Below are 113,018 nucleotides of genomic sequence, written 5' to 3'. Positions count from 1 at the left end.
CCAGGACGGGAAGCAGGCCGTCGCGGATGATGGTTTCGGTGGCGCGGAGCGCCTCCGGCCACATCGCGATCGCCTCGCCCCAGCCGGAAATGCCCTCGGCCGTGTCGACCCGGACCAGCAGCGTCATCCGCTCGTGGTTGAAATCATTCGGCTCCGGCCAACGCAGCACAAAGCACTCAGCTCCGCCGAGACGCATGCAGTTTCCTCCCCAAACCTGCGCTTGCCGCGCGGTCGTTTGCAGCAAGGCTAGATTCAAAACCCGGAGGTCGTCAATCGAATTGGTCAGGCCAATTATTGCAACGTGACCCTTGCGTCATCCGAAATGTCGTGCCAGTTTTGCCGCCAAGAAATTGGCCTTACCAATTCAAAATGCTCTTTGAGGGAGGAGACTTTTCCATGCACGCTCGGATTCCGTTCCACGCCATGCGCCGCGTCGCCAGCGCCGCGGTCCTATCGCTTCTGCTCGGCAGCGCCGCCTATGCCGAGGATTTCCACGGCTTCGACCCGGCCAAGTTCGACGGCGCCATGCTTAGCGCCGACCAGCTCAAGGCGATGGTCGCCGACGCCACCGCCGCCCATAAGCCCAACAACGGCAAGAACCTCGTTCTCGGCTTCGCCAACCTGCAGCGCGACGTGTCGTTCTGTCTGAAGGTCGAGAACGGCATGGTCGAAAACGCCAAGGCGGCCGGCGTCGACCTGCAGATCACCGACAACCGCCTGGACGGCGCAACTGCGCTCGCCAATGCGCAGAGCTTCCTGCAGCGCCAGGTCGATCACGTCACCGAATTCCAGACCGACGCCAATTTCGGCGCCACCATTATGCAGCAGATGAACGACGCCAACACCAAGGTGGTGGCAATCGACATCCCCATGCCGGGCGCGACCTTCTTCGGCGCCAACAACCCCCGCTCCGGCTTCATGGGCGGCGCCTATCTCGGCCAGGCGGCGATCGCCAAGTTCGGCGCCGACAAGGTCAAGGAAGGCTTCTTCGTCGTCGGCGAACTGCCGCAGTCGGGCGCGATCCCGGCCATGCGCACCGGCGGCCAGGTCGCCGGCTTCAAGGCCGCCGTCGAGGGCTTCTCGGACGATCACATCATCAAGATCGACACCAAGAACACGCTCGAAGAGAGCTTCACCCAGATGAACAACGTCATCGGGCGCATCCCCGAAGGCGCGCCGATCATGGTGACGGCGATCAACGACCAGGCGGCGACCGGCATGCTCCGCGCCGTCAAGCAGGCCGGCCGCGAGGCGGACCTGATCGTCGTCGGCATGGGCGCCGACGAGATCCAGACCATGATCGACGAGCCCGCCTTCGTGTCGTCGGTCGGCTACTTCCCCGAGCGCTACGGCAACTATCTGATCCCGCTGGCGCTCATGCAGTTGGCTGGCAAGGACGTGCCGGATACGGTCCTGGTCAACCATGTCATGGTCACCAAGGACAATGTCTGCACCTATTACGACAAGTTCGCCTGCGCCAAGGGCAAGGACCCGATCCAGTTCACCTTCCCGCAGGCCGCTTTCGAGAAGCACCTGGCCGAGATCCGCACGCTGCCGGACCTCGCCGACTACCAGAACCTGATCCCGACCAACTGATCGGATCCTTCGGCGGACGCTCCGGCGTCCGCCGATGTCTCAACATTCCAGGAAGGGCCGCATGGCGTCCACCGTTCCCCGCCTCGGCATGCATGGCATCGGCAAGTCCTTCGGACGCGTGCCCGTGCTTTCGGATGTCGACCTGACCGTCGACCCCGGTGAAGTCGTCGCCCTGCTCGGCTCCAATGGCGCCGGCAAGTCGACGCTCATGAAGATCCTGACCGGCCTCTACAATCGCGACGGCGGCACGATCCAGGTCGATGGCGAAACCGTCGATTTCAAGGATCCGGCCGCGGCCGTCGCCTCCGGCGTCAAGCTGCTGCCGCAGGAAATCTCGGTCATGCCGGACATGACGGTGGCGGAGAACATCTTCCTCGGGGATATGCCGCTGAAGCGCAGATTCGGCGTGATGCAGGTCGACAAGGACGCGATGCGCATCCGCTCGCGCGACCTGCTCGACCAGTTGGGCTTCGCCAACATCCTGCCCGACATGCTGGTGAAGCGACTCTCCGTCGCCGAGCAGCGCATCGTCGAGATCGCCCGGGCCCTGGCTGGCAAGGCGCGCATCCTCGTCATGGACGAGCCGACGGCCGCGCTGACTGAGCAGGAAGCGAAGATGATCTTCAGGATCATCCGCCGCCTGAAGGAGAACAAGGTCTCCGTCATCTATATCTCGCACTACCTCTCCGAGGTGTTCGAGATTTCCGACCGCATCGTCGTGCTGCGCGACGGTCGCAATGCCGGCACCTTCATCACCGCCGAGACCAAGCGCGCCGAAGTTCTGGCGGCCATGCTCGGCAATACGGTCGATGATCTCTACGACGTCGGCGCGCCAGGCATTGCCGGCGCCGAGATCCTGAACGTCGAGAAGCTGACCATCCCGCGCAAGCTCGAAGACGTCGCCTTCAGCCTGCACCAGAACGAGATCCTCGGCATCTTTGGCCTGGTCGGTTCCGGCGTCGAGGTGCTCGGCCGCGCGCTCTATGGCGCGCTGGGCCCGCTGAAGACCGCCGACGTTCGCCTGGGCGGCCAGAGCTACCGGCCGATGAGCGCCCGCGACGGCAAGCTCGCCGGCATCGGCTTCGTCGCCGCCGAGCGCAAGAAGGAAGGCATCATCGCCGACCTGACCGTGCGCGAGAACATCGCCCTCCCCTTCGAGGAACGCTTCGAGCGCGGCCTGTTCATGTCGCAGGCGGAGGAATCCCAGCACGCCATCCGCTGGATCGGCGAACTCGGCATCCGCACGCGAGGTCCCGAACAGAAGATCCGCACCCTTTCCGGCGGCAACCAGCAGAAGGTCTGCATCGCCCGCTGGCTGGTCGAGGGCGTCAAGCTGCTGATCCTCGAGGAGCCGACGCGCGGCGTCGATGTCGGCGCCAGGCGGGAGATCTACGGCAAGCTGCGCGAGCTCGCGAACCGCGGCTATGCCGTGCTGATCCTCTCTTCCGATGTCGAGGAAGTCGCCGGCATCAGCGACCGCTCGCTGGTGCTCGATCGCGGCCGCATCGTCGGACACTTCGAACGCGGCGCCAAGCCCGCCGAACTCATGGCCGCCACCGGCAACGATCCAGCCTTCCAGGCCCCGTAAGGACCCATCCCATGGCCCAATCCATCGAAACCCACTCCACCGGCGGCGCCAGGGAACAGATGCTACAGCTGTTCGGCAAGCCCTGGTCGGGCGTCGCCATGCTCGGGATCTTCTACCTGATCCTGATCGCGGTCTTCTCCGTCCTGTCGCCCTATTTCCTGACGCTCCGCAACATGCTGCAGATCGGCGGCAACGTCGCCTATATCGGGCTGATGGCCGCCGCCGGTACGCCGCTGATCATTGCCGGCGGACTCGATCTCTCGGTCGCCGCAATCGCCGGCCTGACCGGCGTCGTCATCTCGATGCTGCACGGCATGGGCTTCCCGATCTGGATCGGCGTGCTGCTGGCCATCGTGGTCGCCGCCGCCATCGGCGTGGTTAACGGATTGTTTACAACGCGCTTACGGCTGAACCCGCTGATCGTGACCCTCGGCATGATGAGCATCATCTCCGGCATCGCTTTGGTGCTGACCGGCGGCCTCACCCGGCCGCTGATGGTTCCGGGCTTCAACTGGGTCGGCTCGGGCCGTGTCATCGGCATCCCGATCCCGTTCATCATCATGATGGTGACCTTCGTCGGGCTCTGGATCGTCATGACGAAGATGCGCTTCGGCCGCTACATCTACGCCGCCGGCGGCAATGCCGAGGCCTCGCGCCTGATCGGCATCCCGCTCGAGAGGACCGTCATCACCCTCTATGTGATCTCGGCCATTTCCGGCGCCGTCGCCGGCACCATCCTCGGCGCCATGCTGGGCGCGGCAGGTCCGACCGCCGCCGGTTCGCAGCTCCTCACCGTCATCGCCGCGATCATCCTGGGCGGCACCAGCCTGAACGGCGGGCGCGGCAGCGTATGGGGCACCTTGCTTGCCGTACTGATCCTCGGCACGCTCAATAACGGCCTGACTTTGCTCAATGTTTCCAGCTTCTGGCAGGACGTGACGCGCGGCGTCGTGTTGATGCTCGCCGTCAGCCTCGACCAGATCCGAACCCGCGCACTGGGCGAATAAGATGGCGGAGATGGGCGCAGGCGACTTCGAACCGATCGAGCGCAGCTCGGTGGCCGAGCAGGTCGCCAAGAAGCTGCTCGACCTGGTGCGGACGAAAAACCTCCGGCCGGGCGACCAGCTTCCGCCCGAACGCGAACTGGCGGCCGCCATGCAGGTGAGCCGGCCCAGCGTCCGCGAGGCGCTGCGCGGGCTGCAGATCCTCGGCGTGCTCAAGGTCCGGCAGGGCGGCGGCATCTATGTGTCATCGCTCGAAGCCTCCGACCTGCTCGGGCCGCTGCAGCTGCTGATCACGCTGAACGAGCACAACGTCAACGCGCTCTACGAGTCGCGAAAGCTGATCGACGGCGGCATCGGGCGGATGGCGGCCGAGCGGATCACGCCGGAAGATTTGACGCGAATGAAGAACATGCTTCTCGTCCAGCGCGGATTGATCAACGATCCCATAGGCTTCCGTGTCTCCGACGTCGAGTTCCACCGCGTGCTGTCCGACGCGACGGGCAACCCGTTCCTCGTGCGCGTCTCGACCTCGCTCTACATCCTCGGCATGGAATATCGCCGCATTGCCGCCGAGAATCCCGGCGTGCTCGGCCAGTCCTTTCGGGATCACGAACTGATCGTCGCCGCCCTCGAAGCGCGCGACCCGGACGCCGCCGAAGCCGCGATGGTGCAGCACATGACCAACGTGCACCTCTCGACGGTCAACGCCATGGATATCACTCCCTAATGGAACGAAGCTCATGAAGCGCGCCAGGATAGGCATCATCGGGGCTGGCTGGTGGGCGGTCGAGAACCACATCCCGATCCTGAAGGCGAACCCGGATTGCGAATTGGTCGCGGTCAACCGGCTCGGCCAGGCCGAACTGGAGCAGATCCAGGCGAACTTCGATATTCCGCACGGGTTCGAGGACTATCGCGACATGCTGCGCGAGGTCGAACTCGACGGCGTCATCATCGCTTCGCCCCATGTGCTGCACCATGAGCATGCGATCGCCGCGATCCGCGCCGGCTGCCATGTGCTGGTCGAGAAGCCGCTGGCTACCAACGCCGCCGACGCGCGCGACATCGTAACGGAGGCCGCAGCCTTCGGCCGTGAAGTCGTCGTGCCCTATGGCTGGAACTTCAAGCCGTTCAGCGAGCGCGCCGCCGAACTGGTCGCCTCGGGTGCGATCGGCAAGGTCGAGCATGTCGTTCTGCAGATGGCCTCGGCGCTTGGCGACCTGATGGCCGGACAGCCTATGAAGGAAACCGAAGGCGCGATGTTCCGCCCGCCGGCCTCGACCTGGGCCGATCCGCAGCGCGCCGGCGGTTACGGCTGGGGCCAACTGGTCCATGCGCTGGGCCTGCTGTTCAAGATCGCCGACATCGCGCCGGAAGAAGTCTTTGCCATGGTCGGCCGCTCGCCGGCCGGGGTCGATTATTACGACGCCGCCGTCGTCCGCTTCGCCAATGGCGCGACCGCCTCGCTTTCCGGCGCCTCGACGGTTCCCAAACATCGCGGCTTCCAGATCGACCTGCGCATCTTCGGCTCGGAAGGCATGCTGCTGCTCGATATCGAGCGCGAACGGCTGGAAGTGAGTCGCCGCGACGGCACCGACGAATTCGTTGAGATCGAGCCGGGCGCCGGCGCCTATAGCTGCGTCGAGCCGGTCAATTTGCTGGTCGATATCTGCCGCGGTCTCAATCCGCCCAATGCCTCGCCCGGCACGGTCGGCATGCGCGCCGTGGAAGTGCTCGATGCGCTCTACCGCTCGGCCGAAAGCGGCCGGATGGAAAAGGTCTGAGCACCATGAAGCTGTCGCTCACCACCTGGTCCCTGCGCAGCCTGACGCTGCAGGAGGCGGCCGGGCTCTCCAATCTGCTCGGGATCGGCGCGCTCGACCTCGGCTATTTCTACCGGCCCGGCCTCGACCGCGAGGCGCTGATCGCCGACCCGGACGGCACCGCCGACCGCGTCCTCCAGCTTGGCGTCGCCCTACCCAATCTCTACCACCTGTTCGGCAGTTCACTCTCCGACCGGAACCTTGCCGATCCGGTCAATCGCGAGCGCAACGAGGCGGATTTCCGGGCGGTGGTGCGCTTCGCAAAGCGGGGCGGCCTCGAAACCGTCTTCGTGCTGCCGGGCGTCGTCAATCCCGGCCAGGACCGCGCTTCGGCGCTGGCGGAATCGGCGGAGAGCCTGCGCCGGCTGGTGGCGATCGCGGCCCCGGCAGGCATCCAGCTCACCGTCGAGCCGCACGTCCATTCCTATCTCGAAAGCCCGACCCTGGTGCTGGACCTGCTCGATCGCGTGCCGGGGCTTAAGCTGACGCTCGACTACGCGCATTTCGCCTGCCTCGGCTATCGGCAGGAAGAGATCGATGGGCTCGCGCCGCATGCAGCCCACGTGCATCTGCGCCAGGCGCGCGCCGGCGTGCTGCAATGCAAGCTCTCGCTCGGCACGCTCAATTTCGGCGCCATGCTCGGGACGCTGAAGGGGGCCGGCTATAACGGCTATCTCTCCATCGAATATGTGCATCAGGACTACATGGACGGCCAGCATGACGACGTGCTGACCGAAACCGTCGACATGCGGGATTGCGTAAGGGAGTGGCTGGCGTGACGGCAAAAGGCATTGCGCTCGTGACCGGCGGCGCCGGCGGTATTGGCGCGGAGATCGTGCGACGGCTGGCGAGCGACGGCTATCACGTGGTCGCCGCCGACCACAACGAGGCGCTCGCAGCCGAGGTCGCCAACAGCGTCGGTGGCGGCGCGGTCGGCATCGACATCACGGACGCGAATTCCGTCGACCAGGCCTTCGAGACGGTTCTGGAACAGCATGGCCGCCTCGATGTGCTGGTCAACGCCGCCGGCATTCATCTGCAGAAGCTGGTGGTCGATACGACGCCGGAGGAATGGGACCGTATCCAGTCCGTCAATACGCGCGGGCCGTTCCTGACCTGCCGCGCGGCGGCGCGGGCCATGATGCGCGCCGAGAGCGGCCGGATCATCAACATCATCACCCGGCTCAATTTCGGCAACCCCTACTCCAGCGCCTATGTCGCGTCGAAGAATGCGCTCTGGGGCCTGACCCAGTGCCTCGCCGTCGAGCTGGCCTCCTACGGCATCACGGTGAACGGCGTCGCGCCGGGCCATGTCGGTCCCGGCACCGGCATGGAAAAGCAGTTTCGCGAAAAGGCGGAAAAGCTTGGCCTCTCCTGGGAAGCATTCGAGGCGCAGGTGCTGAAAACGATCCCCGTCGGCCGATGGTGCCGCCCGGTCGACGTCGCCGCCGCCGTCTCCTATGTCGCCTCGCCGGAAGCCTCCTTCGTCACCGGCGAACTGATCAACGTGACGGGCGGCTTCGTCGGCTATGGCATCGCGCCGCCGAAGGAAGCACGCTTCGCGAGGGATGCCGACTGATGAGCAAGGATCTGCGCAATGGCGGGCTCGACCGACTGACGGTCGAGGACATCCTGAAACCCGGCTTCTCGACGCCCTGGGACGCGCCGATGGTGCCGCCCTACCCGTTCGCCTTCCGCAATGTCGACGTGCTGACGCTGGTCTGGCGCACCACGGAAGCGGCCGTCGCCCGGCTGCTGCCGCCACCGTTGGAACCGACCAGCGACATCGTCATGGCGCATGTATACCGCATGAACGATACGGAATGGCTTGGACCCTATGGCGAGAGCAATGTTTCGCTCGGCTGCCGGCTGCCCGGCGTCGCGGAAGGGTCCTATTCGCCCTACCTGTTCCTGTCCTCGGATGCCGGCGTGGCGCACGGCCGCGAACTGCACGGCCAGCCGAAGAAGCTGGGGGAGCCGAAGCTGGAACTGCGCGGCGATCTCGTGGTCGGCACGGTGGCGCGCAACGGCATTGACGTGCTGACGGGCACGCTGCCCTACAAGCAGCGCACCGACACGCTCGCGAGCCTCAACCGGCATTTCGACTTCGCCGAAAACATCAATTTGAAGGTCATCGACCACATCGACCACCGCCCGGCGATCCGCCAGTTGACCGCTCGGCGGCTCGCCAATGTTGTCGTGCAAGAATGCTGGGGCGGGCCCTGCACGGTCGAGCTTCGACCGAATGCGCAGGCGCCTATTCACCGTCTGCCCGTCGTCGACATGCTGGACGGCCTGCACTGGAAGGCGGATTTCACGCTCGTGCCGGGCCGCATCGTTCACGATTATCTCGCCTGAGGGGGAAATCATGGGTCACTACGCCTGGGTTCTGGAAGTCCGTCCGGGATGTGAAGAGGAATACAAGAAGGCGCATGACGAGATCTGGCCGGAAATGCTGGATACGCTCAAGGCGGCCGGCATCCGCAACTATTCGATCTTCCGGCTCGGCCTGAAGCTGATCGGCTATTTCGAGACCGACGATCTTCAGAAGACCATCGCCTATCTGAAGGACGATCCCGTCAACAAGCGTTGGGGCGAGGCGATGGCCCCGATCATGAAGCTCGAAGGCGATCCGCGCACCGGCTTTGCCTATATGCTTCCCCTGCAATGGCACATGGATTGATGAGCATGCTCGACGGAGAAATCGCCCTTGTCACGGGCGCCAAGGGCGGCATTGGCGCGGCGACTGCCAAGGCGCTTGCCGAGGCCGGCGCTCGGGTCATCGTGACGGCCCGTCGTATCGATGACGCAGAGGCGATCGCGCGCCAATGCGCCGAAGGTCGCGCCATCGGGCTTGCCTGCGACGTGGCGGATCCGGATACCGTCCGTGCGGCGGTGCGCGAGGCGACCGCGATGGTCGGCGCGCCGACGATTCTCGTCAACAATGCCGGCACGGTGCAGCCGATCGGGCTTCTGCACGAGACGGACGCCGACGCCTGGGCCGCCAACATCAACGCGACGCTGATCGGCGCGGCGGCGATGGCGCGGGCCGTGCTGCCGGCCATGCTCGACCAGCGACGCGGCACCATCGTCAACCTGTCGTCCGGCGCGGCGCATCACGCCATGGAAGGCTGGAGCGCCTATTGCGCCGCCAAGGCGGGGCTCGCCATGGTGACGAAATCGCTGGCGCTCGAATATGGCGCGCGCGGCATCCGCGCATTCGGCTTTGCGCCTGGAATCGTCGATACCGACATGCAGGTCGAAATCCGCGCCTCGGGCGTCAACCCGGTCAGCCAGTTGCCGCGCGAGAAACTCGCGGGTGTCGGCGAACCGGCGCGGGCGATCGTCTATCTCTGCACGACCGCCGCCGACGATCTCGCCGGCCGTGAGCTCGACATCCGCAATGCGGAATTCCGGGAGCGGGCCGGCCTGCCGGCATTGCCCTCGGCCTGATCCCGGCACGAGCCCATCCCATTCAACATCTTGCTATCGACGCACGGAAGTCTGGAACAGTTTCGGTTTTCGTGCGTTTCTTTTCAAGGCGGCAGGGGTGTGCCGCTATTTGGGAGGGAAAGATGGAGCTTCGTCATTTCCGCCAGCAGCCCAATATGGGACCGCGCGACACCGCGGGGCTGCCGGACCATGTTCTGGAAAAAATCGCTGCCGGCGAACAGCCGCTGAAAGCCATTCGTGAGTGGCGCTGCATCAGCCAGACCGACCTCGCGGATCGCACCGGCGTCGCCGTAACGCAAATCATGCGCTGCGAGACGGGTTGGCTGATTTCCAAGGAAGCCTTGCGGCTTCTTGCGCGCGGCCTGCGGGTGCGCGACGACCTGCTGACCGACTAGCAGAGCTCTTTAGCCGATAGATCTGTGGCAGCGACGGTTCCCGGCGCTGAACTGTTGATGCTGTCCGAAAATCCAGTCCTCGATCAAGGAGACCGATATGGATCCGAAGAAGCCTTTCCCCGATCCGCTGACGCCCGGCCGCGGCGAGCATGCTGTCCCTGAGATCGATGATCGGGCCAACCAGGCCTTTCTCGATGCGCTAATCGACACTGACGGTCGGCCTATGCGCGATGCCGTCGACATGCCTGAGGAGGAAATCGACGAGGACGCTCTCGAAGACGAGGACGAGATCGAGCCCTGAAATAGGCCAGCTGGCGTTGGCAAGACCACGCCAATCCTTTCCCGGCGAAATTCCAAAGACGTGGTTCGGCATTCCGGACCGCGTCTTTATTTTTTGATATACTCGACTTCATCCGCAATCTGCGGACTTAAGATGAGCGGCTGAATGCAGCGGCTGCATGGCCAGCCGAAATTGCTCCCGAGAAGCCGGAGCGGCCCGACAGAACCCGACTGCGCAGCGGTGCGATTCACCAGTCTCCGCGAGCATTCGAGCACCGAAACAGCCGCAGGCTGCGACAAATGTTGCCGGCTACATTTCGTCGCCTCGTTCGCCGCAAGAAAAGCGGCTAGATTTTGCGCACTGAGATCGAAAGACAGGCATTGCGAGCGGGCATTCTGGTTCCGCTTGTGCCGGTAAGGTCTTTCCGCAGGCAAGACCTTGCCCTCTTTCGGGCAAGGCGGCCGAATACGCACCGAAGGATCGCCCCATGAGCGAAACCGAGTCTCCCTATCGCCTGGCCTTCAAGCTCGGCGTTTCCGGCCGCTGCCCGCGATGCCAGTCGGGCCACATCTTCAGCGGCTGGCTGAAGATGGCGCCGAAATGCGAGGTCTGCGGTCTCGACTTCTCCTTCGCCGATCCGGCCGACGGTCCCGCCTTCTTCGCGCAGCTGATCGGTGCGATTCCGGCCGTGATCTTCGCGCTGTGGCTGCAGGTCAAGTTCGCGGCCCCGCTCTGGGTGCACGTATTCACAACGTTGCCGCTGCTGTTGCTGCCGACCTTGCTGCTGCTCAGGCCGATCAAGGGGTGGCTGGTCTGCTCGCAATATCTGCATCGGGCCGAAGAGGGCAAGCTGCACAAGGCCGACGAGTAACCGCGGCTTTCAGCGATATGAAGAAAGGCCCGGCCATCGCGGATGGCCGGGCCTTTTTTCTTTTGCCGTTCGGCGGCGCGGCGCCTTAGAGCGTGGCGGCGACTTCGTCGATGGCCTTGACCGTCGCGGCGACGACCACGTCCGCCTCCTCGCGCGTCAGGCAGAGCGGCGGCGCGAAGCCGAGGATATCGCCCTGCGGCATGGCACGGCCGATCACGCCCTGACCCAGCAGCGCGGCCGAGATGCGCGGGCCGACTTTCTCGGAAGCGTCGAAGAACACGCGGTCGTCGCGATCCCGAACGAACTCGACCGAGGCAAGCAGCCCCTCGCCGCGAACATCGCCGACGTTTCTGTGGCCACCGACGGCATCGGCCAGCGACTGGCGGAAATAGGCGCCGACCTCGCGGGCATTGTTGACGAGGTCGAGTTCATCGACCACCTCGAGATTGGCGACGCCCGCCGCCGTGCAGAGCGGATGCGACGAGTAGGTCCAGCCATGGCCGATCGGACCGAACGTGTCGGAGCCCTGCTCGAGGATGCGCCAGAGCTTCTCCGAGACGATGACGCCGGAAAGCGGCGCATAGGCCGAGGTCAGGCCCTTGGCGATGGTGATCAGGTCCGGCTTCATACCATAGTGATCGGAGCCGAACATCGAGCCAAGTCGGCCGAATGCCGTGACCACTTCATCGGCAATCAGGATGATGTCGTACTTGTCGAGAATGGCCTGGATCCTGGGCCAGTAGCCGGCCGGCGGCGGCACGATGCCGCCCGTGCCCAGCACCGGTTCGCCGATGAAGGCAGCGATCGTCTCCGGGCCTTCGGCCAGGATCATCTCTTCAAGCTTGTCGGCGCAGAATTGCGAGAACTGCTCCTCGGTCAGGCTGCGATCCTGGCGGCGGTAGAAATACGGCGCCTCGGTATGCAGCACCGGCGCGCGCGGCAGGTCGAACAGATTGTGGAAGGCGGCGAGGCCCGTCAGGCTGCCGGTCATGACGCCGGAGCCGTGATAGCCACGCCAGCGCGAGATGATCTTCTTCTTTTCCGGCCGGCCGAGCACGTTGTTGATGTACCAGACCAGCTTGATGTTGGTCTCGTTGGCGTCGGAGCCGGATAGGCCGAAGAAGACCCGGCTCATGTGATCGGGCGCCCGGTCGATCACCATCTTGGCGAGCCGGATCGACGGCTCCGAGGCGTGGCCGACATAGGCGTGATAATAGGGAAGCTGCGACGCCTGATGGGCGATCGCGTCGCTGATCTTGGTGCGGCCATAGCCGACATTCACGCAATAGAGGCCGGCAAAGGCATCCAGGCTGCGTTTGCCGTCAATATCGGTGATGTAGACGCCCTCGCCGCCGGCGATGATGCGGTTCGGCGTGTCGCCACGCGCATGCTGCGCCATGTGGGTCGAGGGATGGAAGAAATGATCCCGGTCCCAGGCGTGGAGTTCATTGTGCGAGAGCGTCGGCTGTTCTGACATATCGGTCCTTCGAAGCCTGGCCGGATGCCCCGGCGGCCATCCGGTGAAGCCAATGTTTGTGCGAGACGAGTGTAATAGGGATTACGGTTCTGGGAAGGTACTGCCAGAATGTTATCGAATAATTCCATCGCGGAGAGGGGGAGTGACATGAACGACGAGGCGGAGCCGACCGACGGGCCATCCCAGCGCACGAGCAAGCCGACCCTCGCCGATCGCGTCACCGCCAGCATGGCCTCGTTGAGCGAGGCGGAAAGGCGGGCGGCGCGGGCGCTTCTGGCCCGCTATCCCACGACGGGCATGGAAACTGTCGCACTCTTCGCCGAGCGCGCCAAGGTCAGCGCGCCGACGATCCTGCGTTTTGTCGCCAAGCTGGGATTTGCAGGCTATGCCGACTTCCGCCGCGCGCTGCGCGAGGAGATGGAGGCCCAGGCCGAATACCCGCTCACGCGGCCGCATGCCGACGGCACGTCGACGGCCTTCTCTGCTTTCACCCGCAGCCTCGTCACCACGGTGGAGAACTCGCTCGCCATGGTGAGCCAGGCCGACATGGAGAAATTGACCGACCTCCTGATCGACGAAAGGCGGGAGATCTTCCTGCTGGGCGGCGATTTCACCGATCCGGCCGCCCGGCACCTCGAATTCCACCTGCGCAAGATGCGCAGCCGCGTGCGGCTGTTCTCACAGTCGCTTCCCCGCCGCGCCGACGAACTGGCCGATATCCGCAAGCGCGACGTCGTGATCCTGTTCGACATCCGCCGCTATCAGCTCGACACCATCCGCACCGCCGAGATCGCCAAGGAACGCGGCGCCGTCGTAGCGCTGTTCACCGATCGCTGGATGTCCGACGTCGCCCAGGTCGCCGACATCGTCATCCGCGCCCAGGTGGACCTGCCCTCGCCCTGGGACAGCCTGATCGGCCTGATCGCCCTCGTCGAAACGCTGGCACTCTCGATCGACGCCCGACAGTGGCCGATCGGACGCTCCCGGTTCGAGGCGATCGAGCAGGTGCGGAGCAAGCTCATTCCCTGATCGCAGCCGTGCGAAAAATTACAGCTTCACTGCCTATTTGCGCGTCTTGTAAAATTTTCGTCACGCATGCTAGCGTCAGGGGCTGCCGAGAGAGACGCGGTCCACAACGCGCCACGGCAGCCTGCGATTGAGGGATTTCCGGGGGAAGAATGGCGATCGAGCGTGAAACGATCGTCACAGTCTGCTGCAGCGACATCGCTGGGCAGGTTCGTGGCAAGGGCTTTCCGGCCCGCGAACTTGAGAATCGGCGCCGGTTTGGCGTGGGTTGGACGCCAACCAACATCATGATCAACTGCTTCGGACGCATTCCGGCGACGCCTTTCGGCGCCCAGGGCGACCTGATGCTGGTGCCGAGCCCCGAGGGCGACATCACGCTCGACTATGGCGACGGCACGCCGGTCGAGCGCATCGTACTGGGCGACATTCTCACCCTGTCCGGTGAACGCTGGGATGGCTGCCTGCGCGGCTTCCTGAAGAACGCGCTCGACCAGCTGGAGGCCGAGACCGGCCTGCGCGTTCTCGCCAGCTTCGAACACGAATTCTGGCTCGACGGCGGCGAAGAGCGGCCGGGCGATGCCTATGCTGCCAGCACGCTGCGCGGCCTCGAGCCGTTCATCGGCGATTATGTCGGTGCGCTGCGCGCCAACGGGCTGCAGCCCGATACCTTCCTGCCGGAATATGGCCCGAAGCAATACGAGATCACGGTCGATCCGGCGCTGGCGCTGACAGCCGCCGACGAGGCGGTCAAGCTGCGCGAAATCGGCCGCTCGGTCGCGAAGAAGCATGGCTATCACCTCTCCTTCTCGCCGGTCGTCACGCGCGGCATCGTCGGCAATGGCGTGCATATCCATTTCAGCCTGGTCGATCGCGACGGCAACCCGGTCGCCTATGACGCGGAAGCCCCCGGCAAGCTGAGCGCCATCGGCGCCTCGTTCTGCGCCGGCATCCTGAAGCATGGCCGAGCGATCTGCGCCATCGCCGCGCCGAGTGTCGTCTCCTATGAACGGCTGAAGCCCCATTCCTGGGCCGCCTATTACCTCAACCTCGCCGACCGCGACCGAGAGGCGTTGCTGCGCATCTGCCCCTATCCCGAGGTCGATGGCGTCAACGTCGCCAAGCGCTACAACATCGAGTTCCGCGGCGCCGACGCCACGGCCAGCCCGTATCTGCAACTCGCCATGCTGGTGCATGCCGGCCTTGCCGGCATCCGCGAGAAGCTTCCGGCGCCCTATCTTTCCAGCGGCGACCCCGGCACGCTTTCGCAGGCCGAGCGCGATGAGCGCGGCATTGGCGATCTGCCGCGCACCCTGCCGGAAGCGCTCGACGCGCTGGAGCAGGACAGTGTCGCCATGGGCTGGCTCGGGCCGGTGCTTTCCAAGGCCTATCTGATGCACAAGCGCGGAGAGATCGCGATGGCCGAAGGCATCGAGATCGACGAGCTCTGCCGCATCTATGCGCGGGCCTATTGAGATGAGCGAAGCCTTGCAAACCCCGCGCACGCTGCTTGGCCCGGAGGATCCCGAACCGGTCGGCCTCATCGACCGGGGCGATGCCTCGCCCTTCGTGCTGATCTGCGACCACGCCGGCAATGCCGTGCCCAAGACCCTGCGCGGGCTGGGGCTGCCGCAGGCCGAACTCGACCGGCATATCGGCATCGATATCGGCATTCTCGGCGTGTCCGAGCGTCTCGCCGAACAGCTTGGCGCCTCGCTGGTCTTCCAGCGCTATTCGCGCCTGGTCGTCGAATGCAACCGCCGCGTCACGTCGCCGGACAGCATCGCGCTGGTCTCGGATGGCACGATCGTGCCGGCCAATGCCGATCTCTCGCCGGACCAGCGCGCACAACGGCTCGACGAAATCGCCGCACCCTATCACCGCCAGATCGTGGCGATCCTGGACCGCCGGGCCGCCGCCGGCCTGCCGACCATCCTCGTCTCGATGCATTCATTCACGCCGTCGCTTCGGGCGAGACCGTTCCAGCGGCCCTGGCAGATCGGCCTTTGCTACGGCAATGACAAGCGCTTCACCATTTCGGTGCTGGAGGCGCTCGGCCAGGAAGCCGGCCTCGTCATCGGCAGCAATGAGCCCTACTCGGTCGATCTGGTAAAGGACTATTCGATCCCCGTTCACGGTGAGGAGCGGGGTCTTCCCTATGTCGAGTTCGAGATCCGCCAGGATCTGATCGGCGAGACCGCAGGACAGGAAGAATGGGCCGCGCGCCTTGGCCGCGTGCTTCCCGTTGCACACCGCGATTTCACGGTGTCCGCAGCATGACACGTCCGCCGCCCCTCGCCCGACTGTCGCCTGTCGAGGCGAACCGGACGGCGATCCTCTTAATCGATACCCAGGACGGCATCTTCCATCCCGGGGCCGAAGCCGCCCGCCCCTATTTTTTCCAGAGCGCCCGCGACACCGCCGTGCCCAACATGGCGCGCCTTCTCGCAGCCGGCCGCGCGGCGGGGGCCGAGATCGTCTTCACCGTGATCGAGAGCCTGACGCGCGACGGCCGCGACCGCAGCCTCGACTACAAGCAGACCAACTTCCATTTCGCGCCGGGATCGCCGGAGACCCGCGTCATCGACGCGCTGAAGCCGTGCGACGACGAAATCATCCTGCCGAAGACGTCCTCGAGCCTCTTCAACTCGACGATCTTCGAATATCTGATGCGCAATATCGGCATCGACACCGTCATCGTCACAGGCTTTCTGACTGACCAATGCGTCGACCACACGGTTCGCGACGGCGCCGACCGGGGATTCCGCATGATCTGCCCAGTCGATGCCTGCACCACAGACAGCCGCGAACGGCATGACGGGGCGCTCGCCGCCTTCAAGGGCTATTGCCGGCTGGCCGATACGGCAACACTGATTGGGGAACTGAACGCCAAGACCTGAAAGACGGATTTGATCGGAATTTGAATGAATCGGATCGCGATCACTTGACAGGACGACGGACGGAACATTGAATGCCAAATAGACGCAAGTCTTTGTTCCGCAACAATAAACATAGACCGGAATTTATCTGGCATCGGGAAGACGCTGCGGAAATATTTGACGCTTTTCTGCAAGCATCGTGAACTGCGCTGATATCTCTTGAGGGGTCGAGTTTGGCATTGCGTGACGGCAAATCGGATGAGCAGATCCTGCTCAGGACTACGGGGCTGACCAAGGCCTTTCGGGGTCTCGTCGCCTTGCGCGACCAGACCATCACGCTCCGAGCCCGCGAGATCGTCGGGGTCATCGGCCCCAATGGTTCGGGCAAGAGCACCTTTTTCAACCTGATCACTGGCTTTTCGCAGCCGAACTCCGGACAGATCGAGTTCAAGGGCCGCTCGATCGTCGGCATGCGCACCTCGCGCATCGTGGCGCTCGGCATAGCCCGCACCTTCCAGGGTTCGCGCCTGTTCGGCACACTGACGGTGCGCGAAAACGTGCTGGCCGCCGCGCAGTTGCGCCAGCCGGTGGGGCCGATCGCCTCGATCGTGCGCGGACCGCTATATCAGCGCCGCGTCGCTGCCGCCGAGGCGGTGGCGACCGAACTGCTCGACCTGATGGGGCTGTCGGACCAAGCCAACCGTCTCGCCGCCGACCTGCCCTATGGCGACCAGCGCCGGCTCGAGATCGCCCGAGCGCTGGCAACGAAGCCGGAACTGCTGCTGCTCGACGAGCCGGCCGCCGGCCTGGACTCCAACGAAACCAAGGTGCTTGCCGGGCTGATCCGTACGATCCGCGACCGCTACGGCGTCGCCGTCGTCGTGGTCGAGCACGACATGGATCTGATCATGGGGCTCTGCGAACGCATCCAGGTGCTCGCCACCGGCGAGGTCATCTGCGTCGGTACGCCGGAAGAAGTCCGCAACCATCCTCGCGTGCGGGAGGCGTATCTTGGCCACAGCTGATCCGCTACTGCGCGTCGATAATCTCGAAGTGAATTTCGGCGCCGTCCGCGCGCTGAAGGGCGTTTCGCTCGACGTCTATGAGGGCGAGGTGATCGCGCTGGTCGGAGCCAATGGCGCCGGCAAGAGCACGACATTGCGCAGCATCTCCGGCCTCGCGCGGGCGAAATCCGGCACGGTTACCTTTGCCGGCACGGTGATCAACAAGCGCAGCGCACCGCAGATCGTCCGCCTCGGCATCGCCCACAGCCCCGAGGGCCGGCGCCTGTTCGGCGGCCTGTCGGTCGCGGAAAACCTGCGGCTCGGCGCCTGCACGCGCTCCGATCCCGAAGGGGTCGCCCGGGACACGGAAAAGATGTTCGTGCTGTTCCCGATCCTGCGCGAGCGCTGGCGCCAGCTCGCCGGAACGCTTTCGGGCGGCGAGCAACAGCAATTGGCGCTCGCCCGCGCCCTGATGGCGGCGCCGCGGCTGCTGCTTCTCGACGAGCCGTCGCTGGGCGTCGCGCCGCTGCTGGTGCGCCACATCTTCGACGCGCTGGCAGAACTGAAGCGGCAGGGCATGACCATGCTGCTGGTCGAACAGAACATCGCGCTGGCGCTCGAACTCGCCGACCGCGCCTATGTCTTGCGCACCGGCAAGGTCGCGCTGTCTGGCATCGCCTCCGAACTGCGGGTCGATGACCGCGTGGCTCAGGCCTATCTGGGGGCGGCGGAATCAGCCAGCTTGAATACATCCTCCAGCAGGTGATCAACGCCGTCAGCCTGGGCAGCCTCTATGCCCTCGTGGCGGTCGGCCTCTCCATCGTGTTTGGCGTGCTCAAGCTGACCAACTTCGCCCATGGCGACGTCATGATGGTCGGCGCGTTCACAACGGTTCTGCTGATCGGCCTCGGCATGCCCTTCGTGCCGGCTATGATCTGCGGCATCGCCGCCTCCGCCATCGCCGGCTTCCTGATCGAGCGCATCGCCTATCGGCCGATCCGCAACGCGCCGGACGTAACGCGATTGCTGACCAGCCTCGCGGTCACCTACATCCTGGAAAACCTCGGCATCCTGCTGTTCACCTCGTCGCCGCGCAATTTCCCGCTGCCCGACATCCTGAACAGCTCATGGCAGCTTTCCGGCGGTGCGATCACCTTCACCAACATCAACGTTCTGACGGTGCTGCTCACCTTCGTCTCGCTGATCGGGCTCGGCTGGTTCATCACCAAGACCACGATCGGCCTCGGCATGCGGGCGGCAGCCGAGGACATGCAGGCGGCCCAGTTGGTCGGCCTCAACGTCAACAAGGTGATCGTCGTCGCCTTCATCGTCGCCTCGGCCTATGCGGGCCTTGCCGGCGTGCTCTGGGCGGCCCAGGCGGGCGTCGTCCAGCCGCAGATGGGCTTCACGCCGCTGCTCAAGGCCTTCGTCGCGGCCATCATCGGCGGCTTCGGCTCGATCTCGGGCGCACTGCTCGGCGGCTACATGCTGGGGGCGTTGGAGATCTTCATCATCGCGTTCCTGCCCGATACCGTCGTCCCCTATCGCGACGCCATCGTCTTTGCGCTCCTGATCGCCTTCTTGCTGTTCCGGCCGGGCGGTCTTCTGCAGCCGAACCGGGAGATCAAGCTGTGAAGGCCGATCCACGTATTCCAATCGCCGTGGGTGCGGCGCTCCTCCTCGCCGCCGGAGTCGCCTTCGGTGCCCCGCATATGGTCGGCGACTACTTCGTCCGCATCCTGCTGCTGATCGCGCTCAACAGCATCCTGGTGCTGTCGCTGTCGCTATCGAACGGCTTCACCGGCGTCTTCTCGCTCGGCCATGTCGGCTTCATCGGGGCCGGCGCCTATGCCGCCGGCATCCTGTCGCTGACGGTCCAGCAGAAGAAGGCGCTGCTGCCGCACCTGCCCGACCTGCTGAACTGGTTCAGCCTGCCCTTCCTGCCGGCGACCTTGGTGGCGGGTTTGTTCGCGGCCCTTCTGGCCGTCATTGTCGGCTATCCGCTGATGCGGCTGTCGGGCTATTTCGTCTCGGTCGCGACGATGGGTTTCCTCATCATCGTCAACGTCGTCCTGATCAACGCCTCCGACTTCACCCGCGGCGCGCGCACCTTCACTGGCGTGCCGCTGGCAACCTCGCTGCCCTGGGTGCTGGGCTGGCTGGCGGTGACCCTGCTGGTGCTGGCGCGGCTGGTCTATTCGCCCTTCGGGCGACGGATGAAAGCAGTGCGCGACGATACGATCGCGGCGAGCGCCGTCGGCATCAGCGTGCTGCGCGCCCGTCTGGTCGCCTTCGTCATCGGCGCCTTCTTCGCCGGGGTCGGCGGCTCGCTCTACGCCCACTATCTCGGCTCGTTCTCGCCCAACACCTTCTATTTCGCGATGACGATGAACCTCATCGCCATGCTGGTTCTCGGCGGCATGGGCTCGCTTTCCGGCGCGATCATCGGCGTGATCTGCGTGTCGATCCTTTCGGAACTCCTTCGCTCGGTCGAACGCGGCTTCACGATCGGCGACATCACCGTGCCTGCTCTGTTCGGAGCCAGCCAGATCGTGCTCGGCTTCCTGTTCATCCTGATCATGATCTTCCGGCCGAAGGGGATCATGGGAGACCGCGAGCTGACGTTCGGTCTCTCCGGAAGATCGGCGAACCAAAATCATAAAGAGGGAAAAGACAGATGATGAAGCTCTCACGACGGGCGGCCATCGGCCTCGGGCTTGGCGCCGCCTTTGCCTTCTCCACCGCTGGAGCCTACGCGGCCGATCCGATCAAGATCGGCTTCCCGGCCAATGTGACCGGCATCCAGGCCTCGCTCGACGGCCCGATGCTGAACGGCGCGAAGCTGGCCGTGGCCGAGATCAACGCCGCCGGCGGCGTGCTGGGCAGCCCGCTCGAACTGGTCACCTATGACTCCAAGAGCGACGCGACCGTCATCTCGACCGTCGCCTCGCAGCTGATTGACAGCGACAAGGTCGTCGGCATCATCGGCTTCGCCGATTCCGACAGCGTGCTGTCGATCGGACCGCAGGTCGACAAGGCCAAGATCCCGTTCATCACCCCGGGCGCCACCTCGCCCAAGCTGCCGGCACAGCTCGGCGACCAGGTCTTCCTCGCCGCCTTCGGCGACAACGTCCAGGCGGCCGTCGGCGCCGAATTCGCGCTCAACAAGCTGGGCGCCAAGACCGGCTACCTGCTGACCGACATCGGCTCCGAATACACCACTTTGCTGGCCGACTACTTCGTCGCGGCCTATGAGCATGGCGGCGGCAAGCTGCTCGGCAAGGACACCTACAAGATCGGCGACAAGAACTTCACCGCCCAGATCGCCAAGATCAAGGCGCTGCCGGAGCAGCCCGCCTTCATTTATGCCTCGTCCAATGCCGAGGAAATCGGCCTGATCCTGAAGCAGCTGCGCCAGGCAGGCATCAACCTGCCGGTCGTCGGTGGCGACGGCTACGACACGCCGCTGCTGATCGAAGTGGGCGGCGCGGCCGCCAACGACGCGTACTTCACCACCCATGCCTTCATGGGCGAAGGCGCGAGCCCGGTGGTCGCGGCCTTCAACGAGGCCTACCAGAAGGCAACCGGCCACGCTCCGGAGAACTCCTTCGCAGCGCTCGGCTATGACGCCACCAAGCTGATGGCCGATGCCATCAAGCGCGCCGGTTCGCCCGAGCCTGCCAAGATCCGCGACGCCATCGCCGCGACCCAGGGCCTTGCCGGCGTCACCGGCACGATCAGCTACCGCCCCGGCGTCGCTGTTCCGGACAAGTCCGTCTCGGTCATCGGCGTCAAGGACGGCAAGCTGACGCTCGCCAGCGAAGCCGCTCCGACCTTCGTTCCGGAGCCGTAGGGACCATGACCGGCAGCAGCCTCTGGGATCTCCATCGCACCGGCCTTGCCGGTGCGACCTTCACGGACCTCACCCACGCCTTCCATCCGGGCCAGCCGCATTTCGCGTCTTTCCCGGATGAAGAGCGGGAACTCCTGTTCGATTTTGCCAAGGGCCATGGATTTCAGGTCCATCGCTACAGCATTCCCGGGCAGTGGGGACTCATGTCGATCCGCCGGTCCACTTCATCGAAGGTGGCCGGACGCTCGACCAGATCCCGGTCTCGGAGATGCTGCTGCCGCTCGTCATTCTCGACATCAGCGAACGCGTGGCGGCGGATGCCGACGCCACGCCGACCCTCGACGACGTCGCCCGATGGGAGGTCCGCAACGGCCGCATCCCGGAGAAGTGCTTCGTCGCGCTTCGCACCGACTGGTACAAGCGCTGGCCGGATACCGACCGGTTCTACAATCGCTCGGCCGATGGCGTCGCGCACACGCCCGGCTGGAGCCGCGAGGTGCTGGAGCATCTCTTCACCGAACGCGGCATCACGGCCGTCGGCCACGAACAGATCGATACCGATCCCGGCCTCGCCACCTCGGCCGGAAGCTATGCGCTCGAGCATTATGTCCTGTCGCTCGACCGCTGGCAGATCGAGCTGATGAACAATCTCGACAAGGTGCCCGAAACGGGTGCGCTGATCATGGCAAGCTGGCCCAAGGCCAAGGGCGGATCGGGCTTTCCAGCGCGGGTCGTCGCCATACATCGCTGAAACCAAACAAGAACAAGAGGGAGGGAGCGGCCATGGCTGGTTCGCGCCTGGATATCGACGCCATTCGCCAGGAATTCCCAGCGATCGCCACTCGCGGCGACGCGACTCCCGTCTTCTTCGACAATCCGGCCGGCACCCAGGTGCCGCGCCGCGTCATCGACCGGATGATGCAGGCGCTGGTCGAGGACAACGCCAATCTCGGCGGCTATTTCGACACCTCGCAGCGCGCCATCGCCCAGGCGCAGGAAGCCCACAAGGCGATGGGCGACCTGTTCAACGCGAATGACTGGCACGAGGTGATCTTCGGCCAGAACATGACCACCCTCACCTTCTCCATGTCGCGCGCCATCGGGCGCACGCTGAAGGAGGGCGACGAGATCCTGCTGACCCGCATGGATCACGACGCCAATGTCGCGCCGTGGCTCATGCTGGCAGAGGACAAGGGCCTCGTCGTGCGCTGGATCGACTTCGATCCAGAGACCTTCGAGTTCGACCTGACGCAACTCGACAGCGTCATCACCGACAAGCTCAAGGTCGCGGCGATCGGCTATGCTTCGAACGTCACCGGCACCATCCACGACGTGAAGGCCATCACCAAAGCGGCAAAAGCGGCCGGCGCGCTCGTCTATGTCGACGCCGTGCAGTTCGCGCCGCATGGCATCATCGACGTGCAGGATATCGGCTGCGATTTCCTCGTTTGCTCAGCCTACAAATTCTACGGACCGCATCATGGCGTGCTCTGGGGCCGTCGCGACGTTCTCGACCGGCTCGAGGCCTACAAGGTGCGCGCCTCGTCGACGATCCCGCCCGGAAAATTCGAAACCGGCACGACCAACCGCGAGTCGCTCGCCGGCGTGCTGGGCGCAATCGAACACTTCGAATGGCTCGGCACCACGTTTGGTGACGCCCCCGAAGGCGGGTCCCGGCGCGAGCGCTTCGTTGCCGGCATGCACGCTGTCGATATCCATGAGCGCATCCTGACGGCGCGGCTGATCGACGGGCTGCAATCCTTTCCGAAGCTCAGGATTCAGGGGCTGACCGAAAAGCAGGCGTTGGCGCGCCGCGTGCCGACCGTCTCCTTCACCTATGAAGGCACCGATCCGGCCGATATCTGCAAGGCGATGGCGAAGAAGAACATCTCGCTCTGGCACGGCCACAACTACGGCATAGAGCCTACCACCCGGCTGGGCCTGATGGACAAGGGCGGCGTCGTCCGCGTCGGTCTGGCGCAATACAACACGGCCGCCGAGGTCGACCGCTTCATCCAGAACTTTGGCGAGTGGACGACGGCGGGGTGATTTCCAGCCCCATCGCTCGGCCTGCACCTCTCCTCCAGGAGACCTTGGCGTAACATCGAAAGGCCTCCTGCTGCACGCCATGTCCAACATCCTGAGGAGGCTTTCGGAGAAAGCTGTCTCGAAGGACACGGGCTAGGAACAGGATTCCTTTAGGTTGGCACGACCGCTCTGCGTCCTTCGAGACGGCCCTTCGGGCCTCCTCAGGATATTGGGGCAGAGTTCTGCAAAGGCCTCCATAGGAGAGCTGAAGGAAATGACGTCCAGCCAGCGCCGTGCCACCCTCACAGCTCGATCAGCCCCGCGCGGCTGCCCAGCACGCGCTTGGCGTGTTCGGCGACATGAACGTGGTGGGTGAAGACGATCACCTGTGTCACGGCACCCAGCTCCGCCAGGAGCTCGAAACCGGCTGCCGTTCGCGCTTCGTCGAAGGTGGTGAACAGGTCGTCGGCGATGAAGGGGAGCGGCGTGGCGCGACGCGCATGCTCCTCGATCGCCGCGATCCGCAGCACCAGGAAGAGCTGGTCGCGCGTCCCTTCGGAAAGCGCGTCGGGGGCAAGAAGTGCGCCCTCGCGCAAGGCGGCCAGCCGGGGCGGATCCTGATCATAATCGATGCCGATGCCGCTCCACTGGCCCCCCGTCAGCATGGTGAAGGCCCGCGAGGCGCGCTCGACGATCGGGTTCTGATGCTCGGCCCGATAGCGCTCGATGGCCGCCTGGAGCAGCCGGGCTGCCACATGGTCGCGACTGAAGCGCTCCACCGCCTCAGCGATCTCGGCCACTGCGTCCTGTTCGTCCTGCGCCGCCGCCGCCGCGCCGTCGCGGCGATCCAACGCCGCCAGGGCCGACCTCGCCTGCGTATCCGCCTCGATTGCGGCATCGCGGGCGGCGCGTGCCTCGGAATGCGCCGCCTCGATTTCGGCCGCCGCCAGCGCCAGGGTCTCGTCGTCGCGCCCCTCGATCGCACACCGGACTTCGTCCTCGCTGCGCGATCCCCGCAGCCCATCGAGCCGCTCCCGCGCCTCGGCCAGCTTGCCGTCGCAAATCGAAGCCTGATCCAGCCGATCTAGCAGCGCCGGCAAGGCCTCCGCGCTGGGGCAGTTGGCGACCGCCAGCAATTCCTCCAGCGCCGTCTCCGCCTGAAGCAGCGCTTCGTCGGCAGCGAGCCGCGCCGCCCGCCGGGTCGCCAGCGCCTCCCCGGCAGTGTCTGCCTTGGAGCGGCCTTGCCGTGCCTGATCCAGCCGCGCGCGCAGCCGGCGCGCCGCGGCGAAGGCGTCCCCATCCGACACGCTGTCGCCGGCTCCCGCCAGGAGCTCGCCGACGTAACCGACGAAAACCGCCTCGTCGCGCTCGATGGCAGCAATGCGCGTTTCCAGCGAGCGAAGCGCCGTGAATTGGGGTAGTGCCTCGCGCCAGAGGTCGATCGCAGCCCGTGCCTCTCCGGCAAGGGCGCCGGGACGAACGGCGAGGCGCGGGAAGATTTCCTTCGCCTCCGCCGCCTGCGCCTCGGTCTCAAGCATCACGTCGCGTTGGCGGGAGGCCAGATCGGCCGCGGCCTGCTCCAACTGGCGCAGATCACGTTCATGATCCCGCGCCTCCAGGAAACGCGCCTCGGTCGCGGCGATCGCCTCGCGCAGATCGGCCATGCGAAGCGGCGCGTCGCCAAGCGGCGGCAGGCCGAGCTCTTGGCGAAGCCGATCCGTCTCGGCCCGTTCGATATTCACCGTCTCGCGTTGCGCGGCGGCCTGCGCCTCGTCCTGCCGGAGAAGATCGCGCGCCTGGCGCGCCAGTTCCGCGTCGCGCAAAAAGGCGGTGGACCGCTCATCGGCCGCAAGCGACAGCCCCGAGGCTGCCCACAGCGCTCCCCAATCGGCGGCCAACGCGTCCTGACGCGCACGCGCCTCGGCGACGCGCCTCCCGGCCATGTCGATCCGAACGCCGAGTTCGGCAATGTCGCGCTCGGCCTGCGCCAGCGCCGCCAGCCTCTGCGTCTCGACCTGTCGCTCATCGGCCAGCCGATCGGCGTCGATCAGCGTGCGGTCGATGCACTGGACCAGCGCTCCGTCGCCTTCCTCCCGCCCGCGCTCGCCGAGAGCCAGCGGGCGGAGCGATGTCCAGGCCGCGTCCCGCTCGGCGCGGGCGGCGGCGATCACGTCCTCGGTGGGGGCCGGACGGCCGGAACGCAGCGCGGCCAGCCGCGCCTCGGCCTGCGCGCGCTGTTCCTCGAAGCCGGACAATGCCTCGCGCTGGCGATCGAGCGCGTCGGATGCGAGCTTCTGTTCCCGGAGCGCGGCCTCGACAGCCGCCAGCGCTGGCAGAGGCAGAGCGGCCAGGGCGGTGGCATCCGCCAGACCATGGCCGAGCCGGGCAACCCGCTCCGCCAGTTGCGCGCGCTGCGCCACCAGCCGGTGATCGAGCGTGCGCCATGCGCGTTCGCGTTCCTCGGCGCCATCCAGCCGCGCCAGCCGTCGCTGCAGCGGCACCGGGTCCGCCACATGGCCGAGCGCGGCCCGGGCCGCTTCGATAGCACGCCGGTCGGCGACGATCCGGGCGCTGTCCCTCGACACAGTCTCCTCGCGAATGGCGGCGGCGCGCATCTTTTCGACCAGCGCCTCGGCACGCGCCAGCAAAGGCAGGTCCGGCAACCGGTCGCGCAGAACCTCGATATCGGCCAAGCCAAGCGCCAGCGCGATCCGGTGCAGCGCCGCCTGCGCCTCGCCGGCCTCGGCGCGTCGCTTGGGCAAGCTCTGCAATTCCTTCTCGACCGCGGCGCGCTCCTCGTCGCAGCTTTCGATCGTCGCCGCGAAGGCCAGGATGGCGTCATCGACGGCAATGGCATCAAGGGCGGCCTTGGCGGCGGCCTCTTCCCTCGCCGCAAGGGCTGCCGCCTCACGCGCCTTGTCGAGCGCCGCCAGCAAACCGCGCGCCCTTGGCACGAAGCCCGCGAAAACCACCGGCAAGTCGCCCAGCTCGGCGCGGGAGCGGGTCTGCGCGTCAAGGATGCGCAGTTCCTTGGCGCCATGCACCAGCGCCCGAGCCCGCGCCAACGCCATATCGGCCGCGCGTTCGGCCGTCTCGGCTAGCTTGCGCGCCTCTGCCGTGCGCTCGGCCTCTTTGCGCAACTTCGTGACCTCGTCGACCCGGAGCTCCAGCTCGCGGATCGCCTTTTGCGCCTGGGCGCGCTTGTCGACGGCAACATGGAAGCTGTGGCTGGAAGTCTTGCGCGCCGGATTGAAGATCTTTGCCGCGCTTTCCTGGAAGCGGTCCCGCAGAGCCGCAACCTGGCCCAGGCCTGGCGCGGCAGCCATCAACGTCTCGGCGAGGTCGCCCCCGCCAGCCAGAAGCTTCTCGCCGCCCTCGCGCAGGCGGCGTTGATTGAGCCCGAAAATGTCGAGGAAGGCCTGCCGGTCATGCGCGCCCAGAAACGGGGCCAGCACATCGTCGGCCAGCGGCGTCTCGCTGGCGGGATCGACCAAGGTGGCGTTCTGGCGCTTCAAACGGGCGAAGGAAAGCGAGCGGCCATCCGGCGCCTGGACGGTGGCGGCAAGCCGCATCGTCTTGTAATCATGCAGGAAATTATAGCGTGACCGCGTCTCGATGCCGTAGAGCGCATCGGCGACGGCAGCGAGCGCCGTCGTCTTGCCGGCCTCGTTGGCGCCGACAATGACCGTGACCCGCGCTTCGGGATCGAACTCCAGCGTCCGGCCGGTGAAGCGGCCATAGCGTTCCAGTCCGAGGGAACGAAGCTTCATCGCGTGCCCTCCCCCTCGCTGCCGACATGGCCCAGGCCCGCGAGGATCGCCTCGGTCGCGGTGCCGATCACCGCATCCGCCAGCGCCTCGGGATCGGTGCCTTCCGTGTCGATCAGCGCCAGCGCATCGCCCGGCGTGCGGGCGCGGAGGTCGCCCAGGGTCTTGGCCATCTCGGCGCGAAAGGCCGGATCGGCTGCGATATCGGCGAGGATCGCATCGAAGCCGAGCAGCGTCGAAAGCCGCGCGCTGCCGGACCGGGACGTCGTCTTGTCGCGGACCTTCTCGATCAGGACATCGGACCCCGCCTCCCAGGCAAGCGCCTGCATCTCCTCGCGCACCTGTTCCGCCTGCACGGAGAGATAGTCGTGCAGCGCGGTTTCGCCGGAAAGCGTAAGCCGCAGCGCCAGCGGCCGTCCCTCCGCGCCGTCGCGCGCAAGGGCGATGACGCGCCGCGCCTCCGCCAGCAGGGCCGCGGGTTCGCTCATCCCCGAGGCATCGATCTCGATCGCCTCGAACCGCGCCGCATCGAGCGTCAGCGCCTCCAGGCTTTCGATCCGGCCATCGGTGACGGTGACCAGCGTCGCGCCCTTCGGGCCCGTCTCGCGCGCATGCCGCCCTTGCAAATTTCCGGGAAAGACGATGGTCGGATCTTCCGAGACGACCTCGCGGCTGTGGATGTGGCCAAGCGCCCAATAATCATAGCCGGCGACGCGCAGATCCTCGACCGAGCACGGCGCATAGACATCATGCCCGTCGCGGCCGGTCAGCGAGGTGTGCAGCACGCCGATGTTGAAATAGCCGGACCGGGCGGTGGGATAGCTGAGCGCGACATTCTCCGGCACATGGCGATTGGCAAAGCCGCGCCCATGCAAGGCGACGCGCAGATCCTCGATCGTCTCGGTCTCCACCGTGCGGACGGAGAAGCTGTAGACATTGGGCGGCAGCGTCAGGCTGCGGCTGATGACGGAATCGGCGTCGTGATTGCCCCGGATCAGGAAGACGCGAATATTCTCGCGATGCAGCCTACCCATCTCGCGGACGAAGAACTGGCCGGTGGCGTAATCCTTCCAGTCGCCGTCATAGACATCGCCGGCGATGACCACGAACCGCACCTTCGCGTCGATCGCCGCCTGGACCAGGTTCTCCAGCGCCTTGCGCGAGGCTTCGAGAAAAGCGCCCGCCAGTTCGCCCCGACGGGCAAGGCCACGCAGCGGGCTGTCGAGATGGATATCGGCGGCGTGAATGAAACGAAACGACATGGGTCCCCGTGGCCTTTTCCGCCATCCGGTCAGGGCGGCGGATCGTCATTCGGCCGTTCAGGCCGTGTGCGGGCATCGGCGCGACTCAGTCGCTGCCGGCTGCCCAGAATTCCAGCATATGACCTGAACCCCGCCCTGTCGCCTTTGCGCCCAGCGGGAGAAAGGCTCCAAAAAGCCGTGCGCTGTCGTACGACGGCCGCGCCGCCACCATGCTGGGCGCGTCCATTCTCTGCTACCGTTCCGGCCCGATCCCGGCCGCGAGTTCATCGATGGCATCCGTTCCCCGCATTCTTTCCGTCGGCGCGCTGACGCAGGACACCATCTATCGGCTGGACGAACTGCCGCGCGGGCCGGGCAAGTTCATCCCGATCGAGGCCGTGCAGAATGCCGCCGGCATGGCGTCCAGCGCTGCCACCGCCGCGAAACGCCAGGGTGCCGACGTCGCGCTCTGGGCCAGCGTGGGCGACGACTCGCTCGGCCAGGAACTGATCGCCGAACTCTCGGCCGAGGGCATCGATTGCTCCGGCATCCGGCGGGTCGCCGGTGCGCGCTCGGCCATTGCCACCATCCTCGTCGACGCGCGCGGCGAACGCATGATCGTGCCGTTCTACGATCCTCGCGCCACCACCGCACCGGCTGCCCTGCCTTTCGATATCAGCCAATTCGACGCCGTGCTCGCGGACGTTCGTTGGCCGGCGGCTGCTGCGATGGCGCTGCAGGCAGCCAAGGCGGCGGGCGTTCCGGCCATTCTCGACGCCGATGTGGCGGCCCGCTCGGTGATCGAGGGACTGCTTCCCTTTGCCAGCCACATCGTCGCCTCGGAGCCGGCCGCCGGGATCCTCTGCGGCGACGAGATTTCAGCGCCGGAGGCCGTGCAGGCCCTGCACACCCGCACGGGCGTCTTCGTCGCCGTGACGGCGGGTGGCGACGGCACGTTCTGGCTCGACCTGGAGAGCGGTCGCGTCCGCCATACCCCCGCGCCAAAGATCACCCCCGTCGACACGCTGGCCGCCGGCGATGTCTTCCATGGCAGCTTTGCCGTCGGCCTCGCCGAAGGCTGGGACATGGAGCGCATCATCCGCTTCGCCAGCGCCGCGGCTGCCCTGAAATGCCTGAAGTTCGGCGGCCGTCTCGGCGCGCCCAATCGGGCCGAAACCCTCGCCATGCTGGAAGGACAGTTAGCCGGATGACACCCGACCTTCTCGAACCCCGGCTGCGCCAAGCGGCGATCCTGCCGATCGTGCAGCCGCGCTCCGTCGACTTCGTGCTGTCGCTGGTGGCGGAGCTCGCCGCGGGGGGCGCGGAGGCGATCGAGATCGTGATGCGCAGCGAGGCGGCCCTGCCGTCGATCGAAGCCTGCCGCCGCGCGTTCCCGGACCTGCTGATCGGCGCCGGCACGATCCTGACCCATGAGCACTATGACGCCGCCGTCGCGGCGGGCGCCCAGTTCGGCATCAGCCCCGGCTTCCTGCCTTCTGTCTGCGCCCATGCGAAGAAAGGTCCGATCACGCTGGTGCCCGGCGTGCAGACCGCAAGCGAGGTGATGGCAGCGCAGGCGGCCGGCTTCGATCTGCTGAAATTCTACCCGTCCGAGCCGGCCGGCGGCACGGTGGTGCTCGCCGATTTCGCCAATATCTTCACCACCGCCACCTTCATGCCGAGCGGCAAGATCCAGCTCTCTCACCTGGCGGGCTACGGCAAGCTTCGCAACATCACCTCGGTCGGGGGCTCGTGGATGTATGCCGAAGGTGCGAGCGAGAGCGTCCGGGACCGGATGGCCGCCTCGCTGACCGCCATCCGCGCCGCCCGGGGCTGATCCGTCCTGTCTTGAAACGAGAGCCTCGCGCGCTCTTTAGCAACAGGGAGCCGGATTGTTTCTGGCTGAACCCTCGCGCCGCTCTCGATCGGGATGGATCATGAAAACCTACAAGGTCGGCTATTTCATCGGCAGCCTCGCCAAGGGCTCGATCAACCGCAAGCTCTCGACCGCGCTGATCAAGTTGTCGCCGCCGAACCTCCAGTTCAGCGAGATTCCGTTCAAGGACCTGCCGCTCTACAGCTACGACTATGACGCGGACTATCCGCCGGTCGCCAAGGCGTTCAAGGCAGCGATCGCTGAGGCCGACGCCCTGCTGTTCGTCACGCCGGAATATAATCGCTCGATCCCCGGCGGGCTGAAGAACGCCATCGACTGGGCGAGCCGGCCCTATGGCACCAACTCCTTCGCCCGCAAGCCATCCGCCGTGATCGGCACGTCGCCCGGCGCGATCGGCACCGCCGTCGCCCAGCAGAGCCTGCGCAGCGTGCTTTCCTTCTGCAATGCGCCGCAGATGAACGCCCCGGAGGCCTATATCCAGTTCAAGCCGGGGCTGATCGACGATCAGGGCGAGGTCTCGGACCCATCGACCGAAACGTTCCTCCGCGACTACATGGAAGCCTTCCACATCTTCATCGCCCGCGTCACCTCGGTACTGCCGCGCGACGCCTGACCCGTCTATCCGAGGCGGACGAGTTCCCGCGGCAGGTGGTTCAGGACTTCGATGCCGGTATCGGTGACGACCAGGCTGTCTTCGATCGTCAGCGCGCCGATGCCCTTGCCGTAGAACGGCGTCTCAAAAGCGAGCGCCATGCCGGGCTCGAGGATGACGTCGCTGTCGGCCGCGAAGAAGGGCCATTCTTCCGAGCCGACGCTGGCGCCGATCGAATGACCATAGTGACCACGCCGGTAGCCTGGATAGCCGGCCGCCCGCATGGCGCCGACCGTCACCTCGAACACCTCCCGCATGGCGACGCCCGGACGGATCGCGGCTAGTCCGGTCTCGAAGGCACCTTCCAGCGCGGCATGAACGTCCCGCGCGATCCGGTCCGGCTCGCCGAAGACGTAGCTGCGCGCTGTATCGGAATTGTAGCCTTCGACGATACAGCCGACATCGGCCTTGAGGATCGCGCCGCGAACGACCGAGCCGCCGCCGCTCCAGGGATCGGATCCGACCGACATATAGTCCCACATGCCGGTCAGCCCCGTCTCGCCGCGCGCCGAAGCGGCGGCCAGGACGCCATTGCGCCAGAGACGCGTCATGTCTTTCGGCGTCTGGCCGGGCTCGATGCCTGTAGTCAGCGCATGGAAGCCCGCATCGGCGAGCGAGCAGGCGCGGCGGATGCAGTCGATCTCGCGGGCCGACTTGATCGCGCGAAGCCGGCGCACGACCTCGGAAGCATCGACCCATTCGATATCGGGCAGAACCCGCTGCAGCGTGGCAAAATCGGCGGCCGGCATGAACTCGAGATCAATGCCGATCCGCGATCGGGCCAAGCCGCGCTCGCGCAGCAGATCCCCCAGCACCGCGAACGCCCCGGCGGCGGAGAAGGTCGTCGGCCGGGGCGGAAAGACGTCCTGGCCGCCATTGTCGCGATGATAGGCTTCGGTGACGCGCGTCGCCGTATCCGCCGGGGCATCCGGGCCAAGACCCTCTATGTCGACGAGGTCGATCCACAGCGGATGGGTGCGGATGTCGATCTCCGGCGCGCGGGGCGCCAGCGCGTCGGCATTGAGATCGCCGACAACCGCGCCAAGCCGGGCGCCTGCATCCGCCGGCACCAGCGCCGTGGCGCCGCCCGCCCGTCGCCACATCACCGGCACCCCGGCGGGCAAGCCGGTCGCATAGGTGAAGCTTTCCGGCTGGGTCAGCACCAGCGCGTCCAGCCCGCGTTCCTGCAACAGGCGCTGGGCGCGCAAGCGATCCAGATCGGACATGTCTCTATCTTTCCTTCAACCAGCCGAGATGGCGGCCGCCGCCTTCGGTCCCGGCGACTCTGACAAGCCGCGAGGCCGAACTTGCGTCGCGGGAGGGTCGATCACAAGGCCTTGGCGGCTTTACCCTGCCGGATCCGATTGACGGCGGCGATACGCGCCACTATTCCATATATATGTAATAGATCGCATGCAGAGAGAATGGTCGCCACCATGAAGTCCGTGCAACGCCCCCTCGCCGAACCGAAAGCGGACGACGCCAAGGCGCCGCGCCATTCGCGCGTCAGCGGCATGGACCGCGCTCTGCAGATCCTCGATCACCTCTACCAGACCGGCGAGCCGGCCGGCAGTTATGCGATCGCCAAGGCGGTCGGGGCGCCGCTCTCGACCATTTATGTCATTATTGATGAACTGGTGGAGCGGGATCTGCTGTCCCGCCGGGGCGACGGCCTCGTGTGGCTCGGGCCCCGCCTCTACCATTATGGCCTGGTATATGCCCGGTCGCTGGATTTCCTCGGCGAGGCCAGCCACGTCATGCATGAGCTCGGCCGGCAGATTGGCGAGACCGTGCAGATCTGCGGCCGCGACGGCGACCACATGGTGGTGCTCGCCATGGCGGATGGCCCGGGCCATTTTCGCGTCATGTCGGAAGTCGGCACCCGCGTGCCGCTGAACTGGACCGCGTCGGGACGGCTGCTGATCGGCCATCTGCCGGATGCCGAGCGGGTCGCCATTTTCAGCCGCAGTGCCAAGGCGTCGCCGACCGAAAAGGCGAAGACCGACGCCGCAGCCCTCTCCGAACTCGCGGGCGAAGCGTTTGAAAAGAGGCTGTCGATCCAGATCAGCGAGACCGATTTCCTCGTCTCCTGCGTCGCTTCGCCGATCTGCGACGAGTCAGGCGCCTGTGTCGCGACGATTTCCATCGTGCTGCCGGAGCACAAGGTGGTGGCCAATCCCGAGCTTTACGGCAAGGCGGTCCGCGACGCCTCGGAATCGATCGAGCGCAAGCTAGGCTGGCGCGAACGCTAGGCTCCGACGACCGGCCTAGTCCTCGACGGCGACGACCGCCTCTATTTCGACGGTGATCTGGTTCGGCAGCGAGCCCATGCCGACGGCCGAGCGAGCATGGCGGCCCTTAGTTTCACCGAACACGTCTAGAAACAGGTCCGAGCAACCGTTGATCACCTGCGGATGCTGGGTGAAATGCGGCACCGCATTGACCATGCCGAGCAGCTTGACGACACGCCGGACCTTGTCCAGCGAACCCAGCGCTTCCTGCATCACGGCCAGCAGGTTGAGCCCGGTAATTCGGGCATGCGCATAGGCTTGCTCGACCGTCACATCGTCGCCGACGCGGCCGTGATGCTCGAAACCGTCGCCCTGCATCGGCCCCTGCCCAGACAGGAACAGCAGGTTCCCCTCGCGGACATGGGTGACGAAATTCGCGACCGGCGGCGGCACGGGCGGCAATTCGATGCCGAGCGCGCGCAGGCGATCATAGGGCGAGCCGCCCTCGGCTGCGGGGGCGGCAGTCAGATTGTGGCGCATTCGATGACCCGTTTTCCGCCCCGCGCATCGGAGCCCTGCTTGTCGAGATGGCTTCGGGATCGACGCATATCGCGATCCGCGCTGCTTAATTCCATAATTGTGTAATTGCGCTCATTAGAGCGGAACGTTAGCATCCTCTCCGACGAGGTCAAGCCCGGCGAGCCAGTACTGCGGACGCCGACGGGATGGGGAAGTTACCATGCAGGATCGAATGGCTCAGCGCGGACGGCTGGCCGGCAAGACCGCCATCGTGACGGGCGCCGCCGGCGGTATCGGCCGCGCCACGGTGGAGGCCTTCCTCCGCGAGGGCGCCCAAGTCGTGGCGATGGACCTCGCCGCGCCGCTGGCCCGCATAGCGTTCGAAGGCGACGGCGTGATCCGGATCGCCTGCGATCTGGCGGACCGCGCCGCGATCCAGGCCGCGACCGACGAGGCGGTGTCGAAGCTCGGCGGCCTCGATATCCTCGTCGCCTCGGGAGCGTTGAAGGGCGGCACCGGCAATTTCATCGATCTCACCGACGCGGACTGGGATCGCTATGTCGACGTCAACCTGACCGGCACCTTCCTCGCCTGTCGCGCGGCGGCGCGCGCCATGGTCGCGGGCGGCAAGGGCGGGCGGATCATCACCATAGGCTCCGTCAATTCCTTCCTGTCGGAGCCGGAGGCGGCGGCTTATGTCGCGGCCAAGGGTGGCGTTGCCATGCTGACCCGCGCCATGGCGGTGGACCTCGCCAAATATGGCATCCTTGCCAACATGATCGCGCCGGGACCCGTCGACGTGACCGGCAACAATACCGGTTACAGCGAACCGAAACTGGCCGGCGAAGTACGCGACGAGGTGGCGCTCGGCCGCCCTGGCTTGCCGCAGGAAGTCGCCACCGCCGCCGTCTTCCTGGCCGAGGCCGGATCGAGCTTCATCACCGGCTCGACGATCACCATCGATGGCGGCATGTCGGCGATGATCTTCGGCGGCATGCGGGAAAGCTGACCGGGCCACAGCGTATCTCGACAGGCGGGGCATCAGATGATGGAGGGCGGGATTTGCATACGGTTCACACATTGAAGCGCGAGGTCGGCGTGGCGGCGCGCATCCTTCAGCGTGAAGCCGTGGTGCCCCGGCAGCAAGGTGTCGAACTCGATCGCCGCCAGCTTGCGGACCGTCTCGCAGATCGCGCCGACATCGCAGTCCGCAATGTCCTGAATGGCAACCTTGCCGCCGTGAAACAGGGCATCGCCCGCCACCAGCATTTTTCGCCGAGGGGTCGTGAGGAGATAGCTCACATGGTCATGGCTGTGGCCGGGCGTCAGGATCATTTGGACGGCGACGTCGCCGAAGCGCCGCACCTCATCCGGCTCCCAGACGCTGTCGACCGGGCAGGCGTGATAGACATAGTCGGGCGGATAGACGCCGCCGCGTTTCGCCTTGCCAAGGCTGATGCCCTCCTCGTCGCCCTGGGAGACAATCGCCGCCGTCGCCGCGCCGGCATGAACGGTAAGTCCGAGCCGCTCGCGCAGCGCCGCGGCGCCGCCGGAGTGATCGGCATGGCCATGCGTCAGCAGCAGATGACGGATGGTCGACGGGTCGATACCGTCTTCGTCCAGCACGTCGAACACGCTTTGCGGATCGCGTCCTGCCCCGGCGTCGAACATCAGCCAGCCGCCATCGGCCGCGACGAGAAACACGTTGCAGTCAAAGGCATCGGTCAGGTCGAACCCGCCGCCACCGCTCATAACCAGATGAAGACCCTCTTCGATACGCACGTCTGTCTCGACTCCTGCTCGGGTTTGAGGATGCGGCGGCCGAGGCCGTCGCGGGCTGAAGAATGCAACGAAAGCTTGGCAAATCCAGCGGAACGGGCGCCTGCCCTGCCGCTGGAAAATCGTGAATCACGAAGGATCTAGAGAATGCATACGGGCGCCTTTTCCGACATATCCTGGGACCAGGACGGCAAGCAGGTCGGCTTCTTCAGCTTCCCCTATTCGATCGACCGCTCGCCCTATTACCAGATCAAGATGCCGGTCTGCCGGATCAGGAACGGCGAGGGACCGAGCCTGGTGCTGATGGCAGGCAATCATGGCGACGAGTATGAGGGCGAACTGACGCTGCTGAAGGCGATCCGCCTGATCGAGGCGTCCGACATCAAAGGCTCGCTCACCATCCTCACATCCGCCAACACGCCGGCGGTGATGGCGGCCAAGCGCTGTTCGCCCTTCGATGGCGGCAACATGAACCGCGCCTTCCCCGGCAATCCGTTCGGCGGCCCGACCCAGCGCATGGCGCATTTCATCGAGCACGAGATCTTCCCGCGGCACGAGGTGGTGCTGGACCTCCACTCCGGCGGCACCAGCATGGACCACCTGATCTGCAGCCTGATCGAGCGGCTTGGCGACGGCGAGCGCTACCAGCGCGGCCTGGAACTGATGCGCTCGATGCGCCTGCCCTATGGCATGATCGCCGACAACGGCCCGGACTCGCCGACCTCGATGGCGGCGGCCTTGCGTGCCGGCTGCATCGCGCTGTCGGGTGAATTCGGCGGAGGCGCCACGGCGACCAAGACCAGCATGGCCGTCACTCAACGCGCCGTCGACAATCTGTTGCAGGCCGTCGGACTGACCAGCCGGCCGATCCTCTATCTGGAGGCGGACCGTGGCCCCGAGACCGTCCTTCTGTCCACCGGCGGCCAGTCGCTGTTCGTCTATGCCGAGCGCGAAGGCTGGTTCGAGCCGGCGGTCGATATCGGCGACACGGTGGCCGCCGGCGACATTTGCGGCTGGCTGCATGATCTGGAGCGGCCGCTGGAAGAGCCGCTGGTGCTGCGCTTCCAAGAAGGCGGCATCGTGCTGACCCGCCGCCTGCACACGCACAGCCAGTCGGGCGACTGCCTGATGAACCTCGCCCGGTTCGAGTAAGGCGGGGCGCCGGAGGACGGCCGGCGCCGGGCCGGCCGTCGGGACGTAAAACCTCATCGCGGAGATTCCTGCGGTGACCGGTCGATCAAACGGGCCTTGACCCGGGAGGCCACAATGCTAGGCTTCTGTTGTAATGAATTCAATTCTATAAATATGGAATAAATCGAATCCGCACCGGGCCGATGGCCCTGCCCGCAGACCGGCTCGCAGAAGCTCGGCAATCGGGAAATGGGTCGGCACGGACAGCGAAGTCCAGAGAACAGCAACGGGGAACGACATGTTGAAATCCAGATTCCTGACCGCCGGCGCCGCTATCCTGGCGACCGCACTCTCCGCCTCGACGGCGCTCGCCGACATCACCATCCTGGCCTGGCCGGGCGAGCCGGCCGAGTCCGCCTTCCGCAAGGTGCTCGACCTCTACAACTCGACTGAAGGCGCCAAGAACAATTCGAAGGCCTCGGTGATCTATTTCAGCCAGCAGGGCTTCAAGGAGAAGATGCTGGCCGACGTCGCGGCGGGCTCGAAGGAATTCGACGTCATGCTGACGGCGACCTATGACGTCGGCCTCTATGCGCCGTTCATGACGCCGATCGACGATCTAGTCACCGACGACGTCTACAAGGTCGTCTCGAAGAACTCGATCGAGACGCAGAAATATAAAGGCAAGACCTACGGCATCCCGACCGACCTCAGCCTGCACTTCCTCTATTACCGCAAGGACCTGATCGACCAGCTCAATACCGATCCGGCCTGGAAGGCTAAATACGAGGAGATCTCGGAAAAGATCCTCGGCAAGAAGCTGTCGCCGAAGCCGGCCGACCAGTGGGATTGGGACGATTTCATCGCCTCCGCCCTGTTCTTCACCAAGTCGATCAATCCCGACAGCCCGGTCCGCTACGGCACGGTGCTGCAGATGAAGAACCTGCTCTACAACATCATGCTGTGGCAGGGCACGGTCGCCAGCAATGGCGGCAACTGGCGCGACAAGGACGGCAACATCACCGTCGACTCGCCCGCCTTCAAGCGCGGCCTCGAGATCTACAAGATCATCACCGACAACGAAGCGACGCCCGGCGACAGCTCGACCTATGAATATGGCGAGGCCAACAGCGTGTTCGGCGCCGGCCAGGTCGCCTTCATGCTGCAGTGGAACGCGGCCGTTCCGGAGTTCAACGACGCCACCAAATATCCGACGGTTGCCGGCAAGCTCGGCCTCAGCCATGAACCCGCTGGCTCGGAAGGTCCGAAGACCCACTTCCACAGCCTCGGCCTCGGCATCAACAAGAATACCGCGAAGCTGGACGAAGCGAAGGCGTTCCTTTCTTGGCTCGCCACCTCCGAGCCGATGAAGCTCTACGCCAAGGAAGGCGGTTCGCCGCCGCTCGCCGAGGGCCTGATGGCGGAGATCGCCGGCGACCGGCCGGAAATGCTGCTGATGGGCGAGCACGCCGCCAAATACGGCTTCGTCATGGACGGCGCCACCAGCGCAAAGGCGATGGGCATCTACACCAACATGGCCGAGAACTTCACCGGTTACTGGACCGGCGAGATCGAGCAGGACGAAGCGATCGCCAATGTCGTCGCCGACATGAAGAAGGCCTTCGCCCAGTAATTTCCGTCCGGTGACCTCAGGCTGTCGCGGGAAACCCTCGCGACAGCCTCCGCGCCCAGGAGCCCGAATGTCCTACGCAAGCTTCGAGAGCAAGGAGCAGGCCTCGGCCCGCGCCCTTCTCGTGCCCCTCTGCCTGTTCATGGGCGCGCTGCTCGGCTTTCCGACGCTGATCAACCTCTGGTATTCGTTCAGCGACGTCTCGTTCCAGAACATGATCGGCAGTTTCGTCGGCATCGATAACTACGTTGCCGCCGTGACCAATCCGAAGATGTGGCAGGCGCTGCGCTTCTCGCTGCAATTCGCCGTCATCTGCACCACGCTCGAGGTCGGCGCGGCCCTGATCCTCGTCTTCATCCTGCATCCGCTCCTGGTCAAGCGGCCGTGGATGACGGCGATCCTGATGCTGCCGATGATGGTGTCGCCGGCGCTGATGGGCGTGATGTACCGGCTGATCCTCAATGAATTCACCGGCGCCGTTCCGGTCTATCTCGAGATGATGGGCTATGCCGTCAACTTCCTCGGGCGCGGCAACATCTACAAGACCGTGGTCGCCATCGAGGTGCTGCAGTGGACGCCCTTCGCGTTCCTGATCCTGCTGACGGCGCGCCAGACCGTCTCCTACGAACTTGAGGAAGCCGCCGCCGTCGATGGCGCGACGGGCTTCCGCTCGACCTTTCACATCCTGCTGCCGATGATGAAGCCGGCGCTGGTGATCGTGATCTTCGTCCGCTTCATCGACAGCTTCCGCGTGTTCGACCACATCTATGTGCTCACCGGCGGCGGCCCGGGCAACCTGACCACGTCGATCAGCATCTACATCTACAAGCTGTTCTTCGTGCAGAACACGCTGGGCGAGGCCGTTGCCGTCTCGATCCTGCTGCTCTTGATGTCGCTCACCCTGATCGTGGTGGCGATGCGTCTTGTGGTCCGGAGGAGCTGACATGATCGTCTCGCGTCACAGCCGGTTCGACAGCGTCGCGCATTTCCTGCGCTGGGTGGTGTTCGTCGCCGTCGCGCTTCTGGTCAATTTCCCGATCCTGTCGACGGTGCTGACCTCGTTCAAGACCAATGCCGACATCAACGCCTACCCGCCGAAATGGATCTTCTCGCCGACGCTGGAGCATTATCGCGCGGTGCTCGCCTCGCCGAACGTGAACTATTCGCACTACATCATGAACAGCATCGTCATCGCGACGCTGGGCACGATCTTCGCCATCGTTCTGACCCTGCCGGCCGCCTACGCCATGGTGCGGCAGGGCGTAGGCCGGACTTGGCTGCTGCCCATCATCACCAACCTGCGCGCGCTGCCGCTGATCATCTTCGCGATCCCGTTCTACTTCATGTACAAGCAGGTCGGCCTGCTCGACACACGCATTGGCCTCGCCCTGATCAGCTGCATCATCAACATCCCGATCGCCTTGGTGATGTTCGTCGGCTTCGTGCAGGACGTGCCGCGCGAACTGGACGACGCCGCCAAGATTGACGGTGCATCGATGTGGAAGACGCTCTGGCATGTTGTGCTGCCGTTGAGCCGGCCGGTGATGCTCGCCGTCTTCCTGCTATCCTTCATCTACAGCTGGAACGAGTTCCTGTTCGGCCTGATCCTGACCACCAAGAATGCGGTCCCGGTAACGGTCGGCGCCACCTTCTTCGTCACCTCGCGCGGCATCGAATGGGGCCCGACGGCAGCGGCCATGACGATCGGCATCCTGCCGCCACTGATCCTCGGCCTGTTCGCCTATCCCTATATCGGCAAGTCGATGCTTGCCGGCGCGGTCAAGGGCTAGCCCTCCGCCCCGCCTTTTCTGGAAAACGGGTATCATGCAACCGACAGCCTATACCGACGCCGCCGCCCGCATCCGCGATCATGTCCGCCACACCCCGCTGGTGCCGGCCGCGCCCTCGCCCCGCAAAGGCGACCTGGCCGAGCTCTGGTTCAAGCCGGAATGCCTGCAGGTCTCGGGCTCGTTCAAGGCGCGCGGGGCGTTCAACTCGGTGCTGTCGCTGCCGGAAGAAGTGCGCAGCCGAGGCGTGGTCACCGCCTCGGGCGGCAATTTCGGCGCGGCGATCGCCTATGCCGGGCAACAGTTGGGCGTGCCCGCCAATGTCTGCGTCATGACTACCTCGACGGAGCTGGCGCGCCAGCGCATCGCCTCCTATGGCGCGGAGCTGCACGTAGTCGGCGCGTTCTGGGACCTTTCCTGGGAGGCCGGCCGCAAGCTGGCCGAGGAACGCGGCGGCGCCCTTCTCCACCCGTTCGCCGATGAGGCGACGATCGCCGGCCAGGGCACCATCGGCCTGGAGATCCTCGAGGACATGCCGGATGTCGACACGGTGGTGATCTCGATCGGCGGCGGCGGGCTGATCGCCGGCATCGCCGAGGCGATCAAGCAGCGCAAGCCCGGCGTGCACATCGTCGGCGTCGAGGCGGCCGGCTGCCCGACGCTCTTCGAGTCCCGCCAAGCCGGAAAACCGGTGATGCTCGAAAACGTCGTCACCAACGTGCCGATCCTGGCGGCCCGCGCTACCGCGCCGATCAATTTCGAGATCATCGAACGCTGCGTCGATGAACTCGTTCTGGTGCCGGAAGACGAGCCGGTCGCGGCGGCGGAATGGATGTGGAAGAACACCGGGCTCGCCGTGGAGCTTGGCGCAGCGACGGCAGCCGCCGCGGTTCTCAACGGCCACATCAAGCTCGCCGCCGGCGAAAAGACGGTTGTCGTCCTCTGCGGCAGCGGCAATGACGGCCTCGGCATCAAGGCCTAGATGAGGCGCGGGAGGCGGCGACCGAAGGGCGCCACCTCCCCGTTCGTTGGTCAGACTGCGTCGACGGTAGAGCTCGGGACCTTGACGCCGAGCTTGGCGGCAAAGCCTTCCAGCGCGGCCCAGGTGACGTTGTCGACCGGAATGCCGTCCACGGCGCGCTTCTTGGCTTCGACCTTTTCGATATCGCCCGGCGCATGAACCGTCTGGCCCGGCTTGCCCGGCTGGGCGCGCAGATCCTCGACGAAGGAGGAGATGCGGGCGTCGAACATCGACAGCGTCTGGAACATCGCCGGCGACAGCAAGATGAAGAAATGGCCGATCTGGATGGGCTTGGAGAAGTCCGGGCCGTTGAACGACGCCATCGTCTTGCCATGCCCCATGCCGGTGAAGGCCGAGCAGAGAATGTCGATCATCGCGGCGAGACCAGAGCCCTTATAGCCGAAGCCGGCGCCGCCGACCGGGGCGACCCAGACGGCCGCATTGGGGTCGGTGGTGAAATGGCCCTGATCGTCGACCGCGACTTCCTCGGGAAGCGGCGTGCCGGTGGCGCGGCGCAGGCCGACCCGGTTGAACGGGATGGAACTGGTCGCCATGTCCAGCAGCAGCGGGTCCTCACGCTCGACCGGAACGGCGAAGGAGAGCGGGTTGGTGCCGAAGAAGGCAGCGGCGCCGCCATGCGGGACGACCATGGCATCGGCATGGGTCATGCCGATCGCGACATAGCCCTTGGTCGCGGCATAGCGCGTGTAGCAACCGGTGGCGCCGTGATGGGTCGAGCGGCCGACGGTCGCGACCGCGACGCCGGTCTTGTCGGCAAGCTTCGCGGCCTCGTCGATGGCGCGGTAGCTGGCGAAATGGCCGAAGCCGTCATCGGCATCGATATGAACGGCGGAAGCCGCCTTTTCGGTAACGATCAGCGTCGGCGTCTTGTTGATCCGGCCGCCCGTGACGCCCTGCATGTAGAAAGGGATCAGGCGAACGCCGTGCGTGTCGAACGCGCGGGACGAGGCGTCGACCAGGGCGCGCGCACAGGCTTCCGCGCTCTCCGCGCTGACGCCGGCTGCCTTGAACAGGTCGGCGACGAACGGTTCGACGTCACGGGCCGCGGCACGAACGCCGGCGATCTTTTCCAAGGCCATGTCTATTCCTCAAGCAAGCGTTGAACCGGAAGCCGTCGGTCCGACTTCCTGGTTCGCCAATTCAACAAAAGCGAAGGGGTGCGAGGGTGCTCATCGCGAGCCAACGCAGCCGCGAACCCTCGTCTAAGGCGAAACCGCTCCGCATTCAAATGATGAATGAGGTGAAACACCTCAGAGCGCTTCGGAACCGCACGAAGGCGCTAATTTTCGGGGGCCGTGCGATTTCCGGCACACGCGACAGCCCAAAACGACCATGCCGGCCTCTGCGCGTGGCAGGGCCGGCATGGGAAGATGCGGCCGGGATACCCGGCCGGAAACGTCGCCTAGCGTAGGCGCGCGACGACGTCCATGAAGCGCTTGACGCGGTCGGCGTCGACCGCGTTCCAGGTGTAGCCATCGACCTTGAAATGGGTGCCGATGACGACGCCGCTAGCGTGGTTCAGGATGTCGGTGACGTTGTCGATGTTGACGCCGGTATTGGCGAAGACCGGAACGCTGGTGACGGTCTCGCAAACCTTGCGCAGGTTCGAGGCATCGGCCGGCTCGCCGGTGATCGGACCCGAGACGAGGATAGCGTCCGCGAGCGACGAGAAGACGGCGCTCTTGGCGCGCAGCTCGATCGGGCGCTGGTCGAGCGAATGGGCGAATTCGGCGTTGATGTTGAAGAGCAGCTTCATGTCGTCGCGGCCGAGATTGTGGCGCAGGCGCGATGCCTCGGCGCAATTCGGCTCCCAGATGCCCATGTCGGAAGCGAACACGCCGGTGAAGATCTCGCGCACGAAAGAGGCGCCGGTGACGGCGCCGATCGATACCGAGGCGATCGGATCCCACAGATAGTTGACGCCGAACGGAACCTTGAGCTCGGGCTTGATCGCCTGGACGATGGCCGACATGGCGGCGATGCCCGACGGCGCGCCCTTGAACACGTAGGGGCGATCGTTCTCATTGCCGAACATGATGGCATCGACGCCGCCGGCCTGCAGCTTCTCGACATCGGCGAGCGCGTCGTCGATCAGCTTGTTGAGGCCGCCCTTGGCGTCATAGAGCGGCGAACCCGGCAGGGCGCCGATATGCGACATCGAGATGACGACCTTCTTCTTGTCGCCGAAAAAGTCAAAAACCATAGTCCGCTCCATTGCGAGAGAAACTGGGAAGGGTTGGAAACTCAGGGGGCGACGTGCACGTCGACCTTGGCGGCTTTGAGCGCTGCCGCGATCTCGGGCGGCGGCGGCGCGTCGGTGATGAGCACGTCGATCTCGGTCAAGGGCGCGACATGCACCAGCGACATGCGCTGGAACTTGGACGAGTCGCACAATGCAACCTTCAGGCCGGAACGGTTGAGATAGACCTGTTTCAGATCGACATCCTCGAAGGAGTAGTCGAACAGCCCGCTTTCCGTGAGACCGGAAAGGCCGATGAAGCAGATGTCGAACCAGAGCTTCTCGAACTGCGCCACGGCCTCGGCGCCACCGACGGAGAGCTCGTCGCGACGCACCCGGCCGCCGGCGAGATAAACCTCAGCCTGGCTGGAGCCGAGCAAGGCGGCGACGCGCACGCTGTTGGTGAAAACCTTGGCATGCGCCCGCTCGCGCAGGTGGTTGGCGATCAGATAGGTCGTGGTGCCGACATCGAGGGCGATGGTGCGATGGGCCATCGACAGACCCGCCGCGGCGACGGCGATGCGTTCCTTGGCCTCGTTCTGGCGCCGGAGACGGGCGTCGAAGCTCGGCTCCTCGCTGTCCATCGATACCGTGGTGGTGCCGACTGCGCTCACAGCGCCGCCATGGGTGCGGATCAGCCGGCCGGCGCGTTCGAGCTCAACCAGATCGCGCCGCACCGTCATGTCGGAAACCTGGAGCTGCGCGGCGATCTCGGCGACCAGCACGGCGCCCGTCGCCCGCAGCGCGTCCAGAATGGCCGCATGCCGCATTTCCGGCAGGATGCGACCGCGGGCGGCGGCGTTCGGATCGGGCTTCGGTGCGTCAACCGGGGTTTCGGACAATCAACTTTCCTGCTGCGTGCGAGATCGCTCGAGTCTGGCTCCTTGCATAGCAGGAAAATAAACAAATTCAAACACGATGAACGACATTCTGTGCGAATATGTTGAATTCCTTAGCCGAGTGAAATTGCACAGGATTCAACGCAATTTCTCGACTGCCATTTCACTTAGTTTTTTCAAACAGTTAGATTTACGCTAGGGGTTTCCGCCTGGTCTCTCGCGCAAAAATTAAACACGATCGACCAAAAAAGATCCTTGAGGCGTTTGAATTTGTGCGCATACAATCGCGCCGCTTACGCTGGAAGATGTCGGCCTCGTGCCGGCAAATTGCGGAGGGCGGAACGGGAGCCGCAAGGCTCTCACCCTACGAGGGACGATAATGGCATCCATCGAGCTCGATCGAGTATCCAAGATCTACGCCAACGGCGCCTATGGTGTGCGCGACGTCGATCTGAAGATCGAGGACGGCGAATTCGTGATTTTCCTGGGCCCCTCCGGCTGCGGAAAATCCACCACGCTCCGCATGATCGCAGGCCTCGAAAGCATGTCGGCGGGCGATCTCCGGATCGGCGGCCGCAGCGTCAACAACGTCGCCCCGCGCGACCGCAATGTCGCCGTGGTGTTCCAGAGCTACGCGCTCTATCCGCACATGTCGGTCTGGCACAACATGGCCTTCGGCCTGAAGATGCGCGGCGTCGCCCTCTCCGAGATCGACGCCAAGGTTGCCAAGGCTGCCGATCTTCTCGGCCTCAACCATCTTCTGCAGCGCAAGCCCGGCGCGCTTTCCGGCGGCCAGCGCCAGCGCGTGGCGCTCGGCCGCGCCATCGTGCGCGAACCGGAAGCCTTCCTGCTCGACGAACCGCTTTCCAACCTCGATGCACAGCTTCGCGCCGAGATGCGACTTGAACTGGTCAAGCTGCATCGCCGACTTGGCCGCACCATCGTGCATGTGACGCATGATCAGGTCGAAGCGATGACCATGGGCGACCGTATCTGCATCATGCGCGAAGGGCGGATGATCCAGACCGGCCGGCCGCTCGACGTCTACGCCAATCCCGCCGACACCTTCGTAGCGCGCTTCCTGGCGACGCCGCCGATGAATCTGATCCCCGCGCAGCTCGAGCATGAGGGCGAGAAGCTGGTGGTGCGGATCGATTCCGAGACCAGCGTCACCGTCCCCGACAAGCACTATCTGCCCTATGTCCAGAAGGCAGGCGGGCCAATCACCGCCGGCATCCGCGCCGAGGATATCTACGAGACCCAGGACCGGCCCGATTGGCAGCGCATTCGCGTCAAGGTCGTCGCGGTGGAAGCGCTGGGCGCGGAAAACATCCTGATCGGCCAACTCGGTCGCGACAAGCCGATTGAAATCCAGGCGCGGCTCGGCCGGCATGTCTTCGCGCCGGTGGACTCGATGATCGACCTCTATGTCGATGTCGAGCCGATGCATCTCTTCGATTCAGAAACCGGCAAGGCGGTCGCGCGACCGCCTCTGCCGGTCGGTCGCTAAGGCGAGGGTTCCATGCGCAAGTTCGGCCTGCATTTCGGTTTGATTCTGGCATGCGTGGTCGTGCTGCTGCCGCCGCTTTGGGCGCTGCGCACCAGCCTGGTGCCGGAATCCATGTCCTACAGCACGGAGATCTTCCCGGCCTTCACGCTGGACAACTATACCGGCCTGTTCGCCAAGAACCGGTTTGGCACCTTCTATGTAAACAGCCTGATCGCGGCGCTCGGCTCGGTCATCGTGGCCCTCCCCTTCGCCGCCTGCACCGGCTACGCCTTCGCCCGCTTTCGCACCGGCGGGCGCTTCGCCCGGTTCGCGGTGCTGGCGACCCAGATGCTGCCTCCCGTGGCCCTGGTGCTTCCCGCCTTCGCGCTGCTGCGCGGCGCCGGCCTGACCAATTCGCTGCCCGGCCTTATCCTCGTCTATTCCGCGCTCAACCTGCCGTTCCTGACCTGGATCCTGATGGGATTCTTCGAAGGCGTGCCGGTCGACATGGAATGGGCGGCGATGACCGATGGCGCGACCGCCTGGGGCGCGTTCTGGCGGATTGTCCTTCCGATCTCGCTGCCTGGCCTTGCCGCGGCGGGCGTGCTCGGCTTCATTCTCTCGTGGAACGAGTTCCTGTTTGCCCTCGTCTTGAGCGGGCCGCAGACCGCCACGATACCTGTTTCGCTGGCTGCCTTGCAGACATCGAATGGCGTGCAGATTGCCAAGGTTTCGGCAGGTGTGGTGCTGGCCATCCTGCCGCTCGTGATCGCTTCGCGTTTCATCCAGCGCTTCATCATTCAGGGATTGACGTTCGGCGGTGTCAAATAAGCCGCAAGGCATCGCATCGCCGGCACAATGAGGAGAAAATCATGACGCTGAAACGGATTCTACTCGCAGCCGCCGGTGTGGGCGCGCTGCTGGCGACGGCTCCGGCCTATGCCGACGACATCGTCCTGCGCGCCCTCATGGAGGATGTGCCGGAGACCCAGATCATTGAGACGATGCTGCCCGACTTCGAGAAGGAGACCGGTATCAAGGTCGAGTTCGAGAAGATCGGCTACCCGGACATGCACGACAAGCTCGTGTCGCAGCTGGTCTCGCCGCAGAGCTACTACAATCTGCTCGAGGTCGACTTCCTCTGGGCGGGTGAGTTTCCGGCCGCCGGCTGGCTTGCGGACCTGAAGCCGTTCATCGAAAAGTCGAACTACGATCTCTCGCCGTTCATTCCCTCGACGCTAGACCTGCTCGGCCGCACGCCGGACAGCCTGCAGATCCTGCCCATGTACAATTACTCGATGGGCCTGATCTATCGGAAGGACCTGCTGGCCGATCCGAAGTTGCAGGAAGCGTTCAAGAAGGCGACCGGCAAGGACCTCGCGGTTCCCAAGACGCTCGCCGACTATGTCGAGATCTCCAAGTTCATGAAGGCCAATGCCGACGTGGCGGGCGCTGCCATGCAGGGCCAGCGCGGCGACCCGAACAGCATGGAATTCTCCAACTACCTGTTCTCGGCCGGCGGCAGCTATCTCGGCGACGGCAAGAAGGTCACGCTCGACAGCCCCGAGGGCAAGGTCGCGCTCGACCTCTATGTCGACAACATCAAGAACGGTGCGCAGCAGGGCGCGCTTTCCGCCAATCTCGACGACACGCTGCGCCTGATGTGCAGCGGCAAGGCGTTCAGCATGGTCACCTATTGGTGGATGCTGCCGCAGATCGACAATGCGGAGAAGTGCCCTGACGTGGCCGGCAAGGTCGCGCTCACCACCATGCCGGGCGGGCATGGCGAAAGCGGCGGCTGGGGCTGGGGCATTCCCAAGAATGTCAGCCCGGAAGAGCAGGAAGCCGCCTGGAAGTTCATCCAGTGGGTGCAGAGCAAGGACGTCTCGATCGCCCGCGCCCTGCAGGGCCACGCGCCCGTCCGCTCCGACGTCTACACGGACGCCAAGGTGCTCGAGAAGTACCCCTACTACAAGGAAGGCCAGGAGATCGTCGCGACCGGCAAGTCGTTCCCGATCTTCGCCTATTCCGCCCAGTATGAGGACGTGCTCGGCACGCATCTCTCGCAGGCCGGCGGCGGCGAGGCGACCACCGAGGACGCTCTGAAGGGCGCGGCCAAGGGCCTCGAGGAACTGCTGGCCAAGTAAGGCCCGGCAACCGGCACTTCGCCGTCACCACACAATGCGGGAGCGCGGCGCCAAGCTGCGCTTCCGTCGCCGGACAACCGGAAACGCTGCGCCGCGCGCTCGACAAGCAGAAACATCGGACGGGACCTCATGACAGGCTGGATGAACTGGGCGCATCGGGAAGCGCGGACGGGATGGGCCTTCGCCTCACCCGGACTGATCCTGCTCGCCATCGTCATGGGCTTTCCGCTGCTCTATGCCTGCGTGCTTTCGGTCTCGTCCTATACGCTGCTGAAGCCTGCGATCCTGCCGATCGTCGGTGCCGATAATTTCGCCACCATGATGGGAAGCGACCGCTTCTGGAACGCGACCTGGCTGACTGTGAAATATTCGGTCATCACCGTTACCGGCGAATTCGTCATCGGCCTTGGCATCGCGCTGATGCTGAACCGGGTCGTTCGTACCAAGCCCTATTACTTCGCCATTCTCACGATCCCGATGGCGATGTCGCCGGTCAGCGTCGCGCTGATCTGGCGCATGCTGCTGCAGCCCAATCTCGGCATCGTCAATCACCTGATGGAAACAATCGGCCTGCCGCGCCTCGACTGGCTGGGCTCGCCAAGCCTGGCGCTCTGGACCATGGCCGGCATCGACATCTGGCAGCAGATGTCCTTCGTCGTGCTGATCCTGGCGGCCGGCCTCGCCTCGCTGCCCCGCGAGCCCTATGAGGCGGCCGAAGTCGATGGCGCGCTTGGCTGGCAGCAATTCTGGTTCATCACCCTGCCGATGCTGCGCCCGGTCGCGGCGATCACGGTGATCATCCAGCTGATCAATGAATTCCGCACCTACGACCTGCCCTATGTGCTGACCAAGGGCGGCCCCGGCACTTCGACCGAAGTGCTGAGCTTCTTCGCCTACCGCCAGGCGTTCCTCGGTCTCTCGATCAATGAGGGCGCGGCGGCTGCCTTCGTTCTACTGGTGATCGTGCTGGCGATGACGGTGGTGTTCTTCGCCCTGCTGGAGCGCCAGTCGAAGCCGTAGCGACAGCTCCAGCATCGGCCAAAAGAGGCGGCGATCCTACGATCGCCGCCTTTTGCTTTTTCCGACCCCGATCGCCGCTAAGAAGCCTTGCGAAGCGGCGTCTTCAGGAATTGCCGGTTGACGCAATTGGTGAGCCGCCCCTCGTTCAGATAAGCGAGGATGCACTCGACCGCCTTGCGCTGCATGTCCTTCATCGAGGCCGGGCTGTAGAAGGCGGCATGCGGGCTCAACACGAGCCGGCCGTCGATCCAGGCCTCCCGGGCGCCCCAGGCAGCGATCAACGGGTGGTTGCGATCCGCCGGCTCTTTCGGCAGCACGTCGAGCCCGGCACCAGCAACGCGACCGTCCCGAAGGGCTTCCGTGAGGTCGTCGAGGTTGACGATCGGTCCGCGCGCCGTGTTGATCAGGATCAGCCCCGGCTTGGCCGCCGCGAAAGCCCCGGCGTCGATAAACCCATGGGTCTCCGCGCTAAGCGGGGCATGGACGGACAGCACGTCGCTGATCGACATCAACTCATGCAGGCTGTGCACGCGCTCATAGCCGGTCGCGAGCTCGACGCCGTTCGAAAGATGCGGATCGTAGAAGACGACGCGCATGTCGAAGGCGGCCGCCCGCCGAGCCGCGGCAAGACCGATGCGGCCAAGGCCCACCACGCCGAACGTCGCGCCGCGCAACCGCCGGACCAGCGGCGCGCGCGAGAAACTCCAGCCATTCGCCGGATCGCTGTTGAGCAGCCGATCATAGGTCTCGGTGCCACGCGTAAGCGCCAGCATCAGCGCGATGGCATGGTCGGCCACCTCGGTGGTGCCATAGTCCGGCACGTTGCAGACCGGAATGCCGCGCGCGCCCCAGCCTTCGAGATCGAGATTGTCGTAGCCGACGCCCTCGCGGACGACGATCTTCACGCTGGAAAAGTCATCGAGATCCGCCGGCACCGGCAGCGTCGCCGAGCAGTTGATCAGCGCATCCGCGGCGGCGCTGCGCTCGCGCGCCAGCCGGTAATCCGGACTCGTCTGGGTCGGGTCGATATCGAAGTCCACGCTGGAGCCGAACAGGCGTGCGAGTTCCTCGTTTTCGGGCGGATACCAATTGGCCTTCAGAATGCGCATAGTGCTCCTCACCGTTTTTGGCCCACCTTCATGCTGGCCTTGGCCAGATTGTTAACAGTAGACTTCATCGATGAGCAAGAGCCCTGTGACCCCTGCCCTGGAGCGGCGCGAACGTCGCGTCTTGACCGACGATGTCGCGGATTCGATCCGTGAAGCCATTCTGAGCGGCCGCATCAAGGGGGGCGAGCGGCTGATCGAGGACGAACTGGCAGAAAGCCTGAAGGTGAGCCGGGGGCCGATCCGGGCCGCGATTTTCCGGCTCCAGCAGGAAGGGCTGGTGGTGCATGAGACGCATCGCGGCGCGACGGTCGCCCGCGTGTCGGCTGAGGATGCGGAGGAGATCTACACCTTGCGCCGCGCCCTGGAAGGGCTGGCGATGGAGAATGCCTGCCTGAAAGCGACCGAAGCCGACCTGGCGCCCCTCGACGCGATTCTGCTGCTTTTCCAGTCAGTTCCGCGTGCCAGCATGACGCGCCGCCGGGTTGCCGAACTCGACATCGACTTTCATGACGCCCTGTTCCGCGCCGCGCATCACGGCCGGCTCTATCGCGCCTGGGAAGCGCTCCGCTCGCAGATATTCGTCTTCCTGCTGCTGCGCGACGGCCTGCCCGACGACTATCTGACCTCGTGGTATCGTGATCATGCCGATTTGCTGCAGAAGGTGCGCGAGGGGGACGTGGCCAAGGCCGTCACAGCTATCGACGAACATATTCAGGGCGCCTATGCGCGCCTCAAGGAACATCTCCAGCAGGATGTTCCGGCCTGAAAAGGCTGGGCGGAAGGCGCGAGCCGTCAGGGCAACATTGTTAACAATGCGGGTGACGAGGTCAGGCGGGTGCGTTAGCCCCGCCTGACCCGGAGCAGATTACGCGTTGGCGAAGCTCTCGCGGAACATCAGGTTCAGTTCCGCCACTACCGAGGCCGCGGGTTCGCCGGCCTTCAGCGCGACGTTGATGCGCTTCGCGGCCGCGTCCTGGAACTCCATGTAGCCATTATGGCGGGGGCGCAGCCAGGCGCCTTCCAGCGTCGGCCGCGTGTTCTCGTAGAAGCCGTGCGTCGGCGCATTGACGGCGGGATCTTCCCAGGCCGTTGCATGACCGGGCTGGCCGCCACTCGAGGCATAGAGACCGCGCTGGATATCGGCGCTGGCGAGCCAATAGGCGAGATCGATCGCCGCGTCCCGGTTCTCCGAATAAGCCGAAACGGCGATGCCAGTGCCGCCAAGCGCCGAGCCCACAGGACCGTTCGATCCCAGAACCGGCATGTCGGCGAAGGCGAGGCGATGGGGGCGGAAGCCGTCGATGGCATAGTTGACATAGCCATAGAGCAGCGGCGCCACCGCAATCTCGGAGCCTTCCGCGGCGAGCTTCTCGAACACTTCGATCGGGTCGCTGCCGAAATCGGCCATGCCGTTGGCGGCCAGGCTCTGCAGCAGCTCATAGACCCGAGCGCCTGCCTCCGGGTCGATCAGGTTGCCTTTGCCGGATACGTCACAGGGACGACCGAGATTGGCAGCGAGCGAATAGAAGCTCATCAGCGAATGCGGCGCACGGAACGGCAGCAGCGCCTTGCCGGGGCCAAGCGCCAGCACTTCGTCCCAGGTCGTCGGCGGCGTGTCGATTAGGTCGGGGCGATAGGCCAGCACCGGGGTCGCAGCGTCGATCGGGAATGCCCACTGGTGGCCCTGCCAGGTGTAGCTCGGATAGGACTTGCCCACGGAGCCGGCGGCCATTGCCTCACGCTCTGCCTCGCGGCCGGGGACGTCCAGCGGGGCCAGGCAGCCTTCCTTGGTGATCTGGCCGACATGCGGATGATCGATGACGATCAAATCATAGGCGCGCGCCAGTTCCTCGACGGGGAAGCTCTCGAAATCCTGCAGCGAGCGCTTGTCCCATTCGACCGCGACGCCCGTCTCCTTCAGATATAGCTCGGCGCAGGCAACCATCGGATCGTAGCCGCGCGGGTGGCTCCAGGTCATGCCCTTGAGCGTGATCGGCTTGGTCATATCTCTTCCCCCTCAAAGACCGAATTCGGCCCGGATCTCTTCCGTGTGTTCGCCAATGCGCGGCGCGGCGCGCGACAGCGGCGGGCGCTTGCCGTCGACGCGTATCGGCGACCGGGTGGTAACGACGCGAACATTGTCGGCGCGTTCCACCGTCTGCAGCATGTCGAGCGCTGTGAAGCCCTCGCTCTGCAGCAGTTCCGGCCATTCCAGCACCTTGGCGCACCAGATGTCGGCGGGCTCGAGGATGGCGAGCCAATGCTCGGTCGTCTCGGTCGCGAGCTTGTCGGCAATCAGCCGCTTGATCGCATCGCGCTCGGAGAACCAGCTTTTCGGCGTGTCGCGATAGGGGTCGAGCTCCGGCATGTCGAGAAGATCGGCCAGCTTCGGAATCGGCGTCATGGCGACGGCGAGGAAGCCGTTCTTGGTCGGATAGATGCCGTAGGGCGCGGAAAGATAGGCATGCGCGCTGCGGAAACTGGCGCGGGTCGGCTTGCGGCCACCATCGTTCAGATGCGTCGTCAGCACCTCGAACTGGAAGTCGATCAGCGCTTCCATCAGGCTGGTCTCGACATGCGAGCCCTTGCCCGAGATGCCGCGCTTGACCAGCGCCGCCAAAACGCCCTGGCAAAGCGCCGCGCCGGCGAGCATGTCGGCGATGGCGAGGCCGAACGGCACCGGCCCCTGGCCCTCGTCGCCATTCAGCCAGGTGACGCCGGAGCGGGCCTGCGCCAGCAGATCCTGACCCGGGCGCGTGACCCACGGCCCCTCGTCGCCATAGCCGGTGATCGAGCCATAGACGACGTCGGGATTGATCGCCTTGATCGTCTCGTAGCCGAGGCCGAGGCGATTGATCACGCCGGGGCGGAAGTTCTGCATCACGACGTCGGCCTTGGCGAGGAGCTTCTTCAGGCTCTCGAGCTCAGCCGGGTTCTTCATGTCGACGGCGTAGCTCTCCTTGTTGCGATTGATCGCATGGAAGAGCGTGGAATCGCCGCCGATCTCGGTGTCGGTCAGGTAGAGGCGACGGCAGAGATCGCCGCCATCCGGGCGCTCGATCTTGATGACGCGGGCGCCGAGATCGAGCAGCCGCAGCGCGCAATAGGGGCCGGACAGGAACTGGCTGAGATCGACGACGAGCAGGCCGTCGAGCGGCAAATCGGATTGGGACATTCTTGGCCTATTTCTTCTCGACCTGATCGGCGAAAGCGGTGGCGTCGCGGTACCGGACGGTCTGCAAATGCTCGCAATAGAGCACCAGCTCCCCCTCGCCCTTGAACACTTCGTAGGATGCCCGGATCAAGCCCATCTCGGCGTATTTCGGACGCTTTTCGAGATTGGTACGCACCGTGTAGATGGTGTCGCCGATGAACACAGGCTTGATGAAGCGGAGCTTGTCGTAGCCATAGGAAAAGGCGTTGACGCAGTTGGTCGCGACAAGGCCGAGGCCGGCCGAGAAGACGAAGGCGCCGGCCACCAGCCGGCGGCCGAACACGCCTTCCGTCTCGGCGAATTTCTGGTCCTGGACGTAAGGGTGGATGTCGGTCACGAGCACATTGAAGAGATGCGAGTCGCTTTCGCCGATCGTGCGGCGCAGCGAGCGGATCTTCTGGCCGACCGGCCAATCCTCATACAGCCAGTTCTCCGCATTCCAGACCGGAAGGTCCGCGTGATCCCTAGGCATGTCCTTGGGATGCGTCGAACTCACGCCGACAGTCGGCGCGAAATCCTCAGTTGTCATCGTCCTCTCCGTCCCTCAATTTTCTTCATATATCAATCAACCGCTCATCTGCAAATCAAGTTTCCGCCCGCAGATCCATTGATCGATTGGATCAGATGCCTCGCCGATCAGGGCTGTTTCGGTACCGGCGTTGCCGGCTCGGCGGCCGAGCGGAACGCTGCCTCGACCAGCGCCATGGTGTGCCAGGCATCCTCGACCGAGGTAACGAGGGTTTCGTCCTCGCCGGCGGCAAAGCGCTGCAGGTTCGACATCACGCCGGCAAAGGCATGGGGGAACCAGCCGCCCGCCAACGGGACCTGCTGCCAGTCGGCGGCCGCGCCCCGAGCGGCGGTGATCCACAGCTCATCCGGCTCGCCTTCCGGATAGTTGAGCAGGAGGCCGAGCTTGACGGAGGCCGCGCCCTGGTCGCCCTCGAAGCGGAAGGTGGCATCCTGAAATTTGCGGCCAAAATCATGGTCGTGGTTGATCGACAGGGTACAACGGATATCCCCGCCGAAATCCAGGATCGCCGAAGTGCGCGTCTGCGCCAGCTCGTTGCCGGGATGGCCCAGCGTGCGGGCATGGATGCCGACCGGGTTGCCGAGCATGGCGCGGATCAGGTCGAGATAGTGGATCGAATGGACCGCGATCTCGACTCGCGACATCCCCTTCAGGAAGGGGAACAGATGCCAGGGCGTGACGAGGTTCAGATGCATCTCGACATCGACCAGACGGCCGAGCAGCCCCCTGGCCAGCGCATCGCGCACCGCCAGCATCATCGGCGAGAAGCGGAGCTGAAAATTGACCGCGGCGTTGAACTGACGCTCGCGTGCCAGCTTCAGGATCGCGGTCGCCTCGTCGAGATCGCGCCCCATCGGTTTCTGGATCAGCACGGTCGCCCCCTTGGGCAAGCGACGCATGATTTCCAGGTGGGCTGCCGGCGGCGTCGCCAGGTCGAATACCGCGTCGCGCACGGCGACCGCCTCGTCCAGCGTCCGAAGGAACGGCACGCCCCATTGCTCGGCCAGCGCCTTGGCGCGCCCGACATCGCGATCGAAGATGCCGGCGACCGGGAAGCCCGCCAGCGCATAGGCCGGAAGATGCGCGTCGTTGACGATGCCGCCGGCGCCGATGATGACGATCGGGCGCGGCGCTGTGGGCAGCGGCCAGACCTGAACAAGCGATGCGGGGTCGAAGGACGTCATGGCAATCTCATTTCCGTATGGCGGGAAACGCCTTGCTGCCCTTCTCCCATCTGCGGAGAGGGCTACGTGAAGGGCTCGCGGCGATTGATCGAAGAGCCCCGCCAATATTTCAATCGATGTGGAAGACTTCTTCCATACCGGCCCACCACTCGCCTTCCCTACGGGTATCGAGCGGCTTCTGCAGGGGCATGCAGACGGACCACCATTCCTGCGTCGTCGGATCCGCGGCCATCTTGGCGCTGTCGGCGGCGAAATCGGTGCCGTGATATTCGAAATAGGCGAAGAGCAGGTTTTCCGGCTCCTTCAGGTAGATCGAATAGTTCCTGATGTTGCAGTCAGCGATCTTGGCCAGCACGCCCGGCCAGACGTCGGCGTGCAGGCGCTTATATTCCGCAATGGCGCTCGGCTGCAGGCCGATGACATTTCCCATACGCTGCATGGTGTTTTCCTCCCGTTCAGTTTGGGTCGTTGGGTGGTGCGTGCTTCGAGACGCCCGCTGACGCGGGCTCCTCAGCATGTTGAAGGGGCGGCAGTGAGACGAACTCCACTCCCCAACATGCTAAGGTGCCGGCAACGCCGGGCCTCGAAGCACGCACGGCGCCCGCAAAGCCTAATCCAGCCGGTAAATCCGCTCGGCGTTGCGATGAAGCAGGCCGGCCTTCTCGTCGTCGCTGGCGCCGCGGATGATCTCATGCGTTGCCGCGACCCACTTGCCCAAATCGGCCGTCAGCGTGCAGACGGGCCAGTCCGAACCCCAGACGACCCGGTCCCAGCCGAAGGCGCCGATCGTATGCTCGACGAAGGGCCGAAGGTCCTCGACCGTCCAGTTGACCGGATCGGCATAGGCGATGACACCGGAGATCTTGGCAGCAACATTCGGCAGCTCGGCGATCGCCGACATGTTGGTGCGCCAGGGCTCGAAGGCCTTGTCCTTGACATCAGGCACGCCGCAATGATCGACGATGAACTGGACGTCGGGGGCCGCCTTGGCGATGGCGATGGCGATCGGGATCTGGCGCGGCAGAACGCAGAAATCGAAGCTCAATTTGTGCGCGGCGAGACGCTTGATGTTTTCCGTGAAGATCGGCCGCTGGCCAAGCTCATCCGGCGATTCATGCAGGATGCGGCGCAGGCCCCTCACCTTCGGATTGGCGGCGAGGCGCTCGAGTTGGCCGGCGAACTCCGTGCTCTCGGGCCGACAGGCGGCGATCGCGCCGATCACGCCCTGGCCAAGGCCGGTTACAAAAGCCGTCTCGGCCTCGATATCGGCCTCGGCGACATCGACCTCCATATGCAGCATGTCGGTGATGCCCGCGGCCTTTGCCTGGGGCAGGTAATCTTCGAGCGTGAAATTCCGATTGAGCTTCGGCGCGCCGCCGAGCCAGGGATAGGAAAACCGCTCCTGATGGACCAGGTGCAGGTGGGTATCGATCATCCGCATCGCACGTCTCCTCCGCCCGGGCTCTTCGGCTCCGGTTCATTCATATGTGGGTGCATCATTCACAGTGTTACGGGCCTGGCAAGGCCCGTTTCGACACGGCGGCAACCTGGATTCGTCGACTCAGGCTGCCGGTTGGACGTTCAGGCTTCGGCTTGGCCGCGGCCGAGCACATGCGACAGATCCCGGCTCGCGGCGAGCAGGATGGTCATCACCTCCTGCATGTCGGGAACATTGGGACGATCGATGCGCGGCAGGAAGGGACAGGTCAGCGCCGCCAGCGCCGTGTCGTTGGCGCCCAGCACCGGCACCGACAGGTTATAGACCGACTGCGACTGCGAACTCGCCGTCGACTCGTAGCCACGCCGGCGAATCTGCACCAGGCGCTCATCGAGATTGTCGGGCCGCCCCTTGTCCTCGGCCTGCTCCTCGCGCTCGGCTTCCATCATCGACCGCTCCTCCGGCGTCGCGAAAGCGAGCAGCACATGGCCCGAGCCGGTATTGTAAAGACTGACCCGCGCGCCCACACGAATTGAATAACTCCAATAGCTTGGCGCATCCATCTGGGCGACGACGACGATCCGGCCGCGGTCGTAGATGGCGAGGTGGCAGGCCTGTTCCGAATAGCGAGAAAACTGCCGCATCACCGGCAGCGCCTGGCTGACGAGCCGGCGGACCGGCGCGTGCTGATGGGCTAGAGCGAACAGCCGAAGGGTCAGCTCGTAGCGATCGCCATGCACGCGGGCGACATAGCTGCGCCGCACGAGGCGGTCGAGCATGCGGTAGATCTCGTTCGGAGACCGGTTCAGCGCCTTGGCGATTTCCGCCTGCGTCATGCTCTCGTCGGTCGCGGCGAGCAGCTCGAGAATGTCCAACCCCTTGTCCAGGGCAGGTGCGCGATATCGATCGTTTGCGTCGTCCAGCATGGTGCGCCTCCCCATGGGCCCCGGGCCCGGCCGTGACAAGTTAGACATTGACTCGGTCCAGTCAATTTCGCTTATATACGAATGCTCCATTCAGTGGTGGAGAATGTGGCGACCTCGAACCCACGCGGTTCGGTCGTTTTCTGGGAGGAATTCGACACATGAATTTGATGCGCGGCATTCAGGCCGCTCTGTTTTCGTGCGCGGCCCTTGGCGCGCTGACCGCTGTCGCTTCGGCTGAAGAGGCTGCCAACTGGGGTTCGTTTCCCGGCTACACCCTGAAGGTGAAGCTCATCGGCGGCACCCAGTATGAGAAGCTCTACACGCGCATTCCCGAGTGGGAAAAGGCGACGGGCGCCAAGGTCGAGATCGTTTCCTCGAAGAACCATTTCGAGCTCGACCGCGAGATCAAGCAGGACATCGCCACCGGTGCGATTACCTGGTGCGTCGGCTCCAACCACACCAGCTTCGCGCCGCAATATGGCGATATCTATGTCGACCTGAAGACGCTGATCCCGCAGGCGACGCTGGACGAATTCGTCCCCGGCACGCTCGCCTCCTCGATGGTGGACGGCCGCCTCGTGCAGCTTCCGCGCGTCACCGACGTGTCGAACCTTTACTACCTGAAGGACCTGTACGAGAACGCCGACAACAAGGCGAAGTACAAGGAAAAGTTCGGCACCGAACTCGCGCCGCCCACCACCTATGATGAGCTGAAGCAGCAGGTCATCTTCTTCGCCAATCCGCCGAACCTCTACGGCACCGCTTTCGCCGGCAAGGACGAGGGTATGACCGGCCGGTTCATGGAGATCGTGCGCGCCAATGGCGGCGACATGTTCGACGAAAACTGGAAGCCGATCTTCAATTCGAAGGCCGGCGTCGACGCCCTGCAGTGGTTCATCGACATCTACAATGCCAAGGCCGTTCCGGCCGGCACCGTCAACTACACCTGGGACGATATCGGCCAGGCCTTCGCCGCCGGCACGCTGGCGGTCGACCTCGATTGGCCCGGCTTCGCCGCCTTCTACAACGACCCGGCCAAGTCCAAGGTGGCCGGCAAGGTCGGCTTCGCCCTGTCGCCGCTCGGCACCGCCGGCAAGCGCGGCGGCTGGTCCGGCTCGCACTCCTTCTCGGTCACCGAAGCCTGTGACAACAAGCCGGCCGCGGCCAGCCTGATCACCTTCCTGACCGACTACGATTCGGAAATGCTCGAAGCCCGCGCCGGCAACCTGCCGACCCGGACCAAGGCCTTCGCCGACGTGGTCGAGGAGTTCAAGAAGAGCGACACGCCGTATATGGCCGAGATGTTCGCCGTCTGGGAAAAGTCGCTCGCCGACGCCCGCACGCCGCCGCTGGTTCCCCAGTGGATCGAAGTGTCGAACGTGATCTGGCCCGAGCTTCAGGCTGCCATCGTCGGCCAGAAGACGGCCCAGGAAGCCCTCGACACCGCCGCCAAGAAGGCCACGCAGATCATGGAAGACGCCGGCGTCCTCCAGTAGGCCGCGCGTCCCGCAGATCGACCCTCGCCCGTCCGCGGGCGGGGGTTTTTGGATCGCGCCGGCAGATAGCGCCGACGCGCTCCCCGCCTCCCCACACCAGGGGCTCGCGGCCAAGACCCGGACCTTGCGGTCCAAGCCCGTTCCAACGGCCCACGGATTCCCTTCATGCGTTTCTTCCGAAGCCGGCTCTCGCCTCCGGTCCTGCTGCTGATGCCGGCCTTCGTCATCATCACGCTGGTGGTGGCGGTGCCGCTCCTGTTCTCGCTCTACACGAGCTTCACCGGCTATCGCCTGGTGAAACCGGACTCGCTCTGGCAGTGGGTCGGCCTGCGCAATTACCAGCGGCTGCTGACGGACGTCGATTTCTGGTGGGCCTTCGGCCGCACGCTGGTCTTCCTGACGATCGCGCTCAATCTGGAACTGGTGCTGGGCCTCGGGATCGCGCTGCTGATCGACAAGCTGACCGCAGGCCAGCGCATCATCCGCACCATCATGATGTTCCCGATGATGTTCTCGCCGATCCTGGTCGGCTTCCAGTTCAAATACATCTTCAACGACAATGTCGGCCTAGTGAACAACGCCATCCAGTCGCTCGGCTGGGAAAACGTCACGATCCCCTGGCTGGTCAATCCGGTCACCGCCAACCTCGCCATCCTCATGGCGGAGGTCTGGATGTCGACGCCGATCTTCGCGATCCTGCTGCTGGCGGGCCTGATGGCCATGCCGCGCGATCCGATCGAGGCGGCGAAGGTCGACGGCTGCAATCCGTGGCAGGTCTTCCGCCACATCACGCTGCCCTACCTGATGCCCTTCGTCTACATCGCCATGGCGATCCGCTCACTCGACGTGGCGCGCGCCTATGACATGGTCAAGATCATGACCAATGGCGGCCCGGCCGGTCGCACCGAACTGCTGTGGACGCTGATCGCCCGCACCGGCTACCAGGACGCCCGCATGGGCATGGCCAATGCCATGTCCTACGCCTCGATCCTGCTGTCGGTCTATTTCACCGTCTATTTCTTCCGGAAGCTCGCCGCCGCGCGACGCACCATGGGCGGAGTCGCTTAAATGGAACGCTCCTGGCAACGCTGGCTCATCCGCCTCGCCGTCTTCATCGTCATGGCGATCATCTGCGTCCCGGGCCTTTGGATCGTGATGACGGCCTTCCGCGACAATGTCGAGGTGATGGCACGTCCCCCGGTCTGGATCCCCGAACGCTGGACGCTGGACAACTTCCGCGCGATCCTGGGCCTCTCGGATAGCCAGCAGGGCATCCCGGTCATCCGCTACTTCATGAACTCGGTCATCATCTCGGTGACGAGCACGGTCCTGGCGGTGCTGATCGGCATGATGGGCGGCTACGCCTTCGCCCGCTATCGCTTCAAGGGCAAGAACGTCGCCTTCCTCTGGCTGATGCTCTCGCGCACCGTGCCGGGCATCTCGCTGTCGCTGCCGGTGTTCATGATCTGGAGCCGGGTCGGCCTGATCGACACGGATTTCGGCGTCATCCTCGTCTACCTGGCGCTCAACATCCCGTTCACGATCTGGCTGATCGACGGCTTCTTCCGGCAGATCCCCCTGTCGCTCTCGGAAGCCGCCCAGGTCGATGGCTGCACCCGCTGGCAGGCGTTCTGGAAGATCGAATTCCCGCTCGCCAAGTCGGGCATCGCGTCGGCCGGCATCTTCGCCTTCCTGACCTCCTGGAACGAGTTCGCCCTCGCCTCCCAGCTCACCCGGACCACGGCATCGAAGACGCTGCCGGTCGGGCTGATGGATTTCACCGCACAGTTCACGGTCGACTGGACCGGCATGTGCGCCATGGCCGTGATCATCATCGTGCCGGCGCTCATCCTGACCTTCATCGTGCAGAAACACCTGATCGCCGGTCTCACCTTCGGCGGCGTCAAAGGATAATTCGATATGGCAGAGGTCAGACTCGAAAAGCTCGTCAAGAGCTACGGCAAGGTCGGCGTCGTTCACGGCATCGATCTCACCATCGCGCATAATGAGTTCGTGGTGCTGGTCGGCCCGTCGGGCTGCGGCAAGTCCACCACCCTGCGCATGATCGCCGGCCTGGAAGAAATCAGCGGCGGCACCATCTCGATCGGCGACCGCGTCGTGAACGATCTGGCGCCGCGCGAACGCAACATCTCGATGGTGTTCCAGAACTATGCGCTCTACCCGCATATGACGGTCAAGGAGAACCTCGGCTTCTCACTCAAGATCGCCAAGCAGGACGCGGCGACCATCGAGAAGCGCGTGGCGGAAGCGGCCGAAATCCTCGGCCTGACGCCGTTGCTCGAGCGCACGCCGGGCGAACTCTCCGGCGGCCAGCGCCAGCGCGTCGCCATGGGTCGCGCCATCGTGCGCCACCCGGACGTGTTCCTGTTCGACGAGCCGCTCTCCAACCTCGACGCCAAGCTGCGCGGCCAGATGCGCGTCGAAATCAAGAAGCTGCATCAAAAGGTCAAGACGACGATCGTCTACGTCACGCACGACCAGGTCGAGGCGATGACGCTGGCCGACCGCATCGTCATCATGAAGGACGGCCATATCGAGCAGGTCGGCACACCGGCCGAAGTGTTCGAACAGCCGAAGAACACCTTTGTCGCTTCCTTCATCGGCTCGCCGCCGATGAACCTGCTCGACGCGACGGTGGGGACCGATGCCGGCCGCAAGGTCGCAAGGCTCGCCGACGGCGTGACGCTCGCCCTCCCCGCCGCAGCCGCCGACAAGGTCACGGATGGCCAGGCGGTCACGGTCGGCTTCCGCGCCGAGGCGTTCTCGCCGGTCGGCTACGGCCTCTATGGCGACAATGAAGTGGCGACCATCGAGCGCACGATCATCCTGCCGGAGCCGCTCGGCACGGAAACCTTGCTTTACACCGAACTCGGCGGCAAGGAAGTTCAGGGCAAGATGCTCAACCCCCGCTTCGTCAAGCCGGGCGAGCAACTGACCTTCCATCTCGATCTCTCCCGCCTGCATGTCTTCGACAGGGCGTCGGGCAAGAGCGTGCTGGTCTAGAAGAGAGATAAGGGGAGGAACCATGGCAAAGATCGTTCGCGTCGAAGGCCTGATGGTCGACCTGAAGCCGAAGGTGAAGCGGGTCGATGCGATCCAGTCCTTCGTCAGCCAGGAAACGCCGATCATCCGCATCACCGATGCCGATGGCGCGGTCGGCACCGGCTACAGCTACACGATCGGCACCGGCGGCCCGGCCATCATGTCGCTGATCGAGAAGACGCTGGCGCCGGCCCTGATCGGCCGCGAAGCCGGCATGATCGAGCAGATCTGGCGCGATCTCCTGTTCATGACGCATGCGACCTCGGTCGGCGCCATCACCTCGCTGGCGCTTGCCGCCATCGATACGGCGCTCTGGGACCTGAAGGCGCGCAAGGCCGACCTGCCGGTGCACATCCTGGCCGGTGGCGCACAGGAGAAGATCCGCCTCTACACCACCGAGGGCGGCTGGCTGCACCTGCCGGTCGAATCCATCATTGAGGACACGCTGCGGGCCAAGGAGAATGGCTTCGGCGGTGCCAAGATGAAGGTCGGCCGGCCGATCCACGAGGACGTCGCCCGCCTCAACGCCGTGCGCGAGGCGGTTGGCCCCGGCTTCGAGCTGTTCACCGACGCCAACCAGGCCTTCTCGGTTGACGAGGCTATCCGGCGTGCGCGCCACTACGAGGCCGCCGATATCGGCTGGCTCGAAGAGCCGCTCACGGCCGACGATGTCGACGGCCATATCCGGCTCTGCGAATCCACCTCGATTCCGATCGCGGTCGGCGAGAGCCTCTATTCCAGCCTGCATTTCCGCGACTACCTGCAGCGCCGCGCCTGCTCCATCGTCCAGGTCGACGTCGCCCGTATCGGCGGCATCACGCCTTGGCTCAAGGTCGCGCATCTGGCCGAGACGTTCAACGTCGTCGTCTGTCCGCACTTCCTCATGGAACTGCATGTCGCGCTCTGCGCCGCGGTGCCGAATGCACGCTGGGTCGAATACATCCCGCAGTTGGACAGCCTGACGACAAAGGGCATGACGATCGCGGACGGATATGCCATTCCGAGCGCCGAGGCCGGACTCGGCATCGCCTGGGACTTTGATGCCATCGGCCGCCAGACGGTCGAGGGATCGAATTTCCTGACCACATGATTTGACGACGAACCAAAGGGACGGACGACAATGGGCGGCAAGCTCGCAGGCAAGGTCGCGCTGGTCACGGCAGCGGCACAGGGTATCGGACGGGCGATCGCGGAGCAGGCAGCGGCCGAAGGCGCCATCGTCTGGGCGACCGACATAAACGAGACGGCGCTCGCCGAACTCAACGGCGTCGAGAACATCACGACGCGCAAGCTGAACGTGCTGTCCAACGACGACGTGAAGGCGCTGATCGCCGAGATCGGCACGATCGACGTGCTGTTCAACTGCGCGGGCATCGTCCATGCCGGCACGTTGGAAGAGGCTACCGAGACCGATCTCGATTTCGCCTACGACCTCAACGTCAAGTCGATGTGGCGCACGATTTCCGCTGCGCTGCCGGGCATGCTGGCGCAGAAGGACGGCTCGATCGTCAACATCTGCTCGGTCGCCGGCTCGATCAAGGGCGTGCCGAACCGTTTCGCCTATGGCGTGACCAAGGCGGCAACTGTCGGCCTGACCAAGTCGGTCGCCGCCGACTACGTCGCCAAGGGCATCCGCTGCAACGGCATCTGTCCCGGCACGGTCGAAAGCCCGTCGCTGCAGCAGCGCCTGCGCGACCAGGGCGACTATGAAGCCGCCCGCAAGGCCTTCATCGCCCGCCAGCCGATCGGCCGCATCGGACAGCCGAGCGAGATCGCAGACCTCGCCATCTACCTGGCGACCGCGACCTACACCACCGGACAGATGCACATCATCGATGGCGGCTGGGTCAACTAGGACCAGCAAGTCCTTCACGCTTCACGACGGCGGCAGGGCGTCCTCACGGCCAGCGCCCCTCCGCCGTCATCCCCGCGAAAGCGGGGATCCATCCAGCCGGAGCCTTTACGTCACTCACTCCGGCTAAATGGATCCGGAGTCTTCGCCCGGGATGACGGAGCTTTTTCCGGTACCGGCGCCGCGTATACCGCAAGAGAACCACCATGATCGTCGAGCAGTACTTCGAAGACTACGAAATCGGCTTCAGCCGCCGCACGATGGGGCGGACGATCACCGAGACCGACATCGTGCTGCATGCCGGCCAGACGGGCGATTTCTTTCCGCACCACATGGACGCCGAATGGTGCGCGACGCAGGACTTCAAGCAGCGCGTCGCCCACGGCACGCTGATCCTTTCGGTCGCAGTCGGCATGACGGCAACGACGATCAATCCGCACGCCATGTCCTATGGCTATGACAAGGTGCGGTTCGTGAAGCCCGTCTTCATCAACGACACGATCACCGTCGAAGCGAAGATCACCGAGAAGCGCGATCACCCGAAGCGCGCAACCCACGGCATCGTTTCGGAGTTGGTGACGGTCACCAAGCAGACCGGCGAGACGGTGCTCGCCTGCGAGCACATCTATCTCGTGGCGAAGCGGCCGGCCTGATCCAAAGCTTCGATTTATCGGAACCAAGCTCTTCCATCGACGTTTTACCACCATGGACACGCAAACATGGAGGAAAGAGATGGAACAGATTCATACCACCAACTCCCTGATCGGCGCGACGAAGGTCGACGGTACCGCAGTCTACAATACGCAGGGCGATCGGCTCGGTGATATTCATGACGTTATGATCGACAAGCAGAGCGGCCGTGTGGCCTATGCCATCATGTCCTTTGGCGGTTTCCTCGGCCTCGGCGAGAAGTACCATCCGCTGCCGTGGAATACCTTGAAGTATGACACGACGCAGGGCGGCTACGTCGTCGGCCTCACCAAGGAACAACTCGAAGGCGGACCCGCCTATGACGAGGGCGATGAACCCGCCTGGGGCGACCGCGACTACGAGAAGAAGGTGCATGACTATTACGGCATGCCCCCTTACTGGATGATGTGATCCGGCTTCTAAGCCGACATAAGAAAAGGCCCCGGAGCAATCCGGGGCCTTTTTTGGTTTCGGATAGCGAACTCTTTCTTCACGTCTCCCTGAGGGAAAGATGAAGGCATAGCGCCCTTTCCACCAACCTACAGCGTGATCTGCAGCTTCACGTCGTTCGGGTTGGCCGAGGCGGCACGCTCGAACGCGGCGATCGACTCTTCGAAATCGTAAGTGCCGGTGATCAGCGGCGCCAAATCGACCTTGCCGGACGCGATCAGCGCCAGGGCGCGATCAAACACGTTGGCGTAGCGGAACACCGTCTCCATCCGGACTTCCTTGGCCGAGGCCGAGACGATATCGAGCGCGATCGGCTCGACGGGCAGGCCGACAAAGACGATGCAGCCGCCTGGACGGACATAGTTGAAAATGCCGTCATAGGCGCGCGGGCTGCCCGAAGCCTCGAACACGATGTCGACGCCCCAGTTCTCCGTCTCCTCCGCGATCTTCGCCTTGAGGTCCTGCTCGCGGATATTCACCGGGATCACGCCTTCATATTGGCCGGCGATGGCGAGCTTCTCATTGACGAGATCGGAGATATAGACGCGGCTGCAACCACCGGCGAGCGCCGCCAGCGCCACCATGATGCCGATCGGTCCGGCGCCGATCACCAGCGCCGTGTCGCCCGGGACGATCTTCGCCTTGGTCGCCGCCTGCATGCCGATGGCAAAAGGCTCGACCATCGCGCCCTCGGCGAAGGAGACGTTGTCCGGCAGCTTGTAGGTGAAGGCGGCGGGGAACACGACCTGCGGCGTCAGGCAGCCATGCACGGGCGGTGTCGCCCAGAAGGTGACGCTCGGATCGACATTGTAGATGCCGAGCTTGGAAGCCTTGGAATTCAGATCGGGAACGCCCGGCTCCATGCAGACGCGGTCGCCAACCCTAAGGTTCTTCACCTCGGAGCCGATCTCCAGCACCGTGCCAGAGGCCTCGTGGCCGAGCACCATCGGCTCCTTGACGATGAACGGGCCGATCGCGCCATGGGTATAGTAGTGCACGTCCGAGCCGCAGACCCCGACCGTGTGGATGGCAATGCGAACATCGCGCGGACCGACCTCGAGCGGAAGGTCGATGTCGCGGAGTGAGAGCTTGAGCTTTTCTTCGAGAACGAGGGCACGCATGGCAGCGGATCCAGATTGGCGTCGGGACTGTCGTTTTAGCGAAGCGGCGCCCCGCCCGCTACGAGTGCGATGTCGCGGACATCACACTTCTTTGCAATTCGCGCGCGGCTAGCCTTCGCCGTCGACCACCTGGAAGCCGGCCCAGAACGGGTCGCGGTCATCCACGAAGATGGTGTTGTAGCCCGTCACCCGCGCCCAACCCTCGATCGTCGGGATGATCGCCGGCTTGCCGCCGACCGTCGTCTGGCGGGCAACGCGGCCCGTGAAGGTCGAGCCGATGATGCTCTCATGCACGAAGGCCTCGCCCCCCTGCAGCCTGCCCGTGGCGAATAGCTGGGCGACGCGGGCCGATGTGCCGGTGCCGCAGGGCGAGCGGTCGATGGCCTTGTCGCCATAAAACACGGCGTTGCGGCCGGACGAGCCCGGATTCTTCGGCTTGCCGGTCCACAACACATGGGTCAGCTTGTTCAGCGCCGGATTCTCCGGATGCACGATGCTGTGCCGCGCGTTGAAGGCTGTCCGCAGCTTGGGCGAGAGCCGGACGATATCGGACGGCTCCAGATCCGACAGGTCGGCATAATTCGGCTGCGGCTCCACGATCGCGTAGAAATTGCCGCCATAGGCGACGTCGACGGTCAGCGTGCCGATGCCCTCTACCTCGACCTCGTAGCCGCGCCCAAGCAGGAAGGACGGCACGTTGGTCAGCGTGACGCTGTCGACATAGGGGCCGTTCTGGACATAGCGCGCCTCGACAAGACCGGCCGGCGTCTCCAGCCGCAGAAGTCCCGGCGTCTTCGGCGTCACGAGGCCGTGCTCGATGATCGTCGTCACCGTGCCGATGGTGCCATGGCCGCACATCGGGAGGCAGCCGGACGTTTCGATGAACAGGATCGCGACGTCGTAATCGTCGCTTGACGGCGGATAGAGGATCGAGCCCGACATCATGTCGTGGCCGCGCGGCTCGAAGCAGAGCGACTTCCGGATCCAGTCGAACTCGGCCAGGAAATGCTGGCGCTTGTCGAACATGGTGGCGCCCTTCAGCACCGGGATCGAACCGCCGGTGACGACGCGGACCGGATTGCCGCAGGTGTGGCCATCGATGCAGACGAAGGTGTGGCGAGCCATGCTCAGAACCTTTTTGCGAAGCGCTCGGGAGAATAAGGGGCGAGGTCGATATCGGGCCGCCGGTCGGCGATCAGGCTGGCGACGAGTTCAGCCGTCGCGGCGGCCTGGGTCAAGCCATGATGGGCATGGCCAAAGGCATAGACGATGCGCGGATCGCGCGTGGCCCTGCCAATGACGGGCAGCGAATCCGGCGTCGACGGACGAAAGCCCATCCAGCGCGTGCCGCCGGAAAGCTCGGCCTCGGGCAGGAAGCGCTTCAGCTTGCCCAGTATAGCATCGACGCGGTTGAAGTTCGGAGCGGCTTCAAGCCCGGCGAACTCGACGCTGCCGCCGACGCGGTCGCCGCTGTCGAGCGGCGTGGTGACGAAGCCCTCGCCCTCGAACATCACCGGACGGGTCAGCCCCAGCCGGCCGGAGGGCAGCGTGACATTGTAGCCGCGCTCGGTATCGAGCGGCACCTTGTCGCCAAGGGATGCGGCGAGCGGCTTCGACCAGGCGCCGGTCGCCACGACGATGCGGTCATATTGTGCCAGCGTATCGAACGAAGTGCGGATCTGGACGAGATCGCCGCCGACGCGAATGTCGATCACCTCGAACTTGCGCTCCTGCGCGCCGCGGGCAATCGCTTCTTCGCCGAGAGCGCGGGTAAAATCGAGCGGATCGGACACATGGCAACCGGCCGGATAGAGCGCGCCTGCGACCGAGCGGGGCCCCAACGCCGGCTCCATCGCGCGGAGGGCCGCCGCATCGAGCGTCTCGACCGCGATGCCGAGCCCCCGCTGGCGCTCGAACAGCGGCTGCGCAGCATGAAAGCCGCGTTCGTCGGCCCAGACCGAGAGCAGGCCCTTTTCACGCAGGTGATGCGCGAGGCCAACGGCCTCCAGCCGCTTCCGCCAGGCTGGCAGAGCCCTTCCATTCAGGGCAGCGATGGCCTGCGTCGATGCCTCGATGCGAGCGGGGCGGCTGGCGCTGATGAAGCGGGCAAGCCAGGGCATCAGCGCCGGCAGATAGGCAGGCCGGATCGCCAGCGGCCCGAGCGGATCAAGCGCCCAGCGCGGCAGGTTGCGCCAGGCCTTTGGCGAGGCGAGCGGCAAGATATCCAAGTGCGCGATCCAGCCGGCATTGCCCGTCGAGGTTCCCGCCGCGATCCCCTCGCGGTCGATCAGATCGACGAGATGGCCTTCATCGAGCAGCGCATGGGCGATGGCGACGCCGATGATTCCGGATCCGATAATGCCGACGCGCATAAACTCTCCTCAAGATCCGGCCATAGTTTCAAGCTCGGCGAACGAAGCGCGGGCAATGCCTACCACCCTACCCGCTCCCCGCCCCAAGGGAATCGGGTTTCAACGTCCGTCGCGAAGCCAAACCAGCATCCCGCCCGGCTCGCGATTGGCCCAGGCAAAATAGGGAATGGCGGTGATGGTACCCGGAACCGTCTCGGCCGGCTTCGGCCGATAGAGCGTATCCTGCCAGTCGCCAGTCTGGTCGACCGTGGCCGGCACCTCGAGCGTCACGACGCCGCCGAGCAGGTCGGGCTGGTAGGCCGCCTTCGCCTCACCGGAAGCCAGCCGCATGCGCTGCGGCGGCGCGGCATTGTCGGCCTCCTCGACGCAATAGAGCACCGGCCCTCGCTTGAGCGCGACGCGGTCAGCATCCATGCCGACGTCGGGATGGGCATGCAGCGCTTCGACCGGCATGTCGAAATGTAGACGGACCTCGTCACCGGTGGCCCATTCGCGCCGGATGCCGAGATAGCCCTTTCGTGTCAGCGCCTCGACATCGACCGGAGCGCCATTGATGCTCGCGGTCGCGCCGCGGCACCAGCCGGGAATGCGCAGCCAGAGGGTTGCCGGCAGGGCAGCATCCGCCTCGATGGAGAGGCGGATATCGCCATCCCAGGGATAGGCCGTCTGCTGCGTCAGCCGCAGCGCCCGGCCCGCGACCTTCATCTCGATCGTCGAGGCGGCGTAGAGGTGGACAGCGATGTTCTCGTCGTCATGGCTCGCGACATAGCCGCCGAGCGAGGCGACGAGACGGGCGAGATTGGTCGGGCAGCAGGGGCAATAATGCCAGCGCCAGCGCCGATGCTGGCCGTGGCTTTCCAGCGGATTCTCGTAGAAATACTGGTCGCCGCCCAGCGACACGCCGGACAGCGCGCCATTGTGCAGCACCAGTTCCATGTGGTCGGCGAAGCGGCCGTCGAGGTCGATCGCCGCCATGCGATGGCCCCAGAACACCAGCGAGACGGCAGCACAGGTTTCCGCATAGGCGGTCTCGTTGGGCAGGTCGAAGGAACGGGTGAAGCCCTCGTTCTCGACGGCCGGCCCCATACCGCCGGTGACATAGAGCTGGCGGCTGGTCAGATGCCGCCAAAGCTTGTCGAGTGCTGCCTTCAGGCTGGCGTCATTGTCCTCGGCGGCGAGATCGGCCATGGCGCTGTAAAGGTACATGGCGCGGACAGCGTGGCCCACGACCTCGTCCTGCTCGCGCACCGGCTTGTGCGACTGGCTGTATTCGTAAGTGCCGAAATTGAATGGCTTGCCGCCGGGAAACTCCCTCACTTCCTCGTCGAAATAATGCGGGTTCTGCGCGCCGCGCTCATCGATGAAATAGCGCGCGAGATCGAGGAAGCGCGCCTCTCCCGTGGCGCGATAGAGCTTGACCAGGGCCAGCTCGATTTCCTCATGCGCGTCATAGCCGTGCCGCTTGCCGGGCTCGCGACCGAACACGCTGGCGATATGGTCGACGCAGCGGATCATCACATCGAGGAAGCGGCGCTTTCCCGTCGCCTCGAAATAGGCGACGGCGCCCTCGACGAGATGGCCCATCGAATACATCTCGTGCCAGTCGCGCAGATTGGTCCAGCGATTCTCGGGCGCCCGGCGGATGAACCAGCTGTTCAGATAGCCATCGGCCAGTTGCGCGTGGTCGAGCTTCTCGACCAAGAAGTCGATCTTCGCCTCGATGCCGGGATCGGGATGGGTGGCAAGGCTGTAGCTCGCCGCCTCGATCCATTTTCCGAAATCGGAATCGAAGAACATCTGCATCGACAGGCCGTATTCATTGATCGGCCGGACCAGCGGCTTGGGCGGCTGGTCGACGTCGAGCACCTCGATGAAGCCCTCCTCCTCCAGCCGCTGGAACTGGGTCGGGATCGTCGTCTCGCGGTTGACCCGCATGCGGTCGGCCCAGAAGCCTTCGGTGAAGGCGACGCGGGTATGCGGCACAGGCTTGAGGCGGCGGAAAGGAGTCGTTTCAGGCTTCGACATCGGGCGTTTCCATGCGCGATTGAGCGTTGATGACGGACTCCGCCGGCCCAATCTTTGCTGGCCGCAGCCTTTGAGAAAACCTTTGCGCAATCCGTTCCAAGCAACTTGGCTGATTTGTCGACAGACTGCACGCAGAAAATATCCGGGAGTGCGAACGAGGCGGGGTGAGCGCGTTAGGAGGTCCAAAACAAAAAAGGCCGGCAACCCATGGGGCAGCCGGCCTTGAAAATCACCCAGAAATCGATCAGGCGGGAACGCCGGTTTCCAGGCGCTTGGCGATCAGCGTGCGAAGCGCACGGAGGTCCTTGGCGAACATGCGGATGCCTTCCGAGAGCTTCTCGGTCGCCATCTGGTCCTCGTTCATCGCCCAGCGGAAGCTCTTCTCGTCCGACGCGACAGTCGGGATCTTCTCGCCGGTATTGTTCGGGTCAAGCTTGCGCACCAGCGTGCCATTGTCGGCTGCGAGCTTCTCGAGCAGGGCCGGAGCGATGGTCAGGCGGTCACAGCCGGCCAGAGCCTCTATCTCGCCGGTCGAGCGGAACGACGCGCCCATGACGACCGTCTCGATGCCGCGCTGCTTGTAGTAGCTATAGATCTGGCGAACCGAGATGACGCCCGGATCTTCTTCCGGCTCAAACGTCTTGCCCGAAGCCTTGACGTGCCAGTCGAGGATGCGGCCGACGAAGGGCGAGATCAGGAAGACGCCGGCCTCGGCGCAGGCAGCGGCCTGGGCGAGCGAGAACAGCAGGGTCAAGTTGCAGTCGATGCCTTCCTTCTGGAGGATGGCGGCGGCGCGGATGCCTTCCCAGGTCGAGGCGAGCTTGACCAGGATCTTTTCGCGGGGGACGCCGAGGGCGTCATATTCGGCGATGATCTCGCGAGCGCGTTTGACGGAAGCTTCGACGTCGAAGGAGAGATCGGCATCGACCTCGGTCGAAATGCGGCCCGGGACGAGCTTCGACATTTCGGCGCCGAAGGCGACGGCCAGACGATCGCCGACGTGGGCGGCGATGGCGTCCTGCGTGCCGCCCTGCTTGCGGCCCCAGGCGATCGCGCTCTCGATGACGTCCTTGTAGGCGGGAAGTTCGGCGGCCTTCAGCACGAGAGAGGGATTGGTCGTGCAATCCACCGGACGATAGGTCTTGATAGCGTCCAGATCGCCCGTGTCTGCAACGACCACGGTCATGGCTTTAAGCTGATCAAGTTTCGAGGTCATCCGACGCTCCTCCAGGCTGGCTGCCGCGCCTTCGCGCGCTTGTACGAGGCATATGATCATCCCGTGGGCCAAATGGAAGCGCGAAAATATCTTCGCAGCCCGAAAACGGTCGACGAAGCGCGCTTCCCACAAGCTCCGGCGTTGCAATCCCGCCCGTTAGCCGCGACGCTCGCCGGCAAAGACCCGTATCGCATCGAGGAAACGCGCTGATGTCGAAACTCTCCCTTGCCGGACCGTGGCAGCTTTCGGATGCCAAAGGCGACGCGATGGGCCCCTGCCCCATCCCCGGTGACGTGCATTCGGCGCTGTTGGCGCAGGGAAGAATCGGTTCGCCCTATACCGGCACCAACGAGGCCGACATGCAGTGGATCGGCGAAGCCGTCTGGGAGATCGCCCGCAGCTTCGAGGTGGCGGCGTCGCAGCTGTCCGATCGCTGGGCCGTGCTAGAGCTCGAATTCGTCGATACCTTCGCCGACGTGTTCATGAACGGCCAGCCGGTCGCGAGGCTCGGCTCCAGCTTCATCCGCCATCGCATCGATGTGACAGAGGCGCTAAAGCCCGGCGCCAACGAACTGCGCATTCGATTTTCGCCGGCCGGCGCTGAGGCTATCGAGCGCGCGAAGAAGCAGCCCTTCCCGATCCCGTGGAGCGTCTCCAACAATCGCGTTCCCGACCTCAACATGATCCGCAAGGCACAGTGCCATGGCGGCTGGGACTGGGGCCCTTGCCTGATGGTCACGGGCATCTATGCCGAGCCGATCCTGCATTTCTACGAGACGGTGCGGATCGAGGCGGTGCAGATCCGCCAACGCCATCATGCCGACGGCACGGTGACGGCGATCGCCGAGATCGAGTTGCTGGCGCAAGCCGACATGACGGTCCCGATGACCTTCGAGCTCGCCGGCAAGACCGTCCATGCCGAGGCCAAGGTATCGGACCAGCACGGCGGCAAGGCGTCCCTGGCGCTCGACATCGAGAGCCCGGATCTCTGGTGGCCGGCCGGCCATGGCGCGCAGCCGCTCTATGAGGCCGTGGTCACGATCCCCGGCGATACGGTTCGTCGCCATATCGGTTTCCGCACGCTCGAAGTGGTCACCGACAAGGACGAGGTCGGCGCCTCGATGTTCTTCCGCGTCAATGGCGTCGACATCTTCGCCAAGGGCGCCAACTGGATCCCGGCCGACTCCCTGCCCGCCGCGATTACGCCGGATCGGATCGAAGCGCTGCTTTCAGCGGCCGTCGAGGCCAATATGAACATGGTCCGGCTCTGGGGCGGCGGCTTCTACGAATTCGACGCCTTTTACGACGCCTGCGACCGCCTCGGCCTGCTGATCTGGCAGGACATGATGTTCTCCTGCTCGCAATATCCATCGACCCCGGATTTCCTCGCCGAGATCGATGCGGAACTGCGCTACCAGATCAAGCGCCTTTCCAGCCGCCCGTCGATCGCCATCTGGTGCGGCGACAACGAGGTGATCGGCTCGCTCAACTGGTTCGAGATCTCGCGCAACAACCGCGACCGTTATCTCGTCAATTACGACCGCTTCAACCGGGTGATCGACAAGGCGGTTCAGGATACCGATCCGGACCGCCGTTTCTGGCCGTCCTCGCCCTGCAATGGCGACATGGACTATGGCGACGCCTGGCACGACGACCGCTCGGGCGACCTGCATTTCTGGGACGTCTGGCACTCGAACAAAAATTTCGACCATTACTATACCGTGCAGCCGCGCTTCTGCTCCGAGTTTGGCTTCCAGTCCTTCCCGTCCATGACCGGCATCCGCGCCTTTGCCGGCGGCCGCGAGAACTGGAACGCCACCTCGCCGGTGATGGAATTTCATCAGCGCGACGGCGCCGGGAATTCCCGCATCATCGACACGATGGCGCGCTATTTCCGCGTGCCCTCCGGCTTCGAGAGCTTCGTCTACCTGTCGCAATTGCAGCAGGCGATGGCGATTGAGACGGCGGTGCGCTACTGGCGCAGCCTCAAGCCGCACTCGATGGGCGCGCTGTACTGGCAGTTGAACGATGTGTGGCCAGCCGTGTCGTGGTCGTCGATCGACCATTCGCTGGCGTGGAAGACGCTGCACTACCACGCCAAGCGCTTCTTCGCGCCGGTCGCGCTGGCCGCCCGCATGCTCGACGGCAAGCTCACTGTCCGCGCGATCAACGACCTGCACGAGGCGGTCGCCATGGAAACGCGGCTCCGCAGCTTCGATCTCGAGGGCACGCTGATTGCCGAGCGCCACGCCAAGGGCAGCATCCCGCCCGACCGCGCGGTCGAAGTCATGGTGATCCCGGCGCCGATCGTCCAGGATCGGTTCTATGTCATCGACGCCATCGTCGACGGCGTCGCGTCGCCGGAGCGTCAGATCGTGGTTTTCCCGGATGTGCCCAAGCGCTTCGAGCTGCCCGATACCACGGTTTCGGTTCAGGATGTTGGCGCGGGCCGCTTCCTGCTTTCGGCCGATGCGCCCGCCTTCCACGTTCGCGCCGAGGCGGAAGGCATTCCGGGCCATTTCGACGATGCCAGCTTCCTGCTTCTGCCGGGCGAACCTCGCATCGTCACCTTCAAGCCCGAAGCCGGCCATGCCTTGCCGAAGGCAGCGGAGCTCACGGTGCACCATCTTGGCGCGACCTATCGCTGAGCACGCAGCAAGGCGCATCAACGAAAAACGGCGCGGAGAGATCCGCGCCGTTTCCGCTTAGAAGCTAGGGCTTAGCGATACCAGCCGCCCGGGGCATAGACCCAGCGGCCGCCGCGCCAGACCCAGTCCGGCCGGCGATAGCGATAGCCCGGACGCGCCGGGACCCAGCCGCCGCTCATCCAAACATAGCGACCGCGGCGCCACTGCCAGTGGCCGGGCACCCAGACAAAGCCACGGCGCGGCGGGGGAACGCGTTCGCGACGCGGCGGCGGGGGCCGACGATCTGGATTGGGACCCCACTGCTGCGCCTCGGCCTCGCCGGGCGCCACCGATGCCAAAGGTGCGGCGACAGCCGCAGCCAGCAACCCGGTCAACAGAGAACGTCGAGAAAGCATTGTCTTCCATCCCATCAAAATTGAGGACGCGCGAACACGTCCGAAGCCACCCGCATAGGCTTCAACGCAGCAGGCAAACATTTCCGTTGCCCGCGATTGCAAAAAATCACAAACGGTAGCCGTTGCGGTCGAGGAAGAGTTTCAGCCGGTCCGGAAACTTCAACAATTTCCGGTCTTTCGCCGCGCAGCTGTCGATGTCGCCGCCCGTCAGGCAAGTCTCCTCGCCGGGGTCCGTAGCCAGGTTCCAGTGCTTCTGCAACTGCTTGAACGCCTGCTCACCCTCGCCGGCGCGAATGCTCGCCGCGACCCATCCCGCGAGAAAGCCCGGGGACTTCCAGCGCTCGACCGGATCGGAGTCGCTCTCGAGCTGGCGCAGCCAGTCGCGATGGGCCTTGGCGAAACGCGGCTCGGTGGTGACGTCGACGAGCTTGCCGTCGCGCACCGACTTGATGACGAGCGGCGCGGCGCTGCAGGCATAGCAGTCGAACGTGTACAGGAAGGCGTTGTCGACCGTGACGATCTCGGCTTCGCCGTCGTCGTTGAGATCCTGGAGGTAGTCGCCATCGCCGTCGAACGAGCCGATCGGGACTGCGACCCAGCCCTTGTCGGTTTCGGTCGCGACCACGACTTCGGAGCAGCAATGCGCGCCGCCTGTATAGCTGCTGAAATAGACTTCCTTGCTCTTGTTGGTCGGGTCGATGTCCACGATCGACGCGCTCATCGTCGGCACGGCCATGCCCGAGGCGGTACCGACATGCTCCAGCACCATCTTGCCGCCAACGCTGACCTGCAGGACAGGAACGTCATCATCCGGATCGATCTTCGGCCGCCGCTCCTGGAAAATACGCGCCGTGATGCCCGAATCGGTGATGGTCGCGTCCTTCGCGCCCTCGGCTAATTCGGCCGTCGGGAAAAGCGGCTTGTCGTCCTCGCCCTCGGACTGCGCGAAGAGCGCCGTCGACGACGCCGTGATCAGGGCCGCCATCGCCATGCCGGCAAGGCCCGTCTTCCAGAGAATTGATCCGCTGCGCAATTTTTCCGTCCCTAGAATGGCCCCGTTACAGCAGTCTAGCGACACCGGCTTTCGCCGAACAGAAGTTGATGCCACCATCCCCTCTTTCGCGATCCCGATTACCGGCCGCGGAATCGAATGGCCCCGCCTCTCGCAAGGATCTCCTGCATGCCCGACGTCATCCCCTCCCGCACCGGTGGCCGACTCATTGTCGAGGCGCTGGAGGCCAATGGCGTCGAACGCGTATTCTGCGTCCCCGGCGAGAGCTATCTGGCCGTTCTCGACGCGCTGCATGATTCGGCGATTCCCGTGACGGTGGCACGGCATGAGGGCGGCGCTGCGATGATGGCCGAAGCCTGGGGCAAGCTCGCCGGCAAGCCCGGCATCTGCTTCGTCACGCGCGGACCGGGCGCAACCAACGCCGCCGCCGGCCTGCATGTCGCCATGCAGGACTCGACGCCGATGATCCTCTTCGTCGGCCAGGTTGGCCGCTCCATGCGCGAGCGCGAGGCGTTCCAGGAGATCGACTACCGGAAGATGTTCGGCGACGTGGTCAAATGGGTGGCCGAGATCGATGAAGCCGAGCGCATTCCGGAATTCCTCTCCCGCGCCTTCCAGGTGGCGACGTCCGGCCGGCCCGGGCCTGTCGTGCTGGCGCTGCCGGAGGACATGCTGCGCGAGAAGGCCGCCGTCGCCTCCGTCGGCGCGTCCGAGCCGATCGAGACCTATCCCGGCCTGACCCAGACCGCGCAATTGCAGAAGATGCTCTGGAAAGCAGACCGGCCGCTGCTGGTGCTGGGCGGCTCGCGCTGGAGCGACGCGGCGATCGCCTCGATGCAGCGCTTCGCCGAACGCTTCGATCTGCCGGTCGGCGTATCGCTGCGCCGGCAGGGCCTGTTCGACCACGAGCATCCCAATTTCGCCGGCGAGGTCGGCATCGCGATCAACCCCGCGCTCGCCAAGCGAGTGAAGGAAGCCGATCTGCTGATCCTGGTCGGCGGCCGGATGAGCGAGATGCCCTCCTCCGGCTACACGCTGCTCAATATTCCGCAGCCAAAGCAGACGCTCGTGCATGTACATGGCGGTGCAGACGAACTCGGCCGCGTCTATCGCCCGACGCTTGCCATCAACGCGACGCCGAACGGCTTTGCCGCCCAGCTCGAGGCGGTGCATCCGCCGGCCACCATTCCCTGGAGCGCCGAGACGCGCGCCGCCAACGAATCCTTATCGCGCCTGGTCGGACCCGAAGCCGCGCAATGTCGGCGGCGTCGAGATGGGCGCCGTGATGCGGACGCTTCGGGACCATCTGGACAAGGATGCGATCCTCACCAACGGCGCCGGCAACTATGCCAACTGGGTGCATCGCTATCACCGCTTCCGCGGATCGAAGACGCAATTGGCGCCGACCTCCGGCTCGATGGGCTATGGCCTGCCGGCAGCCGTCGCCGCCAAGCTGCGCTATCCCGAACGCACCGTGATCGCCTTTGCGGGCGACGGCTGCTTCCAGATGACGAGCAACGAATTCGGCACTGCGGTGCAGGAGGGCGCGGCGATTATCGTAATCGTCGTCGACAACGGCATGTATGGCACCATTCGCGCGCACCAGGAGCGCAGCTACCCCGACCGGATCGAAGCGACGAAGCTGGTCAATCCGGATTTCGCAGCTCTTGCCCGCGCCTATGGCGGCCATGGCGAAACGGTAGAGCGTACCGAGGATTTCTGGGCCGCCTTCGAACGTTCCCAGACGAGCGGCAAGCCCGCCATCCTGCATGTGAAGGTCGACCCGCAGGCCATCTCTCCGTCCTCGACCATCGACGAGATCAAGGGCAAGAGCCTGAAGGGCTAGCCCGGCGGCTTTCGGCGCTCGCGCGTTCCGGCGCGGGCCAGAAGCGCGACCGGCAGCATGCCGACGAGGACGATGACCAGCGCCGCCACCGCGCCATCCTCATAGGTGCCGCGCGCCGCCTCGCCATAGACATAGGTCGCGAGCGTCTCGAAATTGAACGGGCGCAGCAGCAGCGTCGCCGGCAATTCCTTCATGCAGTCGACGAAGACCAGCAGGCCGGCCGCGGCGAGCGCCGGCGAAAGCAGCGGCATGTGGATGCCGCCGGAGATCCGGGCCGTGCCGGCGCCGAGACTGCGCGCCGCCATGTCGATCGAGGGGGCGATGCGGGTGAAGCCGGATTCGATGCCGCCGATCGAAATCGCCTGGAAACGCAGGCAATAGGCCAGCACCAGCGCGGCGCCGGAACTCATCAGGATCAAACCCGGCGACCGGCCCCAAACACTCTTCACCGCGTCGGCGATCCAGTTGTCGAGGCCGGCGATCGGCACCAGCAGGCCGACGGCCAGCACCGTGCCCGGAATGGCATAGCCGATGCCGGCGAGGCGGATCATGCCATGCAGCGACTTTCGCCGGGACATCCGGCCGGCCGTAGCGAGGAACAGGCCGACGGCCAGGGTGAGGAGAGCGGCGATCGCGGCGAAGAAGACGCTGTTGCCGGTCCAGACCCAGAGATCGGGCGGCAAGCCGCCCAGCCGGATGCGGCGCACAGCCGAGACGACCAGATAGCTTGCCGGCACCACGAAGCCGAGCAGGATCGGCAGCGCGCAGGCGAGCGTCGCCGACAGCGCCGAGACGCCCGAAAGCGTCTGCGCCATAGCCGGCGTGTTGCCGCGCGGGCCTGAATAATTCATGCCGCTCCGCCCGAGCCGCTCGAGCAGCACCAGCGCAAAGACGATCGCCAGCATGACGAGCGCAATCTGTGCCGCACCTTCGATCGACGAGCGCGTTACCCAGGTGGTGTAGATCGCGACCGTCAGCGTGCGGACGCCGAGGAATTCCGACGCGCCGATGTCGTTCAGCGCTTCCATCAGCGCCAGGCTGACGCCAACCGCCACAGCCGGACGCGCCAAGGGCAAGGCGACAGTGCGAAAGGCGCGGAAGCGGCCCGCGCCCAGCGTGCGCGAGGCTTCCAGCATCGACGCCGACTGCATAACGAACAGCGCCCGGACCGGCAGGTAGACATAGGGATAGAGGATCAGGCCGAGCAGCAGGATCGCGCCGCCGAGCGAGCGGATTTCTGGAAACGGCAGGCCGCGCGGATCGCTGATGCCGAACAGGTTGCGCAACCCCGTCTGCAGGGGGCCGACCGGATGCACGACGTCGAGATAGGCGAAGGCCATGACGTAGCTCGGCACCGAAAGCGGCAACAGCAGCGCCCACTCAAACAGCCGCCGGCCGGGAAAGCGATAGGCCGTCACCAGCCAGGCAGTGCCGATGCCCAGAATGGTGACCAGGATGCCGACGCCAAGAAGCAGAAGCGCGGTCGTGCGCGCCGCGACGGGCAGGACATTGGCGATCAGATGCGGCCAGAGTTCGCCGGAGCCGCGCGAGGCAAAGAAGACGAGGCCGCCGATGGGCGCCAAGGCCAGAAGGGCAACCAGGGCCGAGCCGATGACCCAGGCTCGATCCGAGCGCGTTGGCGCTGCCTGCATCGATGGCGCGGGAAGAACGGAATCACTCATGCCCCGGGGCTTCCGGGGCATGAGGTGTTTCGTGTCGAGCCGAGTGGCCTAAGCATGCGGAGGATCAGCCGTCGAAGCCTACCACGTCGACCAGTTCGCTGGCCTGCTTGCGCTGCTTGGCGACATCCGTCAGCGGCAGCGGGTCGACCGTCAGCGTGCCGAGCTCGGCGATGATCGGGTCGGGCGCGACGCCGGCGCGGACGGGATATTCGAAATTCGCCTTGGCGTAGATTTCCTGAGCTTCCTGCGAAGCGAGGAATTCCAGCAGCTTGACGGCGTTTTCCTTGTTCGGGGCGTTCTTGGCGACAGCCGCGCCCGAGACGTTCACGTGGGTTCCGGCCTTGTCCTTGAAGGTCGGCAGGATGACGCGAATCGCGTTGCCCCATTCGACCTGCTCCGGGCCGCCCTTGCCGGACCGCATCAGGCCGACATAGTAGGAATTGGCAATGCCGATGTCGCAGAGATTGGCGAGGATGTCGCGCGCCACGTCGCGGTCGCCACCACCGGCCCTGCGGGCCAGGTTGTCCTTGACACCCGTCAGCCAGGTCTTGGTGGCCTCGGCGCCGCCCTTGGCAATCACTGCGGCGATCAGCGAGGTGTTGTACGGATGCTGGCCCGAACGGATGCAGACCTTGCCCTTGAAGCGCGGGTCGGCGAGATCCTCATAGGTCAGCGTCTCGTCCTTGACCCGATCCTTCGAGGCATAGATGACGCGGGCGCGCATCGACAGGCCGAACCACTGGCCGTTCGGGTCGCGCAGATTGGCGGGGATCGCCTCTTCCAGCACGGCCGACTGGATCGGCTGGGTCAGGCCGCGGTCGGAAAGCTCGATCAGATTGCCGAAATCGACGACGGACAGCACGTCAGCCGGCGAATTGGCGCCTTCGGTAGCGACGCGTTCGGCGAGGCCTTCCTTGACGAAGATCACATTGGCCTTGATGCCCGTCTCCTTGGAGAACGTCTCCAGCAGCGGCTGGATCAGGCCCGGCTCGCGAGTCGTGTAGACATTCACTTCGCCGGCAGCGGAGGCGGCAAGCGTTGTGGTCGCCAGCAGCGCAGCGGCAGCGGCGCCCTGGATCAGGCGGGTCAGGCTAAGCATAGTGAACTCCGTTCATAGAGGGGGCGGAACCCTGGTCGCCGTCGATGTCCGGCAACTTCTGCCGGCTCCATCCCATCATCGCGAATAGAGGTCAACCGGCAGCCCACGATTTAATCTATAGATTAGACCCGTTCTAATATGGAATGAATCTAGACTAAGGGAGTTTCTCTTGACGAGACAAGCATACGCTCCAGGACCCCATCCAAAACCCTTCCAGTCACGATTTCGTGAACTGTGTATTGCAAACTATACACGGGGTCCCGGCGCGTTGGCAGTCCAGTCGCCGGCCACGGCCTGCACCAGCGCCAGCGCCGCCACGGCGGCGGTGTCAGCCCGCAGGATGCGGGGGCCGAGCGGGATGGCGGTCACGAAGGGCAGCGCGTGCAGCGCCTCGCGCTCTTCCGGCGAAAAGCCGCCTTCTGGTCCGATCAGCACGGCAAGTGGCCCCTTGGGCAGGCCCCGCAGAATCGAAACCGGGTCCGCGCCGGTCTCATCCTCGTCGCAGAAGATGATGCGCCGGTCCGGTTCGTCCTTCGGCCAGCGCGCGAGCAAGGCCGTGAGTTGCTCCGGCGCTTCGATCTCGGGAATCGACAGCACGCCGCATTGTTCCGCCGCCTCGATGGCGTTGGCGCGCAGCCGCTCGTCGTTCAGCCGCGCCACCTGGGTTCTCCGGGTGATGACGGGGCGAATGTGGCCGACCCCCATCTCGACGGCCTTCTGCACCATGTAGTCGAGCCGCGCCTGCTTGATCGGCGCGAACAGATACATGAGCGGCGATGCCGGCGTCTGTTCGCGCGACAGAGCATCCGCCGTCAGCGCCGCCCCCTTGCGACCGGCCTCGGCGAGGGTCGCCTGCCATTCGCCGTCGCGGCCATTGAAGATCAGCACCGGGTCGCCCTCGCGCATGCGCAGCACATTGACCAGATAGTTGGTCTGCCCCTTGTCCATGACGATGCGGGCGCCCCCGTTGAGCGGGGCGTCGATGAACAGGCGTTGGGTGGTGAAATCATAGCGCGACATCCGCTTCGATTACGCAAAGCATGGCTGCGCCGCAAGGTGGCGCGGCGGCCCGGCTTGACCGGCGCGGATCGCGGGGGCATTCAGGACCGACAGCCCCCACCGCGTTCGCGCGGAATCAAGCAAGGCCGCGACCGACTTGACCGATCCCGTCCATAACGCCGGCGAATACTCCGTCTCCGAAATCTCGATGGCGCTGAAGCGCACCGTCGAGGACGCTTTCGGCTTCGTGCGCGTGCGCGGCGAGATTTCCGGCTATCGCGGCCCGCATTCCTCGGGCCACGCCTATTTCGCGCTCAAGGACGACCGCTCGAAGATCGAGGCGGTGATCTGGAAGGGCAATTTCGGCAAGCTGCGCTTCCGTCCCGAAGAGGGCATGGAAGTCATCGCCACCGGCAAGCTGACCACCTTTCCGGGCTCCTCCAAATACCAGATCGTCATCGAGGCACTGGAGCCAGCCGGCGTCGGCGCGCTGATGGCGCTGCTCGAGGAGCGCCGGCGCAAGCTGGCCGCCGAAGGGCTGTTCGACTCGAACCGCAAGAAGCCGATCCCCTATCTGCCACGCGTCATCGGCGTCGTGACGTCCCCGACCGGCGCGGTCATCCGCGACATCCTGCATCGTCTCGCCGACCGCTTCCCGGTGCGGGTGCTGGTCTGGCCGGTTCGCGTGCAGGGGGAAACCTCGGCCGCCGAAGTGGCCGCGGCAATCGCGGGCTTCAACGCGCTTGCCACCGGCGGCGCGATCCCACGACCCGACGTCTTGATCGTTGCGCGCGGTGGCGGCAGCCTGGAAGACCTCTGGGGCTTCAACGAGGAAATCGTCGTGCGCGCCGTCGCGGCTTCGACGATCCCGCTGATCTCGGCCGTGGGCCACGAGACCGACACGACGTTGATCGACTTCGCTTCCGATCTCCGGGCGCCGACGCCGACGGGCGCTGCCGAAATGGCGGTGCCGGTGCGCTCGGACTTGGTCGGCACCGTCGGCGATCTCGGCCGCCGGCTCGATGGCGCAATGCTGCGGCTGGTCGAAGGCCGCCGCCACGAGCTGCGCGCCGCGACCCGCGCCCTGCCTCGCCTCGATGACCTGCTCGCCATTCCGCGCCGCTCTTTCGACGAACTTGCCGCCCGCATCGGCCGCGCGCTCGGCGCCAATACGCTGGCGCATCGCGGCCGGCTCGAACGCACCGCCGGACGACTGTCGCTGTCATCTCTCGACCGCCTGACCCTTCGCGCGCACGACCGGCTGAACGCGCTTGGCGAACGGCAGGGCCGCGCGCTTGAGGTTCACGCCGAACGCAAGCGCGCGGATTTCGCTCGCATCGCCGGCCGGTTGCGCATCGAGCCGATCGCGCAGCGTGTTGCCCGCGGCGGCGTGCAGATTGCCGAGATCGAACGCCGGGGCGATCGCGCCTTTATCCGCATCGTCGAGAAGAACCGCGACCGGCTCGACCGTGCCTGGCAACTGGCCGAGACGCTTTCGTATCGGAGCATCTTGGCGCGCGGCTTTGCGCTGGTGACGGATGCCGAGGGCAGGACGGTGCGCACGGCCTCGAAGGTCGCCAGCGGCGACGCGCTGACGATCAAGTTCCAGGACGGCGAGATCGGTGCGATCGCGGCCGGCGGCGCCGCCGAACCGCGCCCCAAGAAGGCGGCCAAGCCCAAGCCGCCGACGCAGGAAAGCCTGTTCTAGGTCTGGCTCGAGCTATTCCATTCCACACTGATAAAGATGAAGCGGCGCGGTCATAGAGGGTCACCTGCCCGTATCGCGGACACGCCAAGACCAGCCCCAAACTCGGCATCATCCCTGCGCAAGCAGGCAACTGTGTTGTCACGGGTTGAATGAGAGGCGTTGTCGGAGCATGGCGTTGGCGATGACTAGGATCTTTCTGGCGATAGCGATGAGGGCGACCTTGGGTGGCTTTCCGGCGTTGATCATGCGTCGGTAGGCGTCTGCGAAGCGTTGCTCGATCCGGGCGGCGCAGACGGCTGCCATGTAGAGGGCCTCGCGGACGCGCCGTCGTCCGCCGTGGATGCGGCGACTGCCGCGGAACTGACCACTGTCGACATTGTAGGGTGCCAGGCCAGCCAGCGCGGCGATGGTCTTGGGAGAGCGCTGGCCGAGTTCGGGCAGCAGGGCGATCAGCGTGGCGCTGGCGACGGGGCCGACGCCGGGGATTGAGCGCAGCCGCGCCTCAGCACCGGCGAGATCGGCCGAGGCCTTGATGCAGGCCTGAATGGTGCGCTCCAGCGCCGCGATGCGGATGTCGAGCCAGGCCAGGGTCTCGCGGATGTCGTCGGCGATCTCGTCGCTGCATCCCTGCCGTCGGGTGCGTTCCTGCTTGCGCATGGCGACGAGCTGGTCGCGACGCTTGTGCAACTCCGCCAGACGGTTGCGCTCCGGGGAGCGCGGCTGGCGGGGCGCGGGACGAAGCGTCTGGGCCATGGCGGCGAGCATGCGCGCATCGATCCGGTCGGTCTTGGCGAGAACGCCGGTGGCGCGGGCGAAGTCACGCGCCCGGGCCGGATTGACGCGAACGAAAGCGATGCCGGCCTCTGTCAGGGCCTGAGCGAGGACCCGGTCGTACGGACCGGTCGCCTCGAACACGACGAGGACATCGCCATGCCGCCAAGGTTCGAGCCTTTGCGCGATCGCCTCGGCTTGATTGGCGATGCGTTCGGCCACGCCCACGGCGCCGTCGAACAGATCCAGATGGGCTTTGGAGATGTCGCAACCGACAAAGCCAGGGTGTATCTTCATGATGCCTATCCCTGTGCTGCGAGCTCCGTCACCACGGCCTCGATCAACTGTTCAGGCTTGGGTATTGAAGTAGGCGGACGAGGACCGGGCCGGCTCACGGTCTCGAAGACCAGGGATCCAACGATCTCTCGTCCGCCACCCCATCATCGCACAGCTTCAACACACAGGGATCCATGCAGCACTCCCAACGCTCCGGCTGTATGGATCCTCGCCTTCGCGAGGATGACGGCCGGCGGGTGGGCCCTCACGCCAGCTCGGGCAAATCGCGGAAAAGCGCCAGCGCTTCCGGGTTGGCCAGCGCTTCCTGGTTTTTCACCGGGCGGCCATGCACGATCTCGCGCACGGCGAGTTCAACGATCTTGCCGGATTTGGTGCGCGGGATATCGGCGATGGCGACGATCTTTGCCGGGACATGGCGCGGCGAGGCACCGATGCGGATCCTGTCGCGGATCGTCTTGCGCAAACCGTCGTCGAGCTCGGCCCCCTGGCGAAGGCGGACGAACAGCACGACGCGCACGTCATTGTCCCAGTCCTGGCCGATCGCCAGCGCCTCCAGCACCTCGGGGATCTGCTCGACCTGGTTGTAGATCTCCGCGGTGCCGATGCGCACGCCGCCCGGATTGAGGGTGGCGTCCGAGCGCCCATGGATGATCAGTCCACCATGCACCGTCCATTCGGCGAAATCGCCATGGCACCAGATATTGTCGAAGCGATCGAAATAGGCGGCGTGATAGCGGCTGCCGTCCGGATCGTTCCAGAAGCCGATCGGCATGGAGGGAAACGCCTTGCGGCAGACCAGTTCGCCCTTGCCGCGGGCGAGCGGCGTTCCGTCCTCGTCCCAGACATCGACCGCAAGGCCAAGCCCGGGACCCTGGATCTCGCCCTTCCAGACCGGCTTGCCGGGAATGCCGAGCACGAAGCAGGAGACGATATCCGTGCCGCCGGAAATCGAGGCCAGATGAATATCCCTCTTGATGCCTTCATAGACGAAGGAAAAGCTCTCCGGCGCCAGCGGCGAACCGGTCGAGGCCATCATCTGGAGCGTCGCGAGATCATGCGTCTCGATTGGCCTCAGACCCGACTTGTGCAGCGCGTCGATGAACTTGGCCGAGGTGCCGAAGAAGGTCATTCGCTCGGCATCGGCGAAATCGAACAGGATGTTGCCGTCGGGATGGAACGGCGACCCGTCATAGAGCAGCAGCGTCGCCCCGACCGCGAGGCCCGAGGCGAGCCAGTTCCACATCATCCAGCCGCAGGTGGTGAAATAGAACAGCCGGTCGCCCTCCGCGACCCCGGAATGCAGGTGGATCTCCTTCACATGCTGCAGCAAGGTGCCGCCGGCCGAATGAACGATGCATTTCGGTACGCCCGTCGTCCCCGACGAGAACATGATGTAGAGCGGATGCGCGAAGGGGGTGGCCGCATATTGGACCTCCCGCGCCTGGAACGGAGCCAGGAAATCCTCCAGCGCAACGCCGTGCGCAAGCGTCGGGGCGGCCGCTGACGCCGTGCCGATATAGGACACGATGACGGCCGCGCGGAGGCTGGGCAGGTTCGGCACGATTTCAGCGAGCTTGACCGAGATGTCGATGGTCTTGCCGGCATAATAGTAGCCGTCGCAGGCAAGGAAGACGGTCGGCTCGATCTGCCCGAAGCGGTCGAGCACGCCGCGCGGGCCGAAATCGGGCGAGCAGGATGACCAGACCGCGCCGATCGAGGCGGTCGCCAGCATGGCCGCGATCGTCTCGGGCATGTTGGGCATCATCGCGGCGATGCGGTCGCCCGCCGTGACGCCGGCATCGAGCAGCGCCTGCTGCAACCGCGACACCAGGGCGTGCAGTTCGTGCCAGCTCAGGCGGCGCTTCACCCGATCCTCGCCCCAGAATACCAGCGCATCGGCATCGCCGGACTTCCGGAGAAGGTTTTCCGCGAAGTTCAGCGTCGCATCGGGAAAGAACTGCGCCCCCGGCATCCGATCGCCGTCCACCAGCAACCGCTCCCCCTTCTCGCCGACGATGCTGCAAAAATCCCAGACCAGATCCCAGAATGCCGCCCGGTCGTCGATCGACCACTGGTGCAGGGCGTCATGGTCGGGGAAAGGCAGGCCGGTCCATTCCGCCGCCGCGGCGCGAAAATGCGTCATCGGATGCCCGGCCATACGCGCCGCCGACGGCGTCCACAAAGGAGACTCGGAAGCGGGCGAAACAATCGGAGACGTCATGGCGGAACGGCCCTTTCCGAGTAGGTTGCAGTGCGGCAAAATTTCGCTGTCTTGCCATGGATATCCGCAGCCTGCCGCCAAGTCACGCGGGAAACCTTGCCGAATTTGGCTAGAAAGGCCTTGCGAAATCACGGAATTCTGCCTATCCGGGAGCCATTCGGTCGTGGCACCTTCCGAAACGTTAGGGGCAATCGTCACCGGGTGACATGAAAAAAATCCTATTCGCCCTCGCAACGATTCTGATCCTTTGCGGCGCCTTCGTCCTTCTGGCGCCCAAGCTGGTCACCATCGAAGCCGTTCGTCGATCGCTGACGCGCGAAGTCGCAGGCTGGAGCGGGCGCGCCCTGACCTTTGACGGCACGCCGACCGTCGCCTTCACCCCCTATCCGACCGTCACCTTCTCCAAAGTGCGGATCAGCTCGGACAAGGATCCGCAGCCGCTGGTCGAGATGGACTCCCTGTCGGCTGAGCTGAGCTTCCTGCCGCTGCTGATCGGCCGGGTCCGGCCGTCCCTGCTGGAACTCGACAATCCGGTGTTCCGCTTCGGGGTCAACGAAAAGGGCCTGCCGAACTGGACGCTGCCGCGGGCGCTGCGCGGGGATTCCGAACTCGGCCGCCTCGTCATCCGCTCCGGCACGCTGCACTATCGGGGCCAGGACCAGAGGGAACTGCTGCTGACCGGCGTCGATGCGCGGCTCGACTGGCCGGATCCCGCCGCGACCGCCAGCATCAAGGGCAGCGCCGTCTGGCAGGACGAGCCATTCGACTTCAACGGCTCGATCGGCACGCCGCTCGACTTGGTCAGCGGCCGGCAGACGGCGCTGCGCTTCGCGATCGCCTCGACGCCGCTGCGCGCCAGCTTCACCGGAACGGTGTCCAACCTGGCCGACCCGGAAGGCGAAGGCGACCTCACGGTCACCACGCCGTCGATCCGGCGACTTGCCGGCATTTTCGGCATGCCGATGGGCGAAGGCTCGACGCTGGGCAGCGCCTCGATCGAATCCCCCACCAGCCTCGCCGCCCGGACCCTGACCTTCTCCAATGCGAAGATCAGCGTCGATGGCAATGAGAGCGAAGGCGCGCTGTCGATCAACTTCGCGCATGGCCGCCCCGCCGTGCAGGGGACGCTCGCCTTCGAGAGCCTCGACCTCTCCGCCTATGCGGAGGCGCTGGTCAGCATGGTCACGGCGGCGCGCACGACGCCCGACCTGCCCTTCCCGCTTGGCGCGCTCGACAGCAACGATCTCGACCTGCGGGTCTCGGCGGCCCAGGTGCTGCTGGGCAGCGCGCGGTTGGGGCGCACCGCGGCATCGGCGACGATCCGCGACGAAAGGCTGAACCTCTCGGTCGGCGAGGCGCTGCTCTATGGCGGCCGCCTGTCCGCCAGCCTGTCCGCTTCGCTGCAGGACGAGGCCGCCTCCGCCTCGCTCCAGGGCCGCATCGACGGCCTGCCGGTCCGCGCTGCGCTCTCCGACCTCTTCGGCATCAGCCAGCTCGACGGCACCGGCTCGGGCACGGTCAATCTCTCGGCCCATGGCACGAACTGGAACGGTCTGATGGCCTCGCTTGCCGGCAGCGGCAAGGCGACGATCACCGACGGCACGTTCGAGGGCGTCAACATCGCCGCGCTGTCGCAAGCGATCACCGCAGACGGGACGATGAGCGGCAACCTGCTTGGCGGCTCGACCAAGTTCACCCAGGCCGACGGCACCTTCGCCATCAACGCCGACCAGATCGCCGCGCCCTCCATCCTGGTGACGGGCACCGGCTACACCATTGCGCTTTCCGGCGAAGCGCCGCTGCAGGCGACTTCGCTGAGCGCGCGCGGCGAGCTCACGATCGACCGCGCCACCGGCGCGACCAGCACGCCGATCCGGGTGCCCTTCATCGTCGGCGGCAATTGGGAGCATCCGACTTTGGTACCGGACTTCAGCGGTCTATCGCGCCGCAGCGATGCGGCGCCGGCAATAGGACCGGTGCGCCGCATGGCGCACACGCTGCTGCCCGCCATCCGCTGAAGGCTTCAGACCATGCGCTGGATGGTCTTCTTGCGCCACACGAACCAGTAGTAGCTCGCCTGCATCGTCAGCATCGCGATATAGGCGATCGGATAGGCGGCCCAGACGCCGTTGATGCCGAAATGGCTGGAGAGGCCATAGGCCACGGGCAGCTCGACGCAGAGGATCGCGACGATCGAGATCAGCGTCGGCACCAGCACGGTGCCGCTGGCGCGCATGATGCCCGCCAGCACGCTCGAAATGCCGAAGACGATATAGCCCCAGAGCACGATGTGCAGCAGCGTCTGGGCCAGTTCGATGACGGGATCGCTGGTGATGAAGAGGCCGATCAGCGGCCGCGAGAACAGGTAACAGAGCGCCACCAGCCCGCCGGTGATCAGCAGCGTCAGCTGAATGCCGGTGCGCGTGATGATGCCGAGCGTCTCGGCGCGGCCCGCTCCGATCGCCTGGGCGCCAAGGATCGACGCGGTGATCGCGATCGAGATCGCCGGAAACTGCACATAGTTGACCACCATGTTGACGGTGCCATAGGCGGCCGTCGCATCCGAGCCGAACGAGTTCACCAGCGCCAGGACGGCAATTTCCGCGAGGGAGACGAGGATCAGCTGCACGCCGGAAGGAATGCCAAGTTTCAGCACCGAGAGCAGAAGCCTGCCATCGATCCGCAGATGGCGGATCAGAACGGCGTCCGGCGCGAGCGGATGCTTGCGGCGGCGCATATGGAAGAAGAGCCAGACCAGCGCGATCAGGAAGGAGACGATCGAGGCATAGGCGCCGCTGGCGACGCCCAGCTGCGGCAGCCCGAACCAGCCCCGGATCAGCGCCGGCGTCACCAGAAGCCCGGTGACGGTCGATATCGTCAGCGCATAGAGCGGGGTTACGGTATCGCCGACGCCGCGCATCATCGAGGTCATCAGCAGGAACACGAACAGCCCCGGCATGGCGATCAGCATGATGCGGGCATAGGCCGTGGCGCCCGGAAGAATGTCCGCCGGTGTTCCGACCAGCTTCAGGATCGGCGCGGTGAAGAGGCCGCCAAAGATTGCAACCACGGCGCCGAGCAGGATCGCTACGGTCAGCGTCGTGCCGGCAATCGCCTTGACGGTTTCCAGCTTCTGCGCGCCATAGGCCTGGCCGATCAGAACCGAGGCGCCGGCACCCAGGCCAATGGTGAAGGAAATGAACAGGAACAGGATCGGGAAGAAGGCGGCAACCGAAGCAAGGGCGCTGACGCCCAGCATCTGGCCCAGATAGATGTTGTTCAGAGTACCCGACAGAGCCTGGAGAATGTTGCTCAGAATCATCGGGCCGAGGAAGACGAGAAACGTCCTCCAGAGCGGCGGCAGGGACATCGACAGTCTCCGGATGCGGATCAGACAGCCTCGAAGGCGGGGCCGGCCAGCTTGGCGGCGTGCTCCCGGATGTCCGCGGGCCAGTTGTCGATCATCTGGCGAAACCGGTCTCTGTCGCCGGCAAACAGCGCCCGACCGGCTTCTTCATAGCCGGGCTGATCGCCGGCCATGGCCGTCATGAAACGCTGAGTCGCTTCCTGCGCCCGGCGGGCGCGGTCGCGGCCTTCATTCTCACGGCGGGCCTCATCAACCAGCTTGCGCAACGCTACCGAAGCGCCTCCCGGCTGACTGCCGAGCCATTCCCAATGCCGGGGCAGCAGCGTCACTTCGCGGGCGACGACGCCGAGCTTGGGCCGGCCGGGCCCGCGCGGCGCCGCGGTCGGCGCGACGGGCACCGGGGCGGGTGCGGAGACAGCGGGTGACGTCGATATGCCCTGCCCCAGCCGCGCCAGCACATCGCTGGCCGTGCCTCGGAAATCGACCTCGATCGATCGGCTCGTCTCGTCGTCGAAAAGCAGGACGGGCTCTCCGCCCTCATCCACTGCCGCCTTGCTCTTGAGCGCGACATCCGGCAACAGCCCCGTCGCGATGCGCCGAAGGCCTTGAAACGCCGTGCAGTAGATTTGTTGCGGAATGCTCATCACCACGCCTTTCAGGAAGCAGACGCGCTTTGTATCCGGGTAAAACGAACAGAGTCAATATTACCCGGGTATTTTGTGCAGTCCGTCCGTATCAAACGCCCTGAATAGCGAGTCGTTCCGCACGCTGCCGTTCAACTTCGCGTTGTTTGGTAACGACCGAGGCAATGATGACGCCGGTGGCGACGATGGCGATCAGGATCGAACAGATCGCGTTGATCTCCGGCGTCACGCCGAGACGAACCTGGCTGTAGATCTTCATCGGCAACGTCGTGGCGCCCGGCCCCGTGGTGAAGCTGGAGATCACGAGATCGTCGAGCGATAGGGTGAAGGCCAGCATCCAGCCGGCAACGACGGCGGGCAGGATCAGCGGCAGCGTGATGGTGAAGAAGGTGCGGAACGGCGGGCAGCCGAGATCCAGCGCCGCCTCTTCCAGGCTGCGATCGAAGGTAACCAGCCGCGACTGCACGACCACGGCGACGAAGCACATGGAGAAGGTGATGTGCGCCAGCGTCAGCGTCCAGAAGCCGCGGGCAAAGCCGATCGCGACGAAGAGCAGCAGCATGGCGAGGCCGGTGATCACTTCGGGCATCACCAGCGGCGCGTAGACCATGCCGGAGAATAGCGTGCCGCCCGGAAAACGGCCGAAGCGCACCAGGGCGATTGCCGCCAGCGTGCCGAGCACGGTGGCGAGTGTCGCCGACAGCAGCGCGACGCGAATGGTCACCCAGGCCGCGTCGAGCAGGCCCTGATTGCTCAGCAGCGACACATACCACTTGGTCGAGAACCCGCCCCAGACCGTCACCAGCTTGGAGGCGTTGAAGGAGTAGATCACCAGCAGAACGATCGGCAGATAGAGGAAGGCGAAGCCGAGCGTGATCGAAGTGACGTTGAACCAGGAAGCGCCGCGTCTCATCGTGCCACTCCCCGCGCGAGGGTTTCAGACAGGCTCGTCCGTGTGGTTATCGTCCGCATGAGCCTACTCCGACGCTTTCTTCTGGGCATTCTGGAACAGCATGATCGGCACCACCAGGATCGCCAGCAGGACGACGGCGACGGCAGACGATACCGGCCAGTCGCGGTTCGAGAAGAACTCGGCCCACAGCGTCTTGCCGATCATCAGCGTGTCGGAACCGCCGAGCAGATCCGGGATGACGAACTCGCCCACGGCCGGGATGAAGACCAGGAAGCAGCCTGCGATGACGCCGGGCAGCGACAGCGGAAAGGTGATCTTCCAGAACGCCTGGATCGGCGGGCAGCCGAGGTCGGCGGCGGCTTCCAGCAGCGTCTCATCGAGCTTTTCCAGCGTCGCGTAGAGCGGCAGGATCATGAAGGGCAGATAGGAGTAGACGATGCCGATATAGACGGCGAGCGTCGACGGCAGGATGTTGAGCGGCTCGCTGATGATGCCGACGTTGAGCAGCAGTTGGTTCAGCAGGCCCTCCGGCTTCAAGATGCCGATCCAGGCGTAGACGCGGATCAGGAACGAGGTCCAGAACGGCAGGATCACCAGCATCAGCAGCGTGGTGCGCCATTCCTTGCGAGCGCGCGCCATGCCATAGGCGATCGGATAGCCGATGATCAGGATCAGGAAGGTCGAGATCAGCGCGATCTTCAGGCTGGAAAGATAGGATTCCCAGTAGAGCGCGTCCTCCGTCAGGAAGACGTAGTTGTCGAAGCTGAATTCCTTGATCTGCTCCCAAAGCGCCCCGAATCCGGCCGAGAAATCCAGCGCCGGCTCGTAGGGCGGCATGGCGATCGCCGTGGCCGACAGCGAGATCTTCACGACGATCAGGAACGGCGCCAGGAACAGCACGATCAGCCACAGATAGGGGATCGCGACGACCAGCCAGCGCAGGCGGGAATGGCCGGAGGAGGAGTTGCTCAGCGCCATCATCTACCTCGTCAGCACGACGCCGCCGTCACGAGACCAGGTCAGCCAGACCTTGTCGTCCCATGTGATCGGCCGCTCGACGAGACGGGTCGTGTTGGTGATGGTGGCCTTGACGGTCGCGCCGGTCGCGAGCCGCACGTGGTAGATCGAAACGTCGCCGAGATAGGCGATGTCCCAGACCTCGCCGGTGACAGCGTTGACGCTCGGATCGGCCGGGGGCGACAGCGAGATCGCGACCTTCTCCGGCCGCACCGCGAACCAGGCATGGTCGCCGAGCTTGGCGCCGCCATCCTGCGTCACCTGAACCTTGGCGCCGGTGCCGTCGCAATCGAGCGTCGTCACGCCGCCTTCGGTCGAGCTGATATGGCCTTCGAGCAGGTTGATGTCGCCGATGAAATCCGCCACGTAGCGCGAATTCGGCTGTTCGTAGATTTCCGCCGGCGTGGCGATCTGGACGATCTTGCCCTGGTCCATCACGGCGATGCGGTCGGCGACGGTCATCGCCTCTTCCTGGTCGTGCGTGACGATGACGAAGGTCATGCCGAGCTTGACCTGCAGGTCGATCAGTTCGAACTGGGTCTCCTCACGCAGCTTCTTGTCGAGCGCGCCGAGCGGCTCGTCGAGCAACAGAACCTTGGGTTTTTTGGCAAGCGAACGGGCCAGCGCGACGCGCTGCTTCTGCCCGCCGGAAAGCTGGTGCGGCTTGCGCTTCGCGAACTTTTCCAGCTTCACCAGCGCCAGCATCTCGTCGACCCGCGCGGCGATATCCGGTTTCGGCATGCCGTCCTGTTTCAGGCCGAAGGCGATGTTGTCCCAGACATTCATGTGCGGGAATAGCGCATAGGACTGGAACATCATGTTGGTCGGGCGGCGATAGGGCGGCACGCCGACTAGGTCCTGGCCGTCGAGCATGACATGGCCGCTGGTCGGCTCCTCGAAGCCGGCAATCATGCGCATCAGCGTGGTCTTGCCGCAGCCCGACGGTCCGAGCAGCGCGAAGAACTCGCGTTCGTAGATGTTCAGGGAGAGATCGTCGACGGCGGTAAAATCGCCAAACGTCTTGGTAACGTTCTGGAACTGGATGAACGGCTTGGCCGCCGGATCATTCCAGGGCGCAAAGGCCCTGCGGATCGGCCCCAGCGATTTGCCCGTCGAGAGAGACTTACCAGCCATGCGGCCTCCACCCCGTGTTCCATGCCGTCAAGAAAAGGCCCGGTACAAGACCGGGCCTCTTTTGTCCACTCAGGTGCCGCTCTTGATCTTCGTCCAGAGCCGCGTCACGACGCGTTGAACTTTCGGATCGTTCGGCGTCGTCGTGTAGAGCTTCTTCATCACGTCGGCCGGCGGATAGATCGTCGGATCCTCCATGATCGCCTTGTCGACGAAGGCCTGCGAATCCTTGTTGCCATTGGCATAGGCGACATAGTTCGTCGCCTTGGCGATGACTTCCGGCTTCTGGATGTAGTTGATGAAGGCCAAGGCCGCCTCGGGGTTCGGGGCATCCTTCGGGATCGCCATCGAATCCATCCAGAGCAGGCCGCCCTCCTTCGGAATGGCGTAGCCGACTTCGACCTTGTTGTTGGCTTCGGTCGCGCGGGCGCGGGCCTGGATCACGTCGCCGGAATAGCCGAAGGCCAGGCAGATGTCGCCATTGGCCAGCGCCTGGATATATTCGGACGAGTGGAACTTGCGGATATAGGGACGGACCTTCTCGATCAGCTCGCCGGCCTTGGCGATCTCGGCCGGGTCCTTCGAATCGGGCGGCAGGCCCAGATAGTTGAGCGCAGCCGGGATCACGTCATCCGGCGAATCCAGCATGTAGACGCCGCAATCCTTGAACTTCGAGACGACTTCAGGCTTGAAGAACATGTCCATCGAGTCGACCGGCGCGTCCGGCATGGCCGCCTTGATCTTCTCGACATTGTAGCCGATGCCGGTGGTGCCCCACATGTAGTTCACGGCGATCTTGTTGCCGGGATCATAGGTGGCCAGACGGGTCGTGATCTCGTCCCACATATGCGAGAGGTTCGGGATCTTCGACTTGTCGAGGTCCTGGAACACGCCGACATCGATCATGCGCTTCAGGTTGCGGTCCGTCGGCACGACGATGTCGTAGCCCGAACCGCCTGCCAGCATCTTTGTTTCCAGGATTTCCATGGAATCATAGACGTCGTAGACGACCTTGATGCCGGTTTCCTTGGTGAAATCGTCAATGATCGACGTGTCGATGTAATCGGACCAGTTGAAGATATGGAGTTCCTTGTCGGCGGCATTGGCGCCGCTGATCGCCCCGACGGTCAGCATCGCGGAGAGGGCGACGCCGCTGAAGACATGCTTGATCATACAATTCCCCTAGATACAGCCGCGCTAGAGTGAACGAACCGGCCACAATCCTGTCCTAAGATTCAGACGTTAGAAGGCTTTTTCGCCTACCTCAACCGTTTACTGCGCCATTCGCAGAGACCGGAAGCCGCATGCCGAACCCGTCCAAGTTGACTTCGGTTCAGCCATGGCGACACTCCGGAAACAGTCGCCTGCAAGCCGAGGGGAAATCGTGGCAAAACGGAAGAAGGGCACCAAGGGCCTCGAGGGTGATGTCCGCGGCGTCAAGTCGCTGGACGAGGCCCGGGACTGGCTCAAGGCGCGCGGCATCGAGGACATCGAATGCGTCGTGCCCGACCAGGCAGGCGTTGCGCGCGGCAAGATGATGCCGGTGCAGAAGTTTCTTGCCGGCCCGACCATGTCGATGCCCGGATCGATCCTGACCCAAACCATCACGGGCGACTATCCCGACGATGACGACCGCTTCGAGAGCGACGCAGCCGACCAGGACGTGATGTTCGAGCCGGACCTGTCGACGCTCTGCGTCGTGCCGTGGGAGGCCGATCCGACCGCCCAGGTCATCCATGACGGCTACCACCGCGACGGCCGCTCGGTCGAGACCGCGCCGCGCCAGGTACTGCGCCGCATCGTCGAGCTCTATGCGCATCAGGGCTGGCGGCCGGTGGTGGCGCCGGAGCTCGAATTCTACCTGGTCAAGCCGAACACCGATCCCGACTACCAGCTGGAGCCGCCGACCGGCCGGTCCGGCAGGCCCGAAGCCGCTCGGCAATCCTATTCGATCGCCGCGATCAACGAATTCGACGACCTGTTCGACGACATCTATGACTTCTCCGAGCAGCAGGGCCTCGAGATCGACACGCTGATCCACGAGGAAGGCGCCGCGCAGATGGAGATCAATCTCCTGCACGGCGACCCGCTGGCGCTCGCCGACCAGGTGTTCCTGTTCAAGCGGACGATCCGCGAGGCGGCGCTGCGGCATGACATGTACGCCACTTTCATGGCCAAGCCGATGTCCCGGGAACCGGGCTCGGCCATGCACATCCACCAGTCGGTGATCGACGTCGAGACGGGCAAGAACATCTTTTCCGACGCCGACGGCGACCCGACCTCGAAGTTCTTCGCCTTCATCGGCGGCTCGCAGAAATACCTGCCGGCCGTGCTCTGCATGCTGGCGCCCTATGTGAACTCCTATCGCCGGCTCGTGCGTTCGTCCTCCGCGCCGGTCAACACGCAATGGGGCTACGACAACCGCACCGTCGGCCTGCGCGTCCCGAACTCCAATCCGGCGGGACGGCGTCTCGAAAACCGCCTGCCCTCCTCCGACGCCAATCCCTACCTGGCGATCGCGGCATCGCTTGCCTGCGGCTATCTCGGCCTGGTCGAAGGACTGAAGGTCGGCGACCCGGTGTCTGGATCCGCCAATTCGAACGAGATCGACCTGCCGCGGGGCCTGCTCGAAGCCGTCGCGCTGTTCGAGCAACAGGAAGAGCTGGCCGAGATTTTCGGCGAGCGCTTCGTCGCCACCTATGGCGCGATCAAGCGGGCGGAATACGAGACGTTCATGCAGGTGATCAGTCCGTGGGAGCGGGAATTCCTGCTGCTGAACGTCTAGGGGTTGAGAGGACTCTTCCTTCACCTCTCCCTGAGGGAGAGGTCGGCTCGAAGAGCCGGGTGAGGCTTTAGAGAATTCTCCGGGTGAGGCCGTAAACCCTCACCCGCCAGCCTTCGGCCGTCGACCTCTCCCTCAGGGAGAGGTGAACTCAGGACCGATGTATCCAGGCAAACGAAAGCTGCTTCGGCGCCACCGGCAATCTAGAAAGTCCCGCAACCGGACCTGCTCATGACGAAGCCATCCAACGCGACTGCCGACTACCGCGCCCGCGACGCGGCGCACCATATCCATGCCTTTTCCGACATGAAGAGCCTGAACGCCGAGGGCAGCCGGGTGATCGTCCGGGCGGAAGGCTCCTGGATCTGGGATTCGGAGGGCAACCGGATCCTCGACGGCATGTCCGGGCTCTGGTGCGTGAATATCGGCCACGGCCGCAAGGAGATCGCCGAGGCCGTGCAGCGGCAGATGGCGGATTTCTCCTTCTACAACACCTTCTTCAAGTCGACCCATCCGCCGGCGATCGCGCTGGCCGAGAAGCTTGCCGCGATTACGCCGCCGCAGTTCAACCGGGTCTTCTTCGTCGGCTCCGGTTCGGAGGCCAACGACACCGTCATCCGCATGGTCCGCCACTACTGGGCGAGCCTCGGCAAGCCGAACAAGACAGTGCTGATCGCGCGGAAAAACGCCTATCACGGTTCGACAATGGGCGGCGGCAGCCTCGGCGGCATGACCTCGATCCATAGCCAGGGCGGGTTGCCGATCCCCGGCATCCACCACATCGCCCAGCCCTACTGGTTCGGCGAGGGCGGCGAGATGAGCGAGGCCGAATTCGGCATCTTTGCCGCGCGGGAGCTGGAAAAGGCAATCGACGAAATTGGCGAAGACAATATCGCCGCCTTCGTCGCCGAGCCGATCCAGGGCGCCGGCGGCGTCATCATCCCACCCTCCACCTACTGGCCGGAAGTGAAGCGCATTCTTGCGCAGCGCGACATCCTGCTGGTCGCCGACGAGGTCATCACCGGCTTCGGCCGCACCGGCAACTGGTTCGGCTCCGAAACCTTCGGGATCGAACCGGACCTGATGTCGATCGCCAAAGGCATCTCGTCGGGCTATCTGCCGATCGGCGGCGTCATGGTCTCCGACAAGGTCGCCGATGTGCTCTATAACGCCGGCGAATTCCATCACGGCTTCACCTATTCAGCGCATCCCGTCACCGCCGCCGCGGCGCTCGAAAACCTCCGCATCATCGAGGACGAGAAGCTGGTCGAGCGCGTGCGCGACGATATCGGCCCCTATCTCCAGCAAGGCTGGCGAGCGCTCAGCGATCATCCGCTGGTCGGCGAAGCGCGCATGACCGGCCTGATGGGGGCGATCGAGCTGGTGCCGAAAAAGCCGTCGCGGGCGGAAAAATTCGCCGATACCGGCAAGGTCGGCACAATTGCGCGCGACATCTCGCTCGCCAACAACCTCGTCATGCGCGCGGTGCGCGACAGCCTGATCATCGCGCCGCCGCTGACGCTTTCCCATGACGAGGCCGACCAGTTGCTCGCCTCGGCCCGCAAGACGCTTGACGACACACAGGCCGAATTGAAGCGGCTGGGCCTGCTGTGAGGCGCGCATGAACAAGCCGCATGCTCCCTCCTGGTATGCCGAAACGGCCGACCCGACGCTCGCCTTCCCGCCGCTCGACGGCGACACCAGCGCCGACGTCGTCATTGTCGGCGGCGGCTATACTGGCCTGTCGGCCGCGCTGCATCTGGCCGAAGCCGGCGTCGACACAATCCTGATCGAGGCGGAGAAGGTCGGCTGGGGCGCTTCGGGTCGCAATGGCGGCCAATTGCATACCGGCCAGCGCCGAGATCAGGATTTTCTGGAGAAGCGCCTGGGCAAGGGGGCGGCGCATGAATTGTGGGATCTCGCCGAAGAGGCGAAGGCGCTCGTTCATCAGCTCATCGACAAGCACAGGATCGACGCCGAATGGCGGCCGGGCCTGATCGAGACGGTGCACAAGCAGCGCCTCGTCGCCGAGGAACGGCACTATGTCGACAAGCTGAACCGTGATTACGGCTATGCGCCGGCCGAATGGATCGACCGCGAGCAACTGGCGCCGATGATTGGCACGGACAGCTATTTCGGCGGCCGCATCGACCGCACCGCGGGCCATCTGCACCCGCTCAAATTCGCGCAGGGGCTGGCGCGCGCCGCCGCGAAGGCCGGCGCCCGCATCCATGAGGGTACGGCGGCGACCCGGCTCATCGATGGCGCGACGCCCGTCCTCGAGACACCGCGTGGCCGCATCCGCGCCGAAACCGTCATTCTCGCCGGCAACGGCCTGCTTGACGGCATCGACCAGGAGGTCGAAACGCGGGCGATGCCGATCAAGAACTTCATCCTCACCACCGAGCCGATCGGCGCCGGCGGGCCGGGCGGGCTCATTCCCGGCGGCGAGGCCGTCTCGGATTCGCGCTTCGTCGTCTATTACTGGCGCCCCACGCCCGACGGCCGCATCCTGTTCGGCGGCGGCGAGACCTATTCGCGGACCGATCCGACCGACATCTTCGCTTTCGTGCGCCGGCATCTGCTGAAGATCTACCCGCAGCTGGAGCGGACGCGGATCGACCATGCCTGGGGCGGCACGCTCGCCGTCACGGTCAACCGGCTGCCCTTCCTGCGCAAGGTGCGCAGCGGCGTCTATGCGGCGTCCGGCTATTCCGGCCAGGGCGTGGCGCTGGCGCCGTTCGGCGGCAAGATCCTCGCCGACGCCATTCTCGGCAATCCCGGCAAGCTCGACGCCTTCGCCGCGCTCCCCTGCCCGCGTTTCCCGGGCGGCAAGCTGCTGCGCTGGCCGGCGCTGGTCGCCGGCATGAGCTGGTATGCCCTGCGCGATCGGATCTGACGCGAGGGTAGAGCTGCCAATACGGGCGTCCATGACAGCGATGTCATTTTCCTGGACAATCTGTCGCACCGCCAGTTGACGCCAACTGCGGTTGTGTCAGTCTCCCTCCGAGACCGCTGTCACCCGGGACGGGAAACAACCCGACGGGGGCGAGCGCGCCGCGCAACGCGGCGGAACGGCAGCCATAGCCGTGGTCACGGGAACAAAAGTTCACTGGGAGGACGACCATGTTCAAGAAGCTGACGATACTCTTGTCCGGCGCAATGCTAGCGCTAGCAATTCCGGCCGCCGCCAATGCCAAGACCTTCTACTGGGTCTCGCATGGCACGCCGGCCGACCCGGTCTGGACCTACTTCCTTGCCGGGGCGCAGCAATGGGCGAAGGATACGGGCAACACCGTCAACACCTCGTTCCACGGCAATGACGTGCCTTCGCAGCAGGAAGCGCTGCGCGCCGCCATCGCCGCCAAGGCAGACGGCATCGTCACGTCGAGCCCCGATCCGGGCAGCCTCGTCGAGATCGCCAAGGAAGCCAACGCTGCCAAGATCCCGATCATCAATTTCAACACGCCCGATCCGAAAGCTTCATTCGACACTTATGTCGGCGGCGACAACGTCGTCTTCGGCAAGGCCTGGGCGCAGTATCTGGTCGACAAGGGCCATGTGAAATCGGGCGACTTCGTCTGGATGCCGGTTGAAGTGCCGGGCGCCACCTATGGCGTGCAGGAAGAAGAGGGCATTGCCTCCGTCTTCAAGCCGCTCGGCATCACCTGGGAAGTCACCGACACGACGCTCGACCAGGGCGAAATCATCACCCGCATGTCGGACTATCTGACCACGAACCGGGCCAAGATCAAGGCGATCATCGGCATGGGCGACCTGGTCAATGGCTCGATCAAGCGCGTGTTCGACCAGGTCGGCGTCAAGCCAGGCGAAATTCCGGTCGTGGGCTGGGGCAACTCGCTCGACACCACCCAGGAAGTGCTGAACGGCTATGTGAACGCCGCCCAGTGGCAGGACCCGCAGGCGACCTCCTATGTCGCCCTCTCGCTGGCCAACATGGCGTCGAGCGGCATTCCCACCGGCTTCAAGGTGATCACCGGCGCGCTGTACGAAAAGGACACCGCGCAGGTCTACGACGACATCCTCTCGGCGTCGGGCAAGTAAGTCCCGCATCCGGATATCCGCGACGGCTGCCCGTCGCGGATATCCTTGCCGACCCGCTGCATGACCGGTTGCCGCCTAACTCGTGGCCGCGCCTGCCTCATGCTCGCCACCCGACACGACGCCTTCGCGGCATCGACGGTCCGAGCTTCAAGGAAATCCCGATGCTGCGACGCCTGATCGCCAGGCCTGAATTCGGCCCCCTCATCCTGCTTGTGCTGGAACTTGTCGTCTTCTGGGCGATCAATCCCGACTTTCTCTCGCCGCTCAATATCGGCAACACGCTCGCCTTCACGGTCGAGCTCGGCCTCATCGCTCTGGCCATGACCCTGCTGATGACATCAGGCGAGTTCGACCTCTCGGTCGGTTCCGTCTTCGGCTTCACGCCGGTGCTGATGTGGACCTTCGTCAATGGCGGGATGATGCCGATGGAGGTGGGCTTCGTCATCGCCATCGTGGTCGCGGCGCTGATCGGCCTAGTCAATGGCTGGTTCGTCACCAAGCTCAAGATCCCATCCTTCCTCGTCACGCTCGGCATGCTGCTGGTGGTGCGCGGGACGGCCCTGTTCATCACCAACGGCTTCCCGCAGCGGACCTGGGACGCCGGCGGCCACTGGCTGGCACAGGTGCTGGTCGGCGACTTCTATGTCGGCCCGTTCCGGATCTACATGTCGCTGTTCTGGTTCATCGCCGCCGTGATCATCCTCGGCTATGTCCTGAACCGCACCCGGGTGGGAAACTGGATCCAGGCCGCCGGTGGCAACCCCAACGCGGCGCGGGCGCGCGGTGTCAAGGTCGACCGCACCAAGGTGGCGCTGTTCATCCTCTGCTCGACGCTCGCGGGCTTCGCCGGCATCATCTCGTCGGTTCGAACCTCAGCAGCGAACCCAAACAGCGGCATGGGCTACGAGCTCGAAGTCATCGCCATGGTCGTCATTGGCGGCACGGCGCTCACCGGCGGTCGCGGCACCATCATCGGCACCGTGCTCGGCATCTTCATCCTGCGCGTCATGCGCAACGGCATCGTGCTTATCGGCGTGCCGGGCCTCGCCTACAACATCTTCATCGGCGCCATCATCCTCGGCATGATGGCCCTGCATTCGTGGCTAGAACGCCGCCACCACGCGGGGACGTGAGATCATGAGCGAACCACTCATCCGCATGGACAATGTCAGCAAGTTTTATGGCCGTATCCAGGCCCTGGAGAATGTCAGCTTCACCGTCAATGAGCGCGAGATCGTCGGCCTGCTCGGCGACAATGGCGCGGGCAAGTCGACGCTGATCAAGGTGCTTTCGGGCGCGGTGCCGCTGACCTCCGGCTCGATCTATGTCCGCGGCAAGAAGGTCGAGATGAAATCGACGACCGACGCCATCGCCGCCGGCATCGAGACGATCTACCAGGACTCGGCTCTGGTGACCCAGCTTTCCATCGCGAGAAACCTGTTCCTTGGCCGCGAGCCGATCAAGGGGCCGGCCTTCCTCAACCGGATGGATACCGAGATGATGAACCAGGTCGCCCGCGACCTGCTCAAGCAGGTCGGCATCAGCAAGAACATCCCGCCGGAGACGCCGATCGGCTCGCTCTCGGGCGGCGAGCGGCAGGCGGTGGCGATCGCCCGCGCCATGTATTTCGACAGCGACCTGATCATCCTCGACGAGCCGACCAACAATCTCGGCGTCGCCGAGACGCAGGGCGTGCTGCGTTTCGTGCGCGGGGCGCGGGATTCCGGCCACTCCTGCATCTTCATCGCCCATAACATCCACCACGTCTTCCAGGTCGTCGACCGCATCGTGGTGATGCGGCGCGGCAAGGTGGTGGCGGACGACATCGACCCGAAGAAGACGACGGTCGAGGCGGTGGAGCGTGTGATCACTGGAATGACCGACGAGGAACTGGCGCACGCGCTCGGGCCGAACACGCACTGACCCTCACCCGCCGCACTGCGTGCGTCGACCTCTCCCTCAGGGAGAGGTAAAGGAGGCGCCCTGCCCCATCACCTAATCTTCGCCAGCACCTCGGCGGCGAGCGAGCGGACGAGGTCGCCGGCCGGCATCGACCGGGCGAGGCGAGCGGACTGGCCGGACCAGAGCGGCATGAAATCGCGTGAGCCGAGCGGCTCCGTCTCGGCCCGGAGCGGCGCCAGCGCGCCGGCGGCCAGCGGAAAAGCCGGCGCGTCGGCGGAGAAGCGGCCGAGCTCGCGCATCAGCCGGTTGACCACGCCGCGCGCCGGACGCCCGGTGAAGACGTTGGTGATCGCCGTCTCGTCGGCCTCGGCCGTCTCGAGCGCACGGCGATGCTGCGGCGAGATCCTAGCTTCCGGCGACAGCAGGAAGGCGGTGCCGATCTGCACCGCCGAGGCGCCGAGGGCGAGCGCGGCGACGACGCCGCGCGCATCGGCAATGCCACCGGCGGCAATCACCGGAACACGGACCGCGTCGACCACCTGCGGTACCAGGGAGAAGGTGCCGATCTGGCCGGAAACATCCGCGGTCAGGAACATGCCGCGATGGCCACCGGCTTCGGCGCCCTGCGCAATGATGGCGTCGCAGCCCTCCGCCTCGAGATGCCGCGCCTCGGCCACCGTCGTGGCGGAGGAGATCACCTTGGCGCCCGTTGCCTTGACCCGGTCGAGCAAGCGCCGCTCCGGCAGGCCGAAATGGAAGCTGACGACTTCCGGCCGGTAGGCCTCGACCACCGCGCAGAAGATATCGTCGAACGGAGCCCGGCTGGATGGCGCCACGGCCATGGAAGGATCGAGGCCCAGTTCGCGATAATAGGGCGAGAGCCGCGCCCGCCAGCCCGCCTCACGCTGCGGGTCGTCCTCCGGCGGTCGGTGACAGAAGAAGTTCAGATTGATCGGCTTCGCGGTCGCCGCGCGGATCCGGTCGAGCGCGGCGCGTGCCTGCTCTGGCGTGATCGTCGCGCAGGCCAGCGCGCCGAGCCCGCCCGCCTCCGCCACCGCGATCGCCAGTTCGGGCGTGCCGAAGCCCGCCATCGGCGCTAGCAGCACGGCGTGCTCGATCCCGAACAGGTCCAGAATGCGGCGATCGGGCCAATCGGTCATCGGGCGACTCCTGTCATGCGCGGGATTTCAACGATAGCACCCCACCGGGCCTCAACATAAACATGCTGGCAACCACTCCGGAGCTTGTCGCCCCTCTGGCTTGCCCCCGCGCTTTCGATAACATCCTCGCCAGGCAAAAACGGGAGGACAGGTCCATGACACGGGTCATCGTGATCGGAGGCAGTGGCCATGTCGGTACCTATCTGGTGCCGCGCCTGGTGACGGCAGGGTTTGAAGTCGTCAACGTCACCCGTGGCCAGCGCGAAGCGTACCAGCCGAACGCGGCCTGGTCGCAGGTCGAGACGGTGACGCTCGATCGCGAGGCAGAGGACCGCGCCGGCACCTTCGGCGCCAAGATCAGCGATCTACGGCCCGACATCGTCATCGACATGATCTGTTTCACGCTGCCGAGCGCGCAGCTGCTGGTCGATGCCCTGCGCGGGCGGGTCGAGCATTTCCTGCACACCGGCACGATCTGGGTGCATGGGCCGAGCGTCGCCGTTCCGACGCCGGAGACCGTCGCCCGTCGTCCCTTCGGCGAATACGGAACCCAGAAGGCGGCGATCGAAGCCTATCTGATGCATGAGGCGCAGCGGAACGCCTTCCCCGCCACCATCGTGCATCCCGGCCATATCGTCGGCCCCGGCTGGGCACCGCTCAATCCGGCCGGCCATTTCGACCCGGCGGTTTTCTCGACGCTGGCGCAGGGCCAGGAACTGGTGCTGCCGAATTTCGGCCTGGAGACGGTGCATCACGTCCATGCCGACGACGTGGCGCAGATGTTCATGAAGGCGATCGGCAACTGGAGCATGGCGATCGGCGAGGCTTTCCATACGGTGTCGTCGCAGGCGGTGACGCTGCGCGGCTATGCCGAGGCGGTGTCCTCCTGGTTTGGCCACGAGGCGAAGCTTGCCTACCTGCCCTGGGAGCAGTGGAAGCAGGTGCACAGCGCCGAGATCGTCGAGCAGACATACGACCACATCGCTCGCAGCCCGAACTGCAGCCTCGACAAGGCAAGACGCCATCTCGACTACCAGCCCCGCTACACCTCGTTCGAGGCGGTGCGCGAGTCTGTCGACTGGCTGATCGCCAAGGGCATCGTCACGACAGGCTGACCGCTGCAGGTCTCGGCGGGGCGACCGTACGAGCTCGCCGCCGGGGACGACCGCCCGCGACAATCGCCGGGCGGTGGCGAAGGCGGCAAACGGCACGCGCCGGTCCGTAAGCTGCCGCTACGTCGCTAGGAGCATTGGCCGCTGGTGTTGTTTTCCTTGGTGATTCAGAGCCCGGAGTGCAAGCCCCTGGCTCACAACTTATAGTCCTGCATAAATTCAGTCGATCGATTGACTCTATCTCGCGGTTGCATGATTTTGCCCGTTGGGCGGAGTCAATCGGAGTCAGGCGCGAATGAACGCGGAATCTGTAACCATGGAACGGCCGGAGTTAGACTCCGCGCCGATCGACGGGGTTGTCTTCGAAGCGGACGCGGGCGCCGATCTGCCCCAGCTTCCCGCCTCCCGGCACTACCGGCGTGCGCGCCAGGACCGGGGCGCCGAGACGCGCCACAATCTCCTGATCGCCGCCCTCGACGTGTTTGGCCGCTACGGCTTCGAAGGCGCGGCCACCCGCGACATCGCCAAGCGAGCCGGCGCCAATCTCGCGGCCATCGTCTATCATTTCGGCAGCAAGGACGCCCTCCACCGCGCCGTCGCCGAATATGTCGTCGAGCAGATGCAGAAGCGGATCGGCGACAGCATCGACACCGCGGACGAGGCGCTGAAGGGCAGCATCGACCGTGCGACGGCCCGTCGCCTGCTGCAGCGGATCGTGGATGTCCATATCGATTCCATGCTGGGCGAAGCGGAAGCGGAGCTTTGGGGACGCTTCATCATGCGCGAGCAGATGGAGCCCTCCTCCACCTTCGACATCATCTACGACTTCATGATGAAGTGCCAAGGCACGACCACGGAACTGATCGCGTTCCTTCTCAACCTGGATCCCCGCTCGGAAGAAGCCACGTTCCGTGCCTTTGCGATCTCGGGCCAGTTCGTCATCTTCTGCGTCGCCCGGCCCATGGTGGCGAAGAAGCTCGGACGCGATACGCTGGCCTGCGGCGACCGCGATCAGATTCGCCGCGTCGTCGCTGAGCACATCGACCTGTTGGTCGGAGAGACCCTGATCGACGAGGGATGACATGCGGGCAGGCCAAGCGCCCTGGATCGTCGCGCTGCTGCTTTTGGCCGGTTGCGGCGATGGCGGGCGAAACGCCCCTCTGCATGGCTATGTCGATGCCGACTATGTGCTCGTCGGGGCCGAAGCCACGGGGCGCCTGACGACGCTCTCCATCCGGCGCGGCGAACCGGTCGAGGCCGGCGCCGCGTTGTTCACCCTCGACGATCGCGACGAAACGGCCGCGCTTTCCCAGGCGAAGGCGCAGCTCGCGCAAGCCAAGGCGAGCCTCGCCGATCTTCAGACCGGCAAGCGGCCGGAGGAAATCCGAGTCCTGGATGCGCAGCTCGCCGACGCCGAGGCGTCGATGACGGTGGCGCAGAAGACCTACGATCGCAATCGCGACCTCTCCACCCGCGCCGTCGTCGCGGTGGCGACCCTCGACCAGTCGAAAGCCGATCTCGATTCAGCCCGCGCGCGGGTCGAGGCGGCGCGGGAGAACCGGGCCGTCGCCAACCTCCCGGCCCGGCCCGACCAGATCGCCGCCGCCGAACAGCAGGTCCAAGCGCTCGCCGCCGCCGTGACGGCTGCCGAGACCAAGCTCGCGCGGCGGTCCCAGCACGCCAGCGCCGCCGGCCGTGTGGAGGAGGTCTACTATCAGGTGGGCGAGCTTGTTCCGGCTGGCCAGGCCGTCGTCTCGCTCCTGCCGGAAGGCGCCCGCAAGATCCTGTTCTACGTGCCCGAAGCCAACCGCTCCGCCGTGCATCCCGGTCAGACGGTCCGCATCCTCTGCGATGGCTGCGCGGAGGGGCTGACCGCCACCGTCGCCAGCATAGCCACCGATGCCGAGTTCACGCCGCCGGTGATCTATTCGAAGGAGAGCCGCGCCAAGCTGGTCTTCCGCGTCGAAGCCAGACCGGAGGGCGACGCTGCGCGGCTCGATCCGGGCCAGCCCGTCGACGTTCAGCTCGCGACGGCGGCGCAATAGGCATGGCGGCAGACAGGCCGGAAGAAATCGTCATCGACATTCACGGCCTGACCAAACGCTTCGGAGCCAAGACCGTGGTCGACGACGTTTCGCTCGACGTGCGACGGGGCGAGATCGTCGGCTTCCTGGGGCCCAACGGCTCCGGCAAGACGACCACCATCCGGATGATCTGCGGGCTGCTCCGGCCCGATGGCGGCAGCGGCACCTGCCTCGGCCTCGACATCCTGCGGGATGCCGATCGCATCAAGCGCCAGGTCGGCTACATGACGCAGCGCTTCTCCTACTACGAGGACCTGACGATCCGAGAAAACCTCGATTTCGTGGCGCGGATCTACGCCCTGCCCGATCGGGCTGCCATCGTGAAGAAGACGCTGGAACGGCTCGGCCTGTATGAACGCCGAGATCAGTTGGCTGGCTCGCTTTCCGGCGGCTGGAAACAGCGACTGGCGCTCGCCGCCTCGGTCATGCACCAGCCGAAGCTGCTGCTGCTCGACGAGCCGACCGCCGGCGTCGACCCGCAGGCCCGCCGCGAATTCTGGGACGAGATCCATGCGCTCGCGGAGGACGGGCTGACCGTCCTCGTCTCGACCCATTACATGGACGAGGCGGAACGCTGCCACCGCATCATCTACATCGCCTATGGCAAGATCGTCGCGCGTGGCACCGTCGCGGAAGTGATCGAGCGTTCGGGGCTCTCGACCATCGTGGTCAGCGGCAGCGATGTCGGCGCGATCGCGCGGCTCGTGCGGGAAAAGCCGGGCGTCGAGCAGGTGGCGCCCTTCGGCAACGATCTGCATGTCGTTGGCCCCGATGCCGCCGCGCTGAAGCAGGCGGTCGACGCCGCACTGGCGGAAGCCCATTCCGACGCCGTGGCCGAGCCGGGCGAGACCAGCCTCGAGGATGTCTTCATCCGCCTGATGCAGGAAGCGCAGGCGCGCGACCGCTCGGCGAATGGCGATCCCAGCCCAGAAGCGCCGTCATGAGAACCGGTTTTTCGCTTTCCCGCATCGTCGCGCTGATGGTGAAGGAATTCATCCAGATGCGGCGCGACCGGCTGACCTTCGCCATGATCATCGGCATTCCGATCATCCAGCTGGTGCTGTTCGGCTATGCCATCAATCTCGATCCGAAGCGCCTGCCGACGCTGATGGTGGCGGCGGAAAGCGGTCCGGCGACCCGAACCATCGTCGCAGCGATGGAAGCGTCGGGCTATTTCTCGATCGCACCAGGCCTCGCCAGCCCGGCGCAGGCGGACGAGGCGCTGATCGACGGCTCGGCCAGCTATGTGATCACCCTGCCACCCGGTTTCGAACGCGACCTCGTGCGCGGCACCCGGCCGCAATTGCTGGTCGAAGCCGACGCCACGGATCCTGCGGCAACCTCGAACGCGCTGGGCGCCCTGCCCCAAATTCTATCCAGCGCGCTGAAGCGGGAGCTGACCGGGCCGCTCGCAACGCAAGCGAGCCCGCCCACAGCGGTCGATCTCGTCATCCAGCGCCGCTACAATCCGGAGGGGATCACCGCCTACAATATCGTTCCGGGCTTGCTCGGCACCATCCTGACCATGACGACCATCCTGATGACAGCGCTGGCGCTGACGCGCGAGATCGAGCGCGGCACGATGGAAAACCTGATGGCGATGCCGGCGACGCCGCTGGAGATCATGATCGGCAAGATCGTGCCCTATATCGGCTTCGGGCTGGTGCAGGTCGCGGTGATCCTGGTCTGCGCGCAGATCCTGTTCCATGTGCCGATGATGGGTTCGTTCGCCGTGCTGCTCGGCGTCACCTTCCTCTTCATCGGCTGCAACGTGACGCTCGGCTACACCTTCTCGACGATCGCCCGCAACCAGATGCAGGCGATGCAGATGACCTTCTTCTGGTTCCTGCCGTCGATCCTGCTGTCGGGCTTCATGTTCCCGTTCCGGGGCATGCCTGACTGGGCGCAGGTGATCGGCAGCGCACTGCCGATCACGCATTACATCCGGTCGGTGCGTGGCATCATGCTGAAGGGCAGCGGCCCGGTCGATCTCGTCAACGAGATCTGGCCGCTCGCTGCCTTCTGGCTGGCCGTCGGCACGCTGGCCTTGTTCCGCTATCGTAGAACGCTGGACTGACCGGCGGGACACAGAAACCAATCAAGCCCCTCACCCAACCCTCTCCCGCAAGCGGGCGAGTGCTTTGGGCCGGCAATCTTCATGGATGCGGCCCGGCGCTAGGCAAGAATTCGATGACGGGCGCTGGCGAGCGCCCTCGCCCGCTCGCGGGAGAGGGCTGGGGTGAGGGCCCGTTTACGAAGGCTATGCCGCCAATTCTTCCGGTTCACTGCCGGGCGCCAGGCGGACGCGGAGGCCGTCCAGTTCGTCGGACATCAGCAGCTGGCACGACAGGCGCGAGTTCGACTTGACCGCCATGGCGTCGTCGAGCCGCTCTTCTTCCTCGTCGCTCATCGGGATCAGCCGGTCGACCCATTCAGGATCGACGTAGACATGGCAGGTGGCGCAGGCGCAGGCGCCGCCGCACTCGGCCTTGATGCCGACATTCCAGTCGCGAATGACTTCCATCACCCGCCAGCCCTCCAGGGCCTCCAGCTCATGCTCGACGCCCGCATGATCGGTGACGAAGATCTTCATGAAACCCTTATCCTTGCTCGGCAACCGGCGCCGAAGGCCGCCGCGCCCAGGGGCGGGTTCCGGCCGGCACCTCGCCATGATCGGCGATCGGCTGCAAATATTCGGTCACTTCGGGCCAACGGCCCTCGCGCAGTCCCTTTAGCACAAGCGGGTCCTCGGTCGAAAACGCATCGAAGCCGACGCGCTTCAGGAACGGGATCTGGTCGAGGAAGAATGCGCCGACGGCGCGCAATTCGCCCGCGAAGCCATCGCGGTCACGCAGCAAGCGGCCGATCGAAAAGGCCCGGCCATCGGCGAATTTCGGCAAGTCGGCGGCGACCACCGCGAGACGCGGCAGGTCCTCGACGATATCCGACCAGTCGGCGCCGGGCTCGATCACCACGCCAAGCGGCGCCGAGCGGGCGAGCAATGCATCGCGCTCCGCGCGAAATCGCGCCAGGCTGACCAGCACCGCATCGCCTGCGCCGATCGCCTCATCGTCCGCGACGCGGCGAAAGCCGTCTTCGACAAAGGATCCGTTTTTCCAGAGGCTCATGTCAGATGCCGCTTCCGTCGTTCTCGAGACCTAGATGGATGCCGCACTCGGTCTTTTCCAGACCCCGCCAGCGCCCCGCCCGCGCATCCTCACCGGGCTTTACCTTCGATGTGCAGGGCTGGCAACCGATTGACGGGTAGCCCTGCGCCACCAGCGGATGCGGCGGCAGATTATGCTCGGCCATATAGGCCTTCAGTTCGTCCACGCCCCAGGAGGCCAGCGGATTGACCTTTATACGCGCGCCGTCCTGCTCGAACGACTGGATGGCGGCCCGCGTTGCCGCCTGGAAACGCTTGCGCCCGGTGAACCAGGCGTCAAAACCCTCCATGGCGCGCGCCAGCGGCTCGGTCTTGCGCACATGGCAGCAGGCGTCCGCGTCCGTCATCCACAGTGCCTTGTAGGGATCGACGCTTGCCAGCTTTTCCGGCTCCGGCTTGACGGTTCGCATGTCGGTCAGCCCCAGCCGATCGGCCAGCGCGTCACGATAGGCCAGTGTCTCTGGAAACAGGCGCAGCGTATCCACGAATACCACCGGCACATGCCGGTCGATCGAGGCGACGACGTGCAGCAGCACGGCCGATTCCGCGCCAAAGGAGGAGACGAGCGCGATCTTGCCCGGGAAGATCTCCTCGAGCGAGCGCGCCACCAGTTCCTGGGCGCTCAGGCCGATGAAGCGCGCATTGAGGATGGCCGCTTCCTGCAGCCCCGCGCTTTCATGATCGAAGCCAAAAGCTACCGGTTCAAGCCTGCCCATAGAGCGCTTCCTTGAAGGGTGCCTGGCCAAGGCGGCGATAGGCGGCAAGGAAGGTCTCGTCGTGGCTTTCGCGCTTGGCGATATAGGTGTCGACCACCGTCTCGATCGCGTCGACGATCTCTTCGGTCGAGAAGCCGCGGCCGATGATCTCGCCGATCGACGAGTTCTCGTCGCCGGAGCCGCCGAGCGAGATCTGGTAGAACTCCTCGCCCTTCTTCTCGACGCCGAGAATGCCGATATGGCCGACATGGTGGTGGCCGCAGGCATTGATGCAGCCCGAGATCTTGATCTTGAGATCGCCGATGTCGCGCTGGCGGGCCATGTCGCCGAAGCGCTGCGAGATCCGCTGCGCCACGGGGATCGAGCGAGCGTTGGCAAGCGCGCAATAATCGAGGCCCGGGCAGGCGATGATGTCGGTGACAAGGCCGGCATTGGCCGTGGCCAAGCCCGCTACCAGCAGTTCGTCATAGATCGCCTTCAGGTCGCTCTTGGCGACATGCGGCAGGATCAGGTTCTGCTCGTGGCTGACGCGGATCTCGTCGAAGGCGAGACGCTTGGCGAGGTCGGCCACGACGTCCATCTGCTCGGCCGTGGCATCACCCGGCGTGCCGCCGATCGGCTTCAGCGAGATCGTCACCGAGACATGGCCTGGGACGCGGTGCGGGTGCGTGTTGCGCTCGACCCATGCGTCGAATTCGGGATCGCGCGCCCGCTCGATCGCCAGCGCCGGGCTCGGCGGCAGCGCCGTCAGCGTGTCGGGAGCGGCGAAATATTCGCGGATGCGCTCGACTTCGCCCTGCGGCAACTTGAGCGCGCCGTGGCGGATGCGCTCCCATTCTTCCTCGACCTGGCGCGCGATCTCGTCGGCGCCGGTCTCGTGGACGAGGATCTTGATGCGCGCCTTGTACTTGTTGTCCCGGCGGCCGTTCAGATTGTAGACGCGCAGGATCGCTTCCGAATAGGAGAGCAGGTCCTCTTCGGGCAGGAAGTCGCGGATTTTCTTGGCCACCATCGGCGTGCGGCCCTGGCCACCGCCGATATAGACCGCGAAGCCAAGCCGGCCTTCCGCATCCTTCTTCAGATGTAAGCCGATATCATGGACCTGGATCGCGGCGCGGTCGCGCTCGGCGCCGGTGACGGCGACCTTGAACTTGCGCGGCAGGAAGACGAATTCCGGATGCAGCGACGACCATTGCCGCAGGATCTCGGCATAGGGACGCGGATCGGCGACCTCGTCCTCGGCAGCGCCGGCGAAATGGTCGGCCGTGACATTGCGGATGCAATTGCCCGAGGTCTGGATCGCGTGCATCTCGACCGAGGCAAGCTCGGCCAGCGCATCGGGGATCTCGGACAGCTTCGGCCAGTTGTACTGGATGTTCTGGCGGGTGGTGAAATGGCCGTAGCCGCGGTCATATTTCCGAGCGACATGCGCCAGCATCCGCATCTGCTCGCTGTTCAGCGTGCCATAGGGCACGGCGACGCGCAGCATGTAGGCGTGCAGCTGGAGATAGACGCCGTTCATCAGCCGCAGCGGCTTGAACTGGTCTTCGGTCAACTCGCCGGAAACGCGCCGACCGACCTGGTCGCGGAACTGCGCGACGCGGGCGGTCACGAACTCATGGTCGAACTCGTCGTAGCGATACATCACTCAACCTGCATGCTTCAAAGTGGCGGCGCGTTCGGCGATCTCGGCCTCGCCATAGGTGACGGTCGGGCCGCCGGCGGCGCGGATGCGCTCGCGCAGGCGGACCGGAACGGGAATGCCTTCGACGAGCGTCGCCTCGATCTCGTAGGGATCGACGACTATGCCGGCCTCGTGCTGGCTCTTGGCGAGGGCGAGCGCAGCTTCCAGCTCGGCATCGGAAATGACACGGGCGTCGGCGAGCTTGTAGGACCAGCCACCCTCGGCGGTCAGGAACACGACGAGCCCGTCGCCGAGATGGTTCGCTGTGATGAGCTTGTCAGTCATTGCGCTTTCCAGATGCTTGTCTTCACGCCGCCATCGCCACGAGCGGCAGCGGCGAAACGCCCAATGCGCTCTCGGCGACCACGCGGCCGACGATGATGACGACCGGGCCGTCGAGCTCCGGGCGGTCGGCAATTTGAGCCAGTTCGTCGAGGCGTCCGGCAAAGGCGCGGCGGTCGGCGCGCGAGGCGTTTTCGATGACCGCGACCGGGGTTGACGGCGGCAGGCCGTTCTCGATCAGCTTGCCCGCGACCTTGGTGGCGACGCTGCGGCCCATATAAACGGCGACCGTCGCGCCCGAGAGAGCGAGACCCGCCCAATCCGGCAGCGTATCGCCGCGCATGTCGTGGCCGGTGGCGACCACGAGGCTCGAGGCGACGTCGCGCAATGTCAGCGGAATCTCGTTCTCGGCGGCGGCGGCGAAGGCTGCGGTGATCCCTGGCACGATATCGAACGGGATGCCGGCGGCGCGAAGCGCTGCCATTTCCTCGCCAGCGCGGCCGAAGATCAGCGGATCGCCGGACTTCAGCCGGACGACGCGGCGTCCATCGGTCGCCTCGCGCACCAGAATGGCGTTGATCTCGTCCTGGCTGGCGGCATGGGCGCCCTTTGCCTTGCCGACATAGATGCGGAGCGCATCGCGGCGGCCCATGGCGACGATCGCGTCCGGCACCAGCTTGTCATAGACGATGACGTCGGCTTCCTGTAGCAGCCGCTGGGCGCGCAGCGTCAGCAGGTCTTCCGCGCCCGGTCCGGCGCCGACGAGGCTGACATGGCCAACGCCAGCCGCCTTCGAAGCATCGGCGGCGCGATCGATATCCACGACGGCATCCGCCGCGCCCTGCTCCAGCTGACCGGCCAGCACCTTGGCGGCGGTCGTGCCGGTGAAGAAATGCGCCCAGAAGCGACGACGCCCCTCGCCCGGCGCGATCTTCTCGGCAACCCG

104 protein-coding genes and 1 pseudogene (2 of these 105 cut by a window edge) are annotated in these 113,018 nt (G+C 65.1%); 62 read left to right on the top strand and 43 right to left on the bottom strand.

All coding sequences use genetic code 11. From position 1 onward, the window contains the following. Window positions 1-196 carry the 5' end (the start) of a mandelate racemase/muconate lactonizing enzyme family protein gene (locus ACHMWQ_RS08645; RefSeq protein WP_396307146.1) on the bottom strand. It extends 926 nt beyond the left edge of the window, so the window shows 196 of its 1,122 coding nt (coding positions 1-196); its start codon is at window positions 194-196; its stop codon lies off the left edge, out of view. A 200-nt stretch (window positions 197-396) separates the two neighbouring features. Between ACHMWQ_RS08645 and ACHMWQ_RS08640 the strand changes: the two genes are divergently transcribed. From ACHMWQ_RS08640 to ACHMWQ_RS08580, 13 genes are all read left to right on the top strand, one after another. Then, window positions 397-1,596, top strand: coding sequence for a sugar ABC transporter substrate-binding protein (locus tag ACHMWQ_RS08640; RefSeq protein ID WP_396307145.1), 1,200 nt, complete (start codon window positions 397-399; stop codon window positions 1,594-1,596). Between the two features lie 61 nt (window positions 1,597-1,657). Continuing rightward, window positions 1,658-3,184 carry a sugar ABC transporter ATP-binding protein gene (locus tag ACHMWQ_RS08635; RefSeq protein ID WP_396307144.1) on the top strand — a complete coding sequence of 509 codons (1,527 nt, stop codon included), beginning with the start codon at window positions 1,658-1,660 and terminating at the stop codon, window positions 3,182-3,184. 11 nt (window positions 3,185-3,195) lie between these two features. Further along, window positions 3,196-4,191 (top strand): ABC transporter permease, encoded by a 996-nt coding sequence (locus tag ACHMWQ_RS08630; protein ID WP_396307143.1) that lies wholly within the window; start codon window positions 3,196-3,198, stop codon window positions 4,189-4,191. A gap of 10 nt (window positions 4,192-4,201) precedes the next feature. Further along, entirely contained in the window at window positions 4,202-4,915 is a 714-nt protein-coding gene (locus tag ACHMWQ_RS08625; protein WP_396307142.1) for a FadR/GntR family transcriptional regulator, read from the top strand. Window positions 4,916-4,928: 13 nt separating this feature from the next. Continuing rightward, window positions 4,929-5,972, top strand: coding sequence for a Gfo/Idh/MocA family protein (locus ACHMWQ_RS08620; RefSeq protein WP_396307141.1), 1,044 nt, complete (start codon window positions 4,929-4,931; stop codon window positions 5,970-5,972). 5 nt (window positions 5,973-5,977) lie between these two features. Beyond that, the gene (locus tag ACHMWQ_RS08615) at window positions 5,978-6,790 is read left to right on the top strand and encodes a sugar phosphate isomerase/epimerase family protein (protein ID WP_396307140.1); all 813 of its coding nucleotides are present in this window, start codon (window positions 5,978-5,980) and stop codon (window positions 6,788-6,790) included. Then, window positions 6,787-7,590, top strand: coding sequence for an SDR family NAD(P)-dependent oxidoreductase (locus ACHMWQ_RS08610; RefSeq protein WP_396307139.1), 804 nt, complete (start codon window positions 6,787-6,789; stop codon window positions 7,588-7,590). The genes ACHMWQ_RS08615 and ACHMWQ_RS08610 overlap by 4 nt, the downstream gene beginning before the upstream one ends. Beyond that, complete coding sequence (locus ACHMWQ_RS08605; RefSeq protein WP_396307138.1) at window positions 7,590-8,369, top strand: acetoacetate decarboxylase; 780 nt, start codon at window positions 7,590-7,592, stop codon at window positions 8,367-8,369. The genes ACHMWQ_RS08610 and ACHMWQ_RS08605 overlap by 1 nt, the downstream gene beginning before the upstream one ends. A gap of 10 nt (window positions 8,370-8,379) precedes the next feature. After that, window positions 8,380-8,694: an L-rhamnose mutarotase gene (locus tag ACHMWQ_RS08600; protein WP_354552362.1), complete on the top strand. Its 315-nt coding sequence runs from the start codon at window positions 8,380-8,382 to the stop codon at window positions 8,692-8,694. Window positions 8,695-8,699: 5 nt separating this feature from the next. Continuing rightward, a complete protein-coding gene (locus ACHMWQ_RS08595; protein ID WP_396307137.1) occupies window positions 8,700-9,464 on the top strand; it encodes an SDR family NAD(P)-dependent oxidoreductase in 765 nt (254 codons plus the stop codon). A gap of 122 nt (window positions 9,465-9,586) precedes the next feature. Further along, window positions 9,587-9,859, top strand: coding sequence for a helix-turn-helix transcriptional regulator (locus ACHMWQ_RS08590; RefSeq protein ID WP_354552359.1), 273 nt, complete (start codon window positions 9,587-9,589; stop codon window positions 9,857-9,859). 97 nt (window positions 9,860-9,956) lie between these two features. Beyond that, on the top strand, window positions 9,957-10,160 hold the full coding sequence (locus ACHMWQ_RS08585) for a hypothetical protein (protein ID WP_396307136.1): 204 nt from the start codon (window positions 9,957-9,959) through the stop codon (window positions 10,158-10,160). 466 nt (window positions 10,161-10,626) lie between these two features. Further along, a complete protein-coding gene (locus tag ACHMWQ_RS08580) occupies window positions 10,627-11,010 on the top strand; it encodes a DUF983 domain-containing protein (RefSeq protein ID WP_396307135.1) in 384 nt (127 codons plus the stop codon). Window positions 11,011-11,095: 85 nt separating this feature from the next. On the opposite strand, the gene ACHMWQ_RS08575 is transcribed toward ACHMWQ_RS08580, so the two are convergent. After that, window positions 11,096-12,487 carry an aspartate aminotransferase family protein gene (locus ACHMWQ_RS08575; RefSeq protein WP_396307134.1) on the bottom strand — a complete coding sequence of 464 codons (1,392 nt, stop codon included), beginning with the start codon at window positions 12,485-12,487 and terminating at the stop codon, window positions 11,096-11,098. Window positions 12,488-12,634: 147 nt separating this feature from the next. Here ACHMWQ_RS08575 and ACHMWQ_RS08570 point away from each other — a divergent pair, with 147 nt between their 5' ends. The 11 genes from ACHMWQ_RS08570 (at window position 12,635) to ACHMWQ_RS08520 (ending at window position 23,295) form a co-directional block, all read left to right on the top strand. Further along, window positions 12,635-13,516 (top strand): MurR/RpiR family transcriptional regulator, encoded by an 882-nt coding sequence (locus ACHMWQ_RS08570; RefSeq protein ID WP_396307133.1) that lies wholly within the window; start codon window positions 12,635-12,637, stop codon window positions 13,514-13,516. 149 nt (window positions 13,517-13,665) lie between these two features. Continuing rightward, a complete protein-coding gene (locus tag ACHMWQ_RS08565; RefSeq protein ID WP_396307132.1) occupies window positions 13,666-14,985 on the top strand; it encodes a glutamine synthetase family protein in 1,320 nt (439 codons plus the stop codon). A 13-nt stretch (window positions 14,986-14,998) separates the two neighbouring features. Continuing rightward, window positions 14,999-15,790: an N-formylglutamate amidohydrolase gene (locus tag ACHMWQ_RS08560; protein ID WP_396307131.1), complete on the top strand. Its 792-nt coding sequence runs from the start codon at window positions 14,999-15,001 to the stop codon at window positions 15,788-15,790. Further along, window positions 15,787-16,410, top strand: coding sequence for an isochorismatase family cysteine hydrolase (locus ACHMWQ_RS08555; protein ID WP_396307130.1), 624 nt, complete (start codon window positions 15,787-15,789; stop codon window positions 16,408-16,410). Before ACHMWQ_RS08560 ends, ACHMWQ_RS08555 begins: the two co-directional genes overlap by 4 nt. 218 nt (window positions 16,411-16,628) lie before the next feature. After that, window positions 16,629-17,414, top strand: coding sequence for an ABC transporter ATP-binding protein (locus ACHMWQ_RS08550; RefSeq protein ID WP_396307129.1), 786 nt, complete (start codon window positions 16,629-16,631; stop codon window positions 17,412-17,414). Then, on the top strand, window positions 17,401-18,159 hold the full coding sequence (locus ACHMWQ_RS08545) for an ABC transporter ATP-binding protein (RefSeq protein ID WP_396307128.1): 759 nt from the start codon (window positions 17,401-17,403) through the stop codon (window positions 18,157-18,159). The genes ACHMWQ_RS08550 and ACHMWQ_RS08545 overlap by 14 nt, the downstream gene beginning before the upstream one ends. Then, a complete protein-coding gene (locus ACHMWQ_RS08540; protein ID WP_396307127.1) occupies window positions 18,156-19,028 on the top strand; it encodes a branched-chain amino acid ABC transporter permease in 873 nt (290 codons plus the stop codon). Before ACHMWQ_RS08545 ends, ACHMWQ_RS08540 begins: the two co-directional genes overlap by 4 nt. Then, window positions 19,025-20,074, top strand: coding sequence for a branched-chain amino acid ABC transporter permease (locus ACHMWQ_RS08535; RefSeq protein ID WP_396307126.1), 1,050 nt, complete (start codon window positions 19,025-19,027; stop codon window positions 20,072-20,074). The genes ACHMWQ_RS08540 and ACHMWQ_RS08535 overlap by 4 nt, the downstream gene beginning before the upstream one ends. Beyond that, entirely contained in the window at window positions 20,071-21,246 is a 1,176-nt protein-coding gene (locus ACHMWQ_RS08530) for an ABC transporter substrate-binding protein (RefSeq protein WP_354552338.1), read from the top strand. Before ACHMWQ_RS08535 ends, ACHMWQ_RS08530 begins: the two co-directional genes overlap by 4 nt. Window positions 21,247-21,439: 193 nt before the next feature. Further along, the gene (locus ACHMWQ_RS08525; protein ID WP_396307125.1) at window positions 21,440-21,997 is read left to right on the top strand and encodes a cyclase family protein; all 558 of its coding nucleotides are present in this window, start codon (window positions 21,440-21,442) and stop codon (window positions 21,995-21,997) included. A gap of 32 nt (window positions 21,998-22,029) precedes the next feature. Next, a complete protein-coding gene (locus tag ACHMWQ_RS08520; protein WP_396307124.1) occupies window positions 22,030-23,295 on the top strand; it encodes a cysteine desulfurase-like protein in 1,266 nt (421 codons plus the stop codon). Between the two features lie 281 nt (window positions 23,296-23,576). Here the strand turns inward: ACHMWQ_RS08520 and ACHMWQ_RS08515 are convergent, their stop codons facing one another. Both ACHMWQ_RS08515 and ACHMWQ_RS08510 read right to left on the bottom strand, forming a co-directional pair. Then, window positions 23,577-27,044 carry an AAA family ATPase gene (locus ACHMWQ_RS08515; protein ID WP_396307123.1) on the bottom strand — a complete coding sequence of 1,156 codons (3,468 nt, stop codon included), beginning with the start codon at window positions 27,042-27,044 and terminating at the stop codon, window positions 23,577-23,579. Next, window positions 27,041-28,303: an exonuclease SbcCD subunit D gene (locus tag ACHMWQ_RS08510; RefSeq protein ID WP_396307122.1), complete on the bottom strand. Its 1,263-nt coding sequence runs from the start codon at window positions 28,301-28,303 to the stop codon at window positions 27,041-27,043. The genes ACHMWQ_RS08515 and ACHMWQ_RS08510 overlap by 4 nt, the downstream gene beginning before the upstream one ends. Window positions 28,304-28,572: 269 nt before the next feature. Between ACHMWQ_RS08510 and ACHMWQ_RS08505 the strand changes: the two genes are divergently transcribed. The 3 genes from ACHMWQ_RS08505 (at window position 28,573) to ACHMWQ_RS08495 (ending at window position 30,792) form a co-directional block, all read left to right on the top strand. Next, window positions 28,573-29,493 (top strand): PfkB family carbohydrate kinase, encoded by a 921-nt coding sequence (locus ACHMWQ_RS08505; RefSeq protein ID WP_396307121.1) that lies wholly within the window; start codon window positions 28,573-28,575, stop codon window positions 29,491-29,493. Continuing rightward, entirely contained in the window at window positions 29,490-30,119 is a 630-nt protein-coding gene (gene eda / locus ACHMWQ_RS08500; RefSeq protein ID WP_396307120.1) for a bifunctional 4-hydroxy-2-oxoglutarate aldolase/2-dehydro-3-deoxy-phosphogluconate aldolase, read from the top strand. Before ACHMWQ_RS08505 ends, eda begins: the two co-directional genes overlap by 4 nt. 100 nt (window positions 30,120-30,219) lie before the next feature. Next, window positions 30,220-30,792, top strand: a complete 573-nt coding sequence (locus tag ACHMWQ_RS08495; RefSeq protein ID WP_396307119.1) for an NADPH-dependent FMN reductase — start codon at window positions 30,220-30,222, stop codon at window positions 30,790-30,792. A gap of 5 nt (window positions 30,793-30,797) precedes the next feature. Here ACHMWQ_RS08495 and ACHMWQ_RS08490 read toward each other — a convergent pair whose 3' ends face one another. Then, a complete protein-coding gene (locus ACHMWQ_RS08490; RefSeq protein WP_396307118.1) occupies window positions 30,798-32,057 on the bottom strand; it encodes a M24 family metallopeptidase in 1,260 nt (419 codons plus the stop codon). 210 nt (window positions 32,058-32,267) lie between these two features. Here ACHMWQ_RS08490 and ACHMWQ_RS08485 point away from each other — a divergent pair, with 210 nt between their 5' ends. Further along, complete coding sequence (locus ACHMWQ_RS08485; RefSeq protein ID WP_396307117.1) at window positions 32,268-33,083, top strand: IclR family transcriptional regulator; 816 nt, start codon at window positions 32,268-32,270, stop codon at window positions 33,081-33,083. 15 nt (window positions 33,084-33,098) lie between these two features. On the opposite strand, the gene ACHMWQ_RS08480 is transcribed toward ACHMWQ_RS08485, so the two are convergent. Then, window positions 33,099-33,602 carry a RidA family protein gene (locus ACHMWQ_RS08480; protein WP_396307116.1) on the bottom strand — a complete coding sequence of 168 codons (504 nt, stop codon included), beginning with the start codon at window positions 33,600-33,602 and terminating at the stop codon, window positions 33,099-33,101. A gap of 199 nt (window positions 33,603-33,801) precedes the next feature. On the opposite strand from ACHMWQ_RS08480, the gene ACHMWQ_RS08475 reads away from it, so the two are divergent. Further along, window positions 33,802-34,590, top strand: coding sequence for an SDR family NAD(P)-dependent oxidoreductase (locus ACHMWQ_RS08475; protein ID WP_396307115.1), 789 nt, complete (start codon window positions 33,802-33,804; stop codon window positions 34,588-34,590). Window positions 34,591-34,622: 32 nt separating this feature from the next. Here ACHMWQ_RS08475 and ACHMWQ_RS08470 read toward each other — a convergent pair whose 3' ends face one another. Beyond that, window positions 34,623-35,363, bottom strand: coding sequence for an MBL fold metallo-hydrolase (locus ACHMWQ_RS08470; protein ID WP_396307114.1), 741 nt, complete (start codon window positions 35,361-35,363; stop codon window positions 34,623-34,625). A gap of 144 nt (window positions 35,364-35,507) precedes the next feature. Between ACHMWQ_RS08470 and ACHMWQ_RS08465 the strand changes: the two genes are divergently transcribed. The 5 genes from ACHMWQ_RS08465 (at window position 35,508) to ACHMWQ_RS08445 (ending at window position 40,890) form a co-directional block, all read left to right on the top strand. Further along, window positions 35,508-36,512 carry a succinylglutamate desuccinylase/aspartoacylase family protein gene (locus ACHMWQ_RS08465; protein ID WP_396307113.1) on the top strand — a complete coding sequence of 335 codons (1,005 nt, stop codon included), beginning with the start codon at window positions 35,508-35,510 and terminating at the stop codon, window positions 36,510-36,512. Window positions 36,513-36,789: 277 nt separating this feature from the next. After that, a complete protein-coding gene (locus ACHMWQ_RS08460; protein ID WP_396307112.1) occupies window positions 36,790-38,124 on the top strand; it encodes an extracellular solute-binding protein in 1,335 nt (444 codons plus the stop codon). Window positions 38,125-38,191: 67 nt separating this feature from the next. Further along, window positions 38,192-39,064 (top strand): carbohydrate ABC transporter permease, encoded by an 873-nt coding sequence (locus ACHMWQ_RS08455; RefSeq protein WP_396307111.1) that lies wholly within the window; start codon window positions 38,192-38,194, stop codon window positions 39,062-39,064. A 1-nt stretch (window position 39,065) separates the two neighbouring features. Next, window positions 39,066-39,911 carry a carbohydrate ABC transporter permease gene (locus ACHMWQ_RS08450; protein ID WP_396307110.1) on the top strand — a complete coding sequence of 282 codons (846 nt, stop codon included), beginning with the start codon at window positions 39,066-39,068 and terminating at the stop codon, window positions 39,909-39,911. 34 nt (window positions 39,912-39,945) lie between these two features. Then, the gene (locus ACHMWQ_RS08445; protein WP_396307109.1) at window positions 39,946-40,890 is read left to right on the top strand and encodes a threonine/serine dehydratase; all 945 of its coding nucleotides are present in this window, start codon (window positions 39,946-39,948) and stop codon (window positions 40,888-40,890) included. Window positions 40,891-40,940: 50 nt separating this feature from the next. On the opposite strand, the gene ACHMWQ_RS08440 is transcribed toward ACHMWQ_RS08445, so the two are convergent. The 3 genes from ACHMWQ_RS08440 to ACHMWQ_RS08430 all read right to left on the bottom strand — a co-directional run bounded on the left by ACHMWQ_RS08440 (window position 40,941) and on the right by ACHMWQ_RS08430 (window position 43,959). Then, complete coding sequence (locus tag ACHMWQ_RS08440; RefSeq protein ID WP_396307108.1) at window positions 40,941-42,029, bottom strand: Ldh family oxidoreductase; 1,089 nt, start codon at window positions 42,027-42,029, stop codon at window positions 40,941-40,943. Window positions 42,030-42,352: 323 nt separating this feature from the next. Next, window positions 42,353-43,153 (bottom strand): BtpA/SgcQ family protein, encoded by an 801-nt coding sequence (locus ACHMWQ_RS08435; RefSeq protein ID WP_354552303.1) that lies wholly within the window; start codon window positions 43,151-43,153, stop codon window positions 42,353-42,355. A 41-nt stretch (window positions 43,154-43,194) separates the two neighbouring features. Then, window positions 43,195-43,959 carry a DeoR/GlpR family DNA-binding transcription regulator gene (locus ACHMWQ_RS08430; RefSeq protein WP_354552807.1) on the bottom strand — a complete coding sequence of 255 codons (765 nt, stop codon included), beginning with the start codon at window positions 43,957-43,959 and terminating at the stop codon, window positions 43,195-43,197. 448 nt (window positions 43,960-44,407) lie between these two features. Here ACHMWQ_RS08430 and ACHMWQ_RS08425 point away from each other — a divergent pair, with 448 nt between their 5' ends. The 4 genes from ACHMWQ_RS08425 to ACHMWQ_RS08410 all read left to right on the top strand — a co-directional run bounded on the left by ACHMWQ_RS08425 (window position 44,408) and on the right by ACHMWQ_RS08410 (window position 48,684). Beyond that, complete coding sequence (locus ACHMWQ_RS08425; RefSeq protein WP_396307107.1) at window positions 44,408-45,538, top strand: ABC transporter ATP-binding protein; 1,131 nt, start codon at window positions 44,408-44,410, stop codon at window positions 45,536-45,538. A gap of 12 nt (window positions 45,539-45,550) precedes the next feature. Then, the gene (locus ACHMWQ_RS08420; RefSeq protein WP_396307106.1) at window positions 45,551-46,348 is read left to right on the top strand and encodes a carbohydrate ABC transporter permease; all 798 of its coding nucleotides are present in this window, start codon (window positions 45,551-45,553) and stop codon (window positions 46,346-46,348) included. A gap of 41 nt (window positions 46,349-46,389) precedes the next feature. Next, entirely contained in the window at window positions 46,390-47,664 is a 1,275-nt protein-coding gene (locus tag ACHMWQ_RS08415) for an ABC transporter substrate-binding protein (protein WP_396307105.1), read from the top strand. 129 nt (window positions 47,665-47,793) lie between these two features. Continuing rightward, the gene (locus tag ACHMWQ_RS08410; RefSeq protein ID WP_266330951.1) at window positions 47,794-48,684 is read left to right on the top strand and encodes a carbohydrate ABC transporter permease; all 891 of its coding nucleotides are present in this window, start codon (window positions 47,794-47,796) and stop codon (window positions 48,682-48,684) included. 77 nt (window positions 48,685-48,761) lie between these two features. Here ACHMWQ_RS08410 and ACHMWQ_RS08405 read toward each other — a convergent pair whose 3' ends face one another. Beyond that, window positions 48,762-49,793: a C-terminal binding protein gene (locus ACHMWQ_RS08405; protein WP_396307104.1), complete on the bottom strand. Its 1,032-nt coding sequence runs from the start codon at window positions 49,791-49,793 to the stop codon at window positions 48,762-48,764. Window positions 49,794-49,863: 70 nt separating this feature from the next. Here ACHMWQ_RS08405 and ACHMWQ_RS08400 point away from each other — a divergent pair, with 70 nt between their 5' ends. Then, window positions 49,864-50,559 carry a GntR family transcriptional regulator gene (locus ACHMWQ_RS08400; RefSeq protein WP_396307103.1) on the top strand — a complete coding sequence of 232 codons (696 nt, stop codon included), beginning with the start codon at window positions 49,864-49,866 and terminating at the stop codon, window positions 50,557-50,559. A 99-nt stretch (window positions 50,560-50,658) separates the two neighbouring features. Here ACHMWQ_RS08400 and ACHMWQ_RS08395 read toward each other — a convergent pair whose 3' ends face one another. From ACHMWQ_RS08395 to ACHMWQ_RS08365, 7 genes are all read right to left on the bottom strand, one after another. Then, on the bottom strand, window positions 50,659-51,798 hold the full coding sequence (locus ACHMWQ_RS08395; protein WP_396307102.1) for an extracellular solute-binding protein: 1,140 nt from the start codon (window positions 51,796-51,798) through the stop codon (window positions 50,659-50,661). 12 nt (window positions 51,799-51,810) lie between these two features. Beyond that, window positions 51,811-52,968 (bottom strand): CaiB/BaiF CoA transferase family protein, encoded by a 1,158-nt coding sequence (locus ACHMWQ_RS08390; protein ID WP_396307101.1) that lies wholly within the window; start codon window positions 52,966-52,968, stop codon window positions 51,811-51,813. Window positions 52,969-52,975: 7 nt separating this feature from the next. Then, window positions 52,976-53,536, bottom strand: a complete 561-nt coding sequence (locus ACHMWQ_RS08385) for a MaoC family dehydratase (protein ID WP_396307100.1) — start codon at window positions 53,534-53,536, stop codon at window positions 52,976-52,978. Between the two features lie 107 nt (window positions 53,537-53,643). Continuing rightward, a complete protein-coding gene (locus ACHMWQ_RS08380) occupies window positions 53,644-54,720 on the bottom strand; it encodes a Gfo/Idh/MocA family protein (RefSeq protein ID WP_396307099.1) in 1,077 nt (358 codons plus the stop codon). A 109-nt stretch (window positions 54,721-54,829) separates the two neighbouring features. Beyond that, a complete protein-coding gene (locus tag ACHMWQ_RS08375; RefSeq protein WP_396307098.1) occupies window positions 54,830-55,159 on the bottom strand; it encodes an L-rhamnose mutarotase in 330 nt (109 codons plus the stop codon). A 171-nt stretch (window positions 55,160-55,330) separates the two neighbouring features. Then, a complete protein-coding gene (locus tag ACHMWQ_RS08370) occupies window positions 55,331-56,161 on the bottom strand; it encodes an amidohydrolase family protein (RefSeq protein WP_396307097.1) in 831 nt (276 codons plus the stop codon). A gap of 140 nt (window positions 56,162-56,301) precedes the next feature. After that, entirely contained in the window at window positions 56,302-57,084 is a 783-nt protein-coding gene (locus ACHMWQ_RS08365; RefSeq protein ID WP_396307096.1) for an IclR family transcriptional regulator, read from the bottom strand. A gap of 167 nt (window positions 57,085-57,251) precedes the next feature. Here ACHMWQ_RS08365 and ACHMWQ_RS08360 point away from each other — a divergent pair, with 167 nt between their 5' ends. The 8 genes from ACHMWQ_RS08360 (at window position 57,252) to ACHMWQ_RS08325 (ending at window position 64,596) form a co-directional block, all read left to right on the top strand. Then, window positions 57,252-58,580, top strand: a complete 1,329-nt coding sequence (locus ACHMWQ_RS08360) for a sugar ABC transporter substrate-binding protein (protein WP_354552805.1) — start codon at window positions 57,252-57,254, stop codon at window positions 58,578-58,580. Window positions 58,581-58,745: 165 nt separating this feature from the next. Next, window positions 58,746-59,648 (top strand): sugar ABC transporter permease, encoded by a 903-nt coding sequence (locus ACHMWQ_RS08355; protein ID WP_354552281.1) that lies wholly within the window; start codon window positions 58,746-58,748, stop codon window positions 59,646-59,648. After that, entirely contained in the window at window positions 59,649-60,494 is an 846-nt protein-coding gene (locus tag ACHMWQ_RS08350) for a carbohydrate ABC transporter permease (protein WP_354552280.1), read from the top strand. Between the two features lie 6 nt (window positions 60,495-60,500). Further along, a complete protein-coding gene (locus ACHMWQ_RS08345; protein WP_354552279.1) occupies window positions 60,501-61,604 on the top strand; it encodes a sn-glycerol-3-phosphate ABC transporter ATP-binding protein UgpC in 1,104 nt (367 codons plus the stop codon). A gap of 22 nt (window positions 61,605-61,626) precedes the next feature. Next, complete coding sequence (locus tag ACHMWQ_RS08340) at window positions 61,627-62,733, top strand: mandelate racemase/muconate lactonizing enzyme family protein (protein ID WP_396307095.1); 1,107 nt, start codon at window positions 61,627-61,629, stop codon at window positions 62,731-62,733. Window positions 62,734-62,763: 30 nt separating this feature from the next. After that, the gene (locus tag ACHMWQ_RS08335; protein ID WP_354552276.1) at window positions 62,764-63,498 is read left to right on the top strand and encodes an SDR family oxidoreductase; all 735 of its coding nucleotides are present in this window, start codon (window positions 62,764-62,766) and stop codon (window positions 63,496-63,498) included. Window positions 63,499-63,701: 203 nt separating this feature from the next. Further along, window positions 63,702-64,148, top strand: a complete 447-nt coding sequence (locus ACHMWQ_RS08330) for a MaoC family dehydratase (RefSeq protein ID WP_396307094.1) — start codon at window positions 63,702-63,704, stop codon at window positions 64,146-64,148. A 79-nt stretch (window positions 64,149-64,227) separates the two neighbouring features. Next, entirely contained in the window at window positions 64,228-64,596 is a 369-nt protein-coding gene (locus ACHMWQ_RS08325; RefSeq protein ID WP_266330934.1) for a PRC-barrel domain-containing protein, read from the top strand. Between the two features lie 128 nt (window positions 64,597-64,724). On the opposite strand, the gene ACHMWQ_RS08320 is transcribed toward ACHMWQ_RS08325, so the two are convergent. The 5 genes from ACHMWQ_RS08320 to tal all read right to left on the bottom strand — a co-directional run bounded on the left by ACHMWQ_RS08320 (window position 64,725) and on the right by tal (window position 71,369). Continuing rightward, the gene (locus ACHMWQ_RS08320; RefSeq protein WP_396307093.1) at window positions 64,725-65,756 is read right to left on the bottom strand and encodes an NAD(P)-dependent alcohol dehydrogenase; all 1,032 of its coding nucleotides are present in this window, start codon (window positions 65,754-65,756) and stop codon (window positions 64,725-64,727) included. Between the two features lie 108 nt (window positions 65,757-65,864). After that, window positions 65,865-66,881, bottom strand: coding sequence for a 4-hydroxyproline epimerase (locus ACHMWQ_RS08315; protein ID WP_396307092.1), 1,017 nt, complete (start codon window positions 66,879-66,881; stop codon window positions 65,865-65,867). Between the two features lie 2 nt (window positions 66,882-66,883). After that, complete coding sequence (locus tag ACHMWQ_RS08310) at window positions 66,884-68,128, bottom strand: NAD(P)/FAD-dependent oxidoreductase (protein ID WP_396307091.1); 1,245 nt, start codon at window positions 68,126-68,128, stop codon at window positions 66,884-66,886. A gap of 99 nt (window positions 68,129-68,227) precedes the next feature. Then, window positions 68,228-70,153, bottom strand: coding sequence for a glycoside hydrolase family 127 protein (locus ACHMWQ_RS08305; protein WP_396307090.1), 1,926 nt, complete (start codon window positions 70,151-70,153; stop codon window positions 68,228-68,230). Window positions 70,154-70,397: 244 nt separating this feature from the next. After that, the gene (gene tal, locus ACHMWQ_RS08300) at window positions 70,398-71,369 is read right to left on the bottom strand and encodes a transaldolase (RefSeq protein WP_396307089.1); all 972 of its coding nucleotides are present in this window, start codon (window positions 71,367-71,369) and stop codon (window positions 70,398-70,400) included. Between the two features lie 209 nt (window positions 71,370-71,578). On the opposite strand from tal, the gene ACHMWQ_RS08295 reads away from it, so the two are divergent. Further along, a complete protein-coding gene (locus tag ACHMWQ_RS08295) occupies window positions 71,579-74,017 on the top strand; it encodes a glycosyl hydrolase 2 galactose-binding domain-containing protein (protein ID WP_396307088.1) in 2,439 nt (812 codons plus the stop codon). Between the two features lie 71 nt (window positions 74,018-74,088). On the opposite strand, the gene ACHMWQ_RS08290 is transcribed toward ACHMWQ_RS08295, so the two are convergent. Continuing rightward, complete coding sequence (locus ACHMWQ_RS08290) at window positions 74,089-74,412, bottom strand: twin-arginine translocation signal domain-containing protein (RefSeq protein ID WP_354552803.1); 324 nt, start codon at window positions 74,410-74,412, stop codon at window positions 74,089-74,091. 106 nt (window positions 74,413-74,518) lie between these two features. Beyond that, a complete protein-coding gene (locus ACHMWQ_RS08285) occupies window positions 74,519-75,445 on the bottom strand; it encodes a hypothetical protein (RefSeq protein WP_396307087.1) in 927 nt (308 codons plus the stop codon). A gap of 147 nt (window positions 75,446-75,592) precedes the next feature. Between ACHMWQ_RS08285 and ACHMWQ_RS08280 the strand changes: the two are divergent. Beyond that, a pseudogene (locus tag ACHMWQ_RS08280) lies at window positions 75,593-77,270 on the top strand (thiamine pyrophosphate-binding protein). Here the strand turns inward: ACHMWQ_RS08280 and ACHMWQ_RS08275 are convergent. From ACHMWQ_RS08275 to ACHMWQ_RS08265, 3 genes are all read right to left on the bottom strand, one after another. After that, window positions 77,267-78,952, bottom strand: a complete 1,686-nt coding sequence (locus ACHMWQ_RS08275) for an ABC transporter permease (RefSeq protein ID WP_396307086.1) — start codon at window positions 78,950-78,952, stop codon at window positions 77,267-77,269. The pseudogene ACHMWQ_RS08280 and the gene ACHMWQ_RS08275 sit on opposite strands and share 4 nt — an antisense overlap. 64 nt (window positions 78,953-79,016) lie before the next feature. Continuing rightward, window positions 79,017-80,051 carry a Fe(3+) ABC transporter substrate-binding protein gene (locus tag ACHMWQ_RS08270; RefSeq protein ID WP_396307085.1) on the bottom strand — a complete coding sequence of 345 codons (1,035 nt, stop codon included), beginning with the start codon at window positions 80,049-80,051 and terminating at the stop codon, window positions 79,017-79,019. Window positions 80,052-80,297: 246 nt separating this feature from the next. Then, window positions 80,298-81,071 (bottom strand): 16S rRNA (uracil(1498)-N(3))-methyltransferase, encoded by a 774-nt coding sequence (locus ACHMWQ_RS08265; RefSeq protein WP_396307084.1) that lies wholly within the window; start codon window positions 81,069-81,071, stop codon window positions 80,298-80,300. Window positions 81,072-81,207: 136 nt separating this feature from the next. Here ACHMWQ_RS08265 and xseA point away from each other — a divergent pair, with 136 nt between their 5' ends. Beyond that, the gene (gene xseA / locus ACHMWQ_RS08260; RefSeq protein ID WP_396307083.1) at window positions 81,208-82,758 is read left to right on the top strand and encodes an exodeoxyribonuclease VII large subunit; all 1,551 of its coding nucleotides are present in this window, start codon (window positions 81,208-81,210) and stop codon (window positions 82,756-82,758) included. Between the two features lie 138 nt (window positions 82,759-82,896). On the opposite strand, the gene ACHMWQ_RS08255 is transcribed toward xseA, so the two are convergent. Together ACHMWQ_RS08255 and ACHMWQ_RS08250 are read right to left on the bottom strand one after the other, a co-directional pair. Next, the gene (locus ACHMWQ_RS08255; RefSeq protein ID WP_396307082.1) at window positions 82,897-83,826 is read right to left on the bottom strand and encodes an IS110 family transposase; all 930 of its coding nucleotides are present in this window, start codon (window positions 83,824-83,826) and stop codon (window positions 82,897-82,899) included. 244 nt (window positions 83,827-84,070) lie between these two features. Beyond that, window positions 84,071-85,969 carry an acetoacetate--CoA ligase gene (locus ACHMWQ_RS08250; RefSeq protein ID WP_396307081.1) on the bottom strand — a complete coding sequence of 633 codons (1,899 nt, stop codon included), beginning with the start codon at window positions 85,967-85,969 and terminating at the stop codon, window positions 84,071-84,073. Window positions 85,970-86,253: 284 nt separating this feature from the next. On the opposite strand from ACHMWQ_RS08250, the gene ACHMWQ_RS08245 reads away from it, so the two are divergent. Then, window positions 86,254-88,065: an AsmA family protein gene (locus tag ACHMWQ_RS08245; RefSeq protein WP_396307080.1), complete on the top strand. Its 1,812-nt coding sequence runs from the start codon at window positions 86,254-86,256 to the stop codon at window positions 88,063-88,065. A gap of 5 nt (window positions 88,066-88,070) precedes the next feature. Here ACHMWQ_RS08245 and ACHMWQ_RS08240 read toward each other — a convergent pair whose 3' ends face one another. The 6 genes from ACHMWQ_RS08240 to ACHMWQ_RS08215 form a co-directional block, all read right to left on the bottom strand. Beyond that, window positions 88,071-89,417: an MATE family efflux transporter gene (locus ACHMWQ_RS08240; RefSeq protein ID WP_396307079.1), complete on the bottom strand. Its 1,347-nt coding sequence runs from the start codon at window positions 89,415-89,417 to the stop codon at window positions 88,071-88,073. Window positions 89,418-89,437: 20 nt separating this feature from the next. Then, the gene (locus ACHMWQ_RS08235; RefSeq protein WP_396307078.1) at window positions 89,438-90,058 is read right to left on the bottom strand and encodes a DUF2239 family protein; all 621 of its coding nucleotides are present in this window, start codon (window positions 90,056-90,058) and stop codon (window positions 89,438-89,440) included. Between the two features lie 91 nt (window positions 90,059-90,149). Next, window positions 90,150-90,971 carry an ABC transporter permease gene (locus ACHMWQ_RS08230; RefSeq protein WP_354552255.1) on the bottom strand — a complete coding sequence of 274 codons (822 nt, stop codon included), beginning with the start codon at window positions 90,969-90,971 and terminating at the stop codon, window positions 90,150-90,152. A gap of 63 nt (window positions 90,972-91,034) precedes the next feature. Beyond that, the gene (locus tag ACHMWQ_RS08225; RefSeq protein ID WP_396307077.1) at window positions 91,035-91,949 is read right to left on the bottom strand and encodes an ABC transporter permease subunit; all 915 of its coding nucleotides are present in this window, start codon (window positions 91,947-91,949) and stop codon (window positions 91,035-91,037) included. Window positions 91,950-91,952: 3 nt separating this feature from the next. Next, the gene (locus ACHMWQ_RS08220; RefSeq protein WP_396307076.1) at window positions 91,953-93,122 is read right to left on the bottom strand and encodes an ABC transporter ATP-binding protein; all 1,170 of its coding nucleotides are present in this window, start codon (window positions 93,120-93,122) and stop codon (window positions 91,953-91,955) included. A 69-nt stretch (window positions 93,123-93,191) separates the two neighbouring features. Next, entirely contained in the window at window positions 93,192-94,292 is a 1,101-nt protein-coding gene (locus ACHMWQ_RS08215) for a polyamine ABC transporter substrate-binding protein (RefSeq protein WP_354552251.1), read from the bottom strand. 166 nt (window positions 94,293-94,458) lie between these two features. Here ACHMWQ_RS08215 and ACHMWQ_RS08210 point away from each other — a divergent pair, with 166 nt between their 5' ends. From ACHMWQ_RS08210 to ACHMWQ_RS08185, 6 genes are all read left to right on the top strand, one after another. Then, window positions 94,459-95,904: a glutamine synthetase family protein gene (locus ACHMWQ_RS08210; protein WP_396307075.1), complete on the top strand. Its 1,446-nt coding sequence runs from the start codon at window positions 94,459-94,461 to the stop codon at window positions 95,902-95,904. Between the two features lie 228 nt (window positions 95,905-96,132). Further along, on the top strand, window positions 96,133-97,515 hold the full coding sequence (locus ACHMWQ_RS08205; RefSeq protein WP_396307074.1) for an aspartate aminotransferase family protein: 1,383 nt from the start codon (window positions 96,133-96,135) through the stop codon (window positions 97,513-97,515). A 7-nt stretch (window positions 97,516-97,522) separates the two neighbouring features. After that, entirely contained in the window at window positions 97,523-98,800 is a 1,278-nt protein-coding gene (locus ACHMWQ_RS08200; RefSeq protein ID WP_396307073.1) for an NAD(P)/FAD-dependent oxidoreductase, read from the top strand. A gap of 227 nt (window positions 98,801-99,027) precedes the next feature. Beyond that, complete coding sequence (locus tag ACHMWQ_RS08195) at window positions 99,028-99,966, top strand: substrate-binding domain-containing protein (RefSeq protein ID WP_396307072.1); 939 nt, start codon at window positions 99,028-99,030, stop codon at window positions 99,964-99,966. A 161-nt stretch (window positions 99,967-100,127) separates the two neighbouring features. Beyond that, window positions 100,128-101,099: an ABC transporter permease gene (locus ACHMWQ_RS08190; RefSeq protein ID WP_396307071.1), complete on the top strand. Its 972-nt coding sequence runs from the start codon at window positions 100,128-100,130 to the stop codon at window positions 101,097-101,099. Between the two features lie 4 nt (window positions 101,100-101,103). Then, the gene (locus tag ACHMWQ_RS08185) at window positions 101,104-101,889 is read left to right on the top strand and encodes an ATP-binding cassette domain-containing protein (RefSeq protein ID WP_396307070.1); all 786 of its coding nucleotides are present in this window, start codon (window positions 101,104-101,106) and stop codon (window positions 101,887-101,889) included. Between the two features lie 68 nt (window positions 101,890-101,957). Here the strand turns inward: ACHMWQ_RS08185 and ACHMWQ_RS08180 are convergent, their stop codons facing one another. Continuing rightward, complete coding sequence (locus ACHMWQ_RS08180) at window positions 101,958-103,028, bottom strand: NAD(P)H-dependent flavin oxidoreductase (protein WP_396307069.1); 1,071 nt, start codon at window positions 103,026-103,028, stop codon at window positions 101,958-101,960. A 155-nt stretch (window positions 103,029-103,183) separates the two neighbouring features. Here ACHMWQ_RS08180 and ACHMWQ_RS08175 point away from each other — a divergent pair, with 155 nt between their 5' ends. The 5 genes from ACHMWQ_RS08175 to ACHMWQ_RS08155 all read left to right on the top strand — a co-directional run bounded on the left by ACHMWQ_RS08175 (window position 103,184) and on the right by ACHMWQ_RS08155 (window position 108,301). Continuing rightward, a complete protein-coding gene (locus ACHMWQ_RS08175; RefSeq protein WP_396307068.1) occupies window positions 103,184-104,143 on the top strand; it encodes an NAD-dependent epimerase/dehydratase family protein in 960 nt (319 codons plus the stop codon). A 292-nt stretch (window positions 104,144-104,435) separates the two neighbouring features. Next, window positions 104,436-105,221, top strand: a complete 786-nt coding sequence (locus ACHMWQ_RS08170) for a CerR family C-terminal domain-containing protein (protein ID WP_396307067.1) — start codon at window positions 104,436-104,438, stop codon at window positions 105,219-105,221. Between the two features lies 1 nt (window position 105,222). Then, a complete protein-coding gene (locus ACHMWQ_RS08165; protein WP_396307066.1) occupies window positions 105,223-106,185 on the top strand; it encodes an HlyD family secretion protein in 963 nt (320 codons plus the stop codon). A 2-nt stretch (window positions 106,186-106,187) separates the two neighbouring features. Then, entirely contained in the window at window positions 106,188-107,168 is a 981-nt protein-coding gene (locus tag ACHMWQ_RS08160; protein ID WP_396307065.1) for an ATP-binding cassette domain-containing protein, read from the top strand. Next, window positions 107,165-108,301 (top strand): ABC transporter permease, encoded by a 1,137-nt coding sequence (locus ACHMWQ_RS08155; RefSeq protein WP_396307064.1) that lies wholly within the window; start codon window positions 107,165-107,167, stop codon window positions 108,299-108,301. The genes ACHMWQ_RS08160 and ACHMWQ_RS08155 overlap by 4 nt, the downstream gene beginning before the upstream one ends. Before the next feature lie 183 nt (window positions 108,302-108,484). Here the strand turns inward: ACHMWQ_RS08155 and ACHMWQ_RS08150 are convergent, their stop codons facing one another. The 6 genes in view from ACHMWQ_RS08150 to cysG are tightly spaced (at most 22 nt apart) and all read right to left on the bottom strand, a layout consistent with a single transcriptional unit that may run on beyond the window. Continuing rightward, complete coding sequence (locus tag ACHMWQ_RS08150) at window positions 108,485-108,817, bottom strand: 2Fe-2S iron-sulfur cluster-binding protein (RefSeq protein WP_354552236.1); 333 nt, start codon at window positions 108,815-108,817, stop codon at window positions 108,485-108,487. Between the two features lie 7 nt (window positions 108,818-108,824). Beyond that, window positions 108,825-109,352, bottom strand: coding sequence for a DUF934 domain-containing protein (locus ACHMWQ_RS08145; protein WP_396307063.1), 528 nt, complete (start codon window positions 109,350-109,352; stop codon window positions 108,825-108,827). Window position 109,353: 1 nt separating this feature from the next. Further along, window positions 109,354-110,106: a phosphoadenylyl-sulfate reductase gene (locus tag ACHMWQ_RS08140; protein ID WP_396307062.1), complete on the bottom strand. Its 753-nt coding sequence runs from the start codon at window positions 110,104-110,106 to the stop codon at window positions 109,354-109,356. Beyond that, entirely contained in the window at window positions 110,093-111,751 is a 1,659-nt protein-coding gene (locus ACHMWQ_RS08135) for a nitrite/sulfite reductase (RefSeq protein ID WP_396307061.1), read from the bottom strand. The genes ACHMWQ_RS08140 and ACHMWQ_RS08135 overlap by 14 nt, the downstream gene beginning before the upstream one ends. Before the next feature lie 3 nt (window positions 111,752-111,754). Next, the gene (locus ACHMWQ_RS08130; protein WP_396307060.1) at window positions 111,755-112,075 is read right to left on the bottom strand and encodes a DUF2849 domain-containing protein; all 321 of its coding nucleotides are present in this window, start codon (window positions 112,073-112,075) and stop codon (window positions 111,755-111,757) included. A gap of 22 nt (window positions 112,076-112,097) precedes the next feature. Next, window positions 112,098-113,018, bottom strand: the 3' portion of a protein-coding gene (cysG, locus tag ACHMWQ_RS08125) for a siroheme synthase CysG (RefSeq protein ID WP_396307059.1). 522 nt of this gene lie beyond the right edge of the window; the window shows 921 of its 1,443 coding nt (coding positions 523-1,443); the start codon falls outside the window, past its right edge; its stop codon occupies window positions 112,098-112,100.

This window comes from Kaistia sp. UC242_56, from assembly GCF_044452255.1.
Classification (GTDB): Bacteria; Pseudomonadota; Alphaproteobacteria; order Rhizobiales; family Kaistiaceae; genus Kaistia; species Kaistia defluvii_A.
This window is presented reverse-complemented; position numbering and strand designations above follow the sequence as displayed.

Bases quoted from the DNA above. Each gene is read 5' to 3' on its own strand.
- ACHMWQ_RS08640 (WP_396307145.1), top strand. From the start codon at position 397: ATGCACGCTCGGATTCCGTTCCACGCCATGCGCCGCGTCGCCAGCGCC.
- ACHMWQ_RS08635 (WP_396307144.1), top strand. From the start codon at position 1,658: ATGGCGTCCACCGTTCCCCGCCTCGGCATGCATGGCATCGGCAAGTCC.
- ACHMWQ_RS08630 (WP_396307143.1), top strand. From the start codon at position 3,196: ATGGCCCAATCCATCGAAACCCACTCCACCGGCGGCGCCAGGGAACAG.
- ACHMWQ_RS08625 (WP_396307142.1), top strand. From the start codon at position 4,202: ATGGGCGCAGGCGACTTCGAACCGATCGAGCGCAGCTCGGTGGCCGAG.
- ACHMWQ_RS08620 (WP_396307141.1), top strand. From the start codon at position 4,929: ATGAAGCGCGCCAGGATAGGCATCATCGGGGCTGGCTGGTGGGCGGTC.
- ACHMWQ_RS08615 (WP_396307140.1), top strand. From the start codon at position 5,978: ATGAAGCTGTCGCTCACCACCTGGTCCCTGCGCAGCCTGACGCTGCAG.
- ACHMWQ_RS08605 (WP_396307138.1), top strand. From the start codon at position 7,590: ATGAGCAAGGATCTGCGCAATGGCGGGCTCGACCGACTGACGGTCGAG.
- ACHMWQ_RS08600 (WP_354552362.1), top strand. From the start codon at position 8,380: ATGGGTCACTACGCCTGGGTTCTGGAAGTCCGTCCGGGATGTGAAGAG.
- ACHMWQ_RS08595 (WP_396307137.1), top strand. From the start codon at position 8,700: ATGCTCGACGGAGAAATCGCCCTTGTCACGGGCGCCAAGGGCGGCATT.
- ACHMWQ_RS08590 (WP_354552359.1), top strand. From the start codon at position 9,587: ATGGAGCTTCGTCATTTCCGCCAGCAGCCCAATATGGGACCGCGCGAC.
- ACHMWQ_RS08585 (WP_396307136.1), top strand. From the start codon at position 9,957: ATGGATCCGAAGAAGCCTTTCCCCGATCCGCTGACGCCCGGCCGCGGC.
- ACHMWQ_RS08580 (WP_396307135.1), top strand. From the start codon at position 10,627: ATGAGCGAAACCGAGTCTCCCTATCGCCTGGCCTTCAAGCTCGGCGTT.
- ACHMWQ_RS08575 (WP_396307134.1), bottom strand. From the start codon at position 12,487: ATGTCAGAACAGCCGACGCTCTCGCACAATGAACTCCACGCCTGGGAC.
- ACHMWQ_RS08570 (WP_396307133.1), top strand. From the start codon at position 12,635: ATGAACGACGAGGCGGAGCCGACCGACGGGCCATCCCAGCGCACGAGC.
- ACHMWQ_RS08565 (WP_396307132.1), top strand. From the start codon at position 13,666: ATGGCGATCGAGCGTGAAACGATCGTCACAGTCTGCTGCAGCGACATC.
- ACHMWQ_RS08555 (WP_396307130.1), top strand. From the start codon at position 15,787: ATGACACGTCCGCCGCCCCTCGCCCGACTGTCGCCTGTCGAGGCGAAC.
- ACHMWQ_RS08530 (WP_354552338.1), top strand. From the start codon at position 20,071: ATGATGAAGCTCTCACGACGGGCGGCCATCGGCCTCGGGCTTGGCGCC.
- ACHMWQ_RS08520 (WP_396307124.1), top strand. From the start codon at position 22,030: ATGGCTGGTTCGCGCCTGGATATCGACGCCATTCGCCAGGAATTCCCA.
- ACHMWQ_RS08515 (WP_396307123.1), bottom strand. From the start codon at position 27,044: ATGAAGCTTCGTTCCCTCGGACTGGAACGCTATGGCCGCTTCACCGGC.
- ACHMWQ_RS08510 (WP_396307122.1), bottom strand. From the start codon at position 28,303: ATGTCGTTTCGTTTCATTCACGCCGCCGATATCCATCTCGACAGCCCG.
- ACHMWQ_RS08505 (WP_396307121.1), top strand. From the start codon at position 28,573: ATGGCATCCGTTCCCCGCATTCTTTCCGTCGGCGCGCTGACGCAGGAC.
- eda (WP_396307120.1), top strand. From the start codon at position 29,490: ATGACACCCGACCTTCTCGAACCCCGGCTGCGCCAAGCGGCGATCCTG.
- ACHMWQ_RS08495 (WP_396307119.1), top strand. From the start codon at position 30,220: ATGAAAACCTACAAGGTCGGCTATTTCATCGGCAGCCTCGCCAAGGGC.
- ACHMWQ_RS08490 (WP_396307118.1), bottom strand. From the start codon at position 32,057: ATGTCCGATCTGGATCGCTTGCGCGCCCAGCGCCTGTTGCAGGAACGC.
- ACHMWQ_RS08485 (WP_396307117.1), top strand. From the start codon at position 32,268: ATGAAGTCCGTGCAACGCCCCCTCGCCGAACCGAAAGCGGACGACGCC.
- ACHMWQ_RS08480 (WP_396307116.1), bottom strand. From the start codon at position 33,602: ATGCGCCACAATCTGACTGCCGCCCCCGCAGCCGAGGGCGGCTCGCCC.
- ACHMWQ_RS08475 (WP_396307115.1), top strand. From the start codon at position 33,802: ATGCAGGATCGAATGGCTCAGCGCGGACGGCTGGCCGGCAAGACCGCC.
- ACHMWQ_RS08465 (WP_396307113.1), top strand. From the start codon at position 35,508: ATGCATACGGGCGCCTTTTCCGACATATCCTGGGACCAGGACGGCAAG.
- ACHMWQ_RS08460 (WP_396307112.1), top strand. From the start codon at position 36,790: ATGTTGAAATCCAGATTCCTGACCGCCGGCGCCGCTATCCTGGCGACC.
- ACHMWQ_RS08455 (WP_396307111.1), top strand. From the start codon at position 38,192: ATGTCCTACGCAAGCTTCGAGAGCAAGGAGCAGGCCTCGGCCCGCGCC.
- ACHMWQ_RS08450 (WP_396307110.1), top strand. From the start codon at position 39,066: ATGATCGTCTCGCGTCACAGCCGGTTCGACAGCGTCGCGCATTTCCTG.
- ACHMWQ_RS08445 (WP_396307109.1), top strand. From the start codon at position 39,946: ATGCAACCGACAGCCTATACCGACGCCGCCGCCCGCATCCGCGATCAT.
- ACHMWQ_RS08440 (WP_396307108.1), bottom strand. From the start codon at position 42,029: ATGGCCTTGGAAAAGATCGCCGGCGTTCGTGCCGCGGCCCGTGACGTC.
- ACHMWQ_RS08435 (WP_354552303.1), bottom strand. From the start codon at position 43,153: ATGGTTTTTGACTTTTTCGGCGACAAGAAGAAGGTCGTCATCTCGATG.
- ACHMWQ_RS08430 (WP_354552807.1), bottom strand. From the start codon at position 43,959: ATGCGGCATGCGGCCATTCTGGACGCGCTGCGGGCGACGGGCGCCGTG.
- ACHMWQ_RS08425 (WP_396307107.1), top strand. From the start codon at position 44,408: ATGGCATCCATCGAGCTCGATCGAGTATCCAAGATCTACGCCAACGGC.
- ACHMWQ_RS08420 (WP_396307106.1), top strand. From the start codon at position 45,551: ATGCGCAAGTTCGGCCTGCATTTCGGTTTGATTCTGGCATGCGTGGTC.
- ACHMWQ_RS08415 (WP_396307105.1), top strand. From the start codon at position 46,390: ATGACGCTGAAACGGATTCTACTCGCAGCCGCCGGTGTGGGCGCGCTG.
- ACHMWQ_RS08410 (WP_266330951.1), top strand. From the start codon at position 47,794: ATGACAGGCTGGATGAACTGGGCGCATCGGGAAGCGCGGACGGGATGG.
- ACHMWQ_RS08405 (WP_396307104.1), bottom strand. From the start codon at position 49,793: ATGCGCATTCTGAAGGCCAATTGGTATCCGCCCGAAAACGAGGAACTC.
- ACHMWQ_RS08400 (WP_396307103.1), top strand. From the start codon at position 49,864: ATGAGCAAGAGCCCTGTGACCCCTGCCCTGGAGCGGCGCGAACGTCGC.
- ACHMWQ_RS08395 (WP_396307102.1), bottom strand. From the start codon at position 51,798: ATGACCAAGCCGATCACGCTCAAGGGCATGACCTGGAGCCACCCGCGC.
- ACHMWQ_RS08390 (WP_396307101.1), bottom strand. From the start codon at position 52,968: ATGTCCCAATCCGATTTGCCGCTCGACGGCCTGCTCGTCGTCGATCTC.
- ACHMWQ_RS08385 (WP_396307100.1), bottom strand. From the start codon at position 53,536: ATGACAACTGAGGATTTCGCGCCGACTGTCGGCGTGAGTTCGACGCAT.
- ACHMWQ_RS08380 (WP_396307099.1), bottom strand. From the start codon at position 54,720: ATGACGTCCTTCGACCCCGCATCGCTTGTTCAGGTCTGGCCGCTGCCC.
- ACHMWQ_RS08375 (WP_396307098.1), bottom strand. From the start codon at position 55,159: ATGCAGCGTATGGGAAATGTCATCGGCCTGCAGCCGAGCGCCATTGCG.
- ACHMWQ_RS08370 (WP_396307097.1), bottom strand. From the start codon at position 56,161: ATGCGGATGATCGATACCCACCTGCACCTGGTCCATCAGGAGCGGTTT.
- ACHMWQ_RS08365 (WP_396307096.1), bottom strand. From the start codon at position 57,084: ATGCTGGACGACGCAAACGATCGATATCGCGCACCTGCCCTGGACAAG.
- ACHMWQ_RS08360 (WP_354552805.1), top strand. From the start codon at position 57,252: ATGCGCGGCATTCAGGCCGCTCTGTTTTCGTGCGCGGCCCTTGGCGCG.
- ACHMWQ_RS08355 (WP_354552281.1), top strand. From the start codon at position 58,746: ATGCGTTTCTTCCGAAGCCGGCTCTCGCCTCCGGTCCTGCTGCTGATG.
- ACHMWQ_RS08350 (WP_354552280.1), top strand. From the start codon at position 59,649: ATGGAACGCTCCTGGCAACGCTGGCTCATCCGCCTCGCCGTCTTCATC.
- ACHMWQ_RS08345 (WP_354552279.1), top strand. From the start codon at position 60,501: ATGGCAGAGGTCAGACTCGAAAAGCTCGTCAAGAGCTACGGCAAGGTC.
- ACHMWQ_RS08340 (WP_396307095.1), top strand. From the start codon at position 61,627: ATGGCAAAGATCGTTCGCGTCGAAGGCCTGATGGTCGACCTGAAGCCG.
- ACHMWQ_RS08335 (WP_354552276.1), top strand. From the start codon at position 62,764: ATGGGCGGCAAGCTCGCAGGCAAGGTCGCGCTGGTCACGGCAGCGGCA.
- ACHMWQ_RS08330 (WP_396307094.1), top strand. From the start codon at position 63,702: ATGATCGTCGAGCAGTACTTCGAAGACTACGAAATCGGCTTCAGCCGC.
- ACHMWQ_RS08325 (WP_266330934.1), top strand. From the start codon at position 64,228: ATGGAACAGATTCATACCACCAACTCCCTGATCGGCGCGACGAAGGTC.
- ACHMWQ_RS08320 (WP_396307093.1), bottom strand. From the start codon at position 65,756: ATGCGTGCCCTCGTTCTCGAAGAAAAGCTCAAGCTCTCACTCCGCGAC.
- ACHMWQ_RS08315 (WP_396307092.1), bottom strand. From the start codon at position 66,881: ATGGCTCGCCACACCTTCGTCTGCATCGATGGCCACACCTGCGGCAAT.
- ACHMWQ_RS08310 (WP_396307091.1), bottom strand. From the start codon at position 68,128: ATGCGCGTCGGCATTATCGGATCCGGAATCATCGGCGTCGCCATCGCC.
- ACHMWQ_RS08305 (WP_396307090.1), bottom strand. From the start codon at position 70,153: ATGTCGAAGCCTGAAACGACTCCTTTCCGCCGCCTCAAGCCTGTGCCG.
- tal (WP_396307089.1), bottom strand. From the start codon at position 71,369: ATGACCTCGAAACTTGATCAGCTTAAAGCCATGACCGTGGTCGTTGCA.
- ACHMWQ_RS08295 (WP_396307088.1), top strand. From the start codon at position 71,579: ATGTCGAAACTCTCCCTTGCCGGACCGTGGCAGCTTTCGGATGCCAAA.
- ACHMWQ_RS08290 (WP_354552803.1), bottom strand. From the start codon at position 74,412: ATGCTTTCTCGACGTTCTCTGTTGACCGGGTTGCTGGCTGCGGCTGTC.
- ACHMWQ_RS08275 (WP_396307086.1), bottom strand. From the start codon at position 78,952: ATGAGTGATTCCGTTCTTCCCGCGCCATCGATGCAGGCAGCGCCAACG.
- ACHMWQ_RS08270 (WP_396307085.1), bottom strand. From the start codon at position 80,051: ATGCTTAGCCTGACCCGCCTGATCCAGGGCGCCGCTGCCGCTGCGCTG.
- ACHMWQ_RS08265 (WP_396307084.1), bottom strand. From the start codon at position 81,071: ATGTCGCGCTATGATTTCACCACCCAACGCCTGTTCATCGACGCCCCG.
- ACHMWQ_RS08255 (WP_396307082.1), bottom strand. From the start codon at position 83,826: ATGAAGATACACCCTGGCTTTGTCGGTTGCGACATCTCCAAAGCCCAT.
- ACHMWQ_RS08250 (WP_396307081.1), bottom strand. From the start codon at position 85,969: ATGACGCATTTTCGCGCCGCGGCGGCGGAATGGACCGGCCTGCCTTTC.
- ACHMWQ_RS08245 (WP_396307080.1), top strand. From the start codon at position 86,254: ATGAAAAAAATCCTATTCGCCCTCGCAACGATTCTGATCCTTTGCGGC.
- ACHMWQ_RS08240 (WP_396307079.1), bottom strand. From the start codon at position 89,417: ATGTCCCTGCCGCCGCTCTGGAGGACGTTTCTCGTCTTCCTCGGCCCG.
- ACHMWQ_RS08235 (WP_396307078.1), bottom strand. From the start codon at position 90,058: ATGAGCATTCCGCAACAAATCTACTGCACGGCGTTTCAAGGCCTTCGG.
- ACHMWQ_RS08230 (WP_354552255.1), bottom strand. From the start codon at position 90,971: ATGAGACGCGGCGCTTCCTGGTTCAACGTCACTTCGATCACGCTCGGC.
- ACHMWQ_RS08225 (WP_396307077.1), bottom strand. From the start codon at position 91,949: ATGGCGCTGAGCAACTCCTCCTCCGGCCATTCCCGCCTGCGCTGGCTG.
- ACHMWQ_RS08220 (WP_396307076.1), bottom strand. From the start codon at position 93,122: ATGGCTGGTAAGTCTCTCTCGACGGGCAAATCGCTGGGGCCGATCCGC.
- ACHMWQ_RS08215 (WP_354552251.1), bottom strand. From the start codon at position 94,292: ATGATCAAGCATGTCTTCAGCGGCGTCGCCCTCTCCGCGATGCTGACC.
- ACHMWQ_RS08210 (WP_396307075.1), top strand. From the start codon at position 94,459: ATGGCGACACTCCGGAAACAGTCGCCTGCAAGCCGAGGGGAAATCGTG.
- ACHMWQ_RS08205 (WP_396307074.1), top strand. From the start codon at position 96,133: ATGACGAAGCCATCCAACGCGACTGCCGACTACCGCGCCCGCGACGCG.
- ACHMWQ_RS08200 (WP_396307073.1), top strand. From the start codon at position 97,523: ATGAACAAGCCGCATGCTCCCTCCTGGTATGCCGAAACGGCCGACCCG.
- ACHMWQ_RS08195 (WP_396307072.1), top strand. From the start codon at position 99,028: ATGTTCAAGAAGCTGACGATACTCTTGTCCGGCGCAATGCTAGCGCTA.
- ACHMWQ_RS08190 (WP_396307071.1), top strand. From the start codon at position 100,128: ATGCTGCGACGCCTGATCGCCAGGCCTGAATTCGGCCCCCTCATCCTG.
- ACHMWQ_RS08185 (WP_396307070.1), top strand. From the start codon at position 101,104: ATGAGCGAACCACTCATCCGCATGGACAATGTCAGCAAGTTTTATGGC.
- ACHMWQ_RS08180 (WP_396307069.1), bottom strand. From the start codon at position 103,028: ATGACCGATTGGCCCGATCGCCGCATTCTGGACCTGTTCGGGATCGAG.
- ACHMWQ_RS08175 (WP_396307068.1), top strand. From the start codon at position 103,184: ATGACACGGGTCATCGTGATCGGAGGCAGTGGCCATGTCGGTACCTAT.
- ACHMWQ_RS08170 (WP_396307067.1), top strand. From the start codon at position 104,436: ATGAACGCGGAATCTGTAACCATGGAACGGCCGGAGTTAGACTCCGCG.
- ACHMWQ_RS08165 (WP_396307066.1), top strand. From the start codon at position 105,223: ATGCGGGCAGGCCAAGCGCCCTGGATCGTCGCGCTGCTGCTTTTGGCC.
- ACHMWQ_RS08160 (WP_396307065.1), top strand. From the start codon at position 106,188: ATGGCGGCAGACAGGCCGGAAGAAATCGTCATCGACATTCACGGCCTG.
- ACHMWQ_RS08155 (WP_396307064.1), top strand. From the start codon at position 107,165: ATGAGAACCGGTTTTTCGCTTTCCCGCATCGTCGCGCTGATGGTGAAG.
- ACHMWQ_RS08150 (WP_354552236.1), bottom strand. From the start codon at position 108,817: ATGAAGATCTTCGTCACCGATCATGCGGGCGTCGAGCATGAGCTGGAG.
- ACHMWQ_RS08145 (WP_396307063.1), bottom strand. From the start codon at position 109,352: ATGAGCCTCTGGAAAAACGGATCCTTTGTCGAAGACGGCTTTCGCCGC.
- ACHMWQ_RS08140 (WP_396307062.1), bottom strand. From the start codon at position 110,106: ATGGGCAGGCTTGAACCGGTAGCTTTTGGCTTCGATCATGAAAGCGCG.
- ACHMWQ_RS08135 (WP_396307061.1), bottom strand. From the start codon at position 111,751: ATGTATCGCTACGACGAGTTCGACCATGAGTTCGTGACCGCCCGCGTC.
- ACHMWQ_RS08130 (WP_396307060.1), bottom strand. From the start codon at position 112,075: ATGACTGACAAGCTCATCACAGCGAACCATCTCGGCGACGGGCTCGTC.